Here is a 115,343-nt window from a genome sequence, read left to right on the forward strand (position 1 = left end):
ATACCGCCGGTCGGAACCGGCCTCGCAGTCCGCTTCGCCCAGGGTGCACCCACACTGGCAGCCGCAGTTTCCGTATCTGCTTTCAACGGTGGAACGGCAATCGGCACAGGGTTTGGCGCGGCGGCGCTCGAATCGACTCTGGGCGTCCTTGGCCCGCTGACCATCGCGATCATCATGGCGGTCCTCGGTGTACTGACGCTCCTGATCCTGGCCCAGACCCGGGCAACGTCCCAACAGGACGCCGAAGCCAGCCTGTAATGCCGGCCACGATTCCGGTAGGAAACATGGCCGGATGCTTTCCAGCCATCACCGATCAGGAGGACAACCCTTGGAGTCAATAACTGCACCGGCGCCGGCACGAATCAACCGGGCCATGATCCTGCTCTTTGCGGTCGCGGGTGGAGCGGCCGTGGCCAACCTGTACTGGGCACAGCCGCTGCTTGAGGCGATAGCGTCCTCGTTCGGAACGTCGCTTGGGGCTGCCGGGTTGCTGGTGACGACCGCGCAGGTCGGATACGCCGTCGGCACCTTTCTGATCGTTCCGTTAGGTGATGTCGTGGACCGACGACGTCTCCTGCCGCTGATGATGCTCCTTTGCGCGGCCGCCCTTACTGCCGCTGCCGTAGCTCCGACCTTTGCAGTGTTGCTCGTCGCCCTGGTCCTGGTTGGCCTCACAACAGTGTCCGGGCCCCTACTGACGCCGCTTGCCGGTGACCTCGCCGGGCCGGGGCAGCGCGGTCACGTGATCGGCACCGTCGCGTCGGGGCTGATGATCGGAGTTCTTGCTTCCCGCACGATCAGTGGCCTTCTCGCCGAAGCGTTCGGGTGGCGGGCGCCGTACGCCGTAGCTGCCGCCCTGGCCCTTGCCTCGGCGGTCCTCCTGCGGCGGACCATTCCACCGATGGCTCCGCGGGCCAAGCTGGGTTACGCAGCCCTGCTCGGCTCCACCTTCGGCGTGATCAAACGACACCCCTCCGTTCGCATGTCGCTGTTCGTCGCTGGAACTGCCTTCGGCGTCCTCACGCTCTTCTGGACGGCCCTGACGTTTCTGCTCGCGTCCCCACCGTTCTCGTACTCCGTCACCACGATCGGGCTGGTCGGGCTGGCGGGAATCGCCGGCGCCGTCGCAGCACAACGATCCGGGCGCCTCCACGATCGAGGCTTGTCCAGGCCCGCCATCAGCGCAGCCCTGGCGCTCACCCTGGTGTGCTTTTTCCTCGCCTGGATCGGGGCCACATCAATCGTTGTGCTGCTCGCAGTGATCATTCTTCTGGACATTGCGGTGCGGGTGGCCTCGACCTTGACTCAGGCCCGTGTTCTTGCCGTCGACCACGAGGCACGCAGCCGTCTCAATACGGCGTATGTGGTGAGCAACTTCATCGGCGGGGCCGCCGGTTCCACACTCGCCACCACGCTCTGGCAGCTCGGAGGATGGACCGCGATCATGACCGGCGGCGCTGCCGCGACAGCCACCGCGCTAATGCTTTGGGTTCTTTCTACAAGCAGAAGACGTGACAACGCTGAACAACCGATATCGGCACAAACGACCACCCAGGAAGCAGAGTGACATGCCGTTCTGACGCATCGTGGCTGGTATTCAGCGCGGCGTATCCCGGGCAGAACCTGGCCGGGATACGCTGCGCTGCTTCCATTGAATGCGTCCGGAGTTTAACGGTTGCCCTTTGCATAGGACATGAATGCCCGCATCAGCGTCATCATGGCCGGTTCGGTGATCGGGGGCGCCCCCGTGGCCTCGGCTCGTCGTGCGGCCAGTGATCCCAGCCCGATTGCTTGGGTTTGCCTTGCACCACCGGAACCCTCGCCACGGCCTTGAAGGCGAGCCGAAATGCACCGGGCCCGGCATCAACCCGTAACTAACCCCCAATCCGAGGGGATCAAGGGGAGGGGACCGCGGGTTCCGACAGATTTCCCAAGGTTTTCATGGGCCATCAACCGCACGATGAAAAACGTTAAGTTCCTCCTAGCGACTGGTGTGGAATGAGATTCAAGCCCAAGAACCGACGGAATGGCCAAGAGAAAGCGGAAGACTCATGAGCGCTCCAGGCAAAATCACCGTCTGTGTTGCCCTCTTGGCGGCGTCTTTGCTGGTCTCCTGCGCGGCCCCTTCAGCGGAGGAACCCAATGCCACCACGGTTACCAGTCCTGTTGATCGAGCCACCGAGCAACGCGTCAAGAACGGCTGCCTGGAAGACCTCAAGGCTCAGGCGTCCCCCAGCACTCCGCCGCCAGGACAATTGCACGTGCGCAAAGCCACGCTCTCGACAGTGAAATTCCTCGGCGAGGTCACGCGGGTCGAGCTTCCTGGGGAGGCCAAACGGTACGACCTCGGAATAGAGTTCGCCTACAAACTTGGGGACGACGATTCCGGCACCGCCAAGAAATTGTGCAGGATAAATCTCGCCGATTCCACGGTGGAGTGGCAATCCCTGCAATAACACCCGGCAAACCAGCCGAGGGCAGAAATCCTTTCGCATGCTCATCAGGGAGGAACGAGAATGGGCCAACGACGTGCACAGCTCCTACCGCTGCAATTGCCGGGCCAGTCATGGTGGCTCCTGTTTGCCTCCGAACTGGTATTTTCCGCTGCCTTTGCCATCGGCACGCTGGCAAAGATCTACGGTTCCCCGGGCCCGGACGACATCTGGATGAAGGCGATCGTTGCCGCTCCCACGACCGCGCAAACCAGGTTGGCGGCACTATTTGACGGGCTCTTTTCACTACCCGGACAGGCGATCGTCGTGCTGGTGGCGGTTCTCTTTGTGGCATTGATCATGCGAAGCCCCTTGAGGTCGCTCGCATTTGGATCAATGGTCTGGGTCGGCTGGCTGTCTTCGCAGATAGGGCAGGACATGATTCACAGGCCGCGGCCTCCCGCCCTGCCGACGGTCGTCGTGAGCCCGGACGTCATGGACAGCTTTCCCAGCGGCCACACCGCCATGGCAACTGCCTTGGTCTGGGCTGGGGTGCTCGTGCTGGCCCGGACGCCTGCGCAGAGGCTGATCACCGGCCTGGTCGGCACAGCCCTGGTCCTGGCCGTTGCCTACTCCCGTCTCTACCTCAGCATGAACCACCCGTCAGACATCATTGGGGCTCTGCTCATGAGCACCGCCGGAATGTTCTTTTGGCTTGCTGTCTGGAACAAACTCATCGAACCCGCGCTCCGCCGATCCTCACTGCTGACGCGCGCCGGCCGCAAAGTCCGAGTCGCCACCGGTCCGACGCTACGCGCGGCTCCGGAGGACTAGGGTTCAGACGCCCCGCGATCCTGGGTTTCCGGCGGGCCTTCATGTGGCGGCGATCGTCCAAGTCCTGAACGTCGCGAAAGTGGGTGGGAAGAGCCAGTTCCAGATGCCCGGGTTCCCGAGCCCGAACGCATGAGTTGATCATGCCTGTCTCAGGCAACCTCGCATACGGATCGCGTGTCAACCTCGCGGAAGGCGATCCTGACGTCGCCTACTTCAAGATCATGTCTGGCGTGACCCACAGCTATCAAGTCCTCGAAGGTCAGATCCTGCCCTTCGCCGGCGTCCTATCCATGGTCTGGCGCCCTGAATACGGCGAGTGGCGCGTCCACGGCATCGGCCAATAACATCAGGCCCGAAGACTTCCCTCGCTGATCCCCGTCGTCACAGGACACGCAGGGACCCCCTTGCCGCCTGCACAACGCAAGCGGCAGGGGCTCCCTGCATCGAGGATCAGTCTTCGCAGTTCTGCAAGACCCAGTTCTGAGCCCGCCAGATGACGTTGTAGAGGTTGTAGGGGGCCACATCAAACGTGTCCCACTTCTGGCCGACATGCGCGGTCCAGTCGGGAATTGCACCGCAGCATACCCGGTGGCCGAATGCGTGGAACAGAGCACGAGCGAGGGCGCGCTTCATCATGGATTTGCCTTTCCATCGTCGTCAACCCCTGAATGGGGCTAACGTAGGCGCGCACTCATAGCCCCCATGTTAGCCCGTCGTTGTACTAACCGGCCGTACGTCGAAGCAGCTCTACTATGTTTCCGCGCCGGCTTCCCGTCCAAGGCCCGGGCGGCGGTTCGGGGTGGCGATGATGGCGTGGCAGGGCTCTTCGGTGAAGCGGTAGAGACGGCCAATCCTGCTGTGCGGCTATTTGCCGGCTTTGCACATGCGGTAGACCGTATCGGTTGACACGTTCAGTTGGATGGCCAGATCAGCGGCCGTCAGCATCATCGGGGCCCTGTCGGCAGGTAGTTGCTATCGATATGGTCCCGCAGCAGCCCCGGACCGACGCCCAACGCCCCAACCCGCCGTTCCCATCGGCGCGGCATGCGTGCACACCCATCCCGCACAATTCGCTCGTTATAGTTGTGGACAGGGGTGCGTCAAACGCATGCACAACAAAGAGAAGCGCCTGGGCAGTACGCCGGAGGTTGCCCGGGAATACCTTCGGGTCTCGAAGGACCGTGACGGCCGGGGCAAGTCCCCCGACCAACAGCATGGGGAGAACGCCGAAGCAGCCGCACGTCGCGGGTGGACGCTTCACGCCGATCCGTACCGGGATGACGGGATCAGCGCAAGCCGCTACGCGACGCAGTCCCGTGCCGGATTCGACGGGCTGATTGCAGATCTTGATGCGGACCGTTTCGGTGCGCAGATCCTCGTGCTGTGGGAGTCGAGCCGCGGATCGCGTCGCGTCGGCGAGTGGATCACCCTGATCGAGCTTTGCGAGGAGCGTGGCGTTGTCATCTTCGTGACGACCCACGGACGTGACTACGACCCCTCCAACCCCCGCGATCGCCGAAGCCTCCTCGAAGACGCCGTGGACTCCGAGTATGAATCAGCGAAGGCGTCTGAGCGGATCAGGCGCGACGTGCGCTCAGCCGCGGAAAATGGCCGCCCGCACGGCAAGCACCTGTACGGCTACCGCCGTGTCTATGACGACCTGACACGGACACTGGTCCGGGTCGATCCGGAACCTGAACAGGCGCGGATTGTCCAGGAAGCTGCCGAACGTGTGCTGGCCGGCGAGACGTTCTACTCGATTGCGAAGCTGTTCAATGAACGTGGCCTTCCTCCCCGGCGTCCGGCCTACAGGGAGCAGCGCAGGAATCTCGGGTGGACACCTCGTGCCATCAAGCAGATGCTCACAACCCCTGCATATGCAGGGAAGCGGCAACATCTGGGACAGATCGTTTCCGATGCCGTATGGCCGGCCCTGATTGACCCCGGCGTCTGGGAGAAGCGGCTGATGCCGTTGCTGAACAACCCGTCGCACAAACGGACAAACGACTGGCCAGCCAGGCATCTGCTGTCAGGGATCGCCGTCTGTGGCATCTGCGGAGTTAAGACGCGTGTCGGCAAACAGAACGTCGGCAAATTACGGTATGACGAGTCCGGCGAGCCGCTCCCCCGGGACCACTACAACACCTACATTTGCACCGGCGTTCCGGGGAAAACCGGCACTCATGTCGCCATGAAAACCGATCATCTCGATCTGGTCGTCCGCGAGCACGTGCTGGCACGCGTGCAGCGCCCGGACTTCATGGAAGGCCTGGGTCAGAAGAACGACGGTCTCGATGCCGAGAGGCAGGCCCTGCTTGACGAGATAGAGGAGCGCCGCGCGTACCTGGAGGACGTGCGTGTGCAGGCAGCGGCGCGGCAGCGGATGGATTTGCTGTTTGATCAGGAGGACCGCGTGCGCCCCCTGATCGTTGCCGCCCAACGGCGGTTCGAGGCACTGGCGGCCACGGACCCCCTGGTGCTCGATCTGGCGAAGTCCGACGACGCGCGCATGGCATGGGAAATGCTTGAGCTGGCGTCCAGACGCCGGGTCGTGCGTGCCCTCATGCAGCCGAGGATTCTGCCCGTCGGGAAGGAACGGCTCGGTCAAAGGGGTATCAATTACGACAGGGTCGAGCCCGGTTGGCGGTAGTGCATGACCGGGCAGTGGACTGAAATCCTCATAAGCAATTGATAAGCGATTCGACTAGGCATCCGAGAGACTATCGCGATAGAGTGGTGGCACCTCATAAGTACACATGGGGAGGCCTCGACAGGGGTGACCGGCTCAATCTGGACAGCGATCCAGGAGACCGTAGTGCGAGCCGGAGCTACGGGGTGGGTGTACACGGCAGCATCATCGTGAGGACAGTCCATGGTCTCCGCGTCATTTGAACATTCAGAGCAGCTCGATCTCGCCCGCGCGTCGGAGATCCGCAACCTTGACGGTGACCGCCGCTACGGGTCCATTGACACGCTTCGCCGTCGGATCAGGTCCGGCGAGCTGTCCTATGAGCTGGACGGCAAAAAGTACATGGTGAAGGTTGCTGACCTGGACGCGATGCGTCAGGCGTCAGCCGCCGAGCGTGCGTTCGCTGAGCTCAAGGCGGCCGCGAAGAAAGCCGCCGCCGCCGCTCCCCCCATCACGCCTGAGCGCCGGGACCTCATTGTCTCAATCCTGCGGGGCGCTGCAGCCTAGTCACGGCAGACGACACGGTCAGAATTCGCCGAAGGGCGAGGTGCCGGCATTCCCTGAGCTGTTGGCGTAGACGGCGTCGGAGACGCCTGGTCACGCCGCACAGAAAGGATTCGTTAGCTATGCGGTCTCTGCTGCCAGGAACGCGGCCAGCTCAGCGTCAGTTGGTTCTCTGAGTTCAACCGGAATTATCGTCGGAACCGGGGCAAGGTAGTCATTAATGGATGTCTGGCCGACAAGCTGAACAGGCAGTGGGTGCTCGGCATTTTGGTCCATAACGGCATTCTACTTTCTGCGCAGGACAGAGAGGTCGCCTTTGAATATCGCGGTTGATCCAGGCCCTCTAGCTGGATGTGGAGGTCGGTCCGCCGTAGGTGTTATCGGCTGGAGTCCATGACGTTTGTTTAAGGACGATGTTGTTCGTGCGCATTAGGGTGTCAAATTCCGGTTTGTATTTGGGGCAATAGGCTGTCACTGCAATCGCTGCAAACACGATTGCGTCATGCCGGGGGATCCGGCCATCGCCGGCGGCATCCTGGTTGATACCGTTCTGGACGGATCCACCGGAATCGTAAAAGGCGCAGCTTCCTTTGCCAAAAGATTCGATGACTCTTGCCTGCCCAGGGTAGTCGTCAGCTGGGCCAATATTTGTGCCGTTCACCAAGGCAAATTGGGCTCCCCATCTCACCTTGTCCGTGGGACTGCCCTGGGCAGGGTCAAACGCCGCGGGTGACGGTGGGCTTTCCGACGAGGAGCCGCACCCAGTCGCTGCCAAGCAGACCGCCAGTAGAACCGTTCCGACCATGTAACGCAACTTGCCCCCGAACAGCAATTACGGACTTTGTATGTACGAGGTGAATCATAACTGGGTAATTGGACGGACCATGAGCGTGAGCTGGTCGAATGTCGGCTGGTTCAAGAACCGGTAAGGCCGGCCCGATGCACGTGACCTCAGCCTAGGCCGAATTACACACCGATTCCATAAGCCGCCGCGGGTTTCCTACATCTCGGCCACCTCTGCGACGGAGGAGTGGATGCGGCTGAGGAACGCAGCAGCTGTGACCAGAGGGTACACCGCTGCGTTCCGGGGATGGCCGACCCAGTCATTCCTGAGACGAACCATGTCATTCAGGAATTCCAATAGCTCGGGTCGAAAAGGGGATCGCTCTTGGGTGGCTTTGATAAGCCCGCTCATCCCCGCACGCGATGCCGGATCCACTTTAATCCGCAGCATTAGTTCAAGTGCCTGCAAGGCCTTCTCCAGTGAGAGCGCCGCAAACTCATAATGCACCACGGAGGTCTCCAGCAGGAAACCGCTGAGCTTGAGCATCCCTGATACTTCCTCGGGGGTCCGGGTTGACGATGTGAAACTGGTAATCATTTGGCGGACCGTGAGTGGAGTGGCGGGAACGGGCGGCTGGTCAGGGCTCGTGGGCACAAGAGACATGTGAGTGGTTCGCTCGTCTAGCTCGAAAAGCCAAGTAGTCGGGTAAAAGCTGTCGTTCACGTTTCTCCAGTTCTACCTTTTGCAGCCGCACGGCACATCTGCCAGGCGCCTCTAGTGTCCATGCTGCCTCAGCGGTCCTGAATCAGGTTGACATACTCTTCGTTTGTGTCAGCGAGCCCGGTCCCGCCCGTGCCGAGGATGTCCTCCCAGTCGATTCACACGGGACGACTTTAGCTGAATTCATCCAGCAGCCGTGCGATGCGGGCGTTGAGCTCATCGGCCCGGCGGAGGATTGCGGCTTCTTCTTCCTGGCTGATGTGCCTGACGGGTGGTGCTGGATTCGGTTCAGTCTGCTGGCGTTCGACAACCGGGGCCCCGGCCGTCGCGACCATCGTCCGGATGAGATTCGAGAGCGACGAGGGGTGCATCGACGCGTACGGGTCGAGATAGCCCCACCGGTCAATGGACGGCAGCAGATTCGCCTGGTCGGGCCAGTCGAGCCATTCCGGCCTGGGGTCCGCGAGCTCATGTCTGTGGACCCCGTCGGTTGGACCATCGAATGCCCGGCCCAGGGCCCGGACGGATCCGCGTGACCACCCGCTGTTTGTTCCAAGGATTTCCAGCCAGGACCAGGCGGCGCAGGCCGGGCATGCGGCCTGATCGTCTGCACGGCCGATCCGTGGCCGCAAATCCAGCAGCCCATCGGGCGTAAGGCTGCGGATTCCTCTTCGGTCCAATCCCAGTCCCCCGAGGCTGGCAGGTGCAATCAGCACAGCTGCGAACAGCAGCCGGCGCAATCTGAGACGGGATATCCAATCCACATCAGGGTTGCCGATGTGCGAAGATCCTCCTCGGATGATCCGCGTGAGTGCCGTGTCACCGGGCCGCAAGTGAAAAGGCCACGCGGGGGCCGCCGGCTTCCCAGCCCTGGGCTCCAGGCTATGGCGCAGCGCACGTGACGGGCAGGCCTGACGGCGGAACAGCTCCAGCGTGGACTGGTCGTGCTGGTCTGCGGGGGTCCCGGTCACCGCGCACCAGTCGAGCCAGAGGTCCGGCAGGGTGGACGCCGCCGGCATCAGCTCAGCCATTGGGCTGTCCTGAATGCGAGATCCAAGCGGTCCGCCAGATCGGCTGAAAGCCCGAAATCCGTTCCCTCATCACACCAGCGTGTCACGCGACACCGACACTTTTCATACCGCGATAAGGGCACTTACCAGAAACCCGCGTTGAACCCCGACAGGGCTTTTGCTGGCGCAAATTCGAGCTTCCATTGATGTTGTGGAGCGAGGGGTAGGCCGTCCGTGGCGGGTATCGTCCGACTCCAGGCCTGTTCTTCGGGCCGCCGCTCACGGCCGCGTCGGACTCAGCCCCCACGATCCCCCGATGTTGTGAACGCGAGCGGGCGCGACTCCCCGTCGAGGACTGAACCCGGCAGGAAAAAAGAAGGAGCTTTCGAAAGCTGCCATAACGGATCCCTATGTGGGAACACAAAAGCTGTCTTTGTGTGACCTGCGCCTCAAACGCTAACTTGATGTCTGAGGCCAGTCGCAAAGCCGTACAAGACACGATCGTAATGCGAGAGAGCCCACGGCAGGACCAACCGGACATCCCATTCGAGATCTCCTTCCGCAGCCCACGTGTACCGGCAGGCCGCTGTTCACCCATCGCCAATGGAGACGAAATGACTCAAACCACACTTCCCAGGAAGACCCCGGTCAGGGCGGCAGTCGCGGCCTGGATCGGCACGACACTCGAGTACTACGACTTCGCGGTCTACGGCACCTCGTCGGCGTTGATCCTGAACGTCCTCTTCTTCTCGCCCGATTTGCCCCAAGGCATCAGCGTGCTGCTGGCCATGATCACCTTCGCGGTTGGCTACGCGGTACGCCCCCTCGGCTCTCTCATCCTGGGACCGATGGGAGACCGCCGCGGCCGCAAATTCGTCATGATGCTGACACTGTTCGGCATCGGCGGCTGCACCTTCCTGATCGGCTGCCTGCCGACGTACGCCCAGATCGGTCCTCTTGCTCCGATCCTGCTCGTGCTGATCCGCGTCATCCAAGGACTGTGCCTTTCCGGCGAGCAGCCCAGCGCGATCACCATGAGCCTGGAGCACGCTTCCGACCGCCGTCGCGGGTTCATCGCGAGCTTCACGACGCTGGGCTCCTCATCCGGCACGCTGCTCACGCTGCTGGTTTTCATCCCGATCGCCGCTATGCCCTCGGAGCAGCTGCTGACCTGGGGGTGGCGTCTTCCGTTCTGGTTCTCCGCCCTCGTGGTGGTCGCCGCCTACCTGATCCGCCGCCACATCCAGGAGCCGCCTGAGTTCATCGAGAACCAGTCCACCAAGGCGAACATCGCCCCGCTCAGCCAGCTCCTGCGCTTCCACTGGCGCGCCGTGGCGCGGATCGTATTCTGTGCGCTCATCGCGGGCACGAGCTACATGATGCAGACCTTCTCGGTGGCATTCGCAACCGCCGGATACAAGCTGGACAAACCGACCATGCTCCTGACGACGACAGTCTCGGCCGTGATAGCCCTCGGAATCACGCCCCTGGCAGGATTCCTGGTAGACAAGATCGGCCGCAAGACGATGTTCCTCACCGGAACGGTCGGCGTAGGCATCACGATGGCCCCCTACCTCTGGTCAATCACGACCGGCAACTGGACGCTGATCTTCATCTTCGGCATCATCAACTACTCCCTCTTCTACTCAATGGTCAACGCGTCCTGGCCCTCGTTCTTCGCAGAGATGTTCCCCGGCCGGCTGCGCGTCTCCGGGCTCGCCCTTGGCACCCAGATCGGCTTCGCCATCTCGGGTGTCGTCGGGCCCGTTCTCGCGACAGCACTCGCGGGCTCCGACCTCAAGGGATGGGTCGGCCCGTCCATGGTCGCGCTCGGGTTCATGGTCTTCGCGGGGATCTCAGCGCTCACCGCCAAGGAGACCAGCAAATACACGCTGAAGGAGCTCGACGAGGTGCAGCAGAGTGAGCGGGAGAAGGCCGCCGTCACGGCCGCATTCCCGAGCAGGGCCACCCGCCATCTCGCCGCTAACCCTGGCGCGGAGTAGTGACGGGTTGAGGTCCGCCTGAGCTGATCGCGCAGCAGCGCGACCGCAAGCGGGGCGGCCGGTGGTCCATGGGCCAGCGGCCGCCCCGCGAGGGTGGACGCGCTGGAACACCACCGAATCCACCACTCACCACACAAAACCAGTCGGCCGTGCCCCTCGCGCACAGCCTCGTCGTTACCGGGAGAACCGATGTCCTTCGCTGACTACAAGACCGCCCTCGTGACCGGCGCCTCGACCGGAATGGGGGCCGCGATCGCCGAACGCCTCGCCAAGCGCGGGCTCGCCGTCCACGCCGTCGCCCGCAACGGAGAGCGGCTCCAGGAGCTCGCGAATCGCACCGGCGCCGTCCCTCACGTGCTCGACCTCACGAAGACTGCGGAGATCGCGGCCGAGCTCGGCGGCCTCGAGGTCGACATCCTCGTCAACTGCGCCGGGGTCTCCCGGCCGGGGAACATTCTCAGCTCATCGGAGGAGGACCTCGACGACATCATCGACGTCAATCTGCGCGGCCTCCTCCAGCTGACGCGCCGGATCCTGCCGGGAATGGTGGAGCGCGACCTCGGCCACATCGTAAACGTGAGCTCGATCGCTGGCCTCTACAACTTCTACGGGCACACCGCCTACCACGCCACGAAAGCTGCCGTGCACCAGATCTCCCGCCAACTGCGCAACGACACGGTCGGAAAGCGCATCCGCGTCACCGAAATCTGCCCCGGCCGGGTCGAAACCGAAATCTTCGGCCGGAACATGGGCGGCAGCCCCGAGGCCATGGAAGAGGCCTGGAAGACCTACTACGAAGGCTACGAGTCCCTCACCACCGACGACATCGTCAACGCCCTCGACTACGCCGTCGACACTCCACGACACGTTAACGTCGGCATGCTCGAGATCATGCCGACCTTCCAAGTCCCTGGCGGCCTCACCTTCGACCGCCGCTGAACATCGGCCGGCCGACCCTGTCGTTGGCAGCGGCCGCAGCAGTCCTTCTGCGCGGGGGCCCGACCATGGCCGGGGCGCCATACCCCTGACGGACGCCGCAACAGCCACCGCACACTGGCAGTTGCTCCCTGCCTATGCGCATCACCAGAAGCGCGGTGCGATGCTTCCCGGGTCCGCGCGGAAGCCCGAGGAGAACAATTCGCATGTATCGGCTGACGGATGATCTTTCCGGGTGCTCACGTCCCTGGACCTGGCCGTCAGCGAAACTGGTGTCATGGCGGTGGCACGGGGACTCGGGCGCGGGGCGCATCTTGCGGCCGTCTACGCGCCGCGGGCGATCCTCGATCCGGATATCGACGACGAGCTGCACGAGCTCGAGGAGATCTCACGCCACCTCGAAACGCACACCCTCTCTGCGAACACGAGGCGGGCGTATGCGAAGGCGTGGCGGTCCTTCGAGGGTTTCTGCGGGGACTTCGGCCTCGACGCGCTGCCGGCGCACCCGGAGACTGTGCGGTGGTACGTGGCCTGGATGTCCAACCAGACGGACGAATGGGGCTTGCCCCGCTTCGCGCTGGCGACAATCCGCCAGTACCTGGCAGGCGTCGCGGACCGGCATCTGCATGATGGCTATCTGGATCCGACCGGCCACCGGGGTGTGAGCGACCTGGTCCGCGGCCTGGCAAAGCTGAGGGCCACGAGGCCGGACCGCAAGCGGCCACTGCTGCTGGAGGACGTCACACGCATCATCGAGGCCATGGACCATGACGTCTACCCCTCGGGTGTCTCCGCGACCAGAGATACTGCCGCGCTGTGGCTCGGCTTTGCCGGGGCCCTGCGGCGCAGCGAGGCTGCCAGGCTGAGGCTGAACAGCCTCGAGCTGCACCCGGGCGACGGCATCCATGTACGCGTGGGCAGCTCCAAGACTGACCAGGACAATGTGCTCCCCGACGTTGTCGTACTCCCCTTTGGCAGTACGCCCCGAACCTGTGCCCCCTGTGCAATGCACCAGTGGGTCGCTCTGCTGCGGACCTCCGGCATCACGGACGCACGGGAGCGGCGGCGGGCGGTCATGCAGCAGCTGTACAGCCACCAGACGGCGTCCCACGTCTGTGGTGCGGCGGGCAGCGCACCGCTCATCGGCGGACCGGAACTCCTGTCGCCCGCTCCCCTGTTGCGGGCGACCTATCGCAATCGGAAAAGTGCCAGTATCCACGACAGCGGCATCAGCGGTGATGCGCTGAACACGATGCTTGGCATGCGCATGAAGGAGGCAGGGATGGATCCAACAGCATACGGCTTCCACAGCCTTCGGGCCGGGCACGTTACCCAGGCCAGGCGAAACGGCGCGAACACAGAGGAAATCATGCGGGCCGGCCGGTGGCAGAAGGCTGAGACGGTGAACGTTTATGACCGGGAGTACAACCCGGCAGCGCGCAACAGCGTCATGCGTCTGGGTCTGTGACCCGTTTTTCGGGGTCCGCCGGAACGCGGGCGTCGATGGCGGCTTTGAGATCAGCGTCAAGCTCGAAGTCCTTCGCGGCCTCGGGGTCTACGTCAGCAGCATAGGAACGCAACCGGTCGCGTTCGGCTGACAACTTCTGGATTGCCCTGGTCAGCCGGTCGACCTCGTGCCGCTGTGTCTCCCATTTTTGCTCGGCCAGGGCAAGCTCCGCGAGGTGGTTCTGGATCTCAGCTTCATTTTCCCGGGCAAAGTCGTCGCTTAGCAGCACCAGGAGGGGCACTCCAAGGGCGTTGGCAGCACTGACCGCTTCGTCCAGCCTCACGGCACGTGTCTGCTGCTCGATGCGCGTGATCGCTGTGGACTCGACGTTCTGTCCGAGCAGGTGCGCCATGCGCCGGGCGAGTTCGGCCTGGCTGATGCCCAGTCGCTCCCGCTCCTGGCGCAGGCGTCGGGCAAACAGATCTCCGGGCATTGGCTTCATGATCGTTCTCGGTATTCCTGGTCGGGTGAGCGGGTTGGGAAGGCTGGCTTCGTGGAGGCCATCCTGGTCACAGCAGTGCTGGAACAGCACATTACACAGGCCGCCCTGCGGATTCCACAGGCGCCGGGCTCTGACCCGCTCCCCGCCAGCGGAAAAATGTTGTGAAGATCTTTTCAACTTCCTTCGACTCGTTACTCAATTGCTGACACGATAAGTATATCGAATGGGGTAGATTAGGCACTGAAGATACGCACGTATACGAGTCGGCGACAGGGGTGGGCGCCATGTCACAGCAGGCAAAACCTCACGTTCGACCCTTCATGGCACTTCACGGACATCAATGAGGCGCTTTGAATGATCCATCCGGACGATCTGTCAGCGTTTATTGTCCTGTGACTCAATGTCATGTCACGAGTGATCCGAAAGGCGAGAGGAAACAATCATGACGAAGATCCATGAGGCAGCGGCCCTTGCGCAGGTATCGCTGCCGACAGCGGCCTGGGACATCGCCAGCTTCCTTGAGAACGCAAAGACCCAAATCCAGCTGTGGGGCGGTCTGCTGCTCATGCTGCTGGGTGCGGTCGGCCTGGTCTGGGGCGGCGTGCTCCTCATCAGGAAGCTCATGGCGAACCCGCAGTCCGGCCCGCAGCAGGGCTGGGGAACGATCGCCCTGCTGATCCTGGTTGGAGGTGCCCTGGGAACCGGAGGCTGGCAGCTGATGTCCACCATCGGTTCCGGCGGCCAGCAGACCATCGAGGACCTCGGCGGCGGCACGGTGATGGTCCAGCCGTTCGACGGGATCTTTGACGTCACTTCCGGCTGGTAGTCATCGCCGGCAAGCAGACAACGCACGCGACCGGATACACGAGGCGTCGTTGAACCGGGCCGGCAGGGGTGTGAAGCCTCCACCGGCCCGGTTCGTCGTTTCCCGGGACTGAGCCACGGCAGGCAGGGAAATATGGGGATCAAGGACAAGGCTTTGGCCTTCGGCAAGAAGTTCAGGCTTGACTCGCATCACGCAATCGAGCGTTTCGGCGTGTTCTTCGGCATCTTCACGGTGGTCGGCGGGATCGTGATCGCAGGCTCCGGGGCAGCGGCCATCAAGGCAGGAAGTGACCTGCTGTCAGAGACAGCGCTGTACACCGCAACCTTTACGACGTCGAAGACTGACCTCAAGGGCGACGTTGACGGGGTCTACGTCAACAAGACCCGCGACAGGGCGCTGGTGATGATGCATTTCGCCAGTAACGCCCACATTTCCTACAACGCGGCGGACTACCAGGCATTCCTTCTGGGGTCGGACCGCTCGCTCAAGAGCGAGAAGGTGGCCACCGGGGGGATCAGGGGTTCGTTCCACGTGTTCGGATCAACCGGCTACGTTGGCGTTCTCCTTGATGCCGACGGGCATTTCGAACGCCAGGTTTTGAATCTGACGGTCCGGGCCAATGCCGAGCTGTCCTTCAAAGAGGGTAAGACCGGCGGCAACGCCGAGCAGATGACGGCCGACGGGACCTTCGCCAAGTACGACCAATGGCGCGTGTTCTTCAATCCCGGCGCCTCGGGCGCCCAGGAGATTCCGGCGCTGGAAACGCCAACCTTCGATCCGGCACGCGCCTATTACGACGTTGCGCTCAAGGCCCAGGAGCAGGAAGCCCACACCGCGCTGGACCACAAGCTCCTGGAGATGCGCAGTGACCTTGCCCAGATTCAGGCATACACCAGCGATCTGGAGACCACCAAGGTCGACGGGCTGTTCCTGCGGCCGCCACCGGTCCCTGCCGCCATTGCCGGCGACAGGATTACCGGCGTCACTGCAGCCCAGGCCCAAAATGGTATTTCCACGCTGGCCCTCGAGACCCGTCATGTGGTGCCCGGAGGCTTCGACCTCAGCTGGCGCCCGGGTGACGTTTACGACGGCTACCTCGATGTCCTTGTGCCTTCCGGACAGACCTTCGCCCAGTTCCTTTCCAGGAAGAAGGACGAAGGAACGGACAAGACCCCCCGGACCATTTCCAGCCTTGAATGGATCCTCTCGGACGGATCAAGCCTGGCCAAGGACTACCAGGCCTCCGATGTCACGATGCGTCCCCTGACGAACATAATGAACAACCTCTCGCAGGCATACCAGAGCTACGCCAAACACAAGTCCGAATATCAGTCCGCCCTCATGCTCGATCTGCTTCGGCTTGATGTCGACCTGCGGGACGTGCAGTCCAACAGCTCACTCCGTGAGGACAAGGACTTTCTCACCACGCTCTACTGAGCGCGGTCCGGCCTCGCCCACAAAACACTGAGGCCGCAGGCCGGAAAGGGAGACTTCATGGCAACCAACAAGCTGAAGCCGGACGAGTCGGCCCGGACGAGCAGCGGGAAACTGGGCGGTCCGCAGCGCCGTCAGGCTCAGAACCGCCCGAAGCAGATGAAGCCTGCCGTGGCTGCTTCTGCAGGTTCCAACCGGGCCGGGAAACTTCCTGTCAAACGCCTGCCGGTTTTGGAACGTGAAGGCCCTGCGGCTTCTGCTGAATCGTCTCATCAGCGGAGTACGGGCAGTCCTGTCACGCGGCCCACCCCGGCCACCGCCGGGCGCCTGGGCCGGCTGGCGGATGTGGCCAAAGCCCGGAATAGTGCAGGCGGGTTCGCCGGTCGGGCCGTGGAAGGCGATGGTGCCAGCAATGTGCGCCGCTATGCGGGCAAGGCAATTACCGGCGGCGTCAACGGCGGAATGCAGGGCGGCCTGCACGGTGCGGCCGCGGGAGCCGCGAAGGAAGTCGGCGGCCAGGCACTCCAAGACACCGTCAAGAGCGCAAACAAAGTCATAGAAGGCAGGCCGGACGCGACAACGGCGGACCAGCGACAACTGGGTGCCGGCGGAACCGGTTATGCGCGGAGCGGTGGACAGGGCGAGGGGCCGGGCTCGAAGGTGGCCAAGGGCTTAGCCGTCGGCGGTGCTGCTGCAGCTACTCCCCCGGCCATGGTGGTTCTCATGGCGATGGCCCTTCTGAACTGGCTCAAGTCGATGTTCTTCGCCGCTATGGCTCTGGCTGCCAACGCAGGGCTGGCGCTGTGGATGTTCATGCTCAACCTGGCCAAGACTGTTGGCCATGCTGTGGCGGCTCCTTTCATGGCGATCGGCGGCATTGTCGCAAATTCGGCAAGCGCGGTACTCGGTGTCGCTGTTGCTACCACCGTGGCTCCGGCAGTCGCAGCGGCATCGGGCGTCTTTGCTTCGGTGACCGCGATCGCGCTTCTCAGCACGGTGCTCACTGGCGTCATCAATTCAACATCCCTGACCGAGGGCAGCCTCAACGCGGGCCGGACTGCGTGCGTGACCGATGCCGGCCCCGGCACCGGCAACGGGTCCGAGGTCAACCCGGACGCGGAGCAAAATGCGAAGACCGTCTACTCGGTGCTGAGCAGGTGGGGCATGCCGGACGAGAACATCGCGGGCATCCTTGGCAACTGGTCCCAGGAATCAGGTGTCGATCCGACCAGTGTCGAGTCCATCTCCGACGAGCCCTACCGGATCGGTCCGCGCAAGCAGGCTGCCTGGGACGGTGGCTTCACCCACATTCCCGGTCAGTCGCACGGCGGTATTGGCCTGGGCCAGTGGTCGAACGGCCGCACGACGATGCTTCTCGAATACGCCAAGGGCAAGCGCGTGGACTGGCACACGATCGACACGCAGCTGGCTTTCATGGTCCAGGGTGACAACCCGGGCGATGTCGCCGTGTTCAAGGACATGATCTCGACATCGCAGGGATCTCCGTCGGCCGCGGCCGTCCATTTCCACGACAAGTGGGAGCGTTCTAATGACAACCAGCAGATGATGGCCGAGCGCACGGCGGATGCCGGGATGTGGTTCGGGAAGATGAGCGGCTGGGCAGCCGACAAGTCCACCGCCGGCCGTGTCGAGAACATCACTGGTGGCATCATCGAGGGCATCAGCAACGGGATGAGCACGATCCTTGCCGAATGCCAGGACAGTGGCGGCCCCGGCCCGATCTCCCTGAAGAACGGTGGAATGACTCAAGTCGAGGCCCAGGCCCTGGTCACCCGATTCAACGAGGAAGGCGACAAGTTCCTGGACGGGCGTTACGGCGATGGCGGCGGACCGGGGTCGTGCGGTGCCAACCATGCGATGAACTGCGTGAGCTTCTCCACCTACTTCGTGAACAAGTACACGACGTTCCAGACCTATCCCAAGGGTGATGGCGTCCGGACGGCATTCACGATCGCGGAACAGACGGGCAAACAGCTCTCGTCCATGCCTGCCCCGTATTCGGTCGGATCCGGACCGGGAACCGGGCCGGCGGGCCACACGCTTGTCGTCCTGGGCGTCGAGGGCGACAAGGTGGTCCTCGGCGAGGCGGGCTATTGCGCCTTCATGGGCCGGGTCCGCATTGACAGTGCCACGCGGATGGTCGAGGAGGGATGGAAGTTTGTTGATGTCTCGGACATCATGCTGCCCACGGATCAGATCAAGACGTCATGATGCGACGCAAGGATCCGATACCGGCGGCGCCGAAAACGCGGAAGCAGCTCACGGGTGTCGAACTTCAGCAGCGCGTTCAGGCTCGGGCTTCCCGTCGGAACGAACGGCTTGAGCGGCGCACTCCCGTAGACAGCTCGCGAACCCTCCGGAGGGGAATCGCGGTGCTGATGGCCGGAGGGATCGCCGCCCTGGTCATCGCCTCAGGCGTGACGGGGGAAAACTTTGAAGCCACCCGGGCCGAAAATGACGCCCGGATCGCCGACCTTAGGATGCAGCTGGCCGCAGCCGAGGCAAAGCCCGTGGACACGGACATCGCACAGAAGCTGACAGCGCTGACCGGAGCGGCCGCCGCCGATGCAGGCAAGGTTGCTGCCGCACAGCAGCTCTTTGCGGAGCTGTACCGCACGGCGAGTCTCCAGCCCGGCGCAGGCAACGGCTCCCCCAGCCCGGCGATGCTCGGCGTCGTCGCACACCGCCGGACCCTGGCTGCGCTGTTCAGCCCGACGTCCTATCTGGTCGACGACACGGAAGCCTACCGCTGGTCCACGGCGGACTCCTTTGACGCCGGGACGGAGGTTGATCCCCGCTACGCCTGGTACGTCCGCTACGACGGCCAGACAGCAGCCGATCCGGGAACGTATACGTGGACGCTGGAGACCGTACTGCCGGACCTCAAGCCGCCACCCGCAGCGGTGCCGACTGACAGCGCACGGGTCGTGTGGCTCTGCCGTGACAGGGCTACGGGCCAGGTTCTGGCGTGGGCGACCGGGCACTACAGGCATGACGGGAAGACCGGGGTCTTCGATGAGCTCGAGGTTGTCGTGACGACGGCGGGGACGCAGCACCGGTTAGCCGCAGTCACGCGGGGCGGCAGGAACGGCGGGAACCGATGATGGAACCGGAAGCAGTAACTGAACGACCGGGAATCCTGCTGCGCAATGCATGGGTTCTGGTGATCGGGGCCGTCCTCGCAACCGTGGCAACGGTGGCGGGACTGACGTGGGCCGGCCAGCGCGGAACCATTTCCGGGCAGGAAGCGCAGATCAGCGGCATCGAAAGCCAGCTGGCGGGCATCCGGCAGCGGAACGATGAACGGATCGACCGGGACGTCCTGGAAGCGCTGGGAGTCAGCCGGAGCAGGCTCGACGCCGACCGCGCGCGGATTCAGTCGCTGCTCACGATTGCCTTCACGTGGGATTCGGGCCTGGCCTATGCGGCTGCGCGGGAGAAGCTGAAGGAGCGTTTCGGCTTGGCAGAGGGCGGGCCGTTCCTGCGGAACTTCATGCCGCCATCGAGGTTCAACGAGGACGCGGACGGGAAGCGCTATTACTACATCGATACGGCCGGATTGAACTCGACCCTGGGACGGGATCCTGACATAGAGGTCGTGGATGTGCGGGCCGGCAATTACAGCTACGCAGTGCTGGTCGACGTTGAGGTCACTTCCGACGCCGTCAGCCGGACCAGGCCCGGGAGTGTGAAGGCGGACCGCCGGATGCTGCTCTTTGTCATCGTTGACGCCGAGGGCAGGATTGCAGTCTTATCCGGGGTTCCCCCGAGTGGAACCAGTCGCCACTCAGGCTGATTCACATCCCCTTTCGATTCATCTTCTTGATAAAGTTGTGCTGACATCCGAGTGAAACATTGAGTCCGGGTCAAATGGTATATGCCTACGGGTCGGACGATCTGAGCCAATGACAGGCTTGCCCCGCATTTCCGCGGTCACCCGGGACGCCAACTGCGACACAAAGGACGGGACCTTGACGACAACGACCCCGAACAAGACCCTGAAGACCGATACCGCCCAGCCTGCTGGCGCACGGCTCCGGAGACCGACAATACAGCCGGCCGCGGAGGACGCATGGAGGAATCTCCGGGCGGCGCTGCAGCGACTAACTCCGGTCAGGGGCGGTCAGGCGGGTATTGGTCTGGCTGTGTGGACCGGATTCTTCCGGGCAGTCGTCCTCTTTGCAGACTATGTGCTTGCCATGCTCACGGCCATCGTCGTCATTCCCATGCTCGGTGCATGGATGCACACGGAGTCGGGTGCGTCCCGCGGCGGGCTCAGCGGGGACGGGACCGTCGCCATGTGGCTGGTACCCCTCCTCTTCCTGGTTGCCCTGCTTGCTGCCGGTGAGATTGTCCTCATGCGCGCCATGTGGCGCTGGGGAACGCAAAGGATCGAAGCAATCAGGAACGCACGCGCGGCTTCTGCTCTCCATTCCGGACACGCCCCGAAGACCAGAAACCGGAGCAGGAAGAACCCCAGGAGGAGCAAGTGATGCGCACCGCAGGACTGATGATGAACGACGTGTGGGCCCACCGTGTCCTGCACGAACAAGGCGTGGAAACGCACCGGCTGGAACGGTTGGACGCTGAACTGGGTGTTCTCGTCCAGTCGCTTGACCTCAAGCACAAGGGCAAGGAGGAGAACTACCGCCCGTACCTGCACGTTACCGGTGAACTGCGCTCTGTCACTCCAGGTGAGGTCCTGCCGTTCGGGATCTCCCAGGTGACGTACTCCCCCGGCCAGGGTGGAAGGGTTGACTGCTTTTACGAGTTCGACGACGACCAGCTGGTGGCCCTCATTGCCAAGGGCTACTTCACGAACGGGTTCGCCATTCCTGGGCAGCTCACCAACATCGAGTGGGAGCTGCCGGCCAAGGTTGACATGCTAGTGCTTGCACCGTCCGGGGCAGGTGGGGAGGGTGATGTGCCGGTGATCTTCACCCAGGTCCATGACATCGGCAGCCTGGAGATCAACCGGGATACCTCCGGCTACGATCTCGCCGACTATTTCGCCGACCGCTCCGAGGACACTGTTGTGCGGACCGTGGCTGCCGTTGACGACCGGGGCCTGAAGGCACGTTCTGATGCGATCAACTCCCTTTTCACCGACGAGGAGCTGGCCCTGGGCACGGTAACGACGCCGGCAGTAGGAGCGGTTGGGGTTCCGGCGCCTTCAGCGGCGGAGGGCGTGTCCGCGCGTCTGCAGCAGGTCGAAGCTGAGATCGCTGCCGAGGCTGAGCAATTCCGTGCCGAGCGGGAACGCACTGAGGGAACGCCGGAGAACCTCTACCGCGAACGCGTGGCCAATTCTCTGCAGAACGACGGGGAGGAGTTCGAGACCCGGAAGCCCTTGCCTGATCCGACGCTGGATGAGCGCAAGCGCGAGGTGGCCCGCCGGGCTGCCGATCTCGACTTCGGCCAGGACACGGAACAGGGCCTGGGGTCCTGATCAGGATCCGGGCACAACGGGCGTGAGCCCCCGGCTGCCGGAAGACGGCACCGGGGTTGCGTCACCCTGGATGGAAGCCAAGATCGCCGGGTCAAGGAAGTGAGTACACATGGTCATGAAGCTGACGACCGAAGAGCGTTTCTGGTTGAAGGTCGAGAAGTCCAACGATGAGAGCTCATGCTGGCTGTGGACTGCAGCGACGATGCGAGGGGGTCGCGGGTCGTTTAGCGGAGCCGAAGAGAATGTTGCCCATCGGTACTCGTGGTTTCTTCGGTACGGTCCGATCGGGAAAGGCCTGTTCGTCCTCCAGATCTGCGGGAACCCTTCGTGCGTGAATCCAACCCATCTGGAGCTGAGCGCGACGAAGCGCAACACGAGAGATCCCGCGGAGCGGTTCTGGGAGAAGGTCGATGTGCTCAATCCCGACGACTGCTGGTTGTGGACGGCAGCACTCACAGAGAAGGGCTACGGCACCTTCTATTTCAACGGTCAGTGCGTCGGTGCGCATCGCTGGTCCTGGGAGTCTGTGAACGGACCTGTTCCCGACGGCCTGGTCCTCGATCACCTGTGCCGTGTCCACGATTGCGTGAACCCGGGACATCTTGAGCCTGTGACGATCGCGGAGAACACTCGACGCGCGGTTGCTTTCGGCGTCTACGGCTCAGCGAACAGAAATAAAACGCATTGCCCTCGGCGGCACCCGTACAACGTCGAGAACACGTACGTCTCCAAGAGTGGCTCGCGTCATTGCCGGGTGTGCATACGGGAGCGGCTGAGGAAGTACCGGCATGACCCGGCATTCGCCGGGCGAGCACCCGCATACCAGGCTCACTATTCGACAACAGGCGGCATGCGATGAATTTGAAGACTTCGATCGTTGTAGTCAACGAGTTCAGCGTGCCCCAGCCCGGCGGCAAGGGCTCGCGGGGCGGGACGCCGGGTCAGTATGTTGAGCGGTACATGGCCCGCAACCAGGCGACGGAGTCCCTGGCCCCGATCCAGCGGCTGCGCACCGATGATTTCATTCTGAGATACATGGCCCGTGAGAGTGCCGTCGAGCGTCCGGGGGTCACCCGCAGCGCGGCCAAGGCCCGGATGCGCGAGGCCCAGGGCAAAGGAGGCGTCGCGTTCGGATACGGCACCGTTTCCCTCTCGGACGAGCAGCTCAAGGCCGCGTCGAAAGACATCCAACGGCACTTCGACAGCGGTAAGACGGTACTCAAGACGGTACTCTCGTTCGACGGCGCGTATCTGCGCCAGCACGGAATCATCGACCGGGATTTCCACCTTGAGCAGGCCGGAGATTACCGGGGCCACCTGGACCAAATGAAGCTGCGAATGGCGATCATGCACGGCCTGGACCGGATGAGCTCGGGCACCAGCGGCTTCGATGACCTGCGCTACGTCGGGGTCATCCAGGTCGATACTGAGCATGTGCACTGCCATCTCGCGATGGTTGATGCCGGTCACGGCAAACTGGCCAGGGATGGCACACAGCGTGGCAAACTGCTTGACCGGCACAAGTCCCGGCTGCGCCGCGGCATGGACGCCTGGCTCGACGAGAAACAGGTGGTGGCACACCTCTCGAGCGCCGTTGGCTACGAGCGCAGGAATGTCACAACCTTTATCAAGCGCTGGGCGCACGAGCAGATCAGAGCCGAGTCACTCCCCCAGTTCCTGCTGGCCTGCCTGCCGGAGGACCGCCAGCTGTGGCGTGCCGGCTCCAACGACCGGCGCATGCGCAAAGCCAACCGCCTGGTCACTGAGCTGGTGACCGAGCAGCTTGAGCGCGCCGGCTCTCCCCTGCCCGAAGCGATGGAGAAGGTCGTCGACTACGCAAACCACCGACTGGAGGCCGAAAACCTGTCCCCCGCGGAATGGGAGGCCCTGGTCGTTGTGGGCAAGACCCAAATCGTGGAGCGGGCCGTCAACGGCGTCTATCAGATGTTGCGGGCGATGCCCGGGTCGGAGCTGCGGGTCCGCACGCCCATGCTCGAGGTCATGGGAATGGACTACGAACAGATGGTGGTACTGGCCGCCGACCGTGGTGCCGCCGGGGACGGAGCAGAGGATGACCTGGTCACCTTTGGATTCCGGCTGCGCAGCTATGCTTCGCGGCTGCAGCATCACAAGGAGAAGGCCGCACGCCACCGCAGCCTTGCACGTCAGTGGGAAGGGACCAAAAAGGCCGACGTGGTTGAAGAGGATTCACGTCCCCTCTATGAGTTCTACCGCTTTGAGGAGGACTATCACCGTCGGGTGATGAGCAAGTACCAGTACTTCCTGCCATTCATCGGCGACGCCCGTCAGTGGTACGGGCAACAGCAGGAGGCCGCGGCCTACGGACAGCGCCTGCTCTCGCTCATGGCGCTTCGCGCAGACGCGTCGCTGCAGCGGATGAAAGACCCGGATTCGGCCGAGCGCATGGGCCGGGAGATCTATGACCAGCCCGGCGGCAGGTACCTGACCGATGGCGAAAGGGGCAGGGCGGTGCTTGATGCACGGATCATGGCGATGAAGAAGGTCTATGACGAGCGGCTGGACGGGCTGCGCAGCGAGCTGGCTTCCTCGGGTTTGGTGCTGCATGTCGGAAGGAGCAGCAGCCGGGAAGTGCAGAAGGCGGCCGACACCCCGGCGGTAAGTGCAGAGCTGGAGATCACCGCAGGTGCCGGGCACGACTTCGACGGGGTGAAGGCCCTGGACCTGCACCATCTGGGCTATGACTTCGTCGACGACGTCGAGGTTGGGCCGACGTCGCGCCGGATGTTTGTCGAGGCGGCCAGGGAGCGCCGCCGCCTGCTGCTGGCTGCGATGGACTACCTCGACCAGACAGGGCAGTCCGAAGCGATCTCCGTTCATTTGCCGGTGGATGACGTGGCGGCCATGGCACGGGTGTCCAGGGAACTCACGGCGCCGGCGGAGGGTCGGAGCAATGGTTCGTCGTTGCTTCGTTCCCGGATTGCACAGCTTCGCGCAGAGCAGGAGGGCGCAGGCGAAATGCGGCGCTCGAGGACTGCGTCGCTCGACGCAGGCCTTGTGGTGCGGGTCCAGGCCCGGGTGGACGCGGCTGTCGCCGGAACGGACGTCGCCCATGGAACCGACTCCCTTTCGAGTGATTTTTCGAAAGACACACAGAAAGATTGAGAAAGTTCTCTTGTGGTTATTGGTGATAGGTATATAGGTCATTAGTGTGAGAGACAGTCCGGCAGGTACTCGGGTTTATGTCCGGACGATGTGACTGATCAAGGCCGTGCTGCCAGGAGGGCGGCCGGATGACGAAAGGAAAGATCATGGCACTTCTCAAGGGCAAGGGCGCAATGACCGGAGTCAACCTCATCGCCAAGGTGTACGACAACGGCAAGACCAAGGACAACAAGTCGGTCTACGCCGACGTCCAGGTTGATGCCCGCGACGCACGCGGTCCGGAGCAGGCAAACCTGCACCTCAAGTCCGAGCGGGTCAACGGTGAAGACGGCAAGACCCGCTTCAACAACGGCGCGCCGTACTCGGTCAGCCAGCTGGACGAGATCGTCAAGGCCGCCGGCGCCAACGTGGAGCCGATCAAGGACAAGGACGGCAAGGTCATCGGCCAGATCTACGGTTTCAAGGGCAACGTGATGCCCGCGACGCGCGGCACCGGCCTCGTCGCCAACACCAAGTCGGTTGAGGCCTCGGAATTCAAGGTCGACGCGGACACGCTGGACAACCAGTTCAACTCCATGCGCAACGCCCGCCAGGAGCAGGCTCCGACCAAGGAAGTTCAGGCCGATGCTCCGGCCGTTCAGGCAGAGCAGGTCATCGAGCAGGCGGCCGGGATCGAAGAGCCCGCAGTCGGCTGATTCACCCAGCCACCCGAAAGGCCCCCGGTGTTCTCCGGGGGCCTTTCGCGTGGAAAGGGGAATTTCACGGCAGATGCTCCACGCAATCGTGGGGTTGCGTCCGGGATGCCGGCACGGGGTCTCAGCTGCAGGCGCGCGGGAACTGACACTCGCAATCGTGTTCTATCAGTGTCTTGTCATCGCCTTCTCAAGTCGCTCTCATGATAGAGTTTCGATTGAATATCCAGTGGAATCAGCGTCCCGTCGAGAGGTCTTGCCCCGTATGTTCCAGGAAGACGAGCTCAATGAGCGCTACCCACTCCTTTCAACGCTGGCGGAGCCCCTCAGGACGTCCGATCGCGCCACCGTCGGCCGCGAACATGAGATAACCCAGTTGCTGGCCTCGATGAGCCGCCCGGAACTCTGCAATACCCTGCTGCTGGCCCCTCCAGGCGTGGGAAAGACCACTTTGGTCCAGGCAACGATGACTGAGGATAAAAAGCGGCGATACCTGGAGGTCGATCCATCACGGATGATCGCTGCCGCCGGGAATTCCGAAAACATGGCATCCACCCTCAAGGCGTTCTTTGATGAAGCCCAGCGCTTTGTCAACGCCGAGGGCCAGGAGCTGGTGCTGTCCATCGACGAGTTCCACCAGATTGTCCAGCTCTCCCATGCCGCCGCAGAGGCAATCAAGCCTGTGCTGGCCGCTTCCGGAACCCGGGGCATCCGCATCATCGCATCGACGACGTATGAGGAGTTCCATAGGCACATCGCACCGAACCAGCCTCTCGTCGAGCGCCTGCAGCGCATCAACCTGAGCCCTCCGGACCAGGAAACGACGGTGACGATTCTGCAACGCATGGCCGAGCGCCATGGCGTCGGCGGCGAGTTCTGTGACGACCACATCTTTCGTCAGATCTACGAGTACACCGAGCGCTACATGCCCGCTTCCGCGCAGCCGCGCAAATCGATCCTGGTCCTCGACTCGATGATCGGCTGGCACAGGATGACATCCCGCTCCATGGATCGCGAGCTGCTCTCAGACGTGCTCCAGGAGTCGCTCGGGGTCAACGTCGCATTCCAGGTTGACGGAGCCAGGATCAAAGAACAGCTGGATGCGAAGGTGCTCAGCCAGGATCTGGCCACCCGCGCGGTGGCCCGCCGGCTGCAGCTGTCCGTGGCGGATCTCAATGACAAGTCGCGCCCGGAGGCAAGTTTCCTTTTCGCCGGCTCATCCGGCGTTGGCAAAACAGAACTGGCGAAGCAGTTGGCCCGCCTGCTGTTCGGGGACGACCAGCGGCACCTCATACGCCTGGACATGACCGAATACGCGGAGGATTCGTCGTTCGCAAGCTTCCGTTCGGAGCTCACGAAACGCGTGTGGGACCTTCCCCATGCCGTGATTCTGTTCGATGAGGTCGAGAAGGCTTCGCAGATGGTTACCCGCGTGCTGTTGCAGGTACTCGACGACGGACGACTATCCGATGACAACAATCGGGTGGTCAGCTTCCTCAACACCTACATCGTGATGACGACCAACGCGGGCTCGGAAATCTACAGGACGATCGCACAGTACGCGGCCGACCACACGGGTTCAGGCAGGCAGCTTCGCCATTACGGGAAGCTCATCAGGCGCTCGATTTCGTCGACCACCGGCGACAACCGGTTCCCGCCCGAGCTGCTGGGCCGCATTGATTCGATTGTCCCTTTTCAGCCGTTGTCGCTGGTGACTCAGGCGATGATCATCCGGAACAAACTGCGCGAGCTGACCCGGGAAGTGCTGATCAAGCACAACGTGCGGATGGAGATCGACCAGCGCGTGCTGCAGTACCTCACTGAGGACAGGGGCGACACGGACTCCGACGCCGGCGGCGCACGCACCGCGGTGGCAAAGATGACCGACGAAGTTACCACCGCGGTGGCGACGTTCATCAATGAGAATCCGTCGCAGCGGCTGATCCGCGTCGATGTCGTCGGCGATCTGGCCAGTGACGACAAGAAACTGCTGACCTCAGACGCCTGCATCGAGGTCAGCACCATGCGGTGACCTGGACGGGAGGTCGCGATCCTGTCGAATAGGTTATTCAACAAGACACGGATAGCTTTCCCGCTCAATTATGAGTGCTGTCTCGAATATAGTGGAGACAAGATACTCATAAATCAGGCGACCTGTGTTTCATCACGAAGGGACCGACATCAATGGGCATTCTCGGGACGGCGGCAGCGAGCCGAAACAAGGACCGAAAGAAGAAGCCTGATGAGCTTCTGTCCTCCGTGGTGAGGGAGACTGCGATTCCCGCAGCCGTTGAGCTTCTGCGCAGCAACACGCCCTTCGTCTTTCCCAGCGGAACGGCGTGGACCATGCTCGTGCTCGCTGCAGATGCGATCGGCGGCCTGAGCAGGCGGCACAGCCGCGACGAGGCGAAAGGCTCGATCATCGAGCTCATCGGCTCCGACCAGATCCACACCGTGGCAACGGCACAAATGCTCAAGGAAGAAGTCTTCGGCATCATCCCCACCGAGGACACCCTGAACCGCATGGAAGAGTATTCGCTGCTCACCGGTGCGAAGTTCGCCTGGGCCGTTGTCTGGCAGAAGCCGAGCGGCGATCTGCTGGTCGACCTGGTCACTGAAGCGTCGTTTGCACAGGCCCGGGAAGTCGCTGCCGGTATAACGAGCCTGGAAGAAGCTGTAGGCAAGGACGCCTGGGCTGAGCACAGCGGGCTGGATACGGGTTTCGAAGCCGCGGCGGCAGCCGGAACCGCAGACGAGGGCGACGGGATCTTTGACCCTTTCCCGGGCGACGGGGGCGACGGCGGGCCCGACGACGTTCCGGTCTTCAGCGATGCCGATGAGGATGGTGCAGACGCGACTGGGTTCGATGGGGAGGGGGGCATCGATGATGCAGATCCTGCCCCGGCCGAACCCGCGCCGGCGAATTGCGCGGCCGGCGACTACCAGGCGTTCGATGAAACGGACGCCGGCTACGGCGTCGAGGACGGCGGCCAGGACACAGTACTCCTGGCTGACCAGGACGAAGTGCGCGATGTGATCGCCCGCCGGTTCCTGTCCGAGGATCTGGATCTGGACATCCGGCTCGATGAGTTCAATACAACCTTCGGCATCGGCGCACCCGTCGTGCAGATCGCCGTGCCCGAAGGTGCCACCGAGTGGCTGGGTGACCAGATCGCCCAGCTCAACCGGCAGGCGAATGCGGATCTGGCGCAGCTGCGCTTCGCGCATGAGGACGAGCTTCGCACGCTGTACGTCAACCTCATGTCCAAGCATGCCGAGCAGGTCATCCGGGATGTGGCCACCGATCGCGACGGCTCCCGGTACAAGTCGCTGAACGAGAGCGCTGACCAGGCGCACCGGGAGCGGCAGTCGGAGAGGGAACAGCGGATCCGGACCCGCAAGGCCGAGATCGTCAGGGACTATGAGAGCCACGCGGCCAGGCTCGCCCAGCAGGCGGCCATCCAGGCGGAGATCCAGTACAAGGAGCGCAACCGCTCGAAGATGGAGCGTGAGCAGGCCGACGCCGTCGCCGAAATCGAGCGGATCGTTGAGGACGACCACTCGCATGACCGTCAGGAGATCCTGCGCGTGCGCCGTTCGGACGCGTCCCTCAAGATGACGGTCGGCACCTCGCGGATCTTCGAGCTGCTGGCAGAGCGCCAGTCAGGGTATCTCGCTGCCGAGGAGGAGCGCCTGGGTCAGTGGAAGGCCGAGATCCAGCGGATTGTCGATGACAACCGCCAGGCTGACATCGTCCAGGCCAAGGCTCTGGCCGAGCACCAGCGGACCACCGATGAAATCGGCAACGTCCGCCGGGAGCAGGAGGCATTGCTGGAGGTGATGCGCGGCCAGCACGCAGACCGCATCCATCGACTGGAGGACGAGCTCGAGCGCAACCGCAGGGACGCCATCACGCAGATGCAGGGGCGCGAGGCAGAGTGGCAGCACAGCCTCAACCTCGAAAAGGAAAAAACCGACTCTGCGACGCAGCGTGCGGCCTTCATGCTTTCGCAGTTCGAGACGGTTGAGAAGTCCGTGGCCCGGCGCTACGAACTCCGTCTGACGGAGATGCAGACGGACAAGGAATCGTATGCCAACGAGCTGGCACGGGCCTCCGAGGTCCAGGGCCGCTCCAGCAGGATTCTCGTCGTCCTCATGGTGGCACTTTCGCTTCTCACCGGCGTGGCGGGATACATCGGCGGGGCCGGGCTGGGCGGCTGAGCCCCGGGACCGGCATTGAAGCAATGATTCGACGGCGCACGGGAAGCTCTTCCCGTGCGCCGTTGCCGTCCGCAGGACCAGGCGGACAAAGCGAACCGGCAAGACACCGAAGTGAGGATCAGGATGGCTTGGAAAAAGTGGAAGGCTTCGCGGCCGCAGGCGAGCAGCTGGGACAAGATCTCCGCCAGGACGCCGGGTGAGACGCTGACGAACAGAGAAGTCCACGGCGACCAGCAACTGGACCGCGGCCAACGGCGCACCAAGCACTCGAACACCTCGGGGATGGTTGTCGGGGCGGCCGTTGGCGTTCTTGTCGCGGTTGTTGCCTGGCTGATTTACTCCCTCATCGCCGTGGCGGTGCTCTCGATTGGCACTGCCATGGGGGACGGCCCGGCCGGTGGCAGCAGTGTTCCCGGCTCCTACTACGTCAAGAACACGACGACCGGGCAGGGCGGTGCTCCTGTGGCCTGCTTTCGGCCTGTGAACCGGAAGGGCCACCCGGACATCAGGTCGGTATGCCACCGGACCGTTGAGGATGTTCCTGTGCCTGAGTGGTGGACCGCGGCCCAGGCCGGACCCGGGAAAGCCATCCGGGGGGACACACAGGCGAAGGACGGTCCGGCCCCGGCCAGCCTGGGTGGGCAACTGGCAGCCGTCTCCGCATTCAAGCTCTTTCTCACCCTTGGTTCCGGTGCCCTGGTCGTGATCGTGATCGGCTCGTGGACCGGCCGGCAGGTCGCCAAGCACAATGCGCACGTCGACCACACCGACATCAACGACCACCGCAGTGATCAGCACATTGCGTTGCCCGAAGAGGTCCAGCAGAACTACAGCTGGTTCCCGGACGCGGGTGCGCACTCCCCGGTCCAGGTGAGTTCGATGATCAGCCACATGATGCTCAGGAAGAAGGGGCTGGGCACCGTCGAGGTCTCGCAACGGGCTGAAGAGGACGTCATCGGCGATGACGGCAACATCGTGTACTACGCGGGCGAAATCATGGTTGACGACGGGGGAAACCCTTTGGTGGAGACCATGCCGGTCATCGATGAGGACTTCGGTGATGAGCTCTTCGAGGCATCAGGTCTCCCGCAGGACAGGAACCTGCGCAGGAAGTACGACACGACCCTGATCCCGTACAACCCTGGCGGGGCGGACCGCAACAGGTCCGGACCGGCACAGCCTGGCCAGAAGCCGGAGCCGAACTGTAAGACGGTGGCAGACCACATCAGGAACGACTGGGAGTTTCCGGCGTACGAGGTCCAGCGTCCCGCCGGGGCGTACATCGTCGACACCGCACCGGTGAACACCATGGTTCTGGCCATCACCAGGGCCGGCAAGGGTCAGACCTACATCGAACCCATGCTCGACATGTGGAGCCGGGAGACGGTTCCGTCCAATATGGTCGTCAACGACCCCAAGGGCGAGCTGCTGGTGAAGAACTACGTTCCGCTGGTCACGCGCGGCTTCGAACCCGTCCAGTTCAACCTCATCAACTCCATGAAGACCGACATCTACAATCCGCTGGGGATGGCGGCCGACGCTGCACGTGAGGGCGACGCGACCAAGTGCGCGTTGTATGTCGAGAACATCGGGGAGGTTTTCTTCCCCGTCGAAGGCGGCGAGGACCCGGTATGGCCCAACGCGGCCAACAACGCCTTCAAGCGCGCCGCGTACGGTTTGATCGACTTCTACCTCGAGGAGGAGCGTGAGCTGCGCGAATATGCCGCGGCAACCGGCATGGACCCGGAGATGCTGGAAAAGCGGCTCGATGACATGTGGGGCAGGGTCACGCTCTACAACTGCTACCAGTTGTTCGTTCAGCTGACCTCGAAGAAGCTGAAAAATCCGGCGGCCGAGCTGGAGAAACGGGTCAGGGACGGCGAATTCGAGGACGACAGTGAGGCCTTGGCAGACGAGCAGGCGAAGGTGGCCGGGAAGGAATTCCTGTGGGAGGGAAAGGCGGACCAGGACCTCCTGACCCTCTACTTCAACGCGACCCAGGCGCTCCCCCGCAACTCGATGCGAACGCTGGTCGGAAACGCACACAACGCGCTGGTCGCGATGGCAGGGGCCGAGAAGATGATGTCCTCGGTCTACGGCATTGCCATCACCGGGATGAGCTTCTTCACCGACCCAACGATTTCGACCCTCACGTCGGGCAAGCCCTCGCAGAATACCGACCTGGCGGGATTGTCGTTCCCGCGGAGGCTGGGCGTGCGGTTCTCCGCCAACTTCCTGAAGCGCTACCACCTGCTTGGCCAGCAGGCTGTATGGACTGCCTACGCCGACCCGATGTTCACTGAGCCGCTGGGGCGGGATTTCGAGCACTCCGAGATCGTCGGCCGCGTTGGCTGGGCGCGCTACAACTTCAAAGGCATCTTCCCGCAGGATGAGGCGTGGCTGAAGCTGGAACTAATCAACCCCCAGTCGAACATGCTTGTCCGCACTTTCTACTTCCACTTCAAAAAGGGCTACCAGCTCTCGCTCAACGGACGGCACTTCGTGGTGGAGCCGGTCACCGGCAGGAAGATCGTGAAAAACGGCGTGCTGCGCGAGCTCAAGCCTGTGCGCGAGGGCGGGACCCGGGACGGCACGATTCTCTCGTTCGCTCCCGGCTACACGACGTATCCGGGCACCCGACTGGATTTCTCCGGCGGCGGGAACCCCGAGATGATCGAATACGGGGCGCGCGCGGTCACCCGGACGATGGCACGGTATTCAGAGTCGCCGAAGGCAGTTTTCCTCGTCACTCCCCCGCACCTGATGAAGTACGCCAAGCTGATCCTCATCCTGGTCAAGCAGCTGGTGGACGTCTCGTTCGACCAGTCGTACATGACGAAGTCGAACCAGAAGCCGCTGTACCGCACGCGGTTCATGCTCGACGAGCTGGGCAACCTGCAGTCCGACGGAAACGGCATCTCCGGCTTCGAGACCATGCTCTCGATCGGCCTCGGCCAGGAGCAGCAGTTCACGCTCATCCTGCAGACCCTGCAGCAGCTGCGCGACGTCTACGGTGACTCCGTGGACCGGATCGTCCAGAGCAACGTGTCGAACATCGTCTTCCTCAAGTCGACCGACGACTCGATGATCGAGACGCTGGAGAAGATGGGCGGCAAGACGCACCGCACGCACGCCAGCTCAAAGCAGATCACGCAGAACCTGGACAAGGTGGTTGGCGGCAAAACGGACGGAGCCATTTCCGTCACGTACTCGACGGAAGAGGAGCCGCTGATCAAGTACAACGACATGGCCTTCATCGCGCCACGGAACTCGATCGTATTCCGCGCCGGCGATGCCCCGGTGTGGAACCGTAACGAAACGATCCTGCCGATGTCCTACAAGCTGCTGGGGAACACCATCACCCATCCGGGGCACGAGTACTCGCTGCAGACGATCCCCACGCTGAGCTCGGCGATGGAGTTCGACGTGCGCATGAACCAGCCTGACTTCGTGAAGATGCTCGACAAGCGCATGCACCAGGCGGTCAAGGCCACGGACGCCAAGGCGCTGTACCAGGAAACCTACAACTATAAGGACATCGACATCGAGCGCCTGGATCCGGACGTCTACTCCGATGAGGTCATGGAGGTCGTCACGAGGATGACGGTGGTGGATGACAGCAGCGACCCGGACTCCCCTGTGGTCGTGGACCCGGAGGCGTATGAGGCGATGATGATGTCCAGCGACGAGGACTTCCTTGAGAACGTCGAGCTGGCTGTCGGGCTTGTTGAGCTCGAGGCGGACCGGGTTGAGCGGCAGCGCCTGGTCTACGCAGAGGGGACCATCAGCAAGGAGATGCTGATCAACCACAACGGCTCGGCCAGGATCAAGACCCTGGACAGGCAGATAGCCGAAGCGTACAAGTCCGTGCAGATCGAACTCGAGCTGGACCGCGACCACTTCACGGTCGGCGGTGACGGGGAGCTGCGCAGCGCAGACGGGTCGAAGACCTACGTCAGCCAGGTCCGCTCCGACGCATATGCGGAGGCCGCGCGAAAGATCAACACCCAGGTACGGGAGCAAGGCTCTCGTATGTTTGCCGAACAGGATGTCACCGAGGAGGATCTGAAGTCGCTGGCCACGGTCAAGGTCCACTCGGCCTTCTACCAGTACCTGGCTTCGCTGCCGAGCTGGGAGGTCCTCGCCGATGGCCGGTTCGACCGGGCGATGGCTGTGGAGATGAAGTCGAAGTAGCCGGTCTCACCTGTTCCTGGCTACATGTGAGTGCCGGGGGGCTTCCCGCGCAAAGGGAGAAGCACCCGGCACTTGCCTTTCAACTCGTCTTTCAGTTTGCCTATCGATTCTTATCGAGAGGCGCGGTAGGCTCGACACACAGTTATGTATTCCGGGCCGCCACAGGAGGCTGAAAAGATGAAGAAAGCACACGGACTGCGCAGGTACTTCTACGAATACATCTTCTACAAAACAGTCGAAGAGGCGCGTGACCAGACCGGACAGGTCATTCCGATCTCACAGGCGAAGGCGATCCGCGGGCGCGTCGACGGAACGCTCGCCCGCCAGGGCACGGCGCTGGCCGATCCACAGTTGGGTGTCACTGCCTGCCTCACCGCCATCGACCAGGCTTTCGGAGACAAGGTCCCGGGCTATACTCCCCAGTTCGGCGACCGGACGCCTCACAACGGGCGCTACCAGCAGCTGCAGCGGGAATTCACCCGTGCAACCGGAGTCGGCGCCCAGGCGGATCCCGGGACCGCACGGCTTCCGATCAGCCCCTACGACCCGGACTGGTCCGGGCGGGCCACCGTGAAACGTGCGGGTACAGCGCTTGTCTACATTCCGGACCGGACGATCGTCCGGGTGGCCGGCGGCGAGGTCGAAACCCTTGCCGACCCGCGTCGCGGGAACATGGTTCTCTGGCGCATCGACGGGGACGGTAAGCCGTACGAGGCAGGCCGGGCGATGACGAATGAAGACGCGGCAGGCCTCACCACCCTCATGGACAAGATGAGCCAGCGTGAGTACGACCAGGTCCGCGAATGGGTCATCGACGGCGGGCGGGATCCGAAGACGGGCCGGGTGGATCCCAACCGGTTCATGTCCCGGCCTGCAGTTGCCCGTTCCGCAGCGCTCCTTGAGGAACTCAAGTCACAGGGCGTCTCCTATGAGGTGCTCCGCGACCGTGAACCCGGCCAGATCAAGGCGAAAATCTCCGGCACGGGCATGGAGATCCGGCTGACGGACACGCGCCAGGAGGAATACGCCGGAGCGCGCATCTACGATAACGGGACGGTTCTGCGGTACTCGACGAACCACCGGGTCACCGGCGGCATGGCTGTCTACTCCCCCACGCCCGATGAAGCCGTTCAGCTGCTGCGCTTCGCCCAGGGGCGGCGCATTGAACGGCTTGATGCTCCGGGCCGCCCTGCGGGCGGGACCGGCACAACGCACCGGGAGCAGGGCCGCGGACGCGCGGTCCTGGACGTGTCAGACAGCTACCACGTCGACCGCGAGTCGATGTTCGTGGTGGCCGACTACACCGCACCCGGCGAATCCGGTCCACGGCCGGGGTCGAAGGTGATGCTGCGCCGCGACGCGAAGAACCGCTCACTGCCCACCTTCTTTGTCGATGTCGAGCCCGCCGAAACGTATGTGAAAGCCGCTGTCGAAACCGCCCGGGAGAACCTGCGCGCGGCGCTCGGAGTCGAAGAGCTGATCTCCCGTGCCGCGGCCGAGGCCGGGCGAACCGGCGGACGGCTGGATGAAATCGAACCGCCGGAATATTCCTCCGATTCCGAAATCGCGGCAATCCAGCGGTCCTACTGGGATGTGCTCACCGGTGCACGCAGCGGGCTGTTGCGTCCCGGGGCAACCGAACAGATGTACCAGGAGCGGATGGATGCCATCGGCGAGCTGCAGGCTGATGAGCTTTATGATCCGGGGAACCTGGCCTACTCCGGCCCGGACGCGGAGAAGGTCCGCCAGCACGCCGACGACGTTCCCTTCGAGCTCATCGGAACCTGGGAGGCCCAGCCCCACGACGTCGCCGGCGAATGGGTGGACCGGCGCTTCGATCCCGGCCGGGTGGCAAAGTACATGACCAGTCCCACCGGGCAGTGGTCGAACCTCGACAACCTTGCTTCTGCGCTGCGCCGCTGTGGAGTCGCCCCGGACGAGATGATGGGTAGCGATTTCCAGACCACCCGCTTCAAGGACAGGCTTGTCCGCTTTGACACCGCGAGCGCCGTTCCGATCACCGGGCACAGTTCGGAGTTCATGCGGCGCATCGGCGGGACCGTGCGCGGGAGCATTGAACGCAATGCGGCCGAGGTCACGCAGATCCTGGTTGATGACCAGGGCGTGATCCGCTGGAGCGGCGGGAAGCTGCGTCGCGACGGGACTATCACTCCGGTCACGGGCGAAATTGGGCAGGTTTTCGACGTCGGCGCACACGGCGAGATCGTCACGCGGTTCGCCAGCGGAGAGAACGCTTTGGTCGTGCCCGGCTATGAGGCCCGCATCGCCGCACAGATCCCGGGCGGGGCTCCGATATCCGTCGAGGAACGCACCCTGCTGCGAGGTTATGAGCAGCTCATGCATGAGCGGATCGAATACCAGATCGCCGGCGACCTGGCGGCGGGCAGGAGCGAGACGGGCGAGCCGTCCTCCCTCAACGCCGTGTACTCCCAGCTCTACGGAACTAAGCACCCGCTGGATTTCATCGAGCAGGCCACGACGTACGAACTCGACGCGTCCACCGGGGAGCTCACCGAACGCCTGGACGACTGGACGGCGTCGATCCTGCAGACCGAAGCACGCCGGGTGCGCTATTCGAACGGGATCAAGCAAGGCTCGACCATCTACGCAGAGTACCGGGCCGGGCGTGACCGCACCGACCCCGCCGACGACAACCGCTTCGATGCCTGGCGGCTTACCGGCGGGCGGAACATGACGGTTCTGACGGGGACCGGCCGGAACAATGTCGCTGCCCCGGAAGGATACTTCGACCCGGTGATGACCGGAGGCGCGACCAACCAGAGCATTGTCCGCTACCTGACGGAAGACGCGGCCGTACGTGCCGACGGTTCCATTGAACCGGGAGACCCTGCGACCGTGACGGGCTCGCGGGCACCGCTGATGAGCCGTCCCGAGCTGGAGACTCTGCGCTACGATCCGTTCGACCGCCAGCAGATGACGGCCTCCACGATCATGCAGTCTTCGGAAGTGACCCGCCCAACGGGCACGGCCCTCATGACCTTCGGTGGCTGGACTGCTGATGACCCCATCGTCATCAGCACCGACTTCGCCCGGGGGCACAAGATCCGCGGAGCCGGCGGGAAGCTGCGGGATCTGGTGGTCGGCGACAAGATCAGCGACCTGCACGGCAACAAGGGCGTTGTGTCATTGGTTATTGACCGGGACATGGCACCCGGGGAGGCCCGCAGCCTGGGAATCGGGAAGGAGGTTGCCTGGTTCAGGGCAAACCCCGGCATGGACGTGGTGATGAGCCCGTTTTCGCTGATCTCCCGGCGCAATGCCGGCTCAGCCCGCGAACTGATGCAGGGCGGAACCTCGCCGTTGATTCGTCCGGCTGACGAGGCTGCACAGGCCACGGGTGAACCGTTCCCGGGGCGCCAGGCCGGCGCGCTGGGACAGATGCGCTTTGTGGTCACGCACATGGCCGTGGATGAGAAGACGAAGATCTACGACGACGAGGCAGTCCTTGCCGGCCGCGGCCGTAAAGCTTCATCCCAGCTCGCGTGGGCGCTGCAGGCCCAGGACTGCCCTGCGATCATGCGCGAGTTCTACAGCCACAACAGCGGCGCGGAGTCTAATCTCCGGGAATTCCTGCTGGTGACGGGCATGGACATGGAAGCCGACGGCACGCTCAGGATCGTGGGCCAGGCCGATAGCGTCGACGAGCGCCCGGAGCGCCGGCTCATTCCAATGCCGGAACTGATGCGCACCAGGCCGCGCACCGAGGGACAGCTCCCGGGGCTCAACACCACGGCGATGCGCAAGTCCTTCGGTGAGCTTATTGGCGACCGAGGCGGGGACATGGAACTGCCCTTTCCTCTCACCTGCCCGACCGGCGAACAGACCGAAACGGTGACTGCCACCTCGTGGAAGCTGCCAGTGATGTCTTCGCATCTTCGCAGCGGCCAGGAGTTCGACGACGGTTTCTCGGTGACCCACGACTACACGCGCAACTACCAGGACGTGTTCGTCGAGGCATGCAGGTACCGGTACATGGCCGAACAGCTTGAAGGACAGGGCCTGTCATCGGAGAAACGCGCCGAGGTGCGGCGCGGCATGAGCGAGTCGGTGTCCCGCGCCCAACGATCGTTCGAGGCGATCACCACTGACGTCAGGAACCGTGTGCTGACCGGCAAGAACAACATCTTCAAGACCGGGCTGATGTCCTCACGGTTATCCGACTCGGCGACGATGGTGTGGACCGCGGATCCGCGGCTGGATATCGACCAGATCGCCCTGAGCCCGGTGAAGGCCGGACAGCTGGGACTGGCCGAAGGTGATCATGCGCTCGTGTGGCGTGACCCTGTCCTTCGGGATGCGGGTGTCCGCTACATGCGGGTTGCGATCGACGACCGGCTCACGGGAGCTGCAATCAACCCGGTCATGGACCAATGCTTCGACGGTGACTTCGACGGCGATGCCGTCGCCGTCGTGAAGCTGCACACCGAGGCAGCCAGGACCGAGGCCCTGGAGAAGCTTTCGGTTCCTGCGAACCTTCTTGATACCGGCGTGGTCCAGGCCGGCGGTGCACACCCTCTGGCCATGCAGGTCTCACTCGACACCAGGGTGGCAGTGTCCAGGAACCCGGAGCTGGCTGCGGAACTGGAGAGTGCACAAAAGGAAGCGAACCGCCTGCGGTTCGCCGACTATGCACCCGATGAGCTTCGCGTCTGCCGGGAGATTCTCGCCGAGGAACTGAGCGAAACGTACCGTGCCACGCAGCGCTCCGAATTCGGCTCGGCCCTGACCTTCGGTGACCGTGAGACCCACCTGAAGAGTGTGCGGGAAGTCTGCGTCGAAACCGGTGCCAAGGGCAGCGCGAAGAAGCTCGAAGACTACGCCCGGAACCTGGGTGACGCGCACGGTACCCCCGGCATCACCCAGGAGGACCAGGAGGCCTCCATGTTCGCTACAGCGATCAAGGCCCACGGCACGGGTCTGGGTGGCTCGTTCAGCCAGCGTGCTGTGCGCGCGCTGCGCGGAGCCGACCTCAAGGCCGTCCTCGAGATCACCTATCCGGTGACGCAATCGATCCTGCAGGCCAAACACGATGCTGCCGAGGCCCGGCACAAGTATTCGATGCTCCAGGGTCCCGGCCGTGAACTGTGGCGGGGACGCAGGCTGGAACATGTCGGTCCCCATGAGTGGCGTGCCGAGTTGGTGGACGGTGAACCCGTCCAGGCAACGGCAGAGGAGTGGGCCGAACAGTTCACTGAGTTCTATGAGTCCAGGGAGGGCTTCGGGGTCGAAGTTAACCCCGACTACGTGTCCCGTGTCGCCCGCGCACTGGAGGATCCCAAGACGGGTCTCATCCGCAACCTGGAAGAGGACCCGTCGCTGCGCGGCAGTGTGATGGACCGGATGGCCTATGGCGGAACCTTTGACGACCTGATCGCGGCCGCCAGGGACCGGGAGAGTATCTACGACGGCGAAAAGAGCGGGCAGTTCGCTGCAGCAGGCGCCAGGAAGGCCCTCGCTGAGACCGGAAAGCAGCTCGACGCTCTCGAGGTCCACGGGCCGAAAGGACCGTACAGCGCTCCGGTCTTCGTCGATGCGTCGATGCTCAAGCGCGACGTCGTGGCACAGTCCGCGGATTCTTCCCGGGTCCGCGGTGCCAGCCGGCGTTCTGCGATGGCAGTAGCCGTCGGCAGCCCGACGCCGGTCTATACGTCCGGTTACCCGGCAGGGCAGGAGCCCGGGGATGACTGCGGAATGGCGTACTGAGATGGCACAGCGAAAGAAACTGGGAAAGGGTGCAGACCGACGCCGGCGCGCGGCCAGGTTCCTGCCTGTCAGGACTGACGGAACGGCAGGTCCGGATGCATCCGATGACGACCACGGGCAGGCTTTCATCCCCGAGCCCGGCATAGATGCCGGCTGGGAGGCAGAAGTGGACGAGCCGGTTGACGCCGGGATCCCGGGTGACAACGGTCCGGACGCTTTTCGGGCATGGCGCGAACGGGCCAGGGACCGTGCCCGCGGATTCTTCGGGCAGATGACCCGCGGGAAGATGAGCGACCGCGAACGTGTCCACATCATCGATATGGAGCGTTCCGGTGACGAAACCGAGGGACTGGACCAGCGGGAACAATTGCTCAGGCTCCGGGCAGAAACCCGGCTGGCTGGCGAGGCATACATGGCCTCGCTGCGCGACTCCAATCTGCTGGTGCCGGGTTTCAGCGACGATGAGCGTGACGGGGAGGTCAGCGTCATGCATCAGGTCTACATGCAGATGATGATGCAGGCCTGTCTCAAGCCGCTCTCGCGCGGGGTGAACACCAACGCGGTCATCCAGGCAGCGGGCATGATGGTAGCGATGCGGATGCTCTCCCCTGACTTCCGGAAGGAGATGGGCAGCTGCCTCCAGCCGTTCAGGGACAAAATCCAGACCCGGATCGACCGGCGGACGCGGTCCATGGGAGTGTGGGCCGAAAGTTTGGCCGACTCCAACAACAGAGTGGTCGGCCAAGGAACCAGGACACGGCTGGAGAAGAACCCGTCGCTGGCCGGGAACGAAAAATTCATGAAACGCCGGGAAGACAGGAAGACCGCCCGCGGAGACTACCTGTCGAAGAAGTGGCAGAGCAGGCTCGATGACCTCGAACGCCGTGACCGCGGCAACCGGGAGATGTACACCCCCGATTCGGCAGCCATGACGGAGGTCGGGCTGATGGAGAACGCATTCTGGAAGATGCGCGAATCCGGAGCCGACGTCGGCCAGATCCACGACAGCTACAGGGCAATGCGGAAGCGGCTGCACGATCAGATGGGTGAGGACGGCCTGGACCGCCAGGACATCGTGAAGCGGGCCCGGATGATCATCGGTGAGCGGATGGAATGTGAGCCGGAGCTGCGCACGATGTTCAACGGCATCGCGCACGGACGGATCGTCAAGGCTCCCCTGCACGGGGAACGCATCGCGGGCACTGACCGCGTCCGGGACGTCTGGAGTGGTGAGTTCGATGACCAGCTGGGGAATCGTCTCCCCGACGACGGTATGCTCACTCTCCGCCGGCCGATGGCGGCGGACGTACACCAGATCCAGCTGGCCGAAACGATGAAGACCTCGATGCTGGGGGGACTGGCCGGGCGCGACCGGGAGGGCTTCATCTGCAGCGTCCAGGGTTACATGGTCGGTTTCGCAGCACGTCGGGAGGGCTTCGACATGCAGGGCCTTCCCGACGCACTCCGCCAACGCCTGGACCAGACCGAAACGATGATCGCCACCCTGGACATCGACGGTTTCACTTCCGGCGAACAGCAGCGGATCTATTCAAATGCCTATGTCGACGCCATGGAAGCCGTCGGCAGCGAGCACCCTGATCTTGCCCACGAACTGACGCTCGCTTTCGGGGAGAACTGGCAGGAGACGCTGCAGGCCGCTGTCGATGATCCTGCCGCCTTCGCAGAAGCGGAACGGATCCGTCCGCGGCCGTTCCGCCAGGGCACCGGCCGCGCCGGGCAGCCGGACGGGAACGCCAGGCCGGCGGGTCCCGGTGCGGGCGCAGACGCCGGGTACCAGCCCGCTTAGCAGGAAAAGCCGGAACACAGGAGGAAAGATGAGCGAGGAACAGCAGCCAGGGGTACAGGAGACCAGGTACGGATCGCGCCTGGCACGGATGTTCGGCTATGTCACGCCCGAGGACAGGAGCAGGTGGGAGCAGCAGCGGGCACAGAACAGGAGCCATGTCAGTGCGGCGAAGAAAGGGGTGAAATCGACGCTTGGTTCGATGATCGAGTTCGGAGAACGGAACATCGGCTCGAAGCTTGATGCGGCCCATCGCGTTGCCGCGCAGAAGCGCTTCGAAGAATCGCACGACAGGATCGTCAGCAAACACCGTGATCCCAGGACGCGCTCGATCGTCGAGACGGTCGACTACAAGCGCACGGATGACCGCGAAGAAATCGAACCGGATCTCGAAATGTAGTTGAGTAGGCATCGACAGGCGTATCGACTCATCAGAGAGTTGGTCCGTGCTTCTTCTCGATAGAGGTCACAAGTCGATAGACTGGTTTTCAGGCAATAGCGGCATAAAGGACGTCAGGGCAGGGTGTGGGCATGGAGACGACAGCGCGTTCGCGTATCAGCAAGCGCCGGTTCATCTCCCGGATCGCGGGCCGCTGTGGATTGCCGGTCCGAACGGTGAGCGATGTGTACGAGGCAATGCTCCGGGAGCTCACGGACGTCGTCAGCACTGGACAGGCCGTTGTCCTGACAGGCTTCGGCCGGTTTTACCGGCAGGATCACAAGGGCCACAAGGTGCGCTTTGGCAAAAGCGATGTTGAAGGCTATTCGGTGCTGAAGTTCTCCGCTTCCCGCAGCATTAACCGGCGCCTGGTCTTCGAGGAAGGCGCCGATCCTTCCCGGCCCGAGGCGTACGGGATGATAGAGGACATGGATGATTTCGATGACGCAGGGAACCGGCAGCTGGAGGCTGTGTCGTAGCCAGCGAAGTGCGAGCTGTAGAAAAGAAGAACCCCGCTGATGCACCGGGCATCAGCGGGGTTCTTTCCGTATTCAGGGCCGTCATTGGCGATCGTCTGCGGCTTGTGGTCAGACAAGCCTGATGGCGGCCTTTTGCCGGCGTTTGGCTGCTACGCTCCGGGCCTCACGTGCAATGCTCCAGGCAGCGTTTTCAGGTGTGCCGTCTGCGGGATGGACCTGATGCCCTGCAGTCCCGGTAATGCTCTCACCGGTTCGGGTGGTGGCGTGCAGGCAGTAGCTGCGCTGGTTGTGCACTGTATGGGATACCTCCAGCTCCAGGCGGATATCCCAGACGTGCTCCTGGGACCGCAGTATTTTCCTGGTCGCTGCCAGAAACAGCAGGGCAGCAGCCTCTTCGATCTGTTCGGACGTGGGTTCCGAGAATCTCCTCACACCGGCTGCACCGGCAGGCATGACGCGGATCGGAGCAGGTTCAGTGGACATGACGGCTCTCATTTCGGGTGTGGTTGCTTCCCTTGTCGGGCATAGACCCGGTCACAGCTGTGCTGTGACGGTATAGAGCCAAAAAGAAAACACCCCGTGCACCGCACTCGTTTGCTACCTTCCTGCCATAGGCACCGTGGCCATTCATGTTCGTCAGCCACAGGACTTCTCCCCCCGCGCCTGTGGTGCGCCGGGTGTAAGCTCAGCCAGGAACGGACCCTTGAGCCACTCCGGGAAGGGGCCGGATCATGGGCATCTGGGAAAACTGAAACAGGTTAGGGAGACAGTCACCGCCTTGAGCGCCCGACGGCATCCTCGGCCCAACAAAAGCATGCACGGAACGAGCGGCGTCGACGAGGACCAGATGCAGGGCTATTCCAAGATCTGGGCGTCCGAACTGCTGGACGAAGACACTTGGGAGAAATGTGCCCAAATCGACGGCCTTCACTACGACTCGATGGCGCAGACAAAGACTGATTATCCAATCAACGCTTGTGAAAGCGGGGCGGGCTGCCGGGGAACCCTCGTGTCCCTCTCTATTGACTCAGTCCCGCGTGCGGACGTGGATGGGGAGGGACGAGTCACCGGCGCGATCAGGACACAGGACTCTGGTGCGGAGCTTCAGCCGGGCCGAAGAAGCTAACCACCCGGCAGAGCCAATATCCTTGCCGCAGAGATGCCTGCCGGGAAGCCCTCATCGGGGGCCTGTCCATGGTGTCGCTGCTGTACGGGAACTCAAGTCAGCGCATGGATTGAGAACCTCTACATGGGGTGACACCGACGGTACGGCGCCCATCCCCGCGGGATTTCGTTCAGAACGAACCGAATGGTATCCAGGTCGAGGTCCTCGGCGACCTAGAAATCCTCTCCTGCCAAAGCCATGCGAATTGCGGACATGAGGCAGTCGCCCCCTGATGCCACGCGACAGGCTGTGAACCAGCCTTGGGGCCCGTTTCTCATGACTATGACGTAAGTTTTGGGCCGGAGCTCGCGCCTACTTAGAGTCTCTGCTCAACCTCATCCACGGGCGGAGACGTATCAGCTTCCTCATCCGTTCGGATCGTGTCAAAGTGAATCGGTGTAACCGGGGAAAGTTTCGGAAGCTCCAGGTCCAAATCCATAATGGACCCCTGCACCTCTATAGCCCTACGGCATGCGTCATAAACAGGTTCTACGAATCCGTACGCTACGCGCTCTCGGACATAATCGACGTTCATAGGACGGCCGTCCGCTTCGTAAGCTCGAATAAGTCCATTGGCCCTGACCTGAGCATGAGCTGCCTCTGTGCTGCGAAACAAGTGCCCAACTAGAAGATAGTTGGGTGCGCGAAGGCCGTCCTTTGCTCTCGCCGGAAACGAGTACAGGTACACATCCCACCGGAGCGAAACATCTTCTTCGTTTTCGCCGCCAAAGTGTCGGTTAAGCTCTATCCGATCCACAAGGACGTCAAAGGAGATAGGGCTCTTAGCGCGAAGATCCGTCAGCGCTGATGGCACCTTATCGCCCACTGGCCAGCTTCTCGACCATGGTGTTGAAGACGGTCTCGGCCGGGGAGCTCTGATGCGACCGATGCCAGTGCTGAGGAACGTTGGCCAGAGAACGACGGTAATTTTCTAGGTTGCTGGTGTAGCGGGAGCTGACGCGGTAGGTCACAAACGCGTCTATCGCGTATGCGAACTCCCGCAGGTCGCTTAATGACACGTCGACCCTACCGTTGCTGATGTCCTCTGCAAGATCAGCAGGGATTCCCAAACGGGCAGCCACATCTTCAATACTGCGCTCCGAGTCTCGGAGGGCCACGGCCAACGACTCCCAGAGGTGCTCCTGTGCCCGGAGGTTATCGTCCGCCAATGCCTGCTCAGGGGTTGGATTTTCCAGTCCCCAGATATCGGCGGCTTCGTTAACGTGACTCATGAGGTACCTCCCCCAACTCCATTATTGAGATTTTTAGTGTGCTGCAATGTGTCCCAATCATGGGCTCTTTGGGCTGCGATATCAATGGACGAATTCTGCTCATTATGCACGTCGTCATCATTGGGCTTCGTCCCCAAGTGTAGCCCGAGGATGACCCGATCGCGCAAAGTGGGCTCGGCACAGTACAGCCGGACCAGCCTCGCTGGAAGGCTTGGGCGGCCAAATCTGTATGTGCGCTCAGGCTGGGGACGAAGCTCGATCACAAAATCCGCACGAGACATAACCTTGGCATCCGGCGATCTGCCCGAAAAATCTAAAATGCCTTGCTGCGCCTTCTGCATGAGTCGCCTTAGCCTTGCAAATGCATCCTGATGCTCAGCTTCCGACAGTTGCGGGTCAAGCGCGTTGGTGTAAAACACCTGCATCTCTTCCGCCAAGCGCCTCAAGGACAGGTCCCAATCGTTGACCTTCGCTGGGGCGCCTGCCGTCCCCTGATTACAAGTACACCTGCACCCGATCGGCTGTGCTGCTGAAAACAACGCTCCCCCATACGTACAAGGCCTGGGCTCCCACCAGGCCTGCAGAACCGACCTTACCGGGCGGCCTGCTTCCAACCGAGAGGCGCTCCAGTAGGAGTGCCTTGTTTCGGAATCATACACAAAGTATCTCGACATGAAAGGGACGCACCTCCCGCTTCAGTCAAGGCGGCCGGGGTTTGGTTCGCTCGCGTGAAAATGGGCGTCGCAGACGAGGGCGGGTCAGGCAGCGCCCAATCGGGCGAGCTCCTGTCGGAGCCTGTGGATTTCGGCGGTTTTCTCCGCTTCGAAGTGCTCTGCGATGATCCGGCGGGCCGGCCTCCGGCATTCCAGCGGTGAAGCGCGGACGAATGCCGGAGGAATCTCTATCCGGGGGCCCGTGAATTCGCCGTTCATGCTGTTGAAGGGGGTCATGAACCGTCGTTCGCCTTCACTGCTGAACCAGGCTGTACTGAATGAGAGCCGCGCCCATCTCAGCTCGGCCGGAACCGCCGCAGCAGCGGGATAGCCCATTTCCTTCCGGTAGAGCACATCAAAGACAGCGCGGATCCGCTCTTTCAGTTCCTGCCACAGCATCACGTGAAGGTTCCACGCGGCCTGCTCGATCGGGCTGGAGGTTGCTGCATGACAGCCGTTAGTGGTTGGCCTGAGGCTTCCCTGACGGCCGGGCCCGTCCTCCGCGATGATTCGTCGTGCCAGTTCACGGCAGGCTGTCGTGGAGGCGCCGATGAACTCCGTCGGGATTTCAACCCGACGGCCGTATTGCCTGGTCTGCGTGTCGAACTTCGTGACGAACCAACGCCCGCCCTCGGTGGTAAACCGGCTGGCGCTGAAGTAGCCGATCGTTGCCCACACCAGGCTTTCGGGAACTGGCGCAACGGGGATGTACAAAAGCTCTTTCTGCCGCAGCACATCACGCACGGCTTTGAACCGGGGCTCGAACTCGTGCCAGAGCAGCGTGTGGATCGCCAGCCCGTGGTGCTCCACGGTCTTGATGATGTCGTGCATCCCAGTTGTATCAGTCATGGCGCGGAGTGCCTCCTTCGACGGCATGGCAGCCGTCATCGACAAAGGTGTGTGGGTATCAGGTTGGTTTGATGGTGGCTGTGCTGTCGGCACAGCCACTGCCCGTTGTTCAGGCCGGTGAGATCTCCCCTGCCCCGCGGGATGACGTGACCGGCCTCCGTGCGTGGTTTCCAATGTCGGCAGTCCGGTAGGCTCCTGTGGTTGCATCGAAGGCTGCTTCGGTGAGAGTCACTGTCGCCGGCATCAGGAAGGTGGCCACGAGGGCCGCCAGACGGTGGTCATCAGCAAGCACGGCTTCGGGAATGTGCCCCGGGGCGTCGAAGAACTGCCCGGCCCGCCCGATAAGGCTGGCGGAACGGCTCTCGCGGTCCGGAAAGTGTTCCGCGACAGTCTGGCCAGGGCCATATTCGGTGATGACCGAGTAGAGGACCGGTGGTGCGGCGCTGCTTCTTGCCGTCGTGCCCACGTACAGCTGGATCCCCCAGGGGCGGCAGAGTTTGGCGATGGCATTGACGGCTTCATCAGGGCTGGTGTTCGACCGTGCAACGTGGCCGTGATGCAGTTCGTGGATCCCTGCGGCCCGTTCTGCCGACACTGTTCCGGAGAATACGTCAGAGGCGGTGAGGATCCCGACGCACATGCTCAGGCGTTGTGCAGGGGTTTCATAGTGCCCGTGGAACACAATGCGGTCCGCCTGGCACAGGATGAGGTCGTAGCTGGCGCGGGAGCCCGGAGCGGGTTCCCCGGTGACGGTTTCGGTGCCGGGCGCTGTCATGGCGGGCTCCTTCGGTGGCTGAAGTGGAGAGGATAAACAGGGTGGACAACCACAGGGACGGGGGCATTCGATGAACGAAGCACCCGCCCCTGCGGTCCGGAGGCAGCCGGTGGTCAGACGGGTTCAACGACCATGGAAAGGTCGTCGACCGCACCGGAACCGGTTGAATCGCCGCCGGCAAGGAGAGCCGGGCTGATGCCCTGGGCACGCTGTGCGTTCTTTTCGTCGCGCTCAGTCAGGGCTGCCACGATCCGGTCGTAGCTGCTCTGGATCGGAGGGTTCCTTACCGTGCCGTAGGAGAGCACATACTGGCTCTTCATGGCCCGGGTGAAGGCGACGTAAAACATCCGTCTGGTGTCCTGGCTCATCTTCGTGTCCTCCTTGTAGAGGACGACGACGTTGTCGAATTCAAGTCCCTTGGCACCGTGGATCGTCGAGACGACGAGATCGGCCCTGGACTCGAGGTTCCTGCGCTTGCGCTCCTGGTTTTTCTGCTTGTTGACGTTGAGCTTCTGCTGGTTGCGCTGAATCTCGAACGACAGCAGGTTGTCGCGCAGGCGATCGAAGAACACCGGGTGCGGAAGCGCACCCTGGTTGCAGAGCGCCACCCAGCCGCTGATGGCCGGGCTGTTCTCCACCCACCATTCAGAGATGGTGCGCAGGACCGCCTTTTCCACGCCGGGGTTGCCGGCGTTCTTCGTCAGCTTGTCCATGTTGTCCCTGATCCCCTGGGAGACCACGAACGCAGCGTTGTTCGGCGGAGCCTGCAGGACGTCGTTCCAGAAGAACTTGATGTACTTCGAGAAGATGTCGGTGGCGTAGACCCGGTCGCTGACGAGCGAAGCAACATGCCGGTTCGGATACCGCTGCTCCAGGACTTCCTGGATTTTGGCAACCTCGCTGCGGGCGTAGGCCAGGAAGGCAACCTGCTCGCCCCGGGCCAGGCACTTGTCCACGTATTCGGGGATGACGGTGTTGCGCACGACCGGCTGCAGGTCAGTGCCGACGAAGCCGGTCAGGCGTGCCACTTCGCGGTAGTCCAGCGTGACCTTTTCCCGGAAGGAATCCGCGGTGGGGACCACAAGCGAGTTCGCCTGCAGCTGGATGTTGGCGAACTGGTTCGTCTCCAGGCCTCCGAGCACGACGTTGGCGAAGTCCAGGATCTCCTGGTTGCTCCGGTAGTTGGTCGTGAGCCGGAAGGTTGTGAAGACTCCGGAGCCTTCCAGGGTGTTGAGTGCCCGCGGGTTAGCCGAGCGGAACTCATACAGCGTCTGGCTGGCGTCGCCGACGATGAACAGGCTTTGGGCGTGCTTGGTGACGTACTTCAGCACGTAGATGAATTCGAACACCGAGTTGTCCTGCACCTCGTCGATGATGAGGTATTTGGACTGCACATGAGCAGGCTCGGCCATGTCATCGATCCGCTGATAGCAGATGATGATCTGCAGCTCGAGCGAAGTCTGTCCGATGTGGTCGAGCAGGGCGATGACGTCGTCGAAGTGGTTCTCGACAAAGGTGTTCAGCGACGTGAAGGCACCGGTTTTGTTCTGGTCGACCTCCAGCAGCCGCGTGCGGAACCGTGCGGCGAACTGGCTGTTCGGGTAGAAGATGTCGATCGAGTTGATGATCGTGTCGATGGCAGACACCTTGTGGCCCGGGTGGTTGAGCGCATAGATGTCGATGATCTTCCTGGCGATCGTCATCGAGCCGACGTTGGGGTTCTTCTCCGTGATGTTGTCGGCCGCGGCGTTGGTGAACGACAGGACCGTGATGTCCGAAGCCGGGACCCCGCAGGCCTCAAGGTACCTGATGCGCTCCAGGATCACGGTCGACTTGCCCGTTCCCGCACCGGCCTGGGTCATCACCAGCGGCTCATGCGTGGTGAGTGCATCGAGCTGCTGCCTGGACAGGTGGCCCGGCAGGACCGGTGGCGTGGCCGGCAGGTCGGGAACCGTCAGCCGGGGCTTCATCTGCTCGAGGTGGTCGAGCGTGTGGTTCATCAGCAGGCTCAGGTTCTGCTTCGACAGCTTCGCCGCGATCTGGCCGGGGAACGTCAGTTCGAGCTGCTTGTGGATCGACCGGTAGGCCTCCAGCGGCACGTTGTAGTTCTCCAGGTAGCGCAGCTGGATGGCGAGCATGTTCAGCTGCTCGTCGGACGGGCCGGCCGGCATGTCCGCGATGTAGCGGCAGATCTCATCGGCGATTACCTCGGAGTCCCAGATGTGGGCCAGACGCGTGATGCGCTCGCAGATCGGGTACCCCCGCAGCCATTCCTCCAGCTCATCGGGATTGGCCATGGCCAGGCCTGCGCGGCCGAGCATGTCCGTGATGTACCCGTGGGCGTTTTCCAGCGGGCTGGTGTCCCATTGCAGGAACACTGAGGCATCGTGGTTGCCGGCCCCGGAGGTCTGCGGGACCAAGGTGGTGAACTCAGGCTCAGCAAGGCCCTTCCTGACGAAGTACAGCTCCATCCGGTACTGGATGACCAGGTCGCGGGTGTTCACGTCGCCTGCCTTGTTCTCGTACAGCACGAGCGCCTGCGGCGTCATGTCGAACACGACGTCCCAGTCCTGGACTGTGCTGGTGGAGGTGTCCACGGTGAAGCGGTCATCGACGTGCGGGGTCGGCAGTGTGAAGGGACCGCCGGCCATCAGGGCCCCGCGCGTGACGGGGGCGAGCGGGACAGACGAGGTGGTGATGTCGTGCTGCGTCAGGCTCTGCTTCACTTCGATGTCAGTGGCCATGGCGTAGGCGGTGTTGGTCGCGCTGTTCAGTGGCAGCAGGCTTTCATTGAGCAGCCCGGTCTTTTTGCCGCTGCCCGTGAGCTTCGAGGAAAAGAACTTCGGGTCGACTGTTTTGTTGGTGATGGCCTGGGCCGAGAGGTCGAATTCGTCGAGGAGGATAGGCATGGTGTTGCCTTTCGTGAAGTGGGAGCGGGAGGTGAGTGAGAGAAGGCAGATGAGTCGGTGCGCGCAGCCGGCATTCAGGGTCATGGGTGCGGGCATGAACACGGACGGGGCTCCCGCCAGGGGACGGGCCCCGTCCGTGTTCCTCTCAACCCACCCGTCAGGGGCCGTGAGGCCCCTGAATCCGGGGAGCGTGGCCACGCCACGTCCCGGATACCGTGCGCTACCCAGGCGCACGGCCGTTTCTGTACACACCGCACCCGTCGCCGGGCCGGCGTGGAACTCCCTGCCGGGAGTGGGCATGGGGCGACCGGACCCCCATCAGGCAGCAGGGAGAGGCGCCGCGGGGGTGTGGATTACCCGGCGTCGTCGACGGCGGGCTCCGGGTCGGGCTGCTGCGTGAGCGCAGCAGCCGCAGGGGCCCCGGGGACAGAGCCGGCCGCGACGCCCTGCTGAACGGCAAGGAGGGAGTCCTCGATCCACGCACGCACCGCGCTGCGCGCCGGCCGGGCCCCCTGCTCACGCAGGTAGGTGCACTCGGCGATGGCCCGCAGTTCATCATCGGGGATCTGATCCGGCAGGCCCGCAGCCAGGCGTGGCTTGGCAGCAACGATGCGCTCACGCTGACATGTGTAGTCGGCGCGCATGATGTCCCGGTATGCCTCCCCGTCGATGGGCCGGTAGCCCACGATGAGCGAGAAGCGTCCCAGCAGCTCGGCGTCAAACACCTCGGAGAGGGCCTTCACCAGGTTCTGGGTGGTGACCTCCACAGGAGCGCTGCCGAACCCGACGGGCCGGGTGGTCAGTGCGTCACGGGCGGCGTTCGTCGTGCAGATCACGAGTGCCTTGGAGAAGTCCAGCAGCTTTCCGTGGGAGTTGCGGATGTACCCCTCATCGAATGCCGAGAGGAACAGCCGCTGCACGGCCTTGTCGGCCTTCTCGAACTCATCCAGGAGGATCACGCGGTGCGGGTTGGATTCCAGCGTGTCGAACGGGAGCTCCTGGTTGGAGTCCGATCCGATGTACCCGGGAGGAGCCCCCACGATTTTCGCGGTGTCCGACGGAGTGTGGAACTCGGTCATGTTCAGGATGATCGGCTCCGTGCCGGTCATCTGCTCGGCGATGATTTTCGCTGTCTCGGTCTTGCCGACGCCGGAGGCCCCTGCGAGCATCCATGTGGTGGGGGTCTTTGACGGGAAGAGTGCCAGCTCCTCGCGCGCGAGCCGGTCGACAAGCTGCTCCAGCACCGCGTCCTGGCCCTGCAGCCGCCCGAGGAGGGTGGTGCGCAAGGTGGCGACGTCGAAATCTTTCCGCTGGGCATTGCCCGTCATCAGGCGTTTCGCGACGTCGAGCACCCGGGTGCCGGTCAGCGGCACCGAGGTCTGCGCCCGCAGCGCCTGGACAACGACCTGGTTGCCGGCGTTCTGTGCCTGTGAGATGAGGCGCTTCTGCTCGAGCACCCGGTCGGCCATCGCCCGGTCCAGCAGGGTGATGGCGTTGTCGGGCCGGTGCTGGCCGGCCCGCGAGTTCGCCTCGGCGATCTTCACGGTTTCGGCCAGTACGTCATCGGCGACCGTGATCTGGTGGCGGTAGTGCGCCACCAGCCCCGGACGCACGCTCTCGAGGATTTCCCCGGACTGTTCGACGGTCAGCTCATCGACAATGAGCCGGGTGAACCGGCGCGCAAAAGCCGGGTCCTCGTCGAAGCCGCGGGACTCGGTGCCCGTGGTCGCGCCGATCACGGACATGTCGCCGCGTGCGAGGGCGGGCTTCAGGATCTGGGAGATCTTGCGTCCTACCGAGTCGCCGTGGCTCCCGGAGCCGCCGGTGATCTGGTGGATCTCGTCGATGAAGAGGATGACCTTGTTTTTCGGGTTCGAGGCGAACCCGACGATGGCCTTCACTTTTTCCTCGAGGGAGCCGACGATTCCCGATCCGGCGATGATGTTGGTGATGGGCAGCTCGTAGATGGTGTGGTCCCTGAGCTGGTCAGGGATCAGGATGTCCCCGAGGGCAATGCGCCGGGCGATATCCTCGACGATCCTGGTCTTGCCGACACCGGCCGAACCGACCAGGAGCGGGTTCGGCTTGTTCTTCGAGATCAGGACGGAGAGCACCTGCTCAATGAGCACGTCCCGGAATTTGGTCGGATCTGCGCCCTGGAACCGGGCGTTGCAGTCGATGAGCATTTCCTTGACGGCGTCATCGTCAACGCCGCCTCCCCCGCTGCCGCCGCCCATGCCGGGAAACACCGGAGGGAAGCCGTTCGGGGGCGAGGTGCCGTTCGTGTCGTCGTCGGAGTCGTTGGTGAAGTTGCTGAGACCCATGTCGGGGTCCTCCTTGGGTGGGTGGTCCGGTCCCGCGGCGGGGTGAGTGCCGTTAAAAAGGCCAGGGCAAGCGGGGGTTTGTGAGAGGTGGTGGTGAACGCGACGAGCGGTGCCGCCGATCGGGGAAATGCCCCGGCGGCACCGCTCTGATGCGCGGGTACTGCAGGCCGGCGCGGTCAGATGACCATGCCGAGGAGCTTCTGCCTGATGCTCGGATCGATGTGCTGCATGGCGTCCGCGTAGCTTTTCGCAGAGTCGACCATGGAGCTCCAGTCCATCGCCGAGCAGGGGGCGTAATACAGGTTTTTCGGGTGCTCCATGCGCGTGGACGGCGGGGACCACTCGAAGTCGGTGATCATCAGGCTCAGCTGGCGCTTCCGCCTGGTCGAGGCGTTGATGTAATCCCAGACCTGCTTGAACTGGGTGCCGCCGGTGACCTTGGGCACCCGGCGGAACTCCTTCCAGATCTGCCCGACGCTCTTGCCCTCCACCTTGAGCAGCGACTCCTGTGACAGGATGTGGCTGAACGAGTTGAAGTAGAGGTTGACGTTGAGCTTCTTCGCGATCCGGATCAGCATCATGACGGCTTCCTGGTAGTTGGCCTCGCTGATCGATCCCGACGTGTCGATGTAGATGTGGATGTCCGGCATGTAGCTGACGCTGGTGATCCGGCCGGGCTTGTTGAAGTCGTGGGGATCCCGGCGGTTCGCTTTGAGGAACGTTGTCTTCGTCGTGCGGTAGACGTTCTGGGAGCGGTTGACCTTGCCCATGCGCCTGAGCACGCGGGTGATGTCCTTGTACAGGTCGATCCTGCCTGGCGGCTGTTTGCGGAACTTCACCTGGGCGGACCGGCTTCCCGGCATTCCCGGCTTCTGCTGCGCGCCCATGGCGGCAGCGCGTGCCGCTGCACGCGGCAGGCTCGTGAGCCGGGAAAGGTTCCTGTGGGAGACGACCTTTACCGGCGAGGACAGCGACTGGTTGATGATGGCCCACTCACCGGCGATCTTCGCGGACGTCGCCCGGGCATGGGCTTCAACGTTCACCAGCACCAGTGAACGCGGGCAGAACAGTTCCCCGACCGTGAACGGCATGACGCCGGCCGCGGCCGTGCTGCCGGTTTGGGCCTGGGTCCGCTGCTGCCGGACGTAGCTCATGAGCAGGTGCACAATCAGTCGGGCGAAAGAGTGTTCGTCGTTGCCGTCGGTGTCGTCCTTGCGGATGAGCAGCGACTCGGTGAGCTGCTTGAGGCTGAGCGTCGTGAAATCGGTGAGCAGCTTTGCGGTGTCCGCGGGCACGGCGGCGGCAAGAATCTGTGTCTGCTGCGCCAGCCACACCTTGAAGTCGTCAAACGCAGCCGAGGACTGGAACCAGAACCCGAGGGTGTCGGGGTGGAAGGTGTAGGCGACGGAGGCGAAGAACCCGCTTTCGTCGCTTGATCCCGCGAGCAGTCCCTTCGCAGCGGGGATGACGTCGTTCTGCACCGTGTAGATCACGCGGGGCGAAGGAGCCGGCATCCTGTTCTGCTGTCCGGCCTGGGCGGCGAAGACTTCGCCGACCGGCAGCGGGGTGCCCGGGTCGAAATTGACGAGGGTCTGTCCGAGAATCTCTTTCACGGTGCGCTCGGCCTGCACGTTCACCTGTTCACCGAGGCAGCTCATGATCAGGTCCGGGACATCGCGGCTGATGTCGTGGCCGCTGTCGTCGGCGATGACTGCCGCGGTGTTCGGGGCCAGCGGCTGCAGGAGGGGGTCGACGATCGCGCGTTGAAGTGCGGACATGGGGTCGTAGCCGCCGGTGCACGGGATGGTGTGCACCGCGTCGAGCACGGCCGGCTTCTGGTTCGTGACGGTGATCGTCATGAGTCGTGGTCTCTTTCTACGGGTGGGGGGCTGCAGGGCCGGCGGCCGGCTGCCGAAGCAGAGGGCCACCGGCCCGTCCGGCCCTGATCGCTTACAGGAAGGCCGACAGGAGCGGGCTGACAGCCTGGACGACCGGTGCGTTGACCTCGAGGAAAGCCTCGAGATTCGAGCGGTCGACCTGCTGGTTGCTCAGCATCTCGACGAGGGTGCGCATGTGCTCCTGTTCGATCTGCGAGGTGGCCAGGGCCAGCTGCTCGATCAGGCGGGAGTTGTCGGCAGTCTCCTTGAGGGCGTAGAGCAGCGAGCCCGACTTCTCGTTGTCAGTCAGCTTCGCGATCTCCCCGGCCAGGTCCGTGACGGTAGCTGCGGCCTTGAGGCCTGCGTAGCAGTTCGGGCGCGGAACGACGATGCGGTTCTGCACCGCTCCACCCGAGTTCGCCGCCAGGTCTTTCGCGATGGTCGCGACGAGCTGCGTGGTGAACATCGTGTCGCCGACAAAGGCCTCGAGGACCTCGTTGAGGACGGTCGTTTCGCGCCCCTCGATGACGGCGGGAGTCGCCAGATAGGCCGCGAGCTCCTGGCGGTCGGCCACGTTCAGCCACCGGGACAGGTTGTCGATGGTGCGCGGAGTGGTGAGCTGGTTCATCTCCTCGCCGCCGTCGAAGAGGTCCGACATCGTGACGTTGCCGTCATCGTCGTCGTCCTTGCCGTCGGCCACGAGAACGTTCGGCGTCGACTTCTGGAAGACCAGCCCCGGGAACTGGGTGAGCACCTCTTTCACCCATTCGTTCATGCCCGATCCGAGCACTCCGATGAGCGTGGGCGCGTCCGGTTCGACGTGGAAGATGGCGAAGCGCGAAAGGCTCGCCTCATCCAGGGTGGTGACGTTGCCTTTGTCGTTGCCGGCCACCATGAGGCGCAGGTTCCCGGGCAGCTGGATGTGGCCCATTTTGCGCAGGGTCACGAGGGTGAGGGCACCGGAGGTCACGTCAGAGGTGGTGCGGTTGATCTCGTCGAGGAACAGGATCGGCCATTCACGCGGATTTGCCAGCGCGTACTCGATCGCGTCCTGGATGACGTGGTGCGGGTAGAAAACCTGCGAGAAGCTCTTCCCGTCAGCCGTCGGCACCAGGCGTGCGCCGGTGAGGTCGGCCTTGTCGGCCAGCTGGTTCATGGGAAGCGTGAACGCCTTCGTCCCCGTTTCGTAGGCGAGGGCCTCGACGAAGGAGGACTTGCCGATGCCGGGCTCCCCCATCAGGGCCGGGACGGCACCGGCTTCGAGAGTCTGGCGGACAAGGTTGGTCAGTGTGTCGTTGAACTTCATGATCGTGGGCTCTTTCTGTCGTGGGTGAGGTTGAGAGGTCAGCTTGCAAAGACCCTCCGGCCCCGGCCGGCAACCACCTGGTTCCGCATGTCCCGGGCAGGCATGCCGCAGACGTACCCGTGGGCTGGTGAAATCCCCGGGAGACTGTTGATGGTGGCGGTGGAGCCCTGCTGCACACCGCCACCCGATCGCGCTTTGCGCGATCAAATCCTGTACTCCCCTGTGCCCTGCCCTGCCGCAGCATCCCCCTCACGACAGCGGCCGACGCGGGAACAAATGCAGGCGGGCAACCACCGGGCATTCATCAGGACGACCGGGCTGCCGTTTCGCGCTCTGCGATCAGGGCCGCGGCCCTGTCCAGCAGGAAGGGACGGCCGTTACGGAGCTGGTTGTGTTTGGGCCTGGCCGGGATGACTTCCAGTGATGCCCGGTAGAGCAGCCAGGCTGCGTCGCTGGAGGAATACTCGACGCCGTAGGCGCTGTAATCTCGCAGCTGTGTCCTCAGCCAGCCAAAAAGTGAGGCCAGGACTGAGAACTCCCAGCGGGACATGTCGTGGTTGAAGTCCGCCGCTGACTTCAACTGTCCCCTGGCGTTGGCCACGGTCTGCTCCACGATGGCCTGGGCGTACGGGATGTCGGGCATGACTGCCGTTGTGTCAATGGCAAGGGCTGTAGCGCCCGTGCCTTCACGTGCCTTTTCTGCAAGCTGTGCGTACAGGGCCTCAATCGAAGCGAAGGCCGGTTGGGAGGCCATATTGCGGACGTGGCCGGCGACGTTGCCGGGTATGGGCTCACGGGTGAAGGTGGTCCAGTGGTCCAAAAGCAGTTCATACCAGCCGTGCTCTTCGCGCAGGACCCGCTTGCCTGCGGCGATGGGGAAATCATGGAAATTCGAAGGCAGCCCAATGACGAGGTGGTAGCCGCGTCCGGACATCGACAGCTCTGAGTAGAGGATGCCGGGAAGCCGCAGCAGGTCCGCAGCAACGCCTGGCGGGCAGGCTGGTTCGATGTCGACTACAAGCAGACCGTCGGTCTGTGCCTGCAGATAGAACGCAGTGTTTGCGGCTTCCGGGATCGCCCGTGTGAGTTCTTCGAGAGTGACCAGGCAGGCTTCATCCGTCGCCCAGGCACCCCGCAACCGGCCGGCGTCGATGAGGTGCCGTACGTCGATCGGGGCCTTGCGGGTGGGCGGCTTGGCTGGGTCACTCGGGTCGTCATCTCCGATTTGGCCGGAGATCGTCCACCGGGCTGCCTTCGATAGGGTTTGGATCGCCGGATTGCCGTAGAACCGCGGAAACCATGATCGGGGGTCGGCTGTGGTCATGGCAGCACCCACGCTTTCGATCTGAAGGGGCGAAGCAGGAAGGCAGAAAGACAGGACCCCCGTACAGCACGCATGCCGGTACGGGGGGCCTCATTGGTGGTGGCCGCGATCAGCCCTGGTAGTGGATTCCGGCCTGCTGAGGCTGGACGGTACCGGCCCAGGGGCCGGCAGCTGCACCAACAGGCGAGCCGGCGTCCTTGAGGGATTCGTTCTCGGCCTGAAGTCGTGCGAGCTTCTCCTCGAGCGTCTCCGACGCGGCAGGAGCAGCCACCGCGGTTGCGGCAGCCGCCGGATCCTGGACCTCGCCAGGAGCAGCGGCGGGCTGCGGAGCCGGGAAGGACAGGCCGTCCTCGTCGTCGGAACCCACGGGAACCGCCTGTGCATCGCCGGCAGGCGTAGCTTCCGCGGCCTGGAGCTGGCGCGGCGGGGAGTTGAGTACGATACCGCGGGCGGCGAGTTCGTTGGTGTCGACGCCGCCGCCGTTGTAGTAGACGGGCTTTCCGTGCACGATCACCTGTTCGAGTGCCAAGCCCCGGTTGTTGAAGTTCTTGGGCTTGAACGTGCGCAGCACGAGGGTCACATCGACGCCCTGGGCGAGCTCCTGGCCGGAAGTGTCCTGGTCGTAGGTGCCGTCATCCTTCCCGGAAGGGATGACAATGACCGGCAGGCTCGTGCCCTTGGAGTCGATGGAGTAGTGCAGGCCCGTGTCGGGGTTTTTCTTCGAGGCATAGCGGCGCTCGGCGACGAAAGCTTCCTCAACCGTCGGATTGGCCGGGTCGGCGGACTCGACTTCGGCTTCGGTGATTGTCGCGGTCGTGTGCGGCTTGCCGATGGGGCTCATGCCGTTCTGGATCTTGCGCTGGTCGCTTGCCGCGAGTTCAGCGCCCTCGATGAGCCGGGTCAGCCGGGCGAAGGCGAGCTTGCCACGGATGAAGATGTTGCGGCCCTCGGTGAGCTGGCTGGCGGAGACGGAGTAATTGGCCATCTTGATGACTTCTTTCTGTTTGGTCTGTGCTGATCTGGGGATTCTGTGATCTATCGGGAATTATTGAGGTCTCTCGGACTGCCCTGTCGCATTCTTATTCCATATCGACCCAACTAAGCTATGAGTGGAAGGACAGAGTCGGACGCGGACGGTCCGGTATGCCATTCGCAACGGAGAGGCGACAGGTATGACAGAAGATGTTCAGAGCCCGCCGAAGGTGGGATCAGGCCCTTCGGGGCAGGCGCGGACCGCCGTGCAGAGCAAGGTCGGGCCGATGGGTTTCGGCAACGGACCAGTCATTGCAGCAGGAGTCATGCTGGGAGGGTCGGTACTTTTTGCCGGTTGGGGCGTTATCCAGATGGCCCCGGCAGATGATCCCCGCGTTGCGGCAATCGAGGCACCGGCTGGGCCCGCCGGCGGCTCCGTTACCGTGACGATGTCGGACGCCGATCGAAACGGCGTGGCTGACGCGCCCGGGCAGAAGAAGCAGGAACCGCCGGTTGCAGCGCAGCCGGTTGCATTGAAGCCGGCGCCGGCGCCTAAACCGGAGCCGGAGGTTTACACCATTCAACCCGGCGACACCCTGACTGCGATCTCTGCGGAGACCGACGTGCCTGTTGGTCAGCTGGTCGAGGCGAACAGGATCCAGAATCCGAATCTGATCTATGCCGGATCAGCACTGCTCATCCCGCCTGTGGCGTGAGCCGGGTCCTGTCCGCTGGCGCCCAATGCCCCGGCAGCCATCAAGGCCACCGGGCCATTGCTGTCCCGTCAGGGCTGGTTTTCTAGACGCTGCTGCAGGGACTGCAGCTGTTGGATCTCGGCCCTCATGCGGGCGACATCGTCAGCTTCATAGTCACGGGGATAGTCGAGCTTGTACTCCGAGAGCAGTTCGATCCTGGAAGCGATGAGGCCGGGCAGGTCGAAGGTGTCAACGATGGCCTGGGCAAGCTCACCCAGTCCCTGCCCGTACCCGATTCCGTTGCCCAGCGCCCAGCCAAAGGCTTCAAGGCAGCTCTCGCCGTCGTCGATGGCGATCCCATGGGCGCTGATAACCTCGTTGGCAGCTTCTTCAAGTGCTGCTTCGACGGCGGGGACTGGCTCAGCCATGGGCTACTCCCCCGCTTCGGTGTTGTCATTGCCGCCCGCATCAGCTTTGGCGACCGGAGTCTGGATGCGGAGGCATACCTGCAAGGCCTCGACAGGAGTATGGGCCTCACCGCGTTCGAACGAGATGAGCTCGGTCCAGCCAAGCTGCGTGAGGGTCCCGATCGCGAGCTGGTCTGGGTCGCTCTCGACGGCCCGGTAAAGCCCTTCACCGGGGACTTCCCAAATGGTCAAGCCGGGGCGGCGCACATCCTTCGGGCGTTGGTACTTGACGGGCACTTGCGCAGCATCAAGGGGCATGGGGAGATCACTCCTGGGATTCGAAGATGTCGGGGATGGCCGGGACACTGCACAGTTCATCCTGAGTAGGCGGCGCAGCGGTGCGATGCACGCGCGCCCCACACGGAACATCCCCCGGGAACGGCGTGAGCCGGTCCCCGACTGTCATCCGTAAGCTCCCGGACAGCTAAGACCCCGCCTCAGCGGATGCCGGAGCGGGGTCTGATTGCGTCCGAAACGGAAGTACCTGCTGCTCAGGCAGCGTCCGTGTCAGCAGCGTCGCCGAGTTCATCCGCATGGCCGGGACCCTCGGCGACGTCGTCCTTTCCGAGCAGGAAGCCGCGAGCCTGGCCGCTGGCCATCATGTCGCCGAGATGAGCCACAAGCACCGCCCGCTGGGTATTCCCGCGGTCGTCCCCGGGGTTATATTCCCGCAAGGCGTGCATGTCGACGACCCAGCCATTCTCACGTGCGATGGCTTCCTTCAGCTCGGACCCCTCGGCGACCGGCATGCCGGTGTAGTCGTGATCGAATTCCGCCGTGACGTCGAGCCGCTCGTTGGCGTCGTCGACGTAGAGGGTGTCGCCGCGCAGCAGCCGTCCCTCGCGATCGAAGGCCGAGAGGAAGACGCGGTCAGCCCGCGAAGTGTTCTCGACATGGACGGCGACTACGGACTCGTCGGCGATGAGGTCAGTCTGATTTAGGCGCGCATGGGTTCTGGCCCTGTCCTCGTAGCACCACATGAGCGTGCGGGCTTCCTCGAATCCAGGGAACTCGTCGGAATCGGATGCTTCGGGCTGCAGGGCGTTCATGGTGTACTCCTTCACAAGGCGTGTTCATGAGGCGTGACGAGGCCCGTGCGCAGCATAGTCGGGCTTTGATTTAATCATTCCATACGAATGGAAAACTTTCCACTGCCATGTCATGTGATCGAACGAGTTCCACTACGAGTGTGATGTTCGCGTACCAGACGGACGCCCCGGCCCTTCGGCTTCGGCCCTATTTGCCGCGGGAAGACTGTGGCGGATCATCGAGTTGCTCACTCTTGCGGGCGAGCTCGACTATTGCCCGGATACTGGACAGGGCACCATCGCTCAGGCCGTGGACGCGCAGGGCGATTGTGCGCTCTTCCTTGGTCAGTTTGTGTTCGATGGGCGACGTCGGCTCATTGCCCTCGTCGAGGAAGTAGGACAGAGGCACGTTGAAGGCGTCAGCAAGCGCACGAAGGTGCTGCAGCCGGGGGTTCTCAGCCTGCCCCGAGCGCAACTGCTGCAGGTAGCTCAGTGACATTGTCGAGATGCCCCGCTTCTCCATCCTGTGGATGATCTCCTGCAGCGTTACCGGTCGGCCTTGGGGGCCGGCGGTTTGTGCGAACAGGCGTTCCAGTTGCCGCGCAATGGTCACGGAGTTAGTCCTCCTCGTGGACTCGGTCGTGTATCGGCCGCCGCGATCTCGCCAAAGCAGCACCGCTCACTATTTTAGTGGAACATCTTCCACTGCAGTGGATTCTGCCCTCCGCCGGTCGAAGCCTTAACCGATTTCAGGTAGGAACTGCTGGGCCGCGAACATTACGAGGAAGGCGAGCCCCGTACCTAAGACGACTTCGACGAGTGTGTGATGGCCCAGCTTCAGGCGTGCGAATGTCACCACAGGCAAGAGAACCGGGAGCGCGAGCAGCCACCAGGGCGAGACTAGCGTGGCAGCGACGACGAGGAGGGACGTCAGGCAGAATGCGTGCATGGAGACCTTCGGGCCAAGAAGCGTCACCGTCCCGGTGATGACGAGGCCCGTGATCATGGTCAGCAGGATCCAGAAAAGGAGGCCGGGCGCACTCAGGAGGAGCGTCGTGGCGATGGCGCACAACACGGATCCCACACAAACGAGGAAGACCCACCACCGCTGTTCGCGCCGGGTGACGTGCCGGTCAGTGAGGCGTTCGCGTCGCACGGCGATGTGGATGGCGGTCATCGGAATCACCGCGCAGAAAGTGCCGAGCAGGATTCCCCACCCCAGGCCAGACCATGCGTGCTGGCGTCCGGCGACGCCGCACAGGACACAGATGAGGAACACGGACACCGCGGGTGCGAAGATGTCGCTGAGGATCCGGGCGGCCCGGGTTGCTGGATCAGCAGGCGCGGGGGCATGCGCTTTCGTCTGGTGGTGGCTCATCGTCCGTCCTGCCCGCTCATGGCGCTCATGGCGCTCATCGCGACGCGGATCTCGTAAATGCTCTGCACGGAAGTGGCCAGGTTTTCATCGTCTTTCAATCTGAGGGTGCGCAGACGGCTTAGCGCGCGGGTGACCCATCCGAGCCGGGGCACCGCGTTTTCGCCGCTGAGATGGCGCACCAGTCCCGCGGACAGATGCGGATCTTCGGGATGCTGCCCATGCAGGGGCTCGAGCGCCGGATCGGTGTCCTCACGGATGAGCCTGAGGGCGTCGTGGGTCTCGATCGTGAGCCTCGAGAGCGTCATCAGCTGATCGAACTCCATCTGGTCTTCCCGCGGGAGCTTGACGTCAGGGTGGAGCGTCGTCGCCGTCTGCCACAGGGGTACGACGACCTCGTGCGCGAGACGAAGCGCGAGCCTTTTCCGTACATCGATGCTGATGCGGCGCGTAACACCCGTGGCGAGTCCGACGAAGAAAAAGCTGACGACAGCGACAAGGAGCTGCGTTCTTACCTCGGTTCCTTCAAGGACCGGGCGGCCGAGCAGGTCCAGGAGCGAGGAGCCGATGAACAGGGCAGATCCGAGCGCTCCGGCGAAGACGAATGCGACCGGGAGGCTTGCAGAGAATGGCTGATTTCTCTGGGTCATGGTGCGCCAGCAGCCGACGGCGACAACGACGGTCGCTGCAGCAAACGCACTCAGGTACAGAAAGTTGTAGGAGACAAGGGGCCAGGCCCGGCCTTGGGCGAGGGCATCATCGATATCAGTCCGGTCGTAGATGGTGCCGTCGGCATGGACGGGGATGAACCACACCAGCACGGCTTCTCCCAGCGCGATAAGCCCGGCGAAGACGTAGACCGACCGTGTTGCGCGCCGGGAGAGCGGCATGGCGCGGAAACTGAAGATGAGCAGCGCCACGGAGACCTGGGCGGCCAGGATGGCCAGGCGCTTGAGGAGGTCGACGGCGGGGCCGTCAACGGGGGGCTCCATGCCACGACAGACCGTGGCAACGAAGAGCGCTACGCACGTGACCCGGAGCAGGTTGACCCGGCGCCTGCCCCCTTTATACAGGGCGGAGACGATAACGATCAGGCCCATGGTGATTCCGACGATAATGATTTCGGTCATCAGAAGCCGCCGTTCTCGTCCGATCCTGACAGGAAGGCAAGGACCTCGCTCCGGTCTTCGGACGCCCGCTGCCTCCGGTGCAGAGCATCCATCAGCCGCATACCAGTGGTTTCGGCGCGCTTTTCCACGGGGTCGTCGAACATGCTGCGAAGATGCGTGCAGTCGGAGTCCGCCTGGACGTCGCCATGCAGGATATGCGCGTACTCGTGGAGGATAGTCTGCTCCTTGTTAAGTGGCAGGAGCTTGGGGTCATAGAAGACGTGGGCCACCCTTCCGATCACGGTGGTGAGCCCGCTGACCTCTTGGTGCCGCATCTCATCAGGGATGGGCTTGACCATGATTCCAAGGCCGCGGACTGAGGCGATGGCTTCGCCCAAGGCGTCGAGGGTCAGATCAGCTGGCCATTCGAAGACGTCGAGCTGATCCCGGTCCGCGGAGCACGGGGTGGCGTCGATGATGGCGGCTTCATTGCCTCGGAGCCGCTCGAACAGTGAGCGATAGGACCGGAGGTGCCCAGGCTTTGCTGCTGGGACGAAGGGAATGAAGGCAGGCATCAGCGTTCCTCTAGTGGTGAAGAGCGGACACCGCGTACACTCCCGTATCGTACTGTGTCACAAACGCTACAGCTTTCGTCTTGCGTGTGACAAACGAAGGCTGGCAGCACGGTCACAATAGCTCTGGCCGTTGAAACGAGCAGGTCTATGCCGACCGTTGCCGGCGCTGCCTGGCCTTTTTGACGATCCGGTGCACGGATCGCTCCGTGATCTCGAAGCGCTGGGCGATCTCGGTCGGCGGAACACTGGCGGTGTGCAACTGGAAGATGGTGTCTTCGCGTTCGGTGTTCCTGGTTGTCACATGGGCGTCCCTACTCTGGGCGAGCCTGCTTCGTTCGCGGGCCGTCAGTCCGCCCCAGACACCATGGCGCTGGTTTGCAGTCATCGCCCACTGGAGGCACTGCTCACGGACGTCGCAGGTGCTACAGATTTTCTTTGCGTCGCGTGAGGGCTGGCCCTTTTCCGGGAAGAAGAGTTCGGGGTCCACCTGAGCGCACAGCGCGTCTTCCCGCCAGGATGGGTCGTCAACAAAATCGGGGCTCTGCGGGGTACGGGATGGTGAGTCGTCGTCGGGAATCAGGGTGTTCATGCGGGTGCTCTTTCATTTGGGCTGCGGCACGGGGAACGGAGAAAGCCCCGGAGAACTTGGGTCCATGGGGCTTAGTGAGGCTTTCTGCGCATCCGTCCCGGGCGTCGTTGCCGGCCTCACCTGATCCCGTCAGCCCATTTCGAAAACCTGGCAGACGAGCCGCTGGTCGGGGGAACCCGTGATGCTGATGGTGTAGCCGGAGTCGCCGTCCTCGCGGCCGGTCCCCGTGAAAGGGAAGAGAAACTCCGTGGCCCATTCGTCGAGCTCATCGGCGTCCAAGGATGCCGGCGCAGGGACCTGCCCGTTACGGACCAGTGTCTGGATGACCTCGCCGGGGTAGATGTTCTGGATTGTGAGGTCGACGGTGACCGTCGGAATGTCCGTGCTCATGGCAATGAGGCTCCTGGTCGCTTGTTTTGCAATGGTCATTGCGGTGCACCCGTTTCTGCCGGGCGTGAATCCGGCGATCGGTTGCTGTTCAGTGCCCGCTGCCTCGCTGATGGCAATTGGGAACGCAGAGCATTGATGCCGACAGGTGTCTGGCGAAGGTCCTCATCGGGACGCATGCGGGTCACCTGGGTGACCCGTGCGGGAGGCAAGGCGCAGTTGTGTCCCGCAGGGACCACCGGCAGGACCCTGCAAGGCCACGATCGAGACGCAACGGTGCAGCACGGGGACGGACCCGGAGTTCGTACCCCGGGTCCGTCCAACACTGACCTTCCACCCGGGTCGGCTCTGCCGGCCCTGCCCGGCAGAATCCCAGACGGCCCGCCGACTAAGGACCTGAGCTGCTCAGACGCGTTCGGAGGCCCAGAGGCCGTTGAGGTCCTCGCGGATCTCCTCCTCAAGCGCAGCCAGAAAAGCCAGTTCGGCCGAGGCGTCTCCGGAGACTGCTTCGATGAGGTTGTCCTGCGTCTGCTGCTTAACGGCGAGCACCGAAGGCATGCGTTCGTCCTGCGTGCCTTTGGCGATCAGCCGGTGGATGGTCACCGGCTTGGTCTGGCCCGTGCGGAAAAGACGACCGTTGGTCTGCAGATAGTGCTCAAGCGAGAACGGCAGCGTGTACCAGATCATCGTCGAACCGCCGTCCTGGAGGTTGAGGCCGTGTCCGGCGGAGGCAGGGTGCAGCAGCATCACCTGGATCTGCCCGGCGTTCCACCGGCGGACCATGTCACGGGAACCGTCGAAGAACTGCGCGTCGAAACCTGCCTTCGGCAGCCGGATGAGCAGCTGCTCCAGGTCCGACCGGAAGTGGTACGGGAGGAGCACCGGCTCTCCCCCGTTGTTCCGGACGATGTACTCGACCATCTCGATCTTCTTGTCGTGGATTACCTGGTAGCGGCCCTTGGTGGCCGGGTCATCAGGATCGGCCGTGTAGAGCGTGCCGGAGGCGAACTGCATGAGCTTGCTCGTCAGGACAGCCTGGTTCTCGGCGACGATCGACTCGACGCTCTGCGTCAGCCGCCCATCCCCGTCCACGTAGGTGCTCACGACATCCAGCACCAGGTCCCGCTTGAAGTCCTTATAGGCCTGGAGCAGGTCCGGAGGCAGGGTGACGTTGACATCCTGGATGGTGAGCGGCGGCATCTTCAGCGAGGTGTTCCTGGCGCTCATCGCCAGGTGGGCGATCGCCTGGTGGATCTCCTGCTCGGCGTTCGGAGTGGGGATCCACTTTGACGGGGTCGTGGTGCCCGGGACCATCTTCGGGATGAACCAGCGGTTGCGGAACGCCGTGATGTTTTGCCCCAGGGCCTGGCCCTGGTCGAGCAGGTAGACCTGGCTCCAGAGGTCATGGAGACCAGCGGGACACGGGGTGCCAGTGAGCTCGATGAGCCGCGAAATGGCCGGCCTGACCTTGCTGAGCGCCTTGAACCGGCCACTGTCGTGGGACCTGAAGCCCTGGGACTCGTCAATGATCACCGTCTGGAACGGCCAGACAATGGTGTCCTGTCCCCCGACGTTCTGGATCGGCATCTGGTCGACGAGTCCGCCCTGGCACTGACGGCACACGTAGCTGCCTTTGGACGGCCGGCCATGGCAGGCAGTGCAGTCCCGCCGGGGCGGCTGCGTGAGCAGCTCCTGGTTGACGAAGTACATCGTCGGCGGGTCGGTGAAGACTTCCTGGAAACGCTGGAGCCGCTTTGTCCTGGACAGCTTCCTGTCATTGTCGTTGACGATGAGTGACTTCGTCCGGATCGGGAAACCCCACTTCGCGATCTCGTCGAGCCAGGTGGAGCGGGCGATGGGCACAGGCGCAATGACGAGGATGTGTCCCATTGGCCTCACGGTCTGCAGGACACTCAGAGCAGTCCCCGTCTTTCCCGAACCAATGCCCAGCCACGCCCCGGCGAACGGGCGGGAGACAAGGAAGTCGTGGATCTGCTGCTGGTGCGGCATCAGGGTGATCGCTGACTGGACCGGCGGGCCCGGCTGGATTGTGGCGTTGTCGGTCATGACGGGCTCCCTCCTTCCGGATGGGTTTGTCATCGGGCATGGATCGGCGCTTGGAGAGGCCTGCGGTTCGTGGATTCGTCGGACATTGCGTTTCCACACGGATTGGGCCCGGACGGAGCCACCACCCGGAATTCCGGAGCGCCGGTCCTGTCGAAGCCCACCTGGATCCGGGTGTCGCCGGCGAGGCCTTCGGTCCGGTCGTCGAGCCATCGGGTGAAGGCCGGGCTGTGCTGAATGAAGCACTGCGACACTGTCAGCTCGCCCTCCTGTCCGTGGAGCGGTCCGGGATCTGATTCGGGGATGTCGGGCGATGTTCAGCCATGATCCGGCGCATGTCGGATCTGACGTTCTGTGCAGTGCGGTTCGACGTCGTCATGTTGCGCGGGACGGACGTGGTGCCGCCGGTGTTGTTGCGCAGGATGCAGTGTCCTTTGGAGGAAATCCGGCCAAGGCAGCCGATCTGCATGGACGCAATAATGAGGTCCTTTGCTTCACGGTCGAAGGTAGCCAGGTCGGTGCGTGTGAGCCGCCGGAAGGAAGGAGCTTTTAGTCCGTTGGCTTTCGGGGTGCGGTTTCTCATCGATCCGCCGCCAGCATGCCCGCCGGAGCGGTGGCTGTTGTACTGATGGTCATGAGGCTTCTCCCTGCTGATCGGTCCTGCTCTCGAGGAGGTGCGCAACGAGCCCGTCGACGCTCTCCCCGTCATCGACGACATGGATTTCCGCTCCATGCCGGCGCATCCTGGCGTGCGTGATGCGCTGGCGTTTCTCCAGTACGCCGCCAGGGCGCTTGACCTCGACGAAGACTGTGCTGTTGGGGGCGACGACGATCCTGTCGGGGACTCCCCCGCGTCCCGGCGAGACGAACTTCAGGCAGAGGAAGCCGTTCGCCCGGCACCGCGAGAGCAGGTAGCTTTCGATGTGGTTCTCGCGCCTGGCTGGAGTGGTCATGCCCATGGGTTCCGGCGCTCCCAGTCCGCGTGGCCCGTTAGAACGGTCTGGGACATGATGGCCTCTCAGGATTTATTGCGACTAGTCGGACTAGCGTCTCAACTCAATTATGAACCATATCGAGTCACTTATTTGGACTTGTCGAATGGTGTTTTGAAAGCCAACAGGGTGCGGCATTCTGTCGGGTCGACGAAATACGGCACCCTGTTGCCTGTGTGGCTGTGCGGTGGATGGCTGCCTGCTCAGGTGTTGTTCATCCAGTTCCTGGTGAACGTCTCCTCGAGCATCCGGGTGTAGATGCCGAGGTCGAGGCTTGCGATCAGCTGGGCCACCTGGGAGTGCGGCAGCGTGTGCAGATCGTCGTTGACGACGACCATGGACCAGCCTGGATCGATACCGTTGATGCGGCGGATCACGACGTCCTGGTCGCACGGCAGGTGGTTCAGGCCCAATTGCTCCGCCTGGCGTGCGTCCCGCGCCCAGCCGTGATGGCGCAGGATCTCCAGCGCCGTCCGGTCGGAGCGCACGCCGGAAACGCCGGCCTGCCGGCGCTTATCACGGCTGATCTGGTTCACCACCCATGCCCCGGCATTGTGCAGGCTGACCGCGCCGGCGGTGCCTTCATAGACGATGAAAACCCGGTTGACCATCTGCAGGGCCCGCGGATTTGCCAGGAGGGCGTCCGCGTCCCCGTCATCATCGCTGACTGATCCTGCAGTGACCGGATCGGCCGCGAAAGGATAGGTGATCGACCCTCGGGAAGCGGCAATGACGTTCTGGAACAACAGAAGCGTCTGCACAGGGTCCGCCGGAGTGATCGCTTCTTCGATCATCTTGCGGCCCAGCACGGGGTCGAAGGGCTCAGCCAGGGCAGTCTCGCCCCGGTTTATGACAACCTGCAGGTAGCGGGCCAGCGCGAAGTCGATTACCGCCGGGTGGGCCAGTGATTTGGTCGGCATCGGTCCGGCATGACAGGCCAGTGTTCCGCCTGAAGCCGAGATGATCGGGCTGTCTGCGACCGTCCGGCCTGCCGCAGGAGCCCCCAGTTCGAGCCGGTTGTTCGAGTCCTTGCTGATGAGGAACATCAGCTCAGGCTCAATGTCGACACCAATTGCTTCCTGCTGTTCGGCGAGAACGCGGTTGTTGGTGGCTTCGTCGAAGCCGTTGCCGCCGCCGACGACCGAATAGAGGCCATCGGTGTTCGTCGAGATGATCCGGGCACCGGCCAGCGTTTGGGCCTGTCCGATCCGCCAGCTGAACAGCTGCCCGAGAATGCGCATGGAGATGATCCGGTTGTTCATCCTGATCGGCGTACGGTGCGAGGCATCCCCGGCACCGGAAGCGGAGTTGAGGACCAGCTTCGTGCCATTACGCAGGGTCGCCAGCCTGGCCTTTTCTTCCCTGATGATCCCGGGCTTCTTCAATTCCTGGCCCAGGCGCTCCTTCTCGAAGAAGATCGTCGCGTAGCGGTCTTCACCGAGTTCGGGGTTGTAGAACGCGCCCATGTTGCGCAGCAGGTTCGGATAGTAGCTCGTGAAATCCTCGTGGATCACCAGACCCGCCGAGGTGCGGGCGTATTTCGGATGCAGCCTCGTGGACCTGTCCTGGTCGTCTCCTTTCTTGCCGACGAACAGCTCCGGGGCCTTTCCGGCGGGTTCATCGCGGTACGCGGCGCCCGTGGCCGAGCTAACGGCCAGGACATTCTTTCCGTCGAGCACGGTACCGTCCGGAAGGACGACGGTCAGGGCTTCCGATGCCGGCCTCCGGGTGGCCAGAAGCACAGCCGGGTCAGGGACCTGCGCCTGGGCACGGGCCAGTTCGGCTGCCTGCCAGTGGTCGTCTTTCTTCGGTTTGCGGTATTTCACCTTCTCCGGATCCGAGCCCAGCAGCACGGCACGTTTGTCGACGCCCGAGCCGTCGGGCAGCGCCAGCAGGTTGTGCTGGCGCTTGGCTTCGGTGACGAAATCCTTTGCGTCGGGATAGAAGTACTTTGCCAGGCCGATCATGGCAGCCTGTTCCCGATGCCCGAAGACGTCGGCGTCGAAGCCTTCCCGGTCGACCTCGGCTCCGTGGATGCCGCCGGTCGAGAAGGTCGCGAAGCAGGATGACGGCGTGGCGTCCCGATGGAAATACGGCACGTTGTTCGGGGTCTTGGGGACGTTCCTGAGGGAGCGGACCGGGAGATCGAAGAGCTCCCGGTACTCCTCCGAATCATTGAAGTTCTGCCCCTCGATCGAACGGTAGTAGTCGACGACCTCCATGAATTGTGCGTGTGCTGCCTGCTGGGCGGGCGTGGCTTCAGGGTGCGTCATCGGATCAGGGGCGACGTTCCCTTCAAAGAACCGCACGCACTCATCGAGCACGTTGACCTGGGCGACGCCCTGTTTGGCTGCAACTTCCCTGGCCGGGTAGAGGAACGAGACTGACTCGATGTCGTTCAGGGCCGTGTACGGCGCAAGGATCCGGCCAACGAACTTTGCCGAGGAGGAGTCGATGGTCAGCCGGTCCCTGCGGACCGCGCTGCTTTTGCTGAATACCGTCTCGGAGTACTGCGCGAGCAGGCCGGCTTTGAGGTCGAAGTTGCCTGCGTAGGCCGGGTGCCGGAACAACTGCGCCAGGCCCAGGCAGTCGGAGACGTTATAGGCCAGCAGCTCATAGAGCTCTTCGACGGTGGAGATCGAGGAGTCGTGGCTGAGCTTTTCGGATTCCCTGATCTGGCGGCCAAGCATCCCCAGCAGGCGCTTGAGGCTCACCTTGAACTGGACTTCGTTGAGCCGGGCAACATCAAGGTGCCGGCCGGAGTGGATCATGGCCTGCCGGATTTTCTGTGCCGGCGTTCCCCAGCCGAGGTAGCCCGGCATGTACTCGATGTGCTCATTGAACAGCCGGTCGTTGTGCGCGCGCATGTCCCGGGCTTCGACACGCTCGAACCGTTCAGCCGTGCGCTGGCCGGGCAGATGAAGCCTGAGCTCCATGAGGTACAGCGCGAGCATCACCGTGTCATAGTTCATGGAGTTGTAGCCGGCCAGGAACGGATGGGTCATCGGGTTGTAGCCCGGATCCGTGTCGCAGACCGGCCGCAGACCGGCCGGATAGGACGACGTCCCGCCGCGGTGGCAGACCTGCTCAGCGTCGGAGAGACCGGCCAGTTCGGCGAGCCGGAGGTTGGCCTGGAAGTTGCGCAGGTTCCACAGCCGCACCTGAACCGGCGGCAGACCGGGGTTGGCGGTCGTGATCTGTTCGTACAGCGCCTGCGGATCCATCTTCGAGGCGAGGTCAGCGTCGTCGGCGAGGAAGAAGACTTCCAGGCTTCCGATCTGTGCGGGATGCGGATCGGGTGTGTAGGCGCACAGGGTGAAGACGTCCGGGAGCGATTCGATGTCGTAAAACGTGAACAGCGCGTTCGCGGCCGTGACGGGTTTGAGCTGCGTGGTCATGATGGGATCTCTTTCCGTGGTTCCCGGCTGTCACGGCCGTGGTGTGGTGAGCGGGAAGCCGTGCGGCTTCACAGCGGATCGTGCGGTGAGCGCCGGCAGGGCTGGTCCATGCGCCTGGTCGCTTCGCCCATGAGCCGCGCCTTTTCCTGCGGGTCTGTTGAAATCTGCGCGCGGACGATGAGGTTGGTGATTCGCTGTTCGCGGGCGACGTCGGACATGGCGGTGCCGGTGCGGGTCTGCTGCTGCGCCAGGTCGAGGACCGCCTGGGCGAGCCCGGTGATGGCGTGGGCAAGTTTCATGGGTGATCAGTCCTGTTCATCGGCGGCGTCAGTCGGGATGGTGGACGGTCCCGCGTGCCGGAGCAGACCCCGGTAGTTGGCCTGGAGGGCAGGGCGGGACTTCTTCAGGGGGTCGGGCCCGCTGTAGCGGGGGTCGAGCCACTTTTTCAGCTCGTATTCGGCAATCAGCGTCTCTGGGACGTCCATCATCCGGGCGGGGCGGATCTTGCGGTTCTTGTCGGGGCAGTGCCACAAAGGATCAGGCCTGACAATGGCCACGAGGTCGGTGATGAACTGTTTGTTGCTCACGGGTGAGCCCGACGGTGAGACGTCTGCGAACCAGGCCTTGTACAGGTCGTAAAGGAACGTGAACGGCAGCAGGTCCCAGACCACCCGCTCACGGAATTCCTCCCAGAAGGCACGCACGGGGTCGTTGGCTTCCTTGTATTCGGCCAGGACAATTTCGGTGGCCAGCGGTTCGGAGAGCTGATAGTAGTTGCCGGGGTCGGCGGCACCGGCTTTGTTGAGCACGTACCAGAGGGCATACTCAAGGACCTCGCGGCGCTGGAGGTAGTCGTGCTTGATGTACTTGCGCTCCATGCCGGTGAAGCTCTTCGTGAAGGGCACGAAGAGCTGCCTGCGGTAGAACGATTCCGATTTGTCTTTCACGCGCGGGAACTCGTTCAGGCACTGGACCATAAAGCCGAAAAACTGGCAGGCGATCGGCATCCGGTATTTGCGGTTGATCTGGATGACGTCGTTGGTCACGATGGCCTTCAGGTTGGCGGCCTTGTCGATGAAGGTTCCGACGTCGTTTTCGTCGACGATTATCGCACTGGCGCGCACCAGGGGCTCCAGCGCGAAGTCCTTGCCGAAGTCCGACAGCGGGATCGAGGTGTGCGACCGGGGGCCGCACAGGTTACGCATGAGGGAGCACAAGGTGCCTTTGCCGTTGTTGCCCTGTTCCGAGTAGAACCAGGCGGTCTTTCCCCAGGAGACGTGCGGGCGGATGATCGCGCCGATGATTTCCCAGAGCAGCCCTGGCACGCCCTCGTCATCGGAGAGTTCCTGGATCCAGGATTCGATGTCCCATTCGCTTCCGTCGGCGGGGTGCCTGATCACCGGATTGACGGGTGCGTCGACATAGTCGATGTGGCACTTGGACAGGAAGACCAGCGCGGGGTCGAAGGGGTGGATTGTCTTTGCCTCGAAGTGGAACTCCTTGCCGGCGACCGTGAGGTCACGGCCGGCGCGGCCGTAGTGGAAGACTCCGTTGTTCACGGCAATGAGGTCACGGTGGCTGCATTGGTGGGTCCGCGGGCTATCCTCGCGCAGGACGGCGAGCACTTCGGCGAACTCTTTGAGGGTGAGCTGGGTGTTGTACATCCGGGCGGTGGTGCGGATGTCGTCGTCGCTCGTGGTGTAGGTGCCGCGGGCGGGCCCGGTAGCCTGGTACATCGCCAGGAGGTCGTACTCGCGGTCGGTGTCTTTGGCGTTCGGGGCGATCCGGATGACGTGGTGAAGGCGCAGCAGGATCTGCGCGATCTGCCAATAGGTCAGGCTGCGGGCCAGCAGCAGCTTTTCAGTGGCTGTGGAAGTTTTGGTGTTCTCGTTCTTGCATACGCCGTTGACGATGGCCAGCAGCTGCGATTCCAGGACCCTTGGGTCCGGCGGGTCAGCCGGATCGATGGCGTCCAGGTACGCGGCCGTGGCGTACGTGACGATTTCGTTCTGGGGCGCCATGGTGTCCCGCGCGGAGAACCAGCTCTTGACGGCGGTCAGCGCGTCGGCCACGGGGTTGGTGCCGCGGGCAGTGGCCCGGCCGGCGTCATGGGCGGGCGAAGGGGCATCAGAAGGCGTCATGCTGCTGTCTTTCCCGATTGCGTCGAGGTTTCCGCCGGCAATGAGTGGGAAGCCGGTTGAACTCGTAATCGAATGGAACGTGCTCCCGACTCTATGCCATTCGAGTCGCCTATCGCAATGCCTTATCGAGTGATCTTTCGATAAAAAACGCGAATGCATGACGCCGGTGGCCCATGGAAGCCGCAGGCAAGGATCCAGGGGTGCGCGCGAGCGGGAGCGGCGCGCTGCGTACGTCGGGAGCGCTGCAGTGAATGCGGGCAACAGCGGCTCAGTGGCGCGCATGCCCCACGGAGCCGCTGGGTTCCAGTGATCGACGACGCACCCGGGCGCGGCGTAAGCCGCCCGGCCCGCATGGTCGGGGTCCGCGGGAGTTCTTCTGACCGGCCGGCACGGCGCCCGCCGGAGCACCGCACGGTAGCGCACCGGGAAACACCCTATACCCCATACGGGTATCGAGATTTGTACCACGTGACGTGGTACATCGTTTCCCATGGTCAGGTGGGGTTTATTGGACGCTTTGCGGATTGTGTACCACGTAGGGATTTGCTCGTGGTACACCCTTTTGCCCTGCTGTGGCGGGCTTTTTATACCCCCTGTACCACTTGTACCAGTAAATAAAGACTAGATACATGCGCAGGGGGGATAAGAGAGAAGACTGGCGACGAGGCTGGCTTCAGGGGCGGAGCAGGTCCGGATTTGCCCCTATGTAAACGCTCGGAAAATCGTGGTACTGGTGGTACATCCGCCCAAAAACGGTGCCTGACCAGGCAAAACGCCGTACCACGAGCAAAATCCCACGTGGTACACACCCCTCTTTGGGCGTCCCCCGAAGGGCCCTGCTTCCCAGTGCTGGCGCGGATTTTAGGGTGTACCACGTTACGTGGTACAACTTGCGGGGCCACCGGCCTTACGCCGTGGTCGACAGGAGGCCCCTGACGGGCCCTGCGGGAGCGTCCCCGATGCCCCGGGGACATCCCCGGCCGATTCCCGCGGCTCCTGCGTCCGAACGAAGAAGAGCCTTGTGCGCTTATCGTGCCGCACTCGAATAACGCTCGATTTCTTATCAGTGGTCATTGCGGATGGCCTCTGTCGACTGCTATCGTTGATGCCAGGTGATAGGCGGCTGTCATCAGCAGGCGTTGTTGCACTGGAACGTGAAAACAGGAAGGCCGGAGAAGCATCCCCGTGGGAAGGGAGCTCTCCGGCCTTTTTGCACGTGCTGGGGTGTGCGGGACCTCCGGGGCACACTCACCTGTCGGGGAGCGTGCCAGGGTCCCGCCGGTATCCCGCTTAGGGGGATTCGGGAATGTGGCTGCGGGAGCGCTCCGGCCGTTCAACGGCGTAGAGGATCTCCCAGGTGATCGAGGTGTTGTGGTTCAGCGGGTTCACACCTTCGGTCTTGTGCATCGCGATCCCGCGGTAGCCAAGGACGGCCCCGGCCCGGTCGTGAAACCGCTGCAGCTTCGCGTTGACGCGGTCCCGTGCGTGCCGGGGCGTGACGCCGCTGTCAGAGACAACGAACACGTGGACGCGGTCGCGGTCGAAGGTGGGTAACCCCCCGGTGTCCAGATCGAGACGGATCTTCGCGCGGCTGATGTCCAGCTGTGACGGATGCACGAGCCGGTGCTGTGCGTCGTAGGTGCAGTTGCTCACGATGGCCATGATGGATTACCCCCTTTCGTGACGGGTATGGCTGAATGATTTCTTTCAGCCATTCCCCCGGTGACCGGATGACCCGGTCACCCACGAACAGGCCCTCCGCGCCAGGGTCCCCGCCTCTTGCCGGAGGTCCCGCGCGAAGGGCATCACCGTTTTCCTGGCAGAATGCGGGAATCCCTCACGCAGCCTCATCGGCCCGTGATCTGCCGGTGGAGCATCCACGCGGCGGCCGCGAAGGCCAGCAGCAGGAGCGCTGCGGAGACCGGATTGGCCAGCGGCACGAGCGCCCGGGCGGGCACAACGGCAGCCGCCAGGTTGAAGCCCAGGTGCATGCACATACAGGGCCACAGCGCACGCGTGCGCTCATAGAGCAGGGCAAGGAGCACCCCCAGCGGCAGGACCGCTGCGAACTGGACGATGTTCCCGTGAAGCAGGCCGAAACCTGCGGCGGTGATGAGCGTGGCGATGACCACTCCCACGCGCCGGCGCAGCAGCGGATAGAGCAGGCCCCGGAAGAGGGCCTCCTCCCCCGCCGGCGCCACGGCCAGCGTGAGGAGGAGCGTCAGCCAGATGCCGGCTGACTCCCTGACCTGGTTTGATACGTCATAACCGGCGGATCCGACGGCGAAGTACAGCCACAGGCCCATCGCCTGGCCGGCCAGGAACGCCAGGACGGCGCACAGGGCGATGGCCAGCCCGAAACGCAGAGTCGCCCTCCCCGGCCGCGGAGCCGGGCCATAGCTGACCCATGAAGGCTTGAGGATCCTGAGCAGGACAATGGCGACCATGATGACCGCACCGGATGCCGCGGTCGCGGCGACCGGCTCCCGGAGCAGGGCCAGGGCTCCGGCGCCGATGGCCAGGTACCCGGAAAGGACGGCAGCAGGCGCCAGCACACACCATCCTGCCCCAACCAGGCGGGAGGTGCCTGCTGGCTTTGCCGCAGCCGCGTTCCTGACGCCACTCATGACGGCCCGTCAATCTGCTCCCTGATCACAGCCTGCACGCGTGTATCGCCACGGAAGGTGTTCAGCTGCAGTTTCGCCGTAAAGCGCAGCGTCCCGGTCTCAGTGCGGCTCGCGCGGCTGATGAGCTCCTCCAGCACCGCATGCTGCTCCCCGGCCGGGTTCCACCACAGGCAGGACAGACCGGACCGGGTGACCAGGCGAAGGTGCTGGGACTCTGAACCGATCCTGTCCACGCGCAGCCCCATGGGCTCCAGTGCGATCTCGACGACCGGTTCGGTAAAGCCGTGGCCGAACGGCCGCAGAGCCTCAACCCGCCGCACAAACTCAGCCAGCGGGCCCAGATCATCCAGGCCTGCGTCGCAGTCGGCGTCGGGACCGAGCACGAGGTCTCCATGGGGCGCATCAGTATCGGCGTCCAGGAGGGCCAGCTGCGTGGCGTCGGCGAGCACCGCAACGAGCGAGTCGAGCAGTTCGGCACGCTCGATCTTCACACCACAGGCCTGCTGGTGACCGATTGCGCTAAGGCCCGCGTGGGGCTCCAGGCCGGTGATGATGTCGAACCACGCCGGCGCGCGGCCTGAGCCGCTGACGAAGTCGCCGGGACCGCCGGGGCGGTTGACGACGACGACCGGATGTCCGTGGCGCTGCATCATCTGGTTGGCCAGGAGACCGTACATGCCCACCGGTGCCTCCGAGAAGTAAACCCACGGAGCCAGCGGCTGGTCACCCCCGCTCAGCGCTTCGAGGTGTTCGGTGGTCAGTTGCTTGCGCCGCTCATTGCCTTCGATGACCCGGTGGGCTGCTTCGAGCATCCCGTCCGCGTGGCCTGCGGTGAACACCGCGAAGCAGTCTTCAAGGGGATCTCCGGTGCGCCGGGGGCTGTTCATGGCCGGTGCGAGATAGAAGCCGTAGAAGCCTTCGTCGAGGTCGTCGACACCGCGGATCTTGCCGGCCTGGACGAAAGCCTTAAGGAGCAGCGCGAAACCCTGGAAGGCCCGGACGAAGACCGGGTGGTGTTCTCCGGTGCGCAGCAGCTGCAGCAGGATCGCCTTCTCCACGTCGATGGCCTCCGGATCCGCATCGAAGCCACCCCACGGGTTGGGAATGGTCCGTGGTGCGGCGACGCGCAGCAGCCGGGCGATCGAGATGGAGTCGCGGACCAGCTGGCGGTTTTCGTAGAGTACCGGCATGACGTCGGAGACGGTGCCGAGGCCGGCGAACAAGCGCAGCAGGTGGATCTCCCAGAGCTTCCCGGGCCGGCGTGCCCGGGTGTAGGCCTCCAGGACCTGATACAGCACATGGGCTCCGCAGATTCCCGGGTGGGCGTACGTCTCGTCGATCCGGCAGGGGTCGACAGTGATGTCAGCCGAGGACCCGGGTTCGAGTTCCTCGTGATGGTCGGTGACCAGCGTCTTCCATCCCAGGGCACGGGCTGCGGCGATGCCCCGGTGGGAATTCACGCCTCCATCGCAGGTGAGCAGGACACCGGTGTCGGGCCACGTCCGGTGGATGTCACCGATGTCCTCGGGGGTGAGGTCATGGCCGCGGCGGTAGTCGGGCAGGTGCAGTTCGACGTCGAAGCCAAGCTCCGACAGTCCGGCGTATCCGAGCACACCGGAGGCGATGCCGTCCATATCGAAGTCCGGGGCGATCGTGATCTTCGCACCTGAGGTCCGGGCTTCCTCGAGGGCTTCGACCATCTCCGGGAGACCCAGGAGCTCGTCATGCCCGGAGTCCTCGATGTCCTGGAGGTAGGCATCCGACCATCCGCGGCGCCCGCACATCAGCTCGAAGAGATCCTGCTCCCCGGCAACGGGACTGTGGCTGTCGACAGGCTGGATTGTGGACATGGTGGGGCCTCCCGGTATGGGTTGGTGGACGCCGGTGACGGGCGTCCGGCCGCGCGTTCGGTACGTGCGATTTTTGCAGTTTGAGGCATGCGATCTGCTGTTGTAGCAGTACCTTTGACTCGGATTGGGCATCCTGTGAACCAGGCGTGTCGGGACGATCCCGATTCACTTCTCAAGCAGTCATGGATGCGCTAATCTCACTGATATGGCTATTCGAGAAATCATTGAGTCCGACATCAGTGGCAAGGCAGGCGCTGCCACAGCCACCTTTGGACTGGGTGACACCTGGTACGAGGTGGATCTGACGGAAGACGAGCAGAAGCAGCTTGAGAAAGCGCTCCAGCCGTTCCTGAAAGTCAGCCGGAAAGCTGCGGACAAGGCTCGGGGCAAGCCGAACCGCTTCGTTCCTGAGACAACCGCTGAAGAGCGGAAGAAAATCCGCGAATGGGCGAAGAAGCAGAACAACCTCCCCGAATTCGCTGACCGCGGGAAGATCCCCAACAACATCTACTTTGCCTATCAGGAAGCCCATGGCAAGGATCCGGCCGGCGGAAAGTCATCCAGGCCTTCACTGTCTTCCGTCTGAGCCCGACAGAAGCCCCGGACCGCACCAGGCGGTCACCGGGGCTTCTTCATGCCCGGGAAACGGCAGCCGCGCCAGACGGTCCTGAATGCCTTACGAATGGCGTCATCGTTCCAGCGCGACACGCAATGACAGCCGGCATCGTAGACATACCCCAGCGGCCCGTTCCGGCACAGCCCTCATTAATCGAAGGCTGCTGATCGCATTACCGTCGCTAATAGCCCAGTGGATCAGTCGCTGAAAAGTCTCCGCAGCAACACGAGCCGCACCGGATTGGCCACCAAGTTCAGTCGCGCTCGAGGGTCTTGTCGAGCTCGTGCCAACGCTCCCACGTGGACTGACGAGTCACGCCAAGCGCACCCGCGATCTCGGTCCAGGACAGTCCGGCTTTCCGTGCCTGACGCACGGTCCCCAACTCGGTGTCGTCACATTTCTGCCGGACCTCCTGGATGCACCGCAGCGTGAGCAACAATTCTTGCTGCCACGCCTGATCCGTCGTGTCGGAGTACCGCCGCTTGGGTCCTGTGAGAGCGCGATGGGTAACCGGCCCTCCGCTGTATCCAGCCATGCTGTCAGGGTCACCTTGCAGACATTTCTTGTCAAGACACCCTGACACCGCTCGAGCACTCGGGATGCCTTGTGGAACGACATGGGGCCGCGGGCCCCGGCGCGGTCAGTTGTGATCCGATGATCGACTGCGCACCCGTGCCAGCTTCGCTGGCCGGACGGTCCGCATCAACTCCAACCGGGGAGCGCAGCGGACCGTCAACGAGGACCGTCCCATCCGCCCTGGCCGGGCGCGAAGCGCCCGGCAATCCACGGTGTTCTGCTCCCTCTGCTGCGGCTGGCCATCTGTGGACAACTGCAGCGGGCAGCGGTGGGGATTCCTCCCTCAAGCGCAGCGCTGGGCATAGCCGGAGGGAGCGCCAGCGATCGACGGACCTGCGAGCGCAGCGAGCGATGGAACCCGTCGGCTATGCCGACTAACACGTCCTCGAAGCGCAGCGGAGAGGCCGAGCGAAGCGAGGGTCCGCAGGACACGTGTTATCAGGTTCCCTTATGCCCTTCTCTAATTGCCGTCCCTCCACTCCGTTCCACGTCTGGAGCGTAAGCGGAAGACTGGAATATCAGGTGAAACAGCCCGTACCCCCTTGGCCCGGACCCCTCCCCCTTTTCCGCGCAGCGGGGGTACGGGTCATGCTGTTTCCCCTTGGTTTTCAGGGACTTTTGGGGTCCTGCTGTTTTGCCGGCCGTGATACAGCCGTACCCCTGCACTGGTTCCGCCTGTGAGGCACGATCGGGGCGGGGGTACGGGTCTGCTCCCACCCTCGGGGACGGGGCGTCAGCCCCGGTCCTGGCTCCTGCTGCCGCAGGCGTTACAGCCATCGCCGCGCAGCGGATGCAGTCTCATGCGACACCGTCGCTTTGGCTGTGGATAACGCTCCACTCCGACTGTGGCTGCAGGCGGCGGCAGCCGGCCTTGCTTCATTGCGTCGTGCTGGCTGTAACGGCGTCGCTTTCCCTTGCTCCGCATGCCGCCGCAGCGCTTCAACCGCAGCGTGCCAGCACCTGTTGCACCGCGTCCGAGGCGTGCGCTCCCCTACCGTCTCGACGACGCAGCATCCGGCCCCGGAGACTCTGCTGCTTCATGTCGCGCCCTGCGCGACGGGTCCGGGGCACTCGCCCGTGGACGCATCAGAAAAAGAGATTCCCGTGGCTGCGACCGGCTGCCCCAGAAGCCAGAACCAGACAGTCACGGCATCGGGCCGTTGTGTCCCTCCTCGAGGAGATGCGCCTCCAGGGGTGCCGGTCTGGAGTTCCCTGGCGACGGTATCCCTGGAGGTTCATCTTCCGGCGCACGTTCGCTGTCTGCGGGGGCTCTTCCCCGCTCCATGCACTGGTCCCTCCGATTTCCCCTGCGTGGCCACGATGTGCCACATGCCGCATCTGCACCGCCCCTGCAACAGCAGTTGCAACAGCACTTGGCTGGCCCGCCGGCGACTGCCGCAGAGGCCCCTTGGAGGTGCCTCCGGCGGCTAGTTCCCGTGCGTTCCGCAACTGCATCAGCCACCGGAAACAGCGACACATCCGCGTCTCACTGGTGTCATTGATGTGTACCGCAAGAGCACACGAAAGACACCAGGGAGACACCGCCGGGACGCAGACTGGTCCGCGAAGGATCCCCGGGGACCGGCAGGCGTCCTTCCGGTGTCATTTGGGCCTCCCGCCAGTGGCCCTTCAGGAGCCATATGGGGACGCAATGCTGTCCATTCGTGCAGAGGTGCGCGGCGGGGACGCGACCGGAGCACTTGCAGGACACGTATAGGACGCTGCCAGGGCCCCACCGAGTCAGCCCCCCACTGCGGGTGTCGCACAGGTGTCCCGCCAGCGGCTCTGCAGGGGCCATATGGGACGCAGCGATGCTCTCTCCGGGCAGGGGTGCGCGGCGGGGCCGCAACTGGAGCACTTGCGGGACACGGGCAGGACGCTGCGGTGATTTCACTGAAGCCGCCCCGCCGATGCAGGTGTCCTGCTGGCGTCTTCGCTGTGTACCAAGTGGGGGGGCCTGCGGGTGAGCGCTGCCCGTGAGACTTTCGGCGGTAAATGGCGGCTTTTCCACGGCGCTCTTTGTCGCACGCAGCGCCGGCAAGGGGATCCCAATTGGGACGTTCTTTGCAACGGCAGTCAACTGGGATCTTGAAAGTACTGTGCCACATCGTAGTTGCCGATTAATCTGGCCAGTCCCACGGGGGTCTGCCCTGCCAGGGTTGGAATGCAGCGGATCCGCACCGCGTGAACGTAGCAGATCAATCATCCCGGCCCGCCCGTGCGAGTTGAAGACGGCAACGAACAGCGGTGTATTGCCGAAGGAGTTGGTTGGGTCGACTGTCGCGCCGTGGTTGAGCAGCGCGGCCGCCGCGGCCAGGGCGTGTTCCTGGGACGCAAGACGGAGCGGCGTGAATCCCTGGCTGTCGGACGAATCGGGCGACTGGCCGTCGGTGATTAGTCGCGTCACCTCCGCGGCATCATTTGGTGAGTGCTGCGTAATGGAGCGGGGACCGGCCGGCGGGATCCACAGATACCTCGATTCCTGGTACTGGGGGGCGCTGCACCATAAATGATCCTCCCGGACGCTGGATGCCATTCAGGCCTTGCGGGCGTGTTCGTCGATCAAGTCGGCGATAATCCTGTGGTTCGAGGCGTCGTGGGGATCCCTGCCGTTGGAGTTGGCAAGGCCCAGCAGGGCCTTCCACAGTGCCCAGCCCCGGGCCCTGGCCCACATGCCGTCGTCCTGAGCGACTGTCTGTCGGAATGCCTCCCGGCTTTGTCCTGTGAACATTGTCCAGGCGATGACGAGATCGCAGGCCGGATCGCCAACCCCGGAGGTTCCGAAGTCGATCACGGCCGTAAGGGCCCCGTCCGCCACGAGCAGGTTTCCCTCGGAAACGTCGCCGTGGAACCACACAGGGTCCCCCGCCCAGTTGGCCGCTAGCGCGGCGTCCCAGACAGCCGAGGCCCCGGCAATGTAGACACGGCCCTCAAGCGCTCGGAGGCAGCGGCGGGTTTCGTAGTCGTAGTGGCCGGGCGGGGCACCACGGAACCAGCTGTGCTCACCCGCCTCGGGTGCGCCGGCCGTGTTGCAGGCCTGCAGGGCATGCAGGAAGTCGGCGACAGCCACAGCGAACGCCGATCGGTCCCCGATGTGCCCCCGGTCCGCCGCTTCGCCGTCGATCCACTTCCGAACTGACCACGGAAACGGATAGTCCTCATCCGGTTTCCCCACCCCAAGAACCGTCGGAACCGCCACCGGCAGATGCGGCGCAAGCCGAGGAAGCCACCCGCTCTCCTTCGCCACCGCGGGAGCGTATCCGGGAGCCGTGGGCAGGCGCACCGCCATCGTCTCCCCGAGTCGGTAGGTCCGGTTATCCCACCCCTCGAACTCCACGGGCATTACCGGAAGGTCAGCCCATTGCGGGAACTGCTCAGCAACGAGCCGCCCCACCAGTTCGGCATCGATTCCTGCCCGCCCGTCCTTGCCTCCAGAGACCACGGGATAATGATCCCTCATAAGCTCTCCGATAGACGATCCCTGTACGGGCCTGCCGTGCAGGGACCACTTCATGCCACCTCTATCTGTCGCCAGGTATCGATTCCAGGACGGCCTGGAACGCTGGCGTCTCCTGCGTGTCCTCTCAGGGACTCAAATGATGTCATACTCGCGTCTGAGTCGTGTATCGATAGATGCTTGTAAAGGACGCGATAAAGACGATAAGATGTAGTCAAGTTGATTCGCATTCGAGTCGATATGTGAAAGAGGGTGAGTCCGGATGACAGCGACAGTCGCCCGCGTCGCACAGTCGGATGGACCGCAGGCACAAGGGAGCCACAATGAGCAAGCAGCCGGGTGAGCCACGCAAGATCCGGTGGACCGTGCCTGCCGCCGATGCGTCGGTGACTGAGTGGCTCGATGTCCAGCAGAACATTTCGCTCTCGCTGCGCCAGCTGATTCGCGAGTCCATCCAGCGCGACGGTTATATCGACGTGGCCTACCGGCCGGTTGAGCAGCTGCCGCGGCGGGGCCGTCCGCCGCTGGCGGATGCCGTCGGCGACGGCGACGGCGATGGGGACAGGGATGCCACAGAGGCCGCCGACGGGGAGACAGACGTACCGCGGCTGTCTGAGCCGGTGGTCGACGTCGGAGCCCCGGCCGGCGAGCCGCCGGAGGCTCCGTCCGGGGACCTTGAAGAGAAGGCTCTGCACACCCGGCCAGCGCCTGCCGCCGGTGGCCAGGTGGACATGGAGGATATTTTCGGCCACGGCGGCTGATCCCGGCCGGAAATCCCACTCACTTCACCTTCCACAGCATCCAGACCCGAGGGACAGGACTTCGCATGACCATCAGGATCGAACTCAACGGCGGCATCGACGTCGGAAACGGCTACGTCAAGGGCGTCATCGAGAACCAGGCCTCGGGCAGGCGCGACACCATCGACATGCCGTCGAGCGTCTCCGTGCTCACCCGCCCGAACCAGCTCCCTGTCTCCGACGGCGACGCCGGCGCAGTGCTTGCGGAGACGTCGCCGGACTTCTACAACCAGCTCGACGTGACGTTCTCGTCGCCGCTGGTGCCGGACATGTACCGGCGCATCTTCGGGGTCCGCTCGCTGACCGCAGACGGCGCGTTCGTGGAGTTCGATACCGTCGGCCGCGCGAGCAAGGCGAAGCAGCCGCTCTCCAAGGCGCTCATCCTGGGCATCTTCGCCGCGAAGGCGCTCCGCGACCACGCAGCAGACCACAGCGCGGTCCCGCAGGAGGAGATCACTGTCACGGCCCGCGCGGCGCTGGCCCTGCCCATCTCCGAGTTTCTGCGGCATCGCGAGGGCTACGCCGCGGAGTTCCTCAACGGCGGCAACCCACACCTTGTGGTGATCGAGAACTTCGAGACGAAGGTTGTCGTCCGGATGACCTTCACGGACGTGCAGGTTCTCGCCGAGGGCGCGAGCGCGCAGTACGCGATCGTCGCCAAGGGCGTGCCGCTCATGGACGCGATGCTCGGCGACGTCCGTTCGCGGCTTGCCCCGGAGCAGGCCAAGGAGCTCAGCGCGATGACCGCACAGGACTTCCTGGCGGCGACCAACACGATCGGCATCGACCTGGGCGAGGGTACGTGCAACCTGGTCGTCTTCTCGAACAGCCGGTTCAACGTCGAGGCGTCGCAGACGTTCAACAAGGGCTACGGCTCGGTGCTCGAGGCCGCGATCAAGGCGATGGAGGACCAGGGCATTGAGTCCGGCTTCACGAACCGCAAGGAGTTGGCCGAGTTCCTGCAGCACGAGCCATCCGCGCTCAAACGCGGCTTCCACAACCGTGTGAAGCAGTTCGTCGACCAGGAGGCCCGGTTCTTCTCGGGCGAGCTTGCCGAGAAGTTCGGCTCGGTACTCCGCAACGTCGGCGCGATGACCGAGGTCGCGTTCGTCTACGGCGGCGGCTCCGGCCCGGTGAAAGGTCCGCTCTACCCCGCGCTGATGGCGAAGGTCGCGGAGATGAACTCCATCGGCGCGTTCCCGGTGCTGTACCTCGACTCGTCGTATTCCCGGCACCTGAACCGCGAGGGCCTGTTCATCGCGGTACAGACGGTGGCGGCGGGGAGCACAGCCCGCCGCGGCCGGACGAAGAGCGCGGCAGCCTGATGCCGGGCCTCATGCCAGTCCCCGGCACCCGGGACCCTGCCCCGCAACAGCAACAGCACCAGCCCAGCCCTGATGGGCTCTCTTGGCGTGAACAGTCCAGGTGCCTGACCGAGAACCCGGAGATCTTCTTCGAAGGCGGCGGGGTCACCCACAAGGCGAAAAAGATCTGCGCGGGCTGCAGCGTGCGTGCCCAGTGCCTCGAGTTCGGACTGGCCAACGACGAGCGTTTCGGCATCTGGGGCGGGCTCACCCGCGGCGAGCGCAGGGCGCTGCTGAAGCGCCGGCACCGCACGGATGCAGGACTGCAGGACGAGGCAGCCGAAGAGGGAGATCAGGAGGAACCGCGGCATGCTGGATGAGAACAGCAACGGCCAGCATCACGCAAAACGCCAAGGCAACAAGACCCAGCGCATCATCGCTCGGGCGAAGGCTCTGTACAGTGAGAAGCCGACAGCCTTCGCGTTCGGGATCATCGGCGTTTCGGCAGTGTCCTTCCTGCTCGGCACGCTGCTCCTGGGAGGGATCCATTATCCGTTCATGAGGCTGGAGCCGTAGGCGCGTAATGCGGGCGCCGCAGCAAAAAATAGACCCCACCGCGGGAGCCTGAGCTCCTGACGGTGAGGTCTTCGCTGTACTCCCTGATGACGCAGCCTCTGCATCACGCGGGTCAGTCGATGCCGTGCCCGGCGGACAGTGCCGCGAAGTTGCGGGCCAGTCCTTGCTGTCTGCGACGGCGGCCAGGATGCAGCCCTGGCCCGTCAGGCACCGCAGCGACCCGGATCAGACCGACAAGGATAGACGACTCCCGGGGGAACCACACTATGCAGGATGGGAAAGGGAGCCGTTTCGACACCCGCGTTCATCGGGACACTCTGAGAGCTACATCCCCGCGATACCCTGCTGCGTCAGTGTGTTCAGAGCGTCGATTCCGCTCTGGACGGTTCCGGTTGCGGCCAGCTCAACGAGCTTCAAGGGGAGCGCCTTTACTTTGCCAGAGTTGGGCGCTGCTGACTCGATTTCAGACTGAATCTCATCAGCAACACCTTGAGCCTCTGCTGCCACCTCCTCGGAGTCACCGATAACTGCCGGGTTCAACGGCGCACAAACCGAGCCAACAGTCCCCTCGACTTCTTCTATTTGGCTCTGCGTGAGGGTGTTCGACTGAGTCACGGGTACTCCTGCCGAAAGTCAAAGCGTTGTTTGCAAAATCTTCGTTTTCAATGACACGAATGCCCTTGGTTGTGATCGCTGGACGCAAAATCTCAGGCTCCATCAACTTGTGACCAGAAATGTACTCCTCCTCCATAAGCCACTTCGATGCTCGCGGAAGCTCTCCATCGGTATAGGGCTGGCCCAGGTAGTGGTTCCGTGAGCTGTTGAGGAAGTCACTAACCGCGAGCACATGACCGCCAGTAAGGTGCTCGTCGTACAGCCAGTTCAGTACCGTGTCACGAATCTCCTGGGCACGACGCCTCGGGTTGGACAGAAGTTGCTGGAATTCTGCGCGACATCGAGTGAAGGTTGTTTGAGGTGAGCATCGTTGATGCCCGCCAGGGACACGTCAGCGAGACATCGGCGAGCCCTGCTTCCCCAGCCACTCGGCCGGCTCATCCGCCCGCGGGTCAGTGTCTTGGAAAGCTGTTGTTTTCCAAGACTGCACCGCCTGCAGTAGCTGGCCCGGTCGGGCCATCGGCCGTCCATGAGAGCTCGAACCGGGGCCGGGGTACCGGGCCCTTTCCGCCCAGTTGGGGGGTGTCTGATAGACACTGCCACCGGCCGCCGGGGCTGCGTAGCGTGGTGGACGTGGACAGAAAAAACGACATCCGTGAATTCCTGATCTCGCGTCGCGCGAAGATCAGCCCGGAGCAGGCGGGGATCCCCAGTTACGGGGAGTTGCGGCGTGTGCCGGGCCTGCGCCGGGAAGAAGTGGCGCAGCTTGCCGGGGTGAGCACGGATTACTACACGCGGCTGGAACGCGGCAGCATTCGCGGCGTCTCAGATTCTGTGCTCGAGGCTGTGGCCTCAGCGCTTCAGCTGGATGAGGCCGAGCGGGCGCACCTGATGGATCTGGCGCGGACGGCCAGCGAGCCGTCGCGCCGGATGGCCCGCCGGCCGCCGCAGCTGCGGGTCCGTCCCGGCGTGCTGCGTCTGCTGGACGGCATGACCGGAGTGGTCGCCATGGTGCAGAACGGCCGTTCCGACGTACTGGCTGCCAACCTGCTGGGCCGGGCGCTGTACGGACCGGTGTTCACCTTTGCCGAACCGCCGGCGCCGGACGCTCCGGGCCTGTTGCCGAACCAGGCGCGCTACCTCTTCCTCGATCCGGGTGCAGCAGACTTCTACCCGGACTGGCGCGCGATCGCGGCCACCACGGTCGCGATGCTGCGCTCCGAAGCGGGCCGGAACCCCCACGACCGGTCACTGAATGAGCTGGTCGGCGAGCTGACCACGCGCAGCGGCCTGTTCGCCGCGCTATGGGCCGGGCACGACGTGCGGATCCACACCACGGGCACCAAGCGCTTCCACCACCCGGTCGCCGGGGATTTGTCGCTGCAGTACGAGACCCTGGACCTTCCCGGCGATGAGGGACAGACCCTGTTCACCTTCACGGCGGAGTCCGGCTCCGCGTCCGAAAACGCGCTGGCCTTCCTCGCCAGCTGGGCGGCACCGCCGCCCGAAACCACCACCGCCGGCGGTCCTGCCGGTGGATACCCCGTCCCCGGGACGCGCCCCCGCGCGCAGCCAGGGACGCACAATCCAGGAAAGACAGAACCAACACATGACTGAACAGAACGAAACCGTGGCCGGCAAGAAGGTCTGGTTCATCACCGGCGCCGGCCGCGGCATGGGCACCGACATCGCCAAGGCGGCCCTGGCCGCCGGCCACGCCGTGGTTGCCACCGGCCGCGGCCCCGAAAAGGTCACCCAGGCGATCGGCGAAAACGAGCACCTGCTGGCCGTCAAACTCGACGTCACCGACCCCGCCGACGCCACGGCCGCCATCCAGGCAGCCGTCGACCGGTTCGGCCGCATCGACGTCCTGGTCAACAATGCAGGGAATTTCTACGCCGGGTTCTTCGAGGAAATCACCCCGGAGGACTTCCGGGCACAGATCGAAACCACCATGTTCGGGCCCGTGAACGTCACCCGTGCGGCCCTGCCGGTCCTGCGGGCCCAGCGCTCCGGGCTGCTCGTCACGATCTCCTCGACCGCCGGCATCGCCGGCGGGGAATTCCTCACCGCGTACGCCGCCTCGAAGTTCGGTGTCGAGGGCTGGGCCGAGTCCCTGGCTACCGAAGTCGCCCCATTCGGCATCCGCAGCATGATCGTCGAGCCGGGGTTCTTCCGCACCGAACTACTCACCCCGGAATCCACCCAGTACGCCGAATCCACCATCGAGGACTACGCCGAGCGGACCGATCAGACGGTCACCGCGTGGAAGGGCATGAACGGACAGCAGGGCGGGGATCCGGCCAAGCTGGCCGACGCCCTGATCGAACTGGCCGAACTGGACGAGCCGCCTCTGCGGTTCGCCGCCGGCGCGGACGCCGTCGGCCTGTTCGATTCCAGGGCCAAGCAGCTTCAGGACCAGGCCAACGCCCACCGCGGGCTCTCCAGCAACCTCGCGTACGACGACGCCTGACGTCTGCGCAAGGGACGACGGCGGGGCTCCCGCCGTCGTCCACCGACGCAGGCCCGAGGGTCGCCAATGGCTTCCGGCTGCCCAAAAGCCGGCACCAACACGTTGAGGAGAACCCAGTCATGACATCGAAACTGACCGGAACTTCAGCGCTGGTCACCGGAGCGAGCAGCGGCATTGGGGCGGCCACAGCCCGGCAGCTCGCCGGGCTCGGCGCCTCCCTGGCGCTCGTAGCCCGCCGACGGGACCGTTTGGAAGCCCTCGCGGCCGGGATCGAGAAGGCGGGCGGCACCGCGCTGGTCATCGTGGCCGACATCACCGACCATGCCCAGGCACAGTCCGCCGTGGACCAGACCGTGGAACGGTTCGGCCGGCTGGACATCCTGGTCAACAACGCCGGACTGATGCTCCTGGGTCCGGTCGTCGGCGCCGACCCCGCGGAGTGGGACCGCATGATCTCCGTCAACGTACAGGGCCTGCTCCACACTACACACGCGGCCCTTCCGCACCTGCTCAAAGCCGCAGAGGACGGCCCGCGCCGGGTCGCGGACATCGTGAACATCAGCTCCATCGCCGGCCGCGTCGCTTGGAACGGCTACGGCGTCTACAACCTCACGAAGTTCGGCGTCAACGGCTTCACCGAATCCCTCCGCCAGGAAATCACCCGGCGGCACGTACGCGTCGGTGTCCTGGAACCCGGCGGCGTCGACACCGAGCTCGGCTCGCACAACAGCCCCGAGGTCCGCGGCGAAATGATCGACCCCTTCTACGAACAGACAGAGGTCCTCGCACCCGAGGACATCGCCGACGGCGTCGCCTACATGGTCACCCGCCCACGGCACGCCTCCATCGCCGAACTCTGGATCATGCCCACCGACCAGGCCTGACGCCCACCCCTCAGCAACCGATTGGACCTGCCCATGGCGACAACCACAACCTCCGGCCCGATGACCGTGCGTTCATCCCTGTTACCCCTCGTCGTGCTCAGCCTCTGCGGGTTCACCAGCGTCACCACCGAGTTGTTGCCGTCCGGTTTGCTGACCGGCATCGCCGCTGACCTGGGCGCCGGCATCGCCGCGGCCGGTTTCCTGACTTCGGCCTACGCCGCCGCCATCGTCGTCACCGTCCTGCCGCTGACCCGGCTCACCCTCCGCGTCCCGCGGCGCGTCCTGTTCGCGGCGATACTGGGCATCTTCGCGGCCGCCAACATCCTGGTAACCTTCAGCCCCGCCCTTCCCGTCGCCATCACCGGGCGGGTCCTGGCCGGAACCGCGCACGGGCTGCTGTGGGCAACCGTAGCCCCCACGGTCGCCCGGATCACCAACCCGGGGCATGCACCCCGCGCGATGGCGATCGTCTTTGCCGGCACCAGCCTCGGGCTGGCGGCCGGCGCCCCGCTCGGAACCCTGCTCGGCCAGATACTGGGCTGGCGGGCGGCGTTCCTGATCCTGGCCGGGGTCAGCGTGGTGCTGGCGGCCCTTGCCTTCCTCACCATCCCCAAGGTCAATCCGGACACCAGGCGGCCGCTCTCCATTGCCCGGGCCGTCCGGCTTCCCGGAGTCGGACTGATCATCGGCGGCTGGGCCGTCATGCTCCTGGCCCACTTCGCCGTGCTCACCTACATCGCCCCGTACCTCGAACGGGTCGGCCTCGGGCAAATGGTGGGGGCCGGGCTCGCCGTGCTGGGGACCGCAGGACTGCTCGGGGTGGCCCTGGCCGGACGCGTTCCCCGGCGGGGCCTGTTCGTCGGCCTGCTGGCCGCGCCCCTGCTGCTCGTAGCAGGTCTCCTCGGCCTGAGCGTGCTGCCCCTGAACCTCGCGGTCGCCGTGGCACTCCTCGGGATCTGGGGCATCGGATACTCCGCCGCGGCGGTCTTCGATCAGCAGGTCGTCCTGATTGTCGGCCACGACGCTCCCGACACGGTGACCAGTGTCTCCGTCGTCGCCATCCAACTCGGCATCGCCCTGGGCGCAGCCCTCGGCGGGCTCACCGTCGACACCCTCGGCGTGGTCTGGGTCCCGCTGACCGGCGCGATCTTCGCCGCGGGCTCCGTGGCCTTGCGCATGGGTCTGCGCCAATACATGCCGCACCACCATTCAGCAGCAACGACCTAAACCCCAAACGCCGGAACCCCCGGCCTCATACGCGTAGGAGAAAACCAATGGAGTACACACGCCTGGGCTCTTCGGGCCTGAAGGTCAGCAGGATCTCCATGGGAACCATGGGCTACGGGGACGGCTCCCGGGAAAAATGGGCACTCGATTACGACGCCGCCGCGCCGTTCTTTCGTCAGGCGCTCGACCTCGGCATCACCTTCTGGGACACAGCCAACATCTACAGTTTCGGAGGTTCCGAGAAAATCGTCGGCCGCGCGATCAAAGAACTTACCCGTCGTGACGAGATCGTCCTGGCCACGAAAGTCCACCAGCACATGCACGACGGCCCCGGCGGTGCCGGGCTCTCCCGCAAGGCCGTCATGGAACAGGTCGACGCTTCCCTCACCCGGCTCGACACCGACTACATCGACCTCTACCAGATCCACCGGTACGACCCATACACGCCGGTCGAGGAAACCATGGAGGCACTCCACGACGTCGTCAAGGCCGGCAAGGCCCGCTACCTCGGAGCATCCAGCATGTTAGCGTGGCAGTTCTCCAAGATGCAGTACACCGCCGAAGCCAACGGCTTCACAAAGTTCGTCTCCATGCAGAACCAGTACAGCCCCATCATGCGGGAAGAAGAACGGGAAATGTTCCCCCTGCTCGCCGATCAGGGCGTCGGCAGCCTCCCGTGGAGCCCGCTCGCCGGCGGACTCGCCGCCCGCCCCTGGGGTGAGAACAACACCGAACGGGCAAAGACCAACTCCGACCTGGACTTCAACGGGAACCCCCTCTGGCTCGACAGCGACAAGAACATCGTCGACGCGATCCAGCACATCGCCGAAACCCGAGGGGTGTCGATGGCTCAGGTCGCGATCGCCTGGGTCCTGAAAAACCCGGGCGTGGACGCCCCGATCGTGGGAGCCACCAAGCCACACCACCTGACCGACGCAGCAGCGGCCCTCAACCTCACCCTCACCGACGACGAGGTCACAGCCATAGAGGAACCATACGCGCGCCGCGAACCCACCTGGTTCTGAGCCGCCCCGTCTCTCAAGGGCATGAGACTCCCTTCAGGTGAGGCCTGTCGGTGATGTTCCATGGACGGCCGTCTGGGCACGACCGGAACCGCCGCAGGCACGTCTCGTCAGGCGGACGTTGATGGTGCCCCCGCGGCAACTCGGGTGCAAGTGATGTCGTCGCGGAGCTTGGCCCACAGGACGTTCAGTCGGCGGCGGGCAAGGGAGGGCATGGCCTGGATGCGGGTCTTGCCTTCGGCGCGTTTTCGGTCGTAGTAGGTCCGGGATACGGCCGACAGACCGGAGAGATAGAAGACCCACAGGAAACGGAGGTCGTAGCGCCGCGGACGGTGGTGGTTGCCGGTGATCCGTCCGGAGTCCTTTGGTGCCGGAGCGAGTCCGGCGACGCCGGTAAACCGGTCAGCGGTTTCGAAAACTGTGAGGTCTCCGCCCGTGGCGCCGAGGAACCCCGCGGCGAGGACGGGGACGAAACCGGGCATGCTCAGCAGGGCCGGGGTATGACGGTGTTCGGTGACCTTCTCGCTGATCAGCGCGCCCAGGGCGGCCAGTTCCGCATTCAGGGTGATGATTTCCTGTGCGAGGGCGGCGACGATCACCTCCCCAAGGTGCTGGGCCGGGACCATGGCGTGCGGGATTTCGCGGCATTCACGGCGGCCTGGGCGCCCGCCGCGGACGAGCGGGCGCCGTGCTTCTTCGGCCACACGTGAATCCTGGTTTGGCCAGTAGAAGCCGACAGTCATCGCGTTCGGGGTCATCGGCGTTTCGGCACTGTCTTTCCTGCTCGGCACGCTGCTCCTGGGAGGAATCCTTACTCCGTTCCCGGAGCTGGAGCGGTCGGCGTAAAGCCGGGGCGCCCCAGCAAAAAATAGACCCCACCGCCGGAGCAAATGCTCCTGGCAGTGGGGTCTTCGCTGTACTCGCTCCCTATGCAGACTCTGCACCACGCTGCTCAGTCGATGCCGTGCTCGGCGGACAGGGCCGAGAGACTACGGCCGAGGCTTTCCATGTCGGCGATGGCGGCCCAGGGTGCAGCCTTGGCCCGTCAGGCACCGCAGCGGCCCGGATCAGACCGTCCAGGATAGACGGCTCCCGTTCTCAGCATCGATTTGTTATTTCGTGTGAATATGTCAACGTGAATCACGACCACCGGGACGGCTTCTTCATTCAGGGCCACCCTGGTTGTGTGCTAAGCGGTTCCTCAGTGGTGGCACTATGAATGCGCCGACAGCGAGGAGTGCGAATCCGACGATCGCTGGGTTCATCCAGAAGGGGACCATGTCGTAGTCGGCGTTGCATTTGTTGCTCAACGGGAAGATGTTCCTGCCCGCATGTTCCGGGTGCGCCATTCTGTACTCCGGGTCATATGTCTGATGATGAGTTAGATGGCAGGACTCCTCGTTATCGAGGCCTCCGACAAAGATTCCGAAGAACAGAAGGATCGGAACCATGAACACGGAGAAGATCCCGAGCAGCACCCATCCGGGCCTGATTCCATGCCGCGAAGCCCTCATGTTTTGTTCCTCCATAACGCATTGTTGACGCCCCATCAATTAGTCATTGTGGCGAGGATTGGTGCCGCGCTTGAGGCCGCATTGCGTCGGATTTCTTTGACTTTCTCGATCTCAGGCGCGAGTTGCTGCATGCGGGTGGTCAGGTATTTGTCCAGGATGCCGTCGAGCGTGGCGTGAAATCCGGTCTTGTCCCTGCAGACGGCGTCGGCTACAGCGATCCTGAACTCCTCCTGGCCCCCCACTGCTTTTCCGGCGTCAGATGCCTGCTGCGGGTTCGCGTAGGAGGAATAGGGAGTTTCGTTCATGCATGGTTTCCAGTCCCTGATCGCCCTGTCCACGCCGGGATCGCTGGAAGCGGAATTGGTCGCAATCAAGAGTGAGTTGGAGGCGCCGAGGGTCGCGAGCATGTAATTCTCAGCACTGCCGTAGATGCGTGTCATGGCCTGGCCACGGCATCCTCCTGCGGATGTTCCCAATCCGTCCGCTGTCGTTTTGGGTTGGGTGTCGGCGGGGCCTGTGAGAGCTTGGTTGAATGCTGGGTCGGCGAACAATTGGCCTTCGGCAGACGCTGGCGTGGGCTCGTGTGGGCCCTGCGGTTCTGTGCTCGCGTAGCCGCTTGTTTTTGCTGTTTCAACGGTGAGCCGTTTGAAGCCGATGATTCCGTTCAGGTCAAGCGGCGAGATCCACATGGGTGGCGTGTAGTCGAAGCCGGCCTTAGCCATGCACTGCCGGACGGCTTCCTGCATGCCCTGTTCGGCCACCGGATCGGCCTGGGCGTAGGCCTCAGCCTGGCGGATAATTCCTGCGACCGGCTCCGCTGATGGGGTGATCGGTGTTGCCGGGATCGCCGCGGCTGCCAGTGCAACTCCGGCGCCCAGGATCAGTCCCCCGGTGGCGATGGTTTTCTTTTTCATGGCGAACTCCTCTAGCTGGTTAGGGGCAGAGCGGTGGGGAGGCCTGCCCGTCGGGGAAGGCATGTAAAAGGGGCGCAGGGCCGGGTGGCTCCTAGCTCAACAGGGCATTTTCGTAAGCGAAGGCGACAAGCTGGATCCGGTTCTTAAGCCTGAGTTTTGCCAGGATGCTGCCCACGTGTGACTTCACGGTGGCCTCGCTCAGCACCAGGGACGCGGCTATGTCACTGTTGGCCAACCCTTTGGCGGCAAGGAGGAAAACATCACGTTCCCTGCTGGACAGGTCCGCGAGGACCTCATCATTACCCGCGGCCGGTGTGGTGTAGTCACGCAAGAGCTCGTTCGTTAGGGCCGGTGCTATGACGGAGTGGCCCGCGTGCACGGTCCGGATGGCGGCCAGCAGGAACTCAGGGGTGGTGTCCTTGGTGAGGAAACCAGCAGCGCCGGCCTGGATGGCGCGGACGACGGCTTCATCGTGCTGGATCGTGGTGAGCACGATGATTTTGATGGACGCCAAGTCCGGAGATCCCAGGATTGCTTTGGTGGCGGTAATGCCATCCATGACGGGCATCCGGATGTCCATGAGGAGAACGTCCGGGCGTGTTTCCCCGGCTAGTTTCACCGCCGCGTCCCCGTTGATGGCCTCTCCGACGAGGTCCATGTCCGGCTGGCTGCGGAGAATCATTTTGAGCCCGGCGCTGAAGAGCGGTTGGTCATCCACGAGAGCTATTCGGATCGGTCCTTCGGTCATAGTCGTGCGCCTGTCAGGACCGGGAGTGGGGCCGTCGTGGCCGCTGATCCCCTTTGCCCGTCAGCGCGGGTCAACGGCAGGAATGCCATCACTTCGAAGATTTCCTCACTGCGGAGCGTTTCGACCCAGCCTCCCGCGGCTGCTGCCCTGGCCTGCATTCCTGCAATTCCACGTCCGGTCGACCGCACCTCTTCCTGATAAGGGACGGGGCTTCGGAGAAGTGATGAGCGGACGGAGACTTCGAGGGAACTCGCGGTCCACGCGAGGCCCAACCTTGCGCCCTTTGCCCGGTCTGCGTGTTTGAACGCGTTCGTTAGGCTTTCCTGGACCAGCCGGTAGACCGTCAGGTGCTGGGCTACCGTCAAGTCTCGGGGCGAGCCCGTGGTTGCAATCTGCACCGGCATTCCACTGGAGCTCAATCGGTCAGCGAGAGCGGCCAGGTCCTCGACCCGGTTGGCCGGTTCGTTTGTCCTGTCGGTGGCAAAGCCTTCAATCAGTCGGCGCGTTTCGATTAGCGCCGTCCTGGCGGACTCGGCGATGACTGCGGAGGCTTCCTTAACGGATTCCGGTTCCGTGCGGTGGATGAAGCGTATGCCTTCGGCCTGTGCCACGATGACCGTCAAGGAATGCGCGAGGACGTCATGCAGCTCCCCGGAGATCCTGTTGCGCTCTTGTTCGATGGCGAGCTCTGTTGCCGTTTCGCGCAGCCGGAGCTCGGCAGCAAGCTGGGCCCTCCGGCTTCTCGACGCGTTATTCACCGCTAGGCCAGCGGCCCACGGGGCAAGGTTCAACGCCACGAACGCGCCGAAGATGAGAAAAGCGTACATGAGGATACGTAGAACTTCCCGGCCGTAAATCTGGTTGCCGAAAATGAAATTGATCCAAGTCTGATCCGTAAACCAGCTGATGGTCGTGACACCGGCGAACAAAACGGCAGCAGCCGGCGGGATCCATCGCGCCCGGGACTTCCAGCCGATCACGGCAAAGAAGATAACAACGGGAACTGCTGCGTAGCTCAGCACGCCCGACAGGGCGACGGACGGCAGGACGGCGAAGCTCTGAAGGACCAAGGTGAGAGCAGCCAGCCCCAAGGCAGCCACCGGCAGTACCTCAGCTACAGCGATACTGGCTATCAGCGCCAACAGCAAAGCGCTGTTCCGGTCGAAATGGCGCTGTTCGAGGATGAGTAGCGTCCCCAGAAGCAGGATGGCCGTGGCCGGCGCTGCAAGGGACTTCAGATACTCGATCGTCTTGAACATGCATTCACCCTAATCGGGTCCCAGCACCGCCCGTGCCCGATTCTGAGCGGATTCCAACCCTAGGATGAAAAAGTTCCCCCTCATGGATGAGTCATATGTCCATGCCGGAGTGCACGTCTAAACTCCCGAGAAGCCTCGGCGGCGATGAGCGACTTCTCGGGGACCGATGCGGTGTCTTGAGATAGGAATTGCTCAACGCCAGTAGGCACCCCGCCACACCGCACCGTACCTGCCTACACAGGCGGGAGCCGGGGTGTCAGCCGCCGGCCGCTTCAACCTATGCACCGCGGTGCGTCCCTTCGCGCGGGCATCCTGGGCGATGGCGAGCTACATCGCGTCCGAGCTGCCCATCCCCGAAGCCACCCAGACACGCATGGAAACCTGCCTCCTCGAGATTCCCGGTCCGCGGCTGCGCACGCATCTGCTGGCGTTCCTTCCTCCACCCTGACCCGTGGCCCCGTTCCGGAGCGCGTCGACATCGGTAACTTCGTGAAGACATACGAGCGAATCTGAGCGTGCACCTGCCGATCCGGCCCCCTGTGATCTCACAGGACTGGGGACCGGGGCCGACGTGGCAGCCCGGTCAAGGAACGCCTACTGCGCAGTCAGGACTATTTCAAATAACGCACGGATCAACTGGCGCACTTGCACCAGGAGCAGCCGGCAGTCTTCGCGTTCGGGATCAGCTGTTTCAGTACTGTCCTTCCTGCTCGGGACCCTGCTCCTGGGAGGGATCCATCCTCCGTTCATGGGGCTGGAGCCTTAGGCGTATAGCGGCTCAGAAAAAAGAGACCCCACCGCCGGAGCAAATGCTCGTGGCGGTAGGGTCTTCGGTGTACTCCCTGATGACGCAGACTCTGCACCACGCTGCTCAGTCGATGCCGTGCTCGGCGGAGAGAGCCGAAAGACTACGGACGAGGCTTTCCATGTCGGCGACGGCGGCCAGGGTGCATGCCTGGCCGGTGAGGCACCGCAGCGAGCCGCGCAGGCCCTTGGCCACGACTTCGACGGCGGGCAGGTACTTGAGCAGCATCCTGTACAACCGGGCGTCCTGGCCGTGACCGAGCTGGTGACGAATGGATCCAGCGTTGTCTTTCAGATCGCTGGCCTTGATGAGCAGCGCCGGTGAGTCTGTGCTGGCCAACTGCGCGATGTGCTCGTCGTAGGGCGTTCCATCGGTGGGATTGGTCACGGCGTCCACGAAGCGCGCGACACGGTGCCCATAGAGCCGCTCCAGGCAGGCCAGCGGCTCCTCTCCTGTGTGGCCGTACAGGGCGAGCAGCTCCTGGCTGCAGTCCTCGACGATGTCGTGGAGCAGGGCTGCGGCAATCAAATCGGCATCAGCGACGCCCCAGCGCAGGAGACGGAGGGCGACGCGGAGCGGGTGCTCGATGTATGGCACGCGAGGCAGGTCGCCCCTGACGAAGCGCGTCTGTTCCCGGTGCAGGAATGAGGCCATCGTTGCGGCCGCGGTGACGGACCCGTGGCCGGTTGGCATGAGCCGGCGGGTCTCCCGGTCGAGCTCGAACACGAGCATGGAGGAGTTCATCCGCTTCAGCGGGACATGTGTTGTGGTCAGGGCGGTCATGGCTGTTCCTTTGGTCTGAAGTGAATGTCTTCCGGCAGCAAGACCCCAGGCGCTGCCCTGCAGCGCAGAACGATGGCGTTGCTCTTCGACGGACCCCTCGGATCAGCTGTGCTGAGCCAACAAAGAAATCACCCCGCAGCATCATGCAGATGCCACGGGGTGATGAAGAATCGAAACTTCAGTGCTCCTGACGTGCCGCAAGTTTCCAGGCCCGGCGCTCCCGCCGCTTGGCGCGCCGGCGCTGGACTGTACGGGCTTTGCCGGGAGGTTCCCCGCAGCAGCGGCAGTCGCGGCCGCCAGGGCCCACGGGGCAGCGCCGGCCGATCATTGTCGTCATGGTGTTCGTGCTCCTTCGGTTTCGGATTGGTGGCGTGGCCCGGGGCGGGGAATCGAGCCTCGTTGCGTCCAACACGCCATAGTGCGTACAGACGGTGCCCTAGAACGGGGCGGATCAGCGCCCGGCGCTCAGCCAGATGCCGACGACGGTTGCTGTGTGGTGGCCGGTCATGACACCGGCGACAGCAGCAGGTGCCGGGAGCGGGGCTTCAGTATCAGCATGGTCATGATGAGGAAGCGGCCGGCTGCCTTGCCGGCGTGCCGAAGCGTCGCCGCGGCGCTGTTCTTGAGCGGACTCATGACGGAGTGTTCCCCTCAGACAGTGATGTTGGTCTTCCCGTCCAGATCCGGATCAGCTGTGCTGATCCCCGCGAGCACGAGAAGACTCCCCCATCCAGGCGCACTGGCCTCGCATCCACGGGAGTCTCTGTGCTGTGCCTGCTGGTTTTTCTGGCGCCTCCGGAGCAGGGAGCTAGGCCGGCGCTTCAACAGCGTACGGTGGAAGTCTGGGCTGGCGGCCGCAGGCTAGGACAGCACGCCGCAGGGGCGTCCCGGACTACGCATATCTCCAGCTCGGTCCAGGCTTGATCGGAGCCTCTACGGGGCTTTGCCGGCGATGAGTTCCTACTTTTTGGCCAGGTCGGAGGGGTTTCCGGCGACGGACCGGCTTGCGGGACGTTTTGCGGCCGGCCTTCACCGGGACCATGTCCTCGTACACCGATGAGACACTTTCAGCATGGAGGTATTTATGGTTTGGCATGTCCGTCATGCGAAATTTTTAGACGGATCGCCAACGGAACATTTCGGCGAGGACGGGGAACTGAGCTGGGACGAACAGTCCGGCGACGACACGAAAATCCTGGGGATCTACGCGACAAAAGTTGAAGCCGAAGGCCGTATCGAAAGAGCACGGCAGCAGCCAGGCTTCAAAGATGAACCTGACTGCTTCATTATTGACTCTTTTACGCTGGGTGAGGACCAATGGACCGATGGATTCGTAACTATCCCCTATGAATAACGAGGCCAACGGACAAAGACCTTTTACCGGCCTTGTACAGTGGCGCTAACTCCAGCTCTTGCGTTTTCCGATGAAGTAGCGCACATCATTACGGCAATGCCACTAACGACGACCACATATACCCAGATGTTGTTCGATTCGGACCGAAAGCCAAGGTTGAAACAGAACAGCTGGACGATGGGTGGATTCCTGTCCGCCAAGCGTCCGCTGGCTGGACCGGGCGGTTCACTCGTACGGCCTGCCCGCGGGGCATGCGCAAGAGAGCCTGAGGGACGGGAGTCCCGGCTTCATGGCACTCCACGAGCGGCTAATGTCCAGCCTTCCGGGCCTCGAGCAACAGTTCGGCGAGGATCGCCCTGATGGCTACGAGCGCATATGGGGACTTGGCCCCGTCTATGGTCATAAACAGCATGGGCCGGTATTCGTCCACGGGAAGCCCGGAGTCCATTGGACTGCCGATGATGACAGCGACCACAAGGATTATGAGCGTCGCAAGCTTTGCAGCGGTACCGCGTATCACGACGTGATAGACGAGAACTGCTGTCAGCGCGATCGGGAGGACTGTTCCACCTGTCATTCGTGTTCGACGTCACGGGCACGGCCTCATAATCAAATTATGGCTTCCAGTGCACATGATTCGTCACGCCCCTACTTCTCGGTCGGGCCCAAAGGCAACGATCGTGCGTCCATTGGACTATGCCAGGCAGGCTCGCATGCTGGATGTATTATCCTCTATTACTCTCAGCCTTCAGCTACGCCGGCGTGGTATCTTCTCGAGTTCGCCGGACCGGACTGCACGGTGGAAATCCAAGACAGTGACTACTCATTCTTTGCCGAAGACAAGTCCGAGATGGAGGAAATGCTCGATTCCTTCAAGATTGTCTGGTTCGACGGGGAGGAGGCAAAATCTTTAATGTATGCGCACTTTCTCGGAATTGGCCCCGGCTTACTGCGACGCTGCCTCGGCTGGGTAAGGCTCAGGCGCGCTGGATCATGGCGCTGAGTTCCGGTAGCCCGAACCGGCCAACTGCTAACCGCCCGTCAGGAATGCATCGGCGGCGGCAGCAACATCCCGGAACTCGTCCTGGCGCATCGCCTCCACCGGTGACACATCATCGAGCTGCGGATTCATTCCCATAAACCAGGCCCGGATGGTCCCGGATGCATCCTTGACGGAAAGTTTCACGATAATGGCGTAGGTCTCGCGCATTCGCCGCTCGATCGCGGTGGACGGCCGCTGGGTTCCTGTTCGCCAGCCATCAACCGTTTGGGGACTAACGCCGGCGATTTCCGAGGTCAGAACCTTGCCAAGGTGATCCATGAGAAAGCCAATGATGTCCGGAAGGCTGTTCTCCACGGACTTGCGATGGGATCTGGTTCGACCCGAAGTCACGATGTGACGGTTGGTCATCATGGCTTTCCCCATCCTGACTAAATACTCCTGCACTGATTAAACGCCAAAGATCCGATAGGCGTGAGTATTTGAAGGTTTGGAAGCCGCTCGATACTGCCTGTGGGGGCCAGTGGCCGTGGTTATGGGCGCCGCGGGTACCCACCGGCGTTGTCTCCGTGGCAGCATCTGGCCATGGCTCAACTCTCCTTCGGGCGCCTCGCTGTGACCGCTGAATCAAAAAAGGAACCCTGTGGTGCCCGACAGGAGCACCACAGGGTTCAGGAAGACGACTAGCAGCAGGGAAACCTCAGAAGGCTTCAATCAGCTCCAGCCGGGCAAAGGTGACACGGCCTTCGGCATGCACATCGAATCCGTCAGCGTGGGAGTACACCGTCCACCTGTACTTCCCGGGAGTGACGTTGATGATGGTGTAAACCTCATAGGGAAGTTCTCTGTGAGCACTCCTCCACGCTGTTACTGCAGGCGGAGAACAGCTGCCGCAATCTGTTCGGCTGCCTCATCGACATCGTCCGTGGTGGTGAACCGGCCGAATCCTACACGGACGCTGGAACGGGCCATGGCATTATCGAGGCCAATGGCAAGGAGCACATGCGAGGGCTTCTGGTCACTGCTGTTACAGGCAGAGCCTGTTGACATGGCCACCTTCGGCACGGCTGACAACAGGTCGACTGAATCAACGCCGGGAATTCTGAAATTAAGGCAATTCGGCAGCGCGTTGTTTAGTGGTGAGTTGACGGCAGCCGTCTGAACCTGACTCGCCAGCTTGTTCCAAAACCTGCTTCTCAGTTCGAGGACTCTTTGGCGTTCAAGCGCGGAATTCCCGCTGGAGATTTTCATCGCTTCGGCGAAACCGACGATGCCCGTGATGTTCTGGGTGCCGGGCCGGCGGCCACTCTCCTGACCGCCGCCGAACAGCATGTTCCCGAAACCCCCGTGGAGGGTCTGGGTTTCTTTGTCGATGTAGAGTGCCCCGATGCCTTTGGGTCCGTAAATTTTGTGCCCGGAGAAACTTATGAGGTTCGGACCCAGTGTGGTGAAGTCAGGAGCGAGATAGCCGATGCCCTGTGTGGCGTCACAGTGAAGCAGGACTCCGGCTTTGCGGGTGATCGCTGCGATTTCCTGTATCGGCTGGATGGATCCAATCTCATTGTTAGCCAGCATTACCGACACGAGGCTGGTGTTGGGTCTGATGGCATCAGCGACATCGTCAGGTGAGACGCATCCTTGTGCGTTCACGGGCAGGAACGTGACATCGCCGCCCCGCTCTTGAAAAGCGTTAGAAGCATCCAGGACGGATTTATGTTCGATGACAGAAGTAATGACGTGGTTGCCGGCTGATCCAGCCGCAGCCGCGATGGCCCAGTTGTTGGATTCCGTTGCCCCGGAAGTGAAAAACAGTTCGCTTGGCCGGCAGTTCAGCACTTTCGAGATACTGCGGCGCGCCTTTTCGATCGCTTGCTGGCTTTTCAATCCCAACATGTGCGGGCTTGAAGGGTTTCCCCAAAGCTCCCTGGAAGCACGGTCCACGACATCTGCCACCCGGTCATCGAGGGGCGTCGTGGCCTGATAGTCGAGGTAAATCATCAGATCTCCCGGTGGTAGTCGTCAGAGTTAAATACGACAGGGACGAAGTCCTGGGTTTCGGCATCAAAAAAGATCAGAACCATGGCTTCCGCGGGTCGGGCACGCCTCTTCATATACATCTCGGTGCCCTTGATGACTTTGTCCCGGTCGGCAATCCGGATGAAATCGAACATTATCCGTGACGCAGCGTCCGGGGTCCGTTCAAGGCTCCGGAACGAGATGTCTTCAAACTCGCTGACAATCAGGGGACAGCGGGGGATTCCCGTGCCGGCAGCGTTAAGAGCGCCGGCGATGACCCGTGGGTGGGAATCTGAGTCGAACAGGATCTCATTTCCATCGAGGTGAAGTGTCGGGTCGGACTCTGGAGCTTTGAGCCAGTTTTTGATCTTGCGTGCAGCGCGGTTGCGAAGGGTTTTCTCGCGAACGACACTGAACGCACTGCCAAATGAATTCGCCATCTCCTGGAGTGGCGAAGTATCCATATCCTCCGCACGGATCGATGTCAGGGTGCAGGCATCTTCGGAGCAGTCCATTCCGAGGTCGTTGACCAGGACGGTGTATTGGGCTCCGGGGCGCGCCGCGCTGGCCGTGTCCAGCATCCGGCCGAGGCTGAGACCAGCCATCATTGAGCTCCTGGAAAAATCGTCGATCCCTGTGGGTGCGTCGAAGTATCCGCATGAGATCAGGGCTTGAGTGTCGGTGGTGATTTCAAAGGACAAATCCAGGCCGTCCAGAAGCCCTTGAATGTCCATGACGGGTGCTGTCTTCATGACACAGTGACTTTCTCTGGTGAAGTTGATGATTCGGCGTAGACGGCGACGCCGGCGCATAGGGTGAGAAGTACGATGCCGGTCACCTGCCGGAAATCCAGGTTTTGATGGAGGGCCAACGCGCCCACGGTGGAGGCCAGTGCAGGATCGAGGGCGGCTATCAGCGCGAAAACCAGCCCGCGGAGCCGCTTCATGGCAAAGAGTTCCAACGCGAAGGGGGCCAGCAGCGTCAATACGGAGACTATGAGCGCGTGGAGGCCCAGCTCAGCAGTCAATGGAACCGCGGTGGGAGCAGCCACGAGGTAGGCAGCCAACGAAACAGGGAGCGCTACCCAGAGGCTTTTACTGAGGGTGAGCATCGGGTGGTTGTCCTGCGGCATTGAGGTTCCGACGTGGATGTAGGCGGAGAGGAGCAGCCCTGTCGCCGCGGCATAGAGCATGCCTTCGATGGCGGTTGCGGTGCCATATGCGGGGATCATGAAGAGCCCGGCAACGGCCAGTGCGGCCGACGCCCGGGCCAGTGTGCTGCGCGACCGGATACATCCGATGACCAAAGGTACGGTGAACTCAATGGAAACCGCCAGGGACAGATCAATGGTGGAAATCGCCTGGTAGAAGGTGACCTGCATCAGCCCAAGCACCAGCCCGTACTTCAGGATGAGCCGGCCTGGCACCCGGCCCGATGACTTCATCATGAAGATCAGAGGGAGGGTAAGGAGAGCCGCAATCCCGATCCGCAGAACGGTGGCACCTGCGGGGCCAATTGAGTCGATGAGACCGACCGCTACAGCATTGCCGATCTGCAGGAGCGTGAGGCTGGCCACGGAGGCCAGAACGCCTGCCTTATGCCGGGAGAATGTGCGCCCGGCTCCCTGGGGCGTCATTTGCCGCCCCGGTCACAGGCACCAGATTGATGAGGAAGTGCCAGGGATTTCGGGCCCTGGGACCCGGCAGAAACCGTGGCGGCCCGACCTGTCCCGGGCACGGGAATATTTTTCACAAGAGGATCCCCCATTATCCAGAAGTGAGAAGAAGGTGCGCTGCTGCGCACCGCTTGAAAACCTTTACACACCGTTATGACAACTCCAAATAGTGTGTGACAAGCATGTGACACACAGATATCCCGGCCATATCAGCCCGCAGGAACAGCAGCATGTCGCTCTTTGTGGGCCCCGAACTAACTACACGTTCCCTTTGCTCCCCCTGAGTACCTGGTACTGGCAGTACGCGACACCGGCCGATTCGCCGAGGAAGTAGTGGATTTCCTCGGCGGTCATTCCGGTGGCATCGAAGCCGACAATCTGCGGGAACGCTTCGGCGAGTAGCCGTGCTGCCGGAGGTATGTCAGACGCCGGTGACCGGATCGGGTCCGGCTCTGCGGCCGGGCCTGCAAAGGCTGCTGCTGCGCGGTGGAAGGGAAAAGCTGCAGGGGCGGGGACGAGGGGAACAAGTGCAAGGGCGGTCATGGCGAATCTCCTGAAGTGGTGGTGATCATTCGCCAATGACGCCGGATCAGCTGTGCTGATCCTTGTGGCATCACTTGCGGCGTCCGGGAATGGGCATGCCCGGTGGCATAAAGAAGATCCCCGCCCGAGCAGCGCGAGGCTTCTCGAGCGGGGACTCCCCCTGTGGCTGTACTGGGTTGTGTGGTGCTAAGCAGCCTGGAAGGGCAGCTGCTCGTCGACGGCGCTTGTGGTCACGACAGCCGCGACGGCCGGCTGCGCAGCCGGAACAGCAGCCAGAGCAGCAGCTTTGTTCTCTGCTTCGGCGGCGACAACGCGATCAGCCAGGCGTGCCTGGGTCACAGCCTTGGATTCGAGGAAGGTGATGTCCTCGGCGATGACTTTCAGGTCGAAGACCTGATCACCGTTCCTGGTGTAGCGGTCCATGCGCAGCGAGGTGTTCACAGCGACAAGGTCGCCCTTGTGGATGTTCGAGTACGGACCCAGACCCTGGGTCACAGCGCGGACGAAGGCCTCGACGGGGATGCCGTCGGCCTGGCGCTCGTTCTGCGCGTTGGTCCAGTTGCGGTCGGCCATGATCGTGAAGACGACCTTTTTGGAGCCGTCCTGGTTGGTGAAGTGCCGGGGGTCGCTTGCGAGGCGGCCGATGACGGTTCCGTTGTTGCGGGGGTTCGACATGGGAGATTCTCCTTGTATTCAGGATGCGCACAGTTGATCTCTTCGATCCGCGCAAATGGGTTGGGTTGAGGTACTTGGTTACGTGCCTGTCAGCCACCATCCGGATCAGCACTGCTGATCAGATGAATGTCTTTCATCCCGGGCCTTCGCATCAGCCGCGCTGATGAAACGCGCCTCAGTGCTTCTTCCGGATCAACTTCGTTGATCCAAAAAGCCCTTGCATCACGGGTCCCGCATCAGCTGCGCTGATCAGACCCGGTATTCCTGGCCTATGTGCATCAGAGTGTCTGGACCTGGAGGAGCTGCTGGTTCCTGGTGATGCCCTTGAACACAGCATTGAAGGTCCGCGGAAGCATCCCCCAGTTCAGCTCCTCCCCCAGTTCAACGGCGAGGTATGGGCGCTGGCGGAGGTACGCCGTCGCCTGGTGGTCGACGTACGCCGCGCTTTCGCCTTCGAAGACAACGCTGTGCCAGGTCGTCTGGTCGGCGCTGACATTCAGCGTCAGGGCCAGCAGGTCAGCGTCGGGCTGGTTTGTGGATGCGATTCCGGCGTCGGCATTGAACGAAGCAGTAGCAGTCATGATGGAGTCCTTCGTGGGTGGGGATCACTGGCCGCAGGCAAGACCTCCAAGGGACATCACCCGCGAACGGCACGCACATGACGTGTCACGGATCCCTCCGGATCAACTCTGTTGATCCCCAACCCGGAACAGGACAGACCGCACACAGCACCTGCGCGCCCGGGCCCTGCCCGGCGCGTCTTTTGATGCTTTCTGCTTTTCAATGCCGCATGCGACAGCAATTCGATAAGCCATTCAGATAAAATGTAATAGATACCAGTCGAATAGATGGGGAGAGGCCGCGCAATGACTGTTACGCACGAACAGGAGCGGGCCAGCAATAGAGCACAGCCACAGGCGGCACCAGTTACACAGCCAGAGCCGAAGTCTTCGGGCATATCAAAGCCCGGCAGCGACGGGCGGACCGGAATGTTCGTCCGCTTGTCGTCCGATGACAGGGAACGAGCGAAGTACTGGTCCGGCCGGCACGGCTTTGCTTCCGTCACCGATTACGTGACCGAGGCGGTGCTCGAGAAGATCCAACGCGAGAACCTCGATTATGACCTGCCGACCCTCGAGATCGCGCGCCTCAATCAGCTGGTCGATGAGCTCAAGGCCCTCTCGACCAACCAGGCCAACCTTGAGCGCGTGATTACCCAGGGCTTCGATTCGATCATTTCGTTGACGAGGGGCGACACGTATCTTTTGGACCCCGAGGACGGTGAGCTCTGATGGGCGCGGTTCGTACCCGCGGGGGTCAGCGTCTGACGACAGTGCAGTGGATCGATCGTGCCCGGGCGGTCCACGGGGATAAGTACGACTATTCGCGGGTGGAGTACGCCGACTCGAAGACCAAGGTCGTCATCATCTGTCGTCAGCACGGTGTTTTTGAACAGATACCGGTGAAGCATGTCAGCGCGAGGCGGGGATGCCGGGCCTGCGCAGGTCTGGCGCCGCCGTCCACATCCGAGTGGATCGAGAGGGCGCATCTCGTGCACGGTGACCGGTTTGGGTACGAGTGCGTGCGGTACGTCAACAGCCGCACGAATGTTACGATCCGCTGTCCCGAACACGGGTACTTTGAGCAGACGCCGAAGAGTCATGTGGTTAATGAGCATGGGTGTCCCAGGTGCATCGGTCGTGGGCTCTCTACCCCGGAATGGATCGGGAAGGCCCGCACCGTACATGGCAACAAGTACGACTACTCGGCCGTCGAGTACGCAACCACGACGAAGCCTGTTGTCATCATCTGCGGCGAGCACGGACCGTTCGAACAGACTCCGTCCGTCCATGTGAAAGACCGGTGCGGCTGTCCCAAGTGCTCCGGTCACGGGCTCTCCAGCGTGGAGTGGATCGCCCGTGCGCGCTCGGTTCACGGCGACGCCTACGACTATTGGCAGTTCGTCTATGCAGGCCCGTACGTCAAGTGCGAGGTCATCTGTCGTGAGCATGGAGTCTTCCGGCAGACGGTCACCAATCACATTCATAACCGGGCCGGCTGCCCCCTGTGCGGTGGGCCCAAGGGCGAGAAGCTGATCGCGCTCGTCCTGGATGATCTTGGTTTCGCCTATCGCCCGCAGTGGAGTCACCCGACGTGCCGTGACCGGTCCCGCCTGCTATTCGACTTCTACCTGCCGTCGCTGAGGGCACTGATCGAGTTCGACGGCCTCCAGCATTTCGAGCCAGTGAAGTGGTGCGCTTCGATGACAGCTGAGCAGGCCGAGGGGGCATTCCTGGTAATCCAGCGTCGCAACCGGATCAAGACCGACTGGGCGGCCATCAACGGCTATCACCTGTTGCGTGTGAGGGATGTGAAGCGAGCTGCGACGCAAGTGGCCGAATTTGTACAAGGGCTTTCCAGAAGGAGCAGCAACGTGACGCACAATCCTGCAGAGAACGGGGCTCTGACGTGAGCCAACACGTGAACAGCATCATGCCGTCGACCGATGAGCGGATGGACATCGACACGTCGTTCCTCGATGCCTATCGGACCCGTGGCAGCGATGGTCTGAAAAAGGGCAGGGCCCGGGCGCTGCAGGCCAATCCCGGGGAGCCCGGAAAGGATCCGCAGCCGGAGGCTGAACCGACTCCTGATGAGATCGCGCACGAAGGGGCCGCCGCGCTGGGCGGGCGTTCCGGTTATTCCGGTGCTGCCGGGACTCCTGCTCCCGTGCGGGGCGGGGTTACAGCAGCAGACGGAGCGGTAACGGAAGCCCTTCAGACGCACGACGACGCGCAGGATGTATCTGCCGCGGCCGCCGACGAGACCGCCGGGACCGACGTGCTCTCGTCCCCGGTCCCGCTCCAGCCCACGGACCATCAGGCGCCTGCGCAAAACGACACAGCGTGGAGAAAAGTCGGCCCGGGTGGAGGAGACGAAAGTGCAGCGTCACTCCCCCAGTCAGGCTTCAGGCTCATGGGCGTGAAGAGCCAGCCGAACATCAAGTCACTGCCGGACAGCATCATCAGCGTGCTGCGAGAACAACTGCGTGCTGCCGCCGTCCGGGAGCTCGGAGTGCCCGACAGTGAAGCCCGTGAGTTCGTTCAGCGGCTGAGCCAGGGAACTCTGGTGACAGCATTCCTGCTCGCACAGCTGGATCTGCGCATCGATGCCGATCCCGCCACGGTACGGGCAGTTGAGCTGTTCCGCTCACGTGACCCGCTGCTGGGCAGCGTTGTGGCCCGTCTGGAGGCTCTTGCGGCCGCCGGGCGCAGCCGGGATGTGGTGTTGCTGAAGCTGCAGAAGGAATTGGCCGAAGTCCGTCGGACCAGTGCAGTGGTCGAGCAGGCCGTGGCCTATTCCATTGCCGACCGGACGTCGAACTTTCTGCGCGGCTCCCACAACCTCCATGACGCGCCACTGGCGCACAAGGACGCGCTCTACGTCCGTGATAAGGCCCGCGAGGCGACAAAGAAGCAGCAGAAGCTCGAGCGCGAACGCGAAGGCCGGCCCATCCGCTGACGCCGGCCACTCGTGAGGGTGATCGTCCGCTCGCTGCCTGAGACATTTCAGCGACAAATCCGTGCAGGCCGGACAGATCTTTGGCGGCTCATCGTCCCTTTGGTGGGGCTCTTGAGGTCGGCGTGCCTGGAGCGGTTAATGCGCTTTGCTGGCGTCAGGCTGGGCCCTCAAGTACCTTCTCGGCGGTTGTCGTACCGGGCGCCAATCGCTGCCGCCGATGCAACGCACGATCGCGAACCAGGTCCTGCTCGTACTTTGCTATTCGCCTCGTCCGATCCCCGTCGGAATCAAAAGTATAGCGGCGAAGAGTCCTTTCGCGGAGAAACTTCTTCAGATCATTTTCATCGTATGGGGTCAGTTCCTGTTGCCTAAAAGCGACTGTTGCGAGCATCCCAATAAATTCGGAAACGATCCACCGATCTCCATGTAATCTGACAAGTTCTGGAAGGTATTTGGCCCATCCGCGCTCCTGTACGTCAAATGCGAACATAGCCGCCATCGGTAGTCCATATTCATCCATACTGAATTCTTCATCCTGCACAACATTTTCGTACGTAACCAGCAGCTTCCGGGAAGACAGGCAAGCTGAAACACCAGAAAAAATGACAAAAGATGGAATGAACATGGCTATGCGAGCGACCATGTCATCGGTTTTCTCGGGTTTGATATTCCCCTCGGCAACGACGCCATCGACGATCGCTCGTGCAGGTTCTTCAAAGATGGCGTCACCCTCGAGCGCGTCCAAAGTAGCGCCCCACGCGCGGAAGACCTGCTTCAGTACCGCGCTCTTCAACGCCAGGTTCGGCATTTGGTCAGAGTCTCGAAGCACCCGCGAGGCCAGATCCACTACGCCAACCATGCGTTGTGACCGACTCAGTTTGGACGGATCTTCAAGTGGGAATGGAACCATGTCCGTGTCGTCCGAGTAATCATAGTCATCCTCCGCTACGTCTTCGACCGAAGTGTTCCCAGGCGTACCGGACTCTTCTTCCACATCTTCTGAGGGAACCGGACCTTCAAACAGCCTACCTAGCTCCTCCGGCGCGGCTGACTTTTCTACTTGGCCAAATATGTGACCAGTCGGTGCTTCGGCTGGCCAATCAGTAAGCAACTGCTCGATCCTATGTACGGCGCGCTCACTATTTCTGACGAGAGCGGCGTAGTGCCGGACTATCGGAGCATAGAACACTGGATCTTCGAACAACTTGGAGAGAAAAACATCATCACGGATTGCAGCTTTCGCGGCGAACAAGTGTAGATAGCTTGACTGTTGAAACTGAACTAACCCTGAAGATATGCGAAGGACTCTCATATCCCTGAAGCTCTCAAGCGCTTCTATAGGGTTCTCTTTCCATCCAACGCTTGAAAAATAGTCCGCGATGCTGCGCAAGGCATCATCCTGCGCCAATGCACCCTTCTTTTGGTTTACAAACTCTTTCGCGAGTTCGGCGAGTACAGTTTCGCGATTTTGCGGATTGAGGGAATATCGAGCATCCAGGTATGGCCCATTACGCCCTAGGAGAAGGCTGACATAGTCATCCAAAACGGCGGTTTCAGATGAGTGCGTACTGGCTCCGCCTATTTGAACAAATAATGAGACAAGAAGTGAAATAGTAAAAGGGTTCCGAGAAAGATGCTCACGGCGAAGAACGTCCCAAACCCCATCTGCAATAGTCTCTGATCTCTTTGGCGCCACAATCTGGGCGAGAGATTGAATTTCCGGACGACCTAGCTTTCCTACATACGCGATCTCCACCCCGAGTCCGTGCTCCTGAAGGTCCTGCGCCAGACGTTGTTCCTCCCCCTGCTTCGTGCCGATCACAATGAAATCTGCTGAAGAATCTAGGAGATCATCGAGTATCTGTTGATAGGTCGTCGAATCCCGAGGCAGCAGGTTGTCGACTGCAAGTACGTGATCAGGTAGGGCGTCTTTCTTATGGTCAATCAGCCTATGCAGCAGTGACTCCCGGCGGACTTGATTCTCCAGCGGAGTCTTTCCCTGAGTGCAATTTCGCGAGTCGACAAATACTGGCGCTACACCGGGACGCATGAATGAAGCTTTGGCTACAACCCAGCGCAAGGCTGTGGTTAGTCCGGACAGTTCCTCACCTGCGAGGATCAGCAGCTTCGACTCCTTATACATTGCTTCGACGTCCAGCCTGCGGGGCTTCAAATCGTCGTCAAGATCCTGCATTGACGCAAACTGTTCGTGCGGCACAGGTAGTAGAACTGGCGGGACGGTAAGGTCGGCGAGATCGCAGTCAGCCACGTCATCAAGATGAGATCCAACCACAGTCTCACTGCGAATCGGCTCAAGGATAGCCTCCCTGGCAAAGGCAAGGTTGTCGCGCTTCGGTGACGGTGTCTTAGCGGAGGGAGCCCCGCCTCTTAGGGAGTCAATGAACGGTGCGAGATCTTCGTACTCGTGACCGTAGCTGATGACGCGAATGTCGTGCTCAGCATGGGCAGACTCCAATTGCGATAGTTCGCTAGACAGACAAAGCCTGAAATGGTCTCCCCGTGAATCTGGGAACAGTACGCTGTGGCGTTTCAGCAGACGGGAAAAATTTGGATCGTGCAATCCGCTTCCAAAGCCTACATATATAAACGACTTTGTTGAATAATGCGCCTGCTGAACGAACTGCCCAGGCTGGTCATGCATTACTCTGGTGTAATCACTCTCCGACAGGACAACCGTGTTAGGACGATTCCAAACACCGTGAAGATGGCCAACGGATGGAGTTTCACCCTTGAACACCTCACGCATGGACTCGGCATCGGTCCAGTCGATTGATGTCCGCCGCAGCGCTTTTTCAATCAACTGATCATAATTTGTCGTGAGGATTGGCAACTCGAGTTGCTCTAGGGATATTGCTAGCTCGGGGCGCACTACGCGCAGGCTTCCGACAGAGTCTCGTAACCAATCGGAATAAGCCTGAGATCCGGGCGCCCTCAGCTTGGCTGAAATCTGGCTCGCAACACCAAGCAATCCGTCTAAGTCATCGCGCTCCAAAGCATCATCAAGGGCCATCTCCTGCAGTGCGCCCCAAGACTGCAGTTCGGAGCGGTGCACAAGCCGTTTGATGCCATCCCTAAGGAGGCCTATCCAATCAGCCGCTCCTGCTCCCCCGCTGAGCGCCTTGCTAACTCCGGTGCCAAGAATCAAAATTGCTTGCTTGGAGGAGACTGCGGCGCTCAGCCGGTCAAGGTAGTCGTTCAATGCCGTCCAATTCAAAGTCGTCGAGAAAACCTGCTGATCGTATCGTGCCTTACAGTGCTTCTCTTGGGCTGTTGTTTCCATCGACACGCCGATTTGCAGGCGGATTTCTGTTGGCTTCAGCCACGAATGTACCGCGGGTGCCCTCGCGATAGACGAGGGCCTCATTCTCCAAGACAGTAAGAGCGCGGCGTGCAGCCATTCGGCTGACCATGTGTTGCAGGCACAGCTCCCGCCGGTTGGCAGCGGCGCCAGCGACGGAAGTTGCCGGGCCCGGAGTTCGTTACTTATCCGTAGAAGGGCCTGCAGCTGATTGTCCGCAGCGGAAGCGGGTTCCGTTGCGCGTCCATCCTGGTTTCGCTGGCCCTCGGGATCACGGGGTAGTTTCCGCCTGGTCTGTTCTACACAAGGGCGCCACCCCTCCGACCCCGCACACGGCTTCATCGGAAGCTGCCACCCTTCATCTCTCGCTGTCTGTTCGTGGGTGCGAACTGAGCAGAGCGGTCCAGCACAAAACTTCGATATCAGGTCCGGCGCTGCAGCAAGCGCCGGACCCTGCGGCGGGCGTCACTGCGCCAGGTAGCCCCCGTCGACCGGCAACTCGATCCCGGTAACGAACGCGGATTCGTCGCCCGCCAGGTAGACCGCTGCGTTGGCAATATCCCGGGGGCTGCCGCCCCGTCGCATCGGTGTGCTGTCAACGAACTTCTCATTGAGCCGACGGTCCTGAGACGCTGTCATCGGAGTATCAATCCAACCGGGAAGGATAGCATTGGCCCGTATGTTTTCTGCGGCGTAGGTGATGGCCGCGTTTCTGGTGATCCCAAGGACGGCGGCTTTGCTGGCCTGATAGGCGGCGAGCGCCGGAACAGCACGCGAGCCAAACATCGAGGAAATGTTGATGATGGAACCTGCCTCTCCCCTGCGCATCGACGGGATACTTGCCTTGATTCCGAGGTAGGTTCCGAGTTGGTTGACGTTCACGATCCGGTCCCATTCCGAGCGGTCGAGTTCATCCAGGGGCTGGAATCCGGCAGTCCCGGCGTTGTTGACCAGGACGCTCAGCGGGCCATGCTCTTTGGTTACGTCTTTCACCAGCTCAAACCAGGCCGATTCGTCAGTGACGTCGAGATATCGTTCCATCCCTGTGGACGTCGAGAAGGTGACATCGGCGGCGATGGTGACGGCTCCCTGCCTGCGGAATTCCTCGACTATCCCGGCACCTATGCCGCTTCCCCCGCCGGTCACAATCGCGATCTTAGTAGCGAGCCTGCTCAAAAGTGTTCTCCTTAGTACTTCTGCTCTAGACGGAAAGTCCGCCGTCGACAACGATTTCTGCTCCGGTGATGTAAGAAGCGGCATCGGAGCTGAGGAAGAGAATCGCTGCTGCGACTTCCTCAGGAGTCCCGAGGCGTTTCAGGAACGTCCTGGCAAGGATGCTGCGGTTGACGTCTTCGCCGTTCGCTTGTGCCATGGCGGAGTCGAAGAGACCCGGGATGACGCTGTTCACTCGAATCCCTGATGGCGCGAGTTCGGCCGCCAGTGATTTGGACATGCCGCGGACTGCCCACTTCGTTGCTGAGTAGGCGACGATGTCCGGGTCCCCCGTCAGGCCGGCGGTTGAGGCCACATTGACAATGGAAGCGCCTTCCGCTTCTTTGAGGTATGGCACGGCAGCCCTGACCCCCAGCAAAGGCGCTCGTTGATTCACCTGGTAGTGCAAATCGATGTCGGATGCGGGGGTTAGTGTGATGCTACCCCGTCGATAGACTGCTGCAACGTTTACGAGTACGTGAACCTTATTGCCCGAAGCGGTGACTGCGTCGATGACCGCTTGCCAGCCTGCTTCGCTGGCAACATCAGCGACAACCGCGGTGGCGTTGTCCCCGAGGTCCTCTGCGACACTGAGGACGGCAGGGTTGAGGTCCACCAGGAAGATATGTGCCCCTTCCTTATGAAAAGCGGCCACAGTCGCTTTCCCCAGGCTGCCGGCGGCACCTGTCACGATAACTGTCCGCTGATCCTTGTTTGTGCTCATGCGGGCGTCCTGTTCTGTACCAAAGGCTCAATGATGTAGTGCGTGTCAGCAAGGCGGGCGACCGCCTCACGCGAATAGGCGAGCTGAAAGTACTGCCCGGATGCCCACAGTGGGGTCAGATCCGAGTAGTGCCCGGAACGGGGGTCGCCTGATTGTCCCGGCGTATTGACGGCAATGGAGTTGTCCCACTCCCCTACGTCGCAGATCACTCTGAACGACGCTCCAACGGTCTGCACATTGTTCTTGTCCCGCGCGGAAACATTCACAGTGTCCGGGCTGCCCGATTTCCGGACCGGCGGCAGCGACCACTCAGCCTCGCCACGCATCGGGTGGCTGAAACGCGCGGTGTGAATGTCACCCCAGCGGGTTTGCTCCCCGCATGGCCAATGTTCTGCCGAGGCTTCCAAGGACTTGGTAAGGATTGTGCAGAGCACCTGGGGCTCTGCTTCCAGCTTGCCCAGGAGCAGAAGGTCAATCCTTGCGTCTCCGGTGAGGTCCTCACGCCGTATCTGCTCAATATGTGCTGCCGCCACTGCTGGATCGGGTTGGTCCTTGAGCGCCCACTGCAGCAGGAGCGGCCTTAGGTGCTCACGGAACCAAAGCTCGAAACGGGCTGCGGCTTCGGAATCATCGCCCATGCTGCAGTCCCAGTCCAGCATGCACCCGAGCGCAGCTTTGGCGCTGTGAGTGAGATCCATGGGCTGGTGCTCCCGAAGTACGGCAAGGACAGACTTGGCAGGCAGGCTAATGACATCGTTTTGCAGCTTGGCATTCTCCTGAAGTCCCCACTGGCTGGCGTGTTCAAGTTCCTGCGCAATTCTCTGGTGCCGGAAGGAAGCCAACCATTCGGTAGTAACGGGAGCGAGGCTCCAGTCGGCCGGAAGGTTGAACTGGTTGGCGCTGGCAAGCCATCCATCCTGAGGATTAATTGTTGTGGGAAGCTCGCTCGAATCCAGGAAGCCGTCCCATTCGTATCTGCCGTCACCCGGAACAGGAAGCGTTCCGTCCCAGTTTGGCCGGCGGGGAATCAGCCCGCGTGGCGCCCACGCGATGTTACCGCTGTCGTCGGCCACAACGTGGTTGACGCTTGGAAGCGCCCAGGAATCGACTGCGCTGAGGAACTCTTCCACCGACGTTGCTGTCAGGTACCGGAGGCTACCGAGGTAGGGAGCTGCCCCCGGTTCAAGCCAGGCTGCGCGCAAGGCAAATGCCCGGTTGGTTTCCTCATCAACGAAAAGCACGGGTCCGTGCTTCGAAAACATGATTTTGGTCGTGACGGGCTCCCCGTCCCGAACATTGATCGTTTCCTGAACGACCTCGAACCCGGCCCATCCGTCCTGCCACCTGTATCGGCCGGAGTCATTCGGATCCAGGTCGTAGACATACAGGTCCTCCTGATCCGTGGGGAAAATGGTCAGGCCAAAGGCGACCCGGCCGTTGTGCCCTATGGAGATTCCGGGAAGAACCGGCTCGCCTGCCCCGATTGCATCGAACTCCGGGCACTTAAGGTGCACGATGTAACGCAGTGCGGGCAGCGGCAATGAACGGTGCGGGTCGTTGGCGAGAATCGGGCGTCCGGTGGCGGTCCTGGACCCTGAAATGACCCAATTATTGCTGCCCTCACTTCGAGCCGACGTGAGGGCGGGCACGCCGTCAATGACGACGGGAGACGTGGCCAGAAGGTAATCCTCCAGTATTTCCGGGCGGATGGACGACAGGTCAAGGCCCTCCGGAAGCGAAAGGGGCAGCAACGGCTGACGGACTCTTCTGAGGTTTTCGACCGGCTCTCCGAAATCGCGTAAGGTCACCGCACGATCGACTTCCTGGATCACATTGTCGAACAGTCCGTGGGATCGGATGCGCGAGATGTCTTCTGGTATCCACCGCAGGGGACGGTACCCGGCATGATGGAATTCAGGGGGCAATAAGGTGTCGTCTTCGGACGTGGCGATGATGTAGGCATTCACGCCTTCCGCGAAGCACTCCAGGGCCTCCATGGCGTTCTTGCCGTACGCGTTCCGCTCTGCCTCGTCGCTCTGTCGATAGACAAACAGGCGTGCCGCCCGATCCCGTTTGACGAAGCCCTCACCGAATACTTCAGCCAGTCTTCCAAGCCCTTTGCGGAGCCACAAATCCATCTGGAACAGCCGATCAGCTGCATGAACCCAACCCTGGGCCCTGAAAACGTCCCTTGAGGACGCTGCCTCGATGTGTGAAATACCCCAACAGTCAACCCGGACAGTTACGGGTGCCTCCAGCGTCGGAATTGAGGGGCTGGAGAGGGGGTAAGAACTCAACGCTGTCTCCGCTTGACGAGCTGGTCTGCAGCGACGGCGAGAATAACGATCGCACCCTTGACGATGAGCTGGGCGTTGCTGTCCACCGCAAGGCTGTAGAAGATGTTGTCGAGGATGGCGAGGACGGAAAGTCCTACTGCGGTCCGCCAGAGCTTACCTTCACCCCCGACCAGGGAGGTTCCGCCGATCACCACGATGGCGATGGCATCCAATGCGACACTGGCGCCCATGGAGCCTTGGCCCGCGCCTTGCTGTGAAGCCGTCAGAACGCCGGCCAGCGCGGCCAGGAAGCCGCTGATGACATAGGTCGAGCCCTGTATGAGGTTGACGTGGATTCCGGAGAGCCTGGCAGCTTCCCTGCTGCCCCCGATCGCGTAAATG

Annotated in this window: 100 protein-coding genes and 1 pseudogene (1 of these 101 running past the window's edge); 43 read left to right on the forward strand and 58 right to left on the reverse strand. The window is 62.9% G+C overall.

What is annotated here, in order from left to right; all coding sequences use genetic code 11:
• From ACFRAU_RS07055 to ACFRAU_RS07075, 5 genes and pseudogenes are all read left to right on the forward strand, one after another.
• Positions 1 to 258, forward strand: a pseudogene (locus ACFRAU_RS07055) (MFS transporter); the annotation flags it as partial.
• A gap of 70 nt (positions 259 to 328) precedes the next feature.
• Positions 329 to 1,567 (forward strand): MFS transporter, encoded by a 1,239-nt coding sequence (locus ACFRAU_RS07060; protein ID WP_377999297.1) that lies wholly within the window; start codon positions 329 to 331, stop codon positions 1,565 to 1,567.
• Positions 1,568 to 2,051: 484 nt separating this feature from the next.
• A complete protein-coding gene (locus tag ACFRAU_RS07065) occupies positions 2,052 to 2,456 on the forward strand; it encodes a hypothetical protein (protein ID WP_377999298.1) in 405 nt (134 codons plus the stop codon).
• A gap of 60 nt (positions 2,457 to 2,516) precedes the next feature.
• Positions 2,517 to 3,266 (forward strand): phosphatase PAP2 family protein, encoded by a 750-nt coding sequence (locus ACFRAU_RS07070; RefSeq protein WP_377999299.1) that lies wholly within the window; start codon positions 2,517 to 2,519, stop codon positions 3,264 to 3,266.
• Positions 3,267 to 3,406: 140 nt separating this feature from the next.
• Positions 3,407 to 3,610 carry a hypothetical protein gene (locus ACFRAU_RS07075; protein ID WP_377999300.1) on the forward strand — a complete coding sequence of 68 codons (204 nt, stop codon included), beginning with the start codon at positions 3,407 to 3,409 and terminating at the stop codon, positions 3,608 to 3,610.
• A 106-nt stretch (positions 3,611 to 3,716) separates the two neighbouring features.
• Here the strand turns inward: ACFRAU_RS07075 and ACFRAU_RS07080 are convergent, their stop codons facing one another.
• The gene (locus ACFRAU_RS07080) at positions 3,717 to 3,902 is read right to left on the reverse strand and encodes a hypothetical protein (RefSeq protein ID WP_377999301.1); all 186 of its coding nucleotides are present in this window, start codon (positions 3,900 to 3,902) and stop codon (positions 3,717 to 3,719) included.
• Between the two features lie 472 nt (positions 3,903 to 4,374).
• Here ACFRAU_RS07080 and ACFRAU_RS07085 point away from each other — a divergent pair, with 472 nt between their 5' ends.
• Both ACFRAU_RS07085 and ACFRAU_RS07090 read left to right on the forward strand, forming a co-directional pair.
• Positions 4,375 to 5,916 carry a recombinase family protein gene (locus ACFRAU_RS07085; protein WP_377999302.1) on the forward strand — a complete coding sequence of 514 codons (1,542 nt, stop codon included), beginning with the start codon at positions 4,375 to 4,377 and terminating at the stop codon, positions 5,914 to 5,916.
• Between the two features lie 222 nt (positions 5,917 to 6,138).
• Positions 6,139 to 6,462: a hypothetical protein gene (locus ACFRAU_RS07090; RefSeq protein WP_377999303.1), complete on the forward strand. Its 324-nt coding sequence runs from the start codon at positions 6,139 to 6,141 to the stop codon at positions 6,460 to 6,462.
• A gap of 340 nt (positions 6,463 to 6,802) precedes the next feature.
• On the opposite strand, the gene ACFRAU_RS07095 is transcribed toward ACFRAU_RS07090, so the two are convergent.
• The 3 genes from ACFRAU_RS07095 to ACFRAU_RS07105 all read right to left on the reverse strand — a co-directional run bounded on the left by ACFRAU_RS07095 (position 6,803) and on the right by ACFRAU_RS07105 (position 8,994).
• Positions 6,803 to 7,120: a DUF732 domain-containing protein gene (locus tag ACFRAU_RS07095; RefSeq protein WP_377999304.1), complete on the reverse strand. Its 318-nt coding sequence runs from the start codon at positions 7,118 to 7,120 to the stop codon at positions 6,803 to 6,805.
• Between the two features lie 339 nt (positions 7,121 to 7,459).
• Positions 7,460 to 7,789 (reverse strand): hypothetical protein, encoded by a 330-nt coding sequence (locus tag ACFRAU_RS07100; protein WP_377999305.1) that lies wholly within the window; start codon positions 7,787 to 7,789, stop codon positions 7,460 to 7,462.
• A 347-nt stretch (positions 7,790 to 8,136) separates the two neighbouring features.
• Complete coding sequence (locus ACFRAU_RS07105; protein ID WP_377999306.1) at positions 8,137 to 8,994, reverse strand: hypothetical protein; 858 nt, start codon at positions 8,992 to 8,994, stop codon at positions 8,137 to 8,139.
• Positions 8,995 to 9,587: 593 nt separating this feature from the next.
• Here ACFRAU_RS07105 and ACFRAU_RS07110 point away from each other — a divergent pair.
• From ACFRAU_RS07110 to ACFRAU_RS07120, 3 genes are all read left to right on the forward strand, one after another.
• Entirely contained in the window at positions 9,588 to 10,976 is a 1,389-nt protein-coding gene (locus tag ACFRAU_RS07110; RefSeq protein ID WP_377999307.1) for an MFS transporter, read from the forward strand.
• A gap of 189 nt (positions 10,977 to 11,165) precedes the next feature.
• A complete protein-coding gene (locus ACFRAU_RS07115) occupies positions 11,166 to 11,915 on the forward strand; it encodes an SDR family oxidoreductase (protein ID WP_377999308.1) in 750 nt (249 codons plus the stop codon).
• A gap of 232 nt (positions 11,916 to 12,147) precedes the next feature.
• A complete protein-coding gene (locus tag ACFRAU_RS07120) occupies positions 12,148 to 13,380 on the forward strand; it encodes a hypothetical protein (RefSeq protein WP_377999309.1) in 1,233 nt (410 codons plus the stop codon).
• On the opposite strand, the gene ACFRAU_RS07125 is transcribed toward ACFRAU_RS07120, so the two are convergent.
• Entirely contained in the window at positions 13,361 to 13,852 is a 492-nt protein-coding gene (locus ACFRAU_RS07125; protein WP_377999310.1) for a helix-turn-helix domain-containing protein, read from the reverse strand. The two genes, ACFRAU_RS07120 and ACFRAU_RS07125, sit on opposite strands and share 20 nt — an antisense overlap.
• A 451-nt stretch (positions 13,853 to 14,303) precedes the next feature.
• Between ACFRAU_RS07125 and ACFRAU_RS07130 the strand changes: the two genes are divergently transcribed.
• The 17 genes from ACFRAU_RS07130 (at position 14,304) to ACFRAU_RS07210 (ending at position 42,309) form a co-directional block, all read left to right on the forward strand.
• Positions 14,304 to 14,687, forward strand: a complete 384-nt coding sequence (locus ACFRAU_RS07130; protein WP_377999311.1) for a hypothetical protein — start codon at positions 14,304 to 14,306, stop codon at positions 14,685 to 14,687.
• Between the two features lie 132 nt (positions 14,688 to 14,819).
• On the forward strand, positions 14,820 to 16,124 hold the full coding sequence (locus tag ACFRAU_RS07135) for a hypothetical protein (RefSeq protein WP_377999312.1): 1,305 nt from the start codon (positions 14,820 to 14,822) through the stop codon (positions 16,122 to 16,124).
• Positions 16,125 to 16,181: 57 nt separating this feature from the next.
• Positions 16,182 to 18,353: a phage tail tip lysozyme gene (locus ACFRAU_RS07140; RefSeq protein ID WP_377999313.1), complete on the forward strand. Its 2,172-nt coding sequence runs from the start codon at positions 16,182 to 16,184 to the stop codon at positions 18,351 to 18,353.
• A 161-nt stretch (positions 18,354 to 18,514) separates the two neighbouring features.
• The gene (locus ACFRAU_RS07145; RefSeq protein WP_377999314.1) at positions 18,515 to 19,246 is read left to right on the forward strand and encodes a hypothetical protein; all 732 of its coding nucleotides are present in this window, start codon (positions 18,515 to 18,517) and stop codon (positions 19,244 to 19,246) included.
• Positions 19,246 to 19,938 (forward strand): hypothetical protein, encoded by a 693-nt coding sequence (locus tag ACFRAU_RS07150; RefSeq protein WP_377999315.1) that lies wholly within the window; start codon positions 19,246 to 19,248, stop codon positions 19,936 to 19,938. The genes ACFRAU_RS07145 and ACFRAU_RS07150 overlap by 1 nt, the downstream gene beginning before the upstream one ends.
• Positions 19,939 to 20,113: 175 nt before the next feature.
• Positions 20,114 to 20,635, forward strand: a complete 522-nt coding sequence (locus tag ACFRAU_RS07155; protein WP_377999316.1) for a hypothetical protein — start codon at positions 20,114 to 20,116, stop codon at positions 20,633 to 20,635.
• Complete coding sequence (locus ACFRAU_RS07160) at positions 20,632 to 21,591, forward strand: hypothetical protein (RefSeq protein ID WP_377999317.1); 960 nt, start codon at positions 20,632 to 20,634, stop codon at positions 21,589 to 21,591. Before ACFRAU_RS07155 ends, ACFRAU_RS07160 begins: the two co-directional genes overlap by 4 nt.
• Positions 21,592 to 21,700: 109 nt before the next feature.
• Positions 21,701 to 22,450 carry an HNH endonuclease gene (locus ACFRAU_RS07165; RefSeq protein WP_377999318.1) on the forward strand — a complete coding sequence of 250 codons (750 nt, stop codon included), beginning with the start codon at positions 21,701 to 21,703 and terminating at the stop codon, positions 22,448 to 22,450.
• Positions 22,447 to 24,735, forward strand: coding sequence for a relaxase MobL (gene mobL / locus ACFRAU_RS07170; protein WP_377999319.1), 2,289 nt, complete (start codon positions 22,447 to 22,449; stop codon positions 24,733 to 24,735). Before ACFRAU_RS07165 ends, mobL begins: the two co-directional genes overlap by 4 nt.
• A gap of 146 nt (positions 24,736 to 24,881) precedes the next feature.
• On the forward strand, positions 24,882 to 25,430 hold the full coding sequence (locus ACFRAU_RS07175; protein ID WP_377999320.1) for a hypothetical protein: 549 nt from the start codon (positions 24,882 to 24,884) through the stop codon (positions 25,428 to 25,430).
• A 262-nt stretch (positions 25,431 to 25,692) separates the two neighbouring features.
• A complete protein-coding gene (locus ACFRAU_RS07180; RefSeq protein ID WP_377999321.1) occupies positions 25,693 to 27,459 on the forward strand; it encodes an AAA family ATPase in 1,767 nt (588 codons plus the stop codon).
• A gap of 152 nt (positions 27,460 to 27,611) precedes the next feature.
• On the forward strand, positions 27,612 to 29,648 hold the full coding sequence (locus tag ACFRAU_RS07185) for a hypothetical protein (RefSeq protein WP_377999322.1): 2,037 nt from the start codon (positions 27,612 to 27,614) through the stop codon (positions 29,646 to 29,648).
• Positions 29,649 to 29,771: 123 nt separating this feature from the next.
• The gene (locus ACFRAU_RS07190; protein WP_377999323.1) at positions 29,772 to 33,842 is read left to right on the forward strand and encodes a type IV secretory system conjugative DNA transfer family protein; all 4,071 of its coding nucleotides are present in this window, start codon (positions 29,772 to 29,774) and stop codon (positions 33,840 to 33,842) included.
• A 177-nt stretch (positions 33,843 to 34,019) separates the two neighbouring features.
• A complete protein-coding gene (locus ACFRAU_RS07195; RefSeq protein ID WP_377999324.1) occupies positions 34,020 to 39,587 on the forward strand; it encodes a hypothetical protein in 5,568 nt (1,855 codons plus the stop codon).
• Positions 39,565 to 41,394 carry a hypothetical protein gene (locus ACFRAU_RS07200; RefSeq protein WP_377999325.1) on the forward strand — a complete coding sequence of 610 codons (1,830 nt, stop codon included), beginning with the start codon at positions 39,565 to 39,567 and terminating at the stop codon, positions 41,392 to 41,394. The genes ACFRAU_RS07195 and ACFRAU_RS07200 overlap by 23 nt, the downstream gene beginning before the upstream one ends.
• A gap of 28 nt (positions 41,395 to 41,422) precedes the next feature.
• Positions 41,423 to 41,791, forward strand: coding sequence for a hypothetical protein (locus ACFRAU_RS07205; protein ID WP_377999326.1), 369 nt, complete (start codon positions 41,423 to 41,425; stop codon positions 41,789 to 41,791).
• A gap of 131 nt (positions 41,792 to 41,922) precedes the next feature.
• A complete protein-coding gene (locus ACFRAU_RS07210; protein ID WP_377999327.1) occupies positions 41,923 to 42,309 on the forward strand; it encodes an HU family DNA-binding protein in 387 nt (128 codons plus the stop codon).
• 108 nt (positions 42,310 to 42,417) lie between these two features.
• Here the strand turns inward: ACFRAU_RS07210 and ACFRAU_RS07215 are convergent, their stop codons facing one another.
• From ACFRAU_RS07215 to ACFRAU_RS07265, 11 genes are all read right to left on the reverse strand, one after another.
• A complete protein-coding gene (locus ACFRAU_RS07215) occupies positions 42,418 to 42,792 on the reverse strand; it encodes a hypothetical protein (RefSeq protein WP_377999328.1) in 375 nt (124 codons plus the stop codon).
• Positions 42,793 to 44,289: 1,497 nt separating this feature from the next.
• The gene (locus tag ACFRAU_RS07220; RefSeq protein WP_377999329.1) at positions 44,290 to 44,706 is read right to left on the reverse strand and encodes a hypothetical protein; all 417 of its coding nucleotides are present in this window, start codon (positions 44,704 to 44,706) and stop codon (positions 44,290 to 44,292) included.
• On the reverse strand, positions 44,703 to 45,125 hold the full coding sequence (locus ACFRAU_RS07225) for a hypothetical protein (RefSeq protein WP_377999330.1): 423 nt from the start codon (positions 45,123 to 45,125) through the stop codon (positions 44,703 to 44,705). The genes ACFRAU_RS07220 and ACFRAU_RS07225 overlap by 4 nt, the downstream gene beginning before the upstream one ends.
• Positions 45,126 to 45,464: 339 nt before the next feature.
• On the reverse strand, positions 45,465 to 46,229 hold the full coding sequence (locus ACFRAU_RS07230; RefSeq protein WP_377999331.1) for a hypothetical protein: 765 nt from the start codon (positions 46,227 to 46,229) through the stop codon (positions 45,465 to 45,467).
• Positions 46,230 to 46,377: 148 nt separating this feature from the next.
• Positions 46,378 to 47,043, reverse strand: coding sequence for a hypothetical protein (locus ACFRAU_RS07235; protein WP_377999332.1), 666 nt, complete (start codon positions 47,041 to 47,043; stop codon positions 46,378 to 46,380).
• A 113-nt stretch (positions 47,044 to 47,156) separates the two neighbouring features.
• Positions 47,157 to 49,952, reverse strand: a complete 2,796-nt coding sequence (locus ACFRAU_RS07240) for a UvrD-helicase domain-containing protein (protein WP_377999333.1) — start codon at positions 49,950 to 49,952, stop codon at positions 47,157 to 47,159.
• Positions 49,953 to 50,305: 353 nt separating this feature from the next.
• A complete protein-coding gene (locus ACFRAU_RS07245) occupies positions 50,306 to 52,276 on the reverse strand; it encodes an AAA family ATPase (protein ID WP_377999334.1) in 1,971 nt (656 codons plus the stop codon).
• A 176-nt stretch (positions 52,277 to 52,452) separates the two neighbouring features.
• Positions 52,453 to 54,135, reverse strand: coding sequence for a hypothetical protein (locus tag ACFRAU_RS07250; protein WP_377999335.1), 1,683 nt, complete (start codon positions 54,133 to 54,135; stop codon positions 52,453 to 52,455).
• 91 nt (positions 54,136 to 54,226) lie between these two features.
• Complete coding sequence (locus tag ACFRAU_RS07255) at positions 54,227 to 55,459, reverse strand: ATP-binding protein (RefSeq protein ID WP_377999336.1); 1,233 nt, start codon at positions 55,457 to 55,459, stop codon at positions 54,227 to 54,229.
• 304 nt (positions 55,460 to 55,763) lie between these two features.
• Complete coding sequence (locus ACFRAU_RS07260; RefSeq protein WP_377999337.1) at positions 55,764 to 56,783, reverse strand: hypothetical protein; 1,020 nt, start codon at positions 56,781 to 56,783, stop codon at positions 55,764 to 55,766.
• Positions 56,784 to 56,892: 109 nt separating this feature from the next.
• Positions 56,893 to 57,768 (reverse strand): hypothetical protein, encoded by an 876-nt coding sequence (locus tag ACFRAU_RS07265; protein ID WP_377999338.1) that lies wholly within the window; start codon positions 57,766 to 57,768, stop codon positions 56,893 to 56,895.
• A 253-nt stretch (positions 57,769 to 58,021) separates the two neighbouring features.
• Here ACFRAU_RS07265 and ACFRAU_RS07270 point away from each other — a divergent pair, with 253 nt between their 5' ends.
• A complete protein-coding gene (locus ACFRAU_RS07270) occupies positions 58,022 to 58,471 on the forward strand; it encodes a LysM peptidoglycan-binding domain-containing protein (RefSeq protein WP_377999339.1) in 450 nt (149 codons plus the stop codon).
• 68 nt (positions 58,472 to 58,539) lie between these two features.
• Here the strand turns inward: ACFRAU_RS07270 and ACFRAU_RS07275 are convergent, their stop codons facing one another.
• The 18 genes from ACFRAU_RS07275 to ACFRAU_RS07360 form a co-directional block, all read right to left on the reverse strand.
• The gene (locus tag ACFRAU_RS07275) at positions 58,540 to 58,878 is read right to left on the reverse strand and encodes a hypothetical protein (protein ID WP_377999340.1); all 339 of its coding nucleotides are present in this window, start codon (positions 58,876 to 58,878) and stop codon (positions 58,540 to 58,542) included.
• Positions 58,879 to 58,881: 3 nt separating this feature from the next.
• A complete protein-coding gene (locus ACFRAU_RS07280; protein ID WP_377999341.1) occupies positions 58,882 to 59,175 on the reverse strand; it encodes a hypothetical protein in 294 nt (97 codons plus the stop codon).
• A 233-nt stretch (positions 59,176 to 59,408) separates the two neighbouring features.
• Complete coding sequence (locus tag ACFRAU_RS07285) at positions 59,409 to 59,981, reverse strand: hypothetical protein (protein WP_377999342.1); 573 nt, start codon at positions 59,979 to 59,981, stop codon at positions 59,409 to 59,411.
• Positions 59,982 to 60,153: 172 nt separating this feature from the next.
• Positions 60,154 to 60,558: a helix-turn-helix domain-containing protein gene (locus ACFRAU_RS07290; protein WP_377999343.1), complete on the reverse strand. Its 405-nt coding sequence runs from the start codon at positions 60,556 to 60,558 to the stop codon at positions 60,154 to 60,156.
• A 126-nt stretch (positions 60,559 to 60,684) separates the two neighbouring features.
• Positions 60,685 to 61,323 (reverse strand): hypothetical protein, encoded by a 639-nt coding sequence (locus ACFRAU_RS07295; RefSeq protein ID WP_377999344.1) that lies wholly within the window; start codon positions 61,321 to 61,323, stop codon positions 60,685 to 60,687.
• Positions 61,320 to 62,450, reverse strand: coding sequence for a hypothetical protein (locus ACFRAU_RS07300; RefSeq protein WP_377999345.1), 1,131 nt, complete (start codon positions 62,448 to 62,450; stop codon positions 61,320 to 61,322). The genes ACFRAU_RS07295 and ACFRAU_RS07300 overlap by 4 nt, the downstream gene beginning before the upstream one ends.
• Positions 62,450 to 63,004: a hypothetical protein gene (locus ACFRAU_RS07305; protein WP_377999346.1), complete on the reverse strand. Its 555-nt coding sequence runs from the start codon at positions 63,002 to 63,004 to the stop codon at positions 62,450 to 62,452. The genes ACFRAU_RS07300 and ACFRAU_RS07305 overlap by 1 nt, the downstream gene beginning before the upstream one ends.
• 145 nt (positions 63,005 to 63,149) lie before the next feature.
• Entirely contained in the window at positions 63,150 to 63,593 is a 444-nt protein-coding gene (locus tag ACFRAU_RS07310) for a WhiB family transcriptional regulator (protein WP_377999347.1), read from the reverse strand.
• Between the two features lie 129 nt (positions 63,594 to 63,722).
• The gene (locus ACFRAU_RS07315) at positions 63,723 to 63,983 is read right to left on the reverse strand and encodes a hypothetical protein (RefSeq protein WP_377999348.1); all 261 of its coding nucleotides are present in this window, start codon (positions 63,981 to 63,983) and stop codon (positions 63,723 to 63,725) included.
• Positions 63,984 to 64,385: 402 nt separating this feature from the next.
• Positions 64,386 to 66,047 carry a DEAD/DEAH box helicase gene (locus ACFRAU_RS07320; protein ID WP_377999349.1) on the reverse strand — a complete coding sequence of 554 codons (1,662 nt, stop codon included), beginning with the start codon at positions 66,045 to 66,047 and terminating at the stop codon, positions 64,386 to 64,388.
• A 253-nt stretch (positions 66,048 to 66,300) separates the two neighbouring features.
• Complete coding sequence (locus ACFRAU_RS07325; protein WP_377999350.1) at positions 66,301 to 66,627, reverse strand: hypothetical protein; 327 nt, start codon at positions 66,625 to 66,627, stop codon at positions 66,301 to 66,303.
• 49 nt (positions 66,628 to 66,676) lie between these two features.
• Positions 66,677 to 66,997, reverse strand: coding sequence for a VRR-NUC domain-containing protein (locus ACFRAU_RS07330; protein ID WP_377999351.1), 321 nt, complete (start codon positions 66,995 to 66,997; stop codon positions 66,677 to 66,679).
• A gap of 242 nt (positions 66,998 to 67,239) precedes the next feature.
• Positions 67,240 to 70,434, reverse strand: coding sequence for a hypothetical protein (locus tag ACFRAU_RS07335; protein ID WP_377999352.1), 3,195 nt, complete (start codon positions 70,432 to 70,434; stop codon positions 67,240 to 67,242).
• Between the two features lie 68 nt (positions 70,435 to 70,502).
• Positions 70,503 to 70,733, reverse strand: coding sequence for a hypothetical protein (locus tag ACFRAU_RS07340; protein ID WP_377999353.1), 231 nt, complete (start codon positions 70,731 to 70,733; stop codon positions 70,503 to 70,505).
• A 6-nt stretch (positions 70,734 to 70,739) separates the two neighbouring features.
• On the reverse strand, positions 70,740 to 72,575 hold the full coding sequence (locus tag ACFRAU_RS07345) for a phage/plasmid primase, P4 family (protein WP_377999354.1): 1,836 nt from the start codon (positions 72,573 to 72,575) through the stop codon (positions 70,740 to 70,742).
• 1,290 nt (positions 72,576 to 73,865) lie between these two features.
• Positions 73,866 to 74,237 (reverse strand): hypothetical protein, encoded by a 372-nt coding sequence (locus ACFRAU_RS07350; protein WP_377999355.1) that lies wholly within the window; start codon positions 74,235 to 74,237, stop codon positions 73,866 to 73,868.
• A gap of 185 nt (positions 74,238 to 74,422) precedes the next feature.
• On the reverse strand, positions 74,423 to 75,130 hold the full coding sequence (locus ACFRAU_RS07355; protein ID WP_377999356.1) for a CPBP family intramembrane glutamic endopeptidase: 708 nt from the start codon (positions 75,128 to 75,130) through the stop codon (positions 74,423 to 74,425).
• Positions 75,131 to 75,198: 68 nt separating this feature from the next.
• On the reverse strand, positions 75,199 to 77,052 hold the full coding sequence (locus ACFRAU_RS07360) for a DHH family phosphoesterase (protein ID WP_377999357.1): 1,854 nt from the start codon (positions 77,050 to 77,052) through the stop codon (positions 75,199 to 75,201).
• A gap of 205 nt (positions 77,053 to 77,257) precedes the next feature.
• Here ACFRAU_RS07360 and ACFRAU_RS07365 point away from each other — a divergent pair, with 205 nt between their 5' ends.
• Positions 77,258 to 77,638: an Lsr2 family protein gene (locus ACFRAU_RS07365; protein WP_377999358.1), complete on the forward strand. Its 381-nt coding sequence runs from the start codon at positions 77,258 to 77,260 to the stop codon at positions 77,636 to 77,638.
• A gap of 2,101 nt (positions 77,639 to 79,739) precedes the next feature.
• Here the strand turns inward: ACFRAU_RS07365 and ACFRAU_RS07370 are convergent.
• Together ACFRAU_RS07370 and ACFRAU_RS07375 are read right to left on the reverse strand one after the other, a co-directional pair.
• Positions 79,740 to 80,780 (reverse strand): ankyrin repeat domain-containing protein, encoded by a 1,041-nt coding sequence (locus ACFRAU_RS07370; protein WP_377999359.1) that lies wholly within the window; start codon positions 80,778 to 80,780, stop codon positions 79,740 to 79,742.
• Positions 80,781 to 81,686 carry an aminoglycoside phosphotransferase family protein gene (locus ACFRAU_RS07375; RefSeq protein ID WP_377999360.1) on the reverse strand — a complete coding sequence of 302 codons (906 nt, stop codon included), beginning with the start codon at positions 81,684 to 81,686 and terminating at the stop codon, positions 80,781 to 80,783.
• Between the two features lie 338 nt (positions 81,687 to 82,024).
• Between ACFRAU_RS07375 and ACFRAU_RS07380 the strand changes: the two genes are divergently transcribed.
• From ACFRAU_RS07380 to ACFRAU_RS07395, 4 genes are all read left to right on the forward strand, one after another.
• Positions 82,025 to 82,462 carry a hypothetical protein gene (locus tag ACFRAU_RS07380; RefSeq protein WP_377999361.1) on the forward strand — a complete coding sequence of 146 codons (438 nt, stop codon included), beginning with the start codon at positions 82,025 to 82,027 and terminating at the stop codon, positions 82,460 to 82,462.
• A gap of 65 nt (positions 82,463 to 82,527) precedes the next feature.
• Positions 82,528 to 83,826 carry a hypothetical protein gene (locus tag ACFRAU_RS07385; RefSeq protein WP_377999362.1) on the forward strand — a complete coding sequence of 433 codons (1,299 nt, stop codon included), beginning with the start codon at positions 82,528 to 82,530 and terminating at the stop codon, positions 83,824 to 83,826.
• Positions 83,827 to 83,837: 11 nt separating this feature from the next.
• Positions 83,838 to 84,185 (forward strand): WhiB family transcriptional regulator, encoded by a 348-nt coding sequence (locus ACFRAU_RS07390; protein WP_377999363.1) that lies wholly within the window; start codon positions 83,838 to 83,840, stop codon positions 84,183 to 84,185.
• Positions 84,175 to 84,381, forward strand: a complete 207-nt coding sequence (locus ACFRAU_RS07395; RefSeq protein ID WP_377999364.1) for a hypothetical protein — start codon at positions 84,175 to 84,177, stop codon at positions 84,379 to 84,381. The genes ACFRAU_RS07390 and ACFRAU_RS07395 overlap by 11 nt, the downstream gene beginning before the upstream one ends.
• 324 nt (positions 84,382 to 84,705) lie before the next feature.
• On the opposite strand, the gene ACFRAU_RS07400 is transcribed toward ACFRAU_RS07395, so the two are convergent.
• A complete protein-coding gene (locus ACFRAU_RS07400; RefSeq protein WP_377999365.1) occupies positions 84,706 to 84,996 on the reverse strand; it encodes a hypothetical protein in 291 nt (96 codons plus the stop codon).
• A gap of 633 nt (positions 84,997 to 85,629) precedes the next feature.
• Between ACFRAU_RS07400 and ACFRAU_RS07405 the strand changes: the two genes are divergently transcribed.
• The 5 genes from ACFRAU_RS07405 (at position 85,630) to ACFRAU_RS07425 (ending at position 90,605) form a co-directional block, all read left to right on the forward strand.
• A complete protein-coding gene (locus ACFRAU_RS07405; RefSeq protein WP_377999366.1) occupies positions 85,630 to 86,613 on the forward strand; it encodes a helix-turn-helix transcriptional regulator in 984 nt (327 codons plus the stop codon).
• Complete coding sequence (locus tag ACFRAU_RS07410; protein WP_377999367.1) at positions 86,606 to 87,469, forward strand: SDR family oxidoreductase; 864 nt, start codon at positions 86,606 to 86,608, stop codon at positions 87,467 to 87,469. The genes ACFRAU_RS07405 and ACFRAU_RS07410 overlap by 8 nt, the downstream gene beginning before the upstream one ends.
• A gap of 119 nt (positions 87,470 to 87,588) precedes the next feature.
• Positions 87,589 to 88,353, forward strand: a complete 765-nt coding sequence (locus ACFRAU_RS07415; RefSeq protein ID WP_377999368.1) for an SDR family NAD(P)-dependent oxidoreductase — start codon at positions 87,589 to 87,591, stop codon at positions 88,351 to 88,353.
• 33 nt (positions 88,354 to 88,386) lie between these two features.
• Positions 88,387 to 89,580 carry an MFS transporter gene (locus tag ACFRAU_RS07420; RefSeq protein WP_377999369.1) on the forward strand — a complete coding sequence of 398 codons (1,194 nt, stop codon included), beginning with the start codon at positions 88,387 to 88,389 and terminating at the stop codon, positions 89,578 to 89,580.
• A 47-nt stretch (positions 89,581 to 89,627) separates the two neighbouring features.
• Positions 89,628 to 90,605, forward strand: a complete 978-nt coding sequence (locus ACFRAU_RS07425) for an aldo/keto reductase (RefSeq protein WP_377999370.1) — start codon at positions 89,628 to 89,630, stop codon at positions 90,603 to 90,605.
• 107 nt (positions 90,606 to 90,712) lie between these two features.
• On the opposite strand, the gene ACFRAU_RS07430 is transcribed toward ACFRAU_RS07425, so the two are convergent.
• The 5 genes from ACFRAU_RS07430 to ACFRAU_RS07450 form a co-directional block, all read right to left on the reverse strand.
• On the reverse strand, positions 90,713 to 91,306 hold the full coding sequence (locus ACFRAU_RS07430; protein ID WP_377999371.1) for a transposase: 594 nt from the start codon (positions 91,304 to 91,306) through the stop codon (positions 90,713 to 90,715).
• 459 nt (positions 91,307 to 91,765) lie between these two features.
• Positions 91,766 to 92,116, reverse strand: a complete 351-nt coding sequence (locus ACFRAU_RS07435) for a hypothetical protein (RefSeq protein WP_377999372.1) — start codon at positions 92,114 to 92,116, stop codon at positions 91,766 to 91,768.
• A gap of 35 nt (positions 92,117 to 92,151) precedes the next feature.
• Positions 92,152 to 93,030 (reverse strand): hypothetical protein, encoded by an 879-nt coding sequence (locus ACFRAU_RS07440; protein ID WP_377999373.1) that lies wholly within the window; start codon positions 93,028 to 93,030, stop codon positions 92,152 to 92,154.
• Between the two features lie 91 nt (positions 93,031 to 93,121).
• A complete protein-coding gene (locus ACFRAU_RS07445; RefSeq protein WP_377999374.1) occupies positions 93,122 to 93,778 on the reverse strand; it encodes a response regulator in 657 nt (218 codons plus the stop codon).
• Positions 93,775 to 95,037, reverse strand: a complete 1,263-nt coding sequence (locus tag ACFRAU_RS07450) for a sensor histidine kinase (RefSeq protein WP_377999375.1) — start codon at positions 95,035 to 95,037, stop codon at positions 93,775 to 93,777. Before ACFRAU_RS07450 ends, ACFRAU_RS07445 begins: the two co-directional genes overlap by 4 nt.
• A 289-nt stretch (positions 95,038 to 95,326) precedes the next feature.
• Between ACFRAU_RS07450 and ACFRAU_RS07455 the strand changes: the two genes are divergently transcribed.
• A complete protein-coding gene (locus tag ACFRAU_RS07455; RefSeq protein WP_377999376.1) occupies positions 95,327 to 95,485 on the forward strand; it encodes a hypothetical protein in 159 nt (52 codons plus the stop codon).
• Positions 95,486 to 95,908: 423 nt separating this feature from the next.
• Here the strand turns inward: ACFRAU_RS07455 and ACFRAU_RS07460 are convergent, their stop codons facing one another.
• Entirely contained in the window at positions 95,909 to 96,625 is a 717-nt protein-coding gene (locus ACFRAU_RS07460) for an HD domain-containing protein (protein WP_377999377.1), read from the reverse strand.
• A 504-nt stretch (positions 96,626 to 97,129) separates the two neighbouring features.
• Positions 97,130 to 97,261, reverse strand: coding sequence for a hypothetical protein (locus ACFRAU_RS07465; protein WP_377999378.1), 132 nt, complete (start codon positions 97,259 to 97,261; stop codon positions 97,130 to 97,132).
• A 448-nt stretch (positions 97,262 to 97,709) separates the two neighbouring features.
• Between ACFRAU_RS07465 and ACFRAU_RS07470 the strand changes: the two genes are divergently transcribed.
• On the forward strand, positions 97,710 to 97,979 hold the full coding sequence (locus ACFRAU_RS07470) for a hypothetical protein (protein ID WP_377999379.1): 270 nt from the start codon (positions 97,710 to 97,712) through the stop codon (positions 97,977 to 97,979).
• 307 nt (positions 97,980 to 98,286) lie between these two features.
• Here the strand turns inward: ACFRAU_RS07470 and ACFRAU_RS07475 are convergent, their stop codons facing one another.
• The 8 genes from ACFRAU_RS07475 to ACFRAU_RS07510 all read right to left on the reverse strand — a co-directional run bounded on the left by ACFRAU_RS07475 (position 98,287) and on the right by ACFRAU_RS07510 (position 104,469).
• Positions 98,287 to 98,556, reverse strand: coding sequence for a hypothetical protein (locus ACFRAU_RS07475; RefSeq protein WP_377999380.1), 270 nt, complete (start codon positions 98,554 to 98,556; stop codon positions 98,287 to 98,289).
• Positions 98,557 to 99,009: 453 nt separating this feature from the next.
• Complete coding sequence (locus tag ACFRAU_RS07480) at positions 99,010 to 99,393, reverse strand: hypothetical protein (RefSeq protein ID WP_377999381.1); 384 nt, start codon at positions 99,391 to 99,393, stop codon at positions 99,010 to 99,012.
• A gap of 453 nt (positions 99,394 to 99,846) precedes the next feature.
• Entirely contained in the window at positions 99,847 to 100,977 is a 1,131-nt protein-coding gene (locus tag ACFRAU_RS07485; protein ID WP_377999382.1) for a cysteine desulfurase family protein, read from the reverse strand.
• On the reverse strand, positions 100,977 to 101,747 hold the full coding sequence (locus ACFRAU_RS07490; protein ID WP_377999383.1) for a hypothetical protein: 771 nt from the start codon (positions 101,745 to 101,747) through the stop codon (positions 100,977 to 100,979). The genes ACFRAU_RS07485 and ACFRAU_RS07490 overlap by 1 nt, the downstream gene beginning before the upstream one ends.
• Positions 101,744 to 102,631, reverse strand: coding sequence for a DMT family transporter (locus ACFRAU_RS07495; RefSeq protein ID WP_377999384.1), 888 nt, complete (start codon positions 102,629 to 102,631; stop codon positions 101,744 to 101,746). The genes ACFRAU_RS07490 and ACFRAU_RS07495 overlap by 4 nt, the downstream gene beginning before the upstream one ends.
• A 297-nt stretch (positions 102,632 to 102,928) precedes the next feature.
• A complete protein-coding gene (locus ACFRAU_RS07500; RefSeq protein WP_377999385.1) occupies positions 102,929 to 103,213 on the reverse strand; it encodes a hypothetical protein in 285 nt (94 codons plus the stop codon).
• Positions 103,214 to 103,399: 186 nt separating this feature from the next.
• Positions 103,400 to 103,888 carry a single-stranded DNA-binding protein gene (locus tag ACFRAU_RS07505; RefSeq protein ID WP_377999386.1) on the reverse strand — a complete coding sequence of 163 codons (489 nt, stop codon included), beginning with the start codon at positions 103,886 to 103,888 and terminating at the stop codon, positions 103,400 to 103,402.
• Positions 103,889 to 104,166: 278 nt separating this feature from the next.
• Positions 104,167 to 104,469: a hypothetical protein gene (locus ACFRAU_RS07510; RefSeq protein ID WP_377999387.1), complete on the reverse strand. Its 303-nt coding sequence runs from the start codon at positions 104,467 to 104,469 to the stop codon at positions 104,167 to 104,169.
• 285 nt (positions 104,470 to 104,754) lie between these two features.
• Here ACFRAU_RS07510 and ACFRAU_RS07515 point away from each other — a divergent pair, with 285 nt between their 5' ends.
• The 3 genes from ACFRAU_RS07515 to ACFRAU_RS07525 are packed head-to-tail and all read left to right on the forward strand — an operon-like array spanning position 104,755 to position 107,410.
• Positions 104,755 to 105,180 (forward strand): hypothetical protein, encoded by a 426-nt coding sequence (locus ACFRAU_RS07515; RefSeq protein WP_377999388.1) that lies wholly within the window; start codon positions 104,755 to 104,757, stop codon positions 105,178 to 105,180.
• A gap of 41 nt (positions 105,181 to 105,221) precedes the next feature.
• Positions 105,222 to 106,361, forward strand: a complete 1,140-nt coding sequence (locus tag ACFRAU_RS07520) for a hypothetical protein (protein WP_377999389.1) — start codon at positions 105,222 to 105,224, stop codon at positions 106,359 to 106,361.
• Positions 106,358 to 107,410, forward strand: a complete 1,053-nt coding sequence (locus ACFRAU_RS07525; protein ID WP_377999390.1) for a hypothetical protein — start codon at positions 106,358 to 106,360, stop codon at positions 107,408 to 107,410. Before ACFRAU_RS07520 ends, ACFRAU_RS07525 begins: the two co-directional genes overlap by 4 nt.
• A gap of 154 nt (positions 107,411 to 107,564) precedes the next feature.
• Here the strand turns inward: ACFRAU_RS07525 and ACFRAU_RS07530 are convergent, their stop codons facing one another.
• The 6 genes from ACFRAU_RS07530 to ACFRAU_RS07555 form a co-directional block, all read right to left on the reverse strand.
• The gene (locus ACFRAU_RS07530; RefSeq protein WP_377999391.1) at positions 107,565 to 110,711 is read right to left on the reverse strand and encodes an SIR2 family protein; all 3,147 of its coding nucleotides are present in this window, start codon (positions 110,709 to 110,711) and stop codon (positions 107,565 to 107,567) included.
• Positions 110,680 to 110,856: a hypothetical protein gene (locus ACFRAU_RS07535; protein ID WP_377999462.1), complete on the reverse strand. Its 177-nt coding sequence runs from the start codon at positions 110,854 to 110,856 to the stop codon at positions 110,680 to 110,682. Before ACFRAU_RS07535 ends, ACFRAU_RS07530 begins: the two co-directional genes overlap by 32 nt.
• Before the next feature lie 338 nt (positions 110,857 to 111,194).
• The gene (locus tag ACFRAU_RS07540; protein ID WP_377999392.1) at positions 111,195 to 111,905 is read right to left on the reverse strand and encodes an SDR family NAD(P)-dependent oxidoreductase; all 711 of its coding nucleotides are present in this window, start codon (positions 111,903 to 111,905) and stop codon (positions 111,195 to 111,197) included.
• 25 nt (positions 111,906 to 111,930) lie between these two features.
• A complete protein-coding gene (locus ACFRAU_RS07545) occupies positions 111,931 to 112,665 on the reverse strand; it encodes an SDR family NAD(P)-dependent oxidoreductase (RefSeq protein ID WP_377999393.1) in 735 nt (244 codons plus the stop codon).
• Positions 112,662 to 114,962 (reverse strand): penicillin acylase family protein, encoded by a 2,301-nt coding sequence (locus ACFRAU_RS07550; RefSeq protein WP_377999394.1) that lies wholly within the window; start codon positions 114,960 to 114,962, stop codon positions 112,662 to 112,664. Before ACFRAU_RS07550 ends, ACFRAU_RS07545 begins: the two co-directional genes overlap by 4 nt.
• Positions 114,959 to 115,343, reverse strand: partial view of an ABC transporter permease gene (locus ACFRAU_RS07555; protein ID WP_377999395.1) — the 3' portion only. The gene runs 608 nt beyond the window's last position; 385 of the gene's 993 nt are visible here — the last part of the coding sequence; the start codon falls outside the window, past its right edge; its stop codon occupies positions 114,959 to 114,961. The genes ACFRAU_RS07550 and ACFRAU_RS07555 overlap by 4 nt, the downstream gene beginning before the upstream one ends.

This window comes from Arthrobacter sp. NPDC056691 (genome assembly GCF_042791415.1).
In the GTDB taxonomy this organism is placed as follows: Bacteria; Actinomycetota; Actinomycetes; order Actinomycetales; family Micrococcaceae; genus Arthrobacter.

What these genes read in the sequence shown, in the direction of transcription:
- ACFRAU_RS07305 (WP_377999346.1), bottom strand. Translation starts at nt 63,004, where the DNA reads ATGCCTGCCTTCATTCCCTTCGTCCCAGCAGCAAAGCCTGGGCACCTC.
- ACFRAU_RS07240 (WP_377999333.1), bottom strand. Translation starts at nt 49,952, where the DNA reads ATGCCTATCCTCCTCGACGAATTCGACCTCTCGGCCCAGGCCATCACC.
- ACFRAU_RS07280 (WP_377999341.1), bottom strand. Translation starts at nt 59,175, where the DNA reads ATGCCCCTTGATGCTGCGCAAGTGCCCGTCAAGTACCAACGCCCGAAG.
- ACFRAU_RS07315 (WP_377999348.1), bottom strand. Translation starts at nt 63,983, where the DNA reads ATGAGCACGGACATTCCGACGGTCACCGTCGACCTCACAATCCAGAAC.
- ACFRAU_RS07175 (WP_377999320.1), top strand. Translation starts at nt 24,882, where the DNA reads ATGGCACTTCTCAAGGGCAAGGGCGCAATGACCGGAGTCAACCTCATC.
- ACFRAU_RS07390 (WP_377999363.1), top strand. Translation starts at nt 83,838, where the DNA reads ATGCCAGTCCCCGGCACCCGGGACCCTGCCCCGCAACAGCAACAGCAC.
- ACFRAU_RS07310 (WP_377999347.1), bottom strand. Translation starts at nt 63,593, where the DNA reads ATGAACACCCTGATTCCCGACGACGACTCACCATCCCGTACCCCGCAG.
- ACFRAU_RS07250 (WP_377999335.1), bottom strand. Translation starts at nt 54,135, where the DNA reads ATGACGATCACCGTCACGAACCAGAAGCCGGCCGTGCTCGACGCGGTG.
- ACFRAU_RS07165 (WP_377999318.1), top strand. Translation starts at nt 21,701, where the DNA reads ATGGTCATGAAGCTGACGACCGAAGAGCGTTTCTGGTTGAAGGTCGAG.
- ACFRAU_RS07515 (WP_377999388.1), top strand. Translation starts at nt 104,755, where the DNA reads ATGACTGTTACGCACGAACAGGAGCGGGCCAGCAATAGAGCACAGCCA.
- ACFRAU_RS07275 (WP_377999340.1), bottom strand. Translation starts at nt 58,878, where the DNA reads ATGGCTGAGCCAGTCCCCGCCGTCGAAGCAGCACTTGAAGAAGCTGCC.
- ACFRAU_RS07135 (WP_377999312.1), top strand. Translation starts at nt 14,820, where the DNA reads ATGGGGATCAAGGACAAGGCTTTGGCCTTCGGCAAGAAGTTCAGGCTT.
- ACFRAU_RS07100 (WP_377999305.1), bottom strand. Translation starts at nt 7,789, where the DNA reads ATGCTCAAGCTCAGCGGTTTCCTGCTGGAGACCTCCGTGGTGCATTAT.
- ACFRAU_RS07450 (WP_377999375.1), bottom strand. Translation starts at nt 95,037, where the DNA reads ATGTTCAAGACGATCGAGTATCTGAAGTCCCTTGCAGCGCCGGCCACG.
- ACFRAU_RS07150 (WP_377999315.1), top strand. Translation starts at nt 19,246, where the DNA reads ATGGAACCGGAAGCAGTAACTGAACGACCGGGAATCCTGCTGCGCAAT.
- ACFRAU_RS07325 (WP_377999350.1), bottom strand. Translation starts at nt 66,627, where the DNA reads ATGAGAAACCGCACCCCGAAAGCCAACGGACTAAAAGCTCCTTCCTTC.
- ACFRAU_RS07345 (WP_377999354.1), bottom strand. Translation starts at nt 72,575, where the DNA reads ATGACGCCTTCTGATGCCCCTTCGCCCGCCCATGACGCCGGCCGGGCC.
- ACFRAU_RS07360 (WP_377999357.1), bottom strand. Translation starts at nt 77,052, where the DNA reads ATGTCCACAATCCAGCCTGTCGACAGCCACAGTCCCGTTGCCGGGGAG.
- ACFRAU_RS07110 (WP_377999307.1), top strand. Translation starts at nt 9,588, where the DNA reads ATGACTCAAACCACACTTCCCAGGAAGACCCCGGTCAGGGCGGCAGTC.
- ACFRAU_RS07140 (WP_377999313.1), top strand. Translation starts at nt 16,182, where the DNA reads ATGGCAACCAACAAGCTGAAGCCGGACGAGTCGGCCCGGACGAGCAGC.
- ACFRAU_RS07195 (WP_377999324.1), top strand. Translation starts at nt 34,020, where the DNA reads ATGAAGAAAGCACACGGACTGCGCAGGTACTTCTACGAATACATCTTC.
- ACFRAU_RS07070 (WP_377999299.1), top strand. Translation starts at nt 2,517, where the DNA reads ATGGGCCAACGACGTGCACAGCTCCTACCGCTGCAATTGCCGGGCCAG.
- ACFRAU_RS07215 (WP_377999328.1), bottom strand. Translation starts at nt 42,792, where the DNA reads ATGTCCACTGAACCTGCTCCGATCCGCGTCATGCCTGCCGGTGCAGCC.
- ACFRAU_RS07200 (WP_377999325.1), top strand. Translation starts at nt 39,565, where the DNA reads ATGACTGCGGAATGGCGTACTGAGATGGCACAGCGAAAGAAACTGGGA.
- ACFRAU_RS07470 (WP_377999379.1), top strand. Translation starts at nt 97,710, where the DNA reads ATGGTTTGGCATGTCCGTCATGCGAAATTTTTAGACGGATCGCCAACG.
- ACFRAU_RS07370 (WP_377999359.1), bottom strand. Translation starts at nt 80,780, where the DNA reads ATGGCATCCAGCGTCCGGGAGGATCATTTATGGTGCAGCGCCCCCCAG.
- ACFRAU_RS07365 (WP_377999358.1), top strand. Translation starts at nt 77,258, where the DNA reads ATGGCTATTCGAGAAATCATTGAGTCCGACATCAGTGGCAAGGCAGGC.
- ACFRAU_RS07435 (WP_377999372.1), bottom strand. Translation starts at nt 92,116, where the DNA reads ATGAGGGCTTCGCGGCATGGAATCAGGCCCGGATGGGTGCTGCTCGGG.
- ACFRAU_RS07210 (WP_377999327.1), top strand. Translation starts at nt 41,923, where the DNA reads ATGGAGACGACAGCGCGTTCGCGTATCAGCAAGCGCCGGTTCATCTCC.
- mobL (WP_377999319.1), top strand. Translation starts at nt 22,447, where the DNA reads ATGAATTTGAAGACTTCGATCGTTGTAGTCAACGAGTTCAGCGTGCCC.
- ACFRAU_RS07180 (WP_377999321.1), top strand. Translation starts at nt 25,693, where the DNA reads ATGTTCCAGGAAGACGAGCTCAATGAGCGCTACCCACTCCTTTCAACG.
- ACFRAU_RS07130 (WP_377999311.1), top strand. Translation starts at nt 14,304, where the DNA reads ATGACGAAGATCCATGAGGCAGCGGCCCTTGCGCAGGTATCGCTGCCG.
- ACFRAU_RS07485 (WP_377999382.1), bottom strand. Translation starts at nt 100,977, where the DNA reads ATGATTTACCTCGACTATCAGGCCACGACGCCCCTCGATGACCGGGTG.
- ACFRAU_RS07545 (WP_377999393.1), bottom strand. Translation starts at nt 112,665, where the DNA reads ATGAGCACAAACAAGGATCAGCGGACAGTTATCGTGACAGGTGCCGCC.
- ACFRAU_RS07205 (WP_377999326.1), top strand. Translation starts at nt 41,423, where the DNA reads ATGAGCGAGGAACAGCAGCCAGGGGTACAGGAGACCAGGTACGGATCG.
- ACFRAU_RS07085 (WP_377999302.1), top strand. Translation starts at nt 4,375, where the DNA reads ATGCACAACAAAGAGAAGCGCCTGGGCAGTACGCCGGAGGTTGCCCGG.
- ACFRAU_RS07260 (WP_377999337.1), bottom strand. Translation starts at nt 56,783, where the DNA reads ATGACCACAGCCGACCCCCGATCATGGTTTCCGCGGTTCTACGGCAAT.
- ACFRAU_RS07115 (WP_377999308.1), top strand. Translation starts at nt 11,166, where the DNA reads ATGTCCTTCGCTGACTACAAGACCGCCCTCGTGACCGGCGCCTCGACC.
- ACFRAU_RS07255 (WP_377999336.1), bottom strand. Translation starts at nt 55,459, where the DNA reads ATGAAGTTCAACGACACACTGACCAACCTTGTCCGCCAGACTCTCGAA.
- ACFRAU_RS07495 (WP_377999384.1), bottom strand. Translation starts at nt 102,631, where the DNA reads ATGACGCCCCAGGGAGCCGGGCGCACATTCTCCCGGCATAAGGCAGGC.
- ACFRAU_RS07380 (WP_377999361.1), top strand. Translation starts at nt 82,025, where the DNA reads ATGAGCAAGCAGCCGGGTGAGCCACGCAAGATCCGGTGGACCGTGCCT.
- ACFRAU_RS07465 (WP_377999378.1), bottom strand. Translation starts at nt 97,261, where the DNA reads ATGAGTCCGCTCAAGAACAGCGCCGCGGCGACGCTTCGGCACGCCGGC.
- ACFRAU_RS07330 (WP_377999351.1), bottom strand. Translation starts at nt 66,997, where the DNA reads ATGACCACTCCAGCCAGGCGCGAGAACCACATCGAAAGCTACCTGCTC.
- ACFRAU_RS07335 (WP_377999352.1), bottom strand. Translation starts at nt 70,434, where the DNA reads ATGACCACGCAGCTCAAACCCGTCACGGCCGCGAACGCGCTGTTCACG.
- ACFRAU_RS07385 (WP_377999362.1), top strand. Translation starts at nt 82,528, where the DNA reads ATGACCATCAGGATCGAACTCAACGGCGGCATCGACGTCGGAAACGGC.
- ACFRAU_RS07460 (WP_377999377.1), bottom strand. Translation starts at nt 96,625, where the DNA reads ATGACCGCCCTGACCACAACACATGTCCCGCTGAAGCGGATGAACTCC.
- ACFRAU_RS07410 (WP_377999367.1), top strand. Translation starts at nt 86,606, where the DNA reads ATGACTGAACAGAACGAAACCGTGGCCGGCAAGAAGGTCTGGTTCATC.
- ACFRAU_RS07415 (WP_377999368.1), top strand. Translation starts at nt 87,589, where the DNA reads ATGACATCGAAACTGACCGGAACTTCAGCGCTGGTCACCGGAGCGAGC.
- ACFRAU_RS07235 (WP_377999332.1), bottom strand. Translation starts at nt 47,043, where the DNA reads ATGACAGCGCCCGGCACCGAAACCGTCACCGGGGAACCCGCTCCGGGC.
- ACFRAU_RS07505 (WP_377999386.1), bottom strand. Translation starts at nt 103,888, where the DNA reads ATGTCGAACCCCCGCAACAACGGAACCGTCATCGGCCGCCTCGCAAGC.
- ACFRAU_RS07185 (WP_377999322.1), top strand. Translation starts at nt 27,612, where the DNA reads ATGGGCATTCTCGGGACGGCGGCAGCGAGCCGAAACAAGGACCGAAAG.
- ACFRAU_RS07500 (WP_377999385.1), bottom strand. Translation starts at nt 103,213, where the DNA reads ATGACCGCCCTTGCACTTGTTCCCCTCGTCCCCGCCCCTGCAGCTTTT.
- ACFRAU_RS07440 (WP_377999373.1), bottom strand. Translation starts at nt 93,030, where the DNA reads ATGAAAAAGAAAACCATCGCCACCGGGGGACTGATCCTGGGCGCCGGA.
- ACFRAU_RS07300 (WP_377999345.1), bottom strand. Translation starts at nt 62,450, where the DNA reads ATGACCGAAATCATTATCGTCGGAATCACCATGGGCCTGATCGTTATC.
- ACFRAU_RS07220 (WP_377999329.1), bottom strand. Translation starts at nt 44,706, where the DNA reads ATGAGTCACGTTAACGAAGCCGCCGATATCTGGGGACTGGAAAATCCA.
- ACFRAU_RS07350 (WP_377999355.1), bottom strand. Translation starts at nt 74,237, where the DNA reads ATGGCCATCGTGAGCAACTGCACCTACGACGCACAGCACCGGCTCGTG.
- ACFRAU_RS07425 (WP_377999370.1), top strand. Translation starts at nt 89,628, where the DNA reads ATGGAGTACACACGCCTGGGCTCTTCGGGCCTGAAGGTCAGCAGGATC.
- ACFRAU_RS07245 (WP_377999334.1), bottom strand. Translation starts at nt 52,276, where the DNA reads ATGGGTCTCAGCAACTTCACCAACGACTCCGACGACGACACGAACGGC.
- ACFRAU_RS07445 (WP_377999374.1), bottom strand. Translation starts at nt 93,778, where the DNA reads ATGACCGAAGGACCGATCCGAATAGCTCTCGTGGATGACCAACCGCTC.
- ACFRAU_RS07510 (WP_377999387.1), bottom strand. Translation starts at nt 104,469, where the DNA reads ATGACTGCTACTGCTTCGTTCAATGCCGACGCCGGAATCGCATCCACA.
- ACFRAU_RS07320 (WP_377999349.1), bottom strand. Translation starts at nt 66,047, where the DNA reads ATGACCGACAACGCCACAATCCAGCCGGGCCCGCCGGTCCAGTCAGCG.
- ACFRAU_RS07475 (WP_377999380.1), bottom strand. Translation starts at nt 98,556, where the DNA reads ATGACAGGTGGAACAGTCCTCCCGATCGCGCTGACAGCAGTTCTCGTC.
- ACFRAU_RS07080 (WP_377999301.1), bottom strand. Translation starts at nt 3,902, where the DNA reads ATGATGAAGCGCGCCCTCGCTCGTGCTCTGTTCCACGCATTCGGCCAC.
- ACFRAU_RS07530 (WP_377999391.1), bottom strand. Translation starts at nt 110,711, where the DNA reads ATGGAAACAACAGCCCAAGAGAAGCACTGTAAGGCACGATACGATCAG.
- ACFRAU_RS07295 (WP_377999344.1), bottom strand. Translation starts at nt 61,323, where the DNA reads ATGAGCCACCACCAGACGAAAGCGCATGCCCCCGCGCCTGCTGATCCA.
- ACFRAU_RS07190 (WP_377999323.1), top strand. Translation starts at nt 29,772, where the DNA reads ATGGCTTGGAAAAAGTGGAAGGCTTCGCGGCCGCAGGCGAGCAGCTGG.
- ACFRAU_RS07480 (WP_377999381.1), bottom strand. Translation starts at nt 99,393, where the DNA reads ATGATGACCAACCGTCACATCGTGACTTCGGGTCGAACCAGATCCCAT.
- ACFRAU_RS07420 (WP_377999369.1), top strand. Translation starts at nt 88,387, where the DNA reads ATGGCGACAACCACAACCTCCGGCCCGATGACCGTGCGTTCATCCCTG.
- ACFRAU_RS07340 (WP_377999353.1), bottom strand. Translation starts at nt 70,733, where the DNA reads ATGAAACTTGCCCACGCCATCACCGGGCTCGCCCAGGCGGTCCTCGAC.
- ACFRAU_RS07490 (WP_377999383.1), bottom strand. Translation starts at nt 101,747, where the DNA reads ATGAAGACAGCACCCGTCATGGACATTCAAGGGCTTCTGGACGGCCTG.
- ACFRAU_RS07075 (WP_377999300.1), top strand. Translation starts at nt 3,407, where the DNA reads ATGCCTGTCTCAGGCAACCTCGCATACGGATCGCGTGTCAACCTCGCG.
- ACFRAU_RS07125 (WP_377999310.1), bottom strand. Translation starts at nt 13,852, where the DNA reads ATGCCCGGAGATCTGTTTGCCCGACGCCTGCGCCAGGAGCGGGAGCGA.
- ACFRAU_RS07065 (WP_377999298.1), top strand. Translation starts at nt 2,052, where the DNA reads ATGAGCGCTCCAGGCAAAATCACCGTCTGTGTTGCCCTCTTGGCGGCG.
- ACFRAU_RS07395 (WP_377999364.1), top strand. Translation starts at nt 84,175, where the DNA reads ATGCTGGATGAGAACAGCAACGGCCAGCATCACGCAAAACGCCAAGGC.
- ACFRAU_RS07265 (WP_377999338.1), bottom strand. Translation starts at nt 57,768, where the DNA reads ATGGCCAATTACTCCGTCTCCGCCAGCCAGCTCACCGAGGGCCGCAAC.
- ACFRAU_RS07105 (WP_377999306.1), bottom strand. Translation starts at nt 8,994, where the DNA reads ATGGCTGAGCTGATGCCGGCGGCGTCCACCCTGCCGGACCTCTGGCTC.
- ACFRAU_RS07090 (WP_377999303.1), top strand. Translation starts at nt 6,139, where the DNA reads ATGGTCTCCGCGTCATTTGAACATTCAGAGCAGCTCGATCTCGCCCGC.